Origin of the sequence: Paenibacillus sp. NFR01 (genome assembly GCF_900111565.1) — a bacterium.
In the GTDB taxonomy this organism is placed as follows: domain Bacteria; phylum Bacillota; class Bacilli; order Paenibacillales; family Paenibacillaceae; genus Paenibacillus_AQ.
This window is the reverse complement of sequence record NZ_FOIK01000001.1, coordinates 1-115343: the sequence shown is the minus strand read 5'-3', so window position 1 is coordinate 115343 and position 115343 is coordinate 1. Positions and strand designations below refer to the sequence as shown.

General features: G+C 51.4%; 98 protein-coding genes and 2 pseudogenes (1 of these 100 running past the window's edge). 19 read left to right on the top strand and 81 right to left on the bottom strand.

All coding sequences use genetic code 11. The features are described from left to right. From sufU to BMW84_RS00475, 6 genes are all read right to left on the bottom strand, one after another. Positions 1-412: the 5' portion of a Fe-S cluster assembly sulfur transfer protein SufU gene (gene sufU / locus BMW84_RS00500; RefSeq protein ID WP_091063228.1), read on the bottom strand. It extends 23 nt beyond the left edge of the window; 412 of the gene's 435 nt are visible here — the first part of the coding sequence; it begins with the start codon at positions 410-412; its stop codon lies beyond the left edge, outside the window. Then, a complete protein-coding gene (locus BMW84_RS00495; protein ID WP_175498625.1) occupies positions 399-1625 on the bottom strand; it encodes a cysteine desulfurase in 1227 nt (408 codons plus the stop codon). Before BMW84_RS00495 ends, sufU begins: the two co-directional genes overlap by 14 nt. Then, entirely contained in the window at positions 1622-2923 is a 1302-nt protein-coding gene (gene sufD / locus BMW84_RS00490; RefSeq protein ID WP_091063227.1) for a Fe-S cluster assembly protein SufD, read from the bottom strand. The genes BMW84_RS00495 and sufD overlap by 4 nt, the downstream gene beginning before the upstream one ends. A 28-nt stretch (positions 2924-2951) precedes the next feature. After that, positions 2952-3734, bottom strand: a complete 783-nt coding sequence (gene sufC, locus BMW84_RS00485; protein ID WP_091063224.1) for a Fe-S cluster assembly ATPase SufC — start codon at positions 3732-3734, stop codon at positions 2952-2954. A gap of 324 nt (positions 3735-4058) precedes the next feature. Further along, on the bottom strand, positions 4059-4520 hold the full coding sequence (locus BMW84_RS00480; protein WP_091063222.1) for a Dps family protein: 462 nt from the start codon (positions 4518-4520) through the stop codon (positions 4059-4061). 220 nt (positions 4521-4740) lie between these two features. Continuing rightward, positions 4741-5043 carry a YunC family protein gene (locus BMW84_RS00475; RefSeq protein ID WP_091063220.1) on the bottom strand — a complete coding sequence of 101 codons (303 nt, stop codon included), beginning with the start codon at positions 5041-5043 and terminating at the stop codon, positions 4741-4743. A gap of 197 nt (positions 5044-5240) precedes the next feature. Here BMW84_RS00475 and BMW84_RS00470 point away from each other — a divergent pair, with 197 nt between their 5' ends. Continuing rightward, positions 5241-5744, top strand: coding sequence for a hypothetical protein (locus tag BMW84_RS00470; RefSeq protein WP_091063217.1), 504 nt, complete (start codon positions 5241-5243; stop codon positions 5742-5744). 68 nt (positions 5745-5812) lie between these two features. On the opposite strand, the gene BMW84_RS00465 is transcribed toward BMW84_RS00470, so the two are convergent. Beyond that, positions 5813-6196, bottom strand: a complete 384-nt coding sequence (locus BMW84_RS00465; RefSeq protein WP_091063214.1) for a DUF423 domain-containing protein — start codon at positions 6194-6196, stop codon at positions 5813-5815. A gap of 164 nt (positions 6197-6360) precedes the next feature. On the opposite strand from BMW84_RS00465, the gene BMW84_RS00460 reads away from it, so the two are divergent. Then, complete coding sequence (locus BMW84_RS00460; RefSeq protein WP_091063211.1) at positions 6361-6762, top strand: hypothetical protein; 402 nt, start codon at positions 6361-6363, stop codon at positions 6760-6762. 21 nt (positions 6763-6783) lie between these two features. Here BMW84_RS00460 and BMW84_RS00455 read toward each other — a convergent pair whose 3' ends face one another. Both BMW84_RS00455 and BMW84_RS00450 read right to left on the bottom strand, forming a co-directional pair. Beyond that, entirely contained in the window at positions 6784-7674 is an 891-nt protein-coding gene (locus BMW84_RS00455; protein WP_091063208.1) for a hypothetical protein, read from the bottom strand. Positions 7675-7809: 135 nt separating this feature from the next. Beyond that, positions 7810-9405, bottom strand: coding sequence for an amidohydrolase (locus BMW84_RS00450; RefSeq protein WP_091063206.1), 1596 nt, complete (start codon positions 9403-9405; stop codon positions 7810-7812). Positions 9406-9542: 137 nt separating this feature from the next. Between BMW84_RS00450 and BMW84_RS00445 the strand changes: the two genes are divergently transcribed. From BMW84_RS00445 to yhbH, 4 genes are all read left to right on the top strand, one after another. After that, on the top strand, positions 9543-10196 hold the full coding sequence (locus BMW84_RS00445) for a methyltransferase domain-containing protein (RefSeq protein ID WP_091063204.1): 654 nt from the start codon (positions 9543-9545) through the stop codon (positions 10194-10196). A gap of 138 nt (positions 10197-10334) precedes the next feature. Beyond that, complete coding sequence (locus tag BMW84_RS00440; protein WP_091067851.1) at positions 10335-17051, top strand: DUF7507 domain-containing protein; 6717 nt, start codon at positions 10335-10337, stop codon at positions 17049-17051. Then, complete coding sequence (locus BMW84_RS00435) at positions 17048-18733, top strand: COG1361 family protein (RefSeq protein ID WP_091063202.1); 1686 nt, start codon at positions 17048-17050, stop codon at positions 18731-18733. Before BMW84_RS00440 ends, BMW84_RS00435 begins: the two co-directional genes overlap by 4 nt. A gap of 117 nt (positions 18734-18850) precedes the next feature. Next, entirely contained in the window at positions 18851-20014 is a 1164-nt protein-coding gene (yhbH, locus tag BMW84_RS00430) for a sporulation protein YhbH (protein ID WP_091063199.1), read from the top strand. A gap of 123 nt (positions 20015-20137) precedes the next feature. Here the strand turns inward: yhbH and BMW84_RS00425 are convergent, their stop codons facing one another. The 5 genes from BMW84_RS00425 to BMW84_RS00405 all read right to left on the bottom strand — a co-directional run bounded on the left by BMW84_RS00425 (position 20138) and on the right by BMW84_RS00405 (position 26790). Beyond that, complete coding sequence (locus BMW84_RS00425; RefSeq protein ID WP_091063197.1) at positions 20138-20827, bottom strand: copper homeostasis protein CutC; 690 nt, start codon at positions 20825-20827, stop codon at positions 20138-20140. A 210-nt stretch (positions 20828-21037) separates the two neighbouring features. Then, positions 21038-23089, bottom strand: coding sequence for a methyl-accepting chemotaxis protein (locus BMW84_RS00420; protein WP_091063194.1), 2052 nt, complete (start codon positions 23087-23089; stop codon positions 21038-21040). A 94-nt stretch (positions 23090-23183) separates the two neighbouring features. Beyond that, the gene (locus BMW84_RS00415; protein ID WP_175498624.1) at positions 23184-24029 is read right to left on the bottom strand and encodes a sugar ABC transporter permease; all 846 of its coding nucleotides are present in this window, start codon (positions 24027-24029) and stop codon (positions 23184-23186) included. Beyond that, positions 24026-25339, bottom strand: coding sequence for a sugar ABC transporter permease (locus BMW84_RS00410; RefSeq protein WP_091063192.1), 1314 nt, complete (start codon positions 25337-25339; stop codon positions 24026-24028). Before BMW84_RS00410 ends, BMW84_RS00415 begins: the two co-directional genes overlap by 4 nt. Before the next feature lie 107 nt (positions 25340-25446). Continuing rightward, complete coding sequence (locus BMW84_RS00405) at positions 25447-26790, bottom strand: sugar ABC transporter substrate-binding protein (RefSeq protein ID WP_091063189.1); 1344 nt, start codon at positions 26788-26790, stop codon at positions 25447-25449. Positions 26791-27668: 878 nt separating this feature from the next. Here BMW84_RS00405 and BMW84_RS00400 point away from each other — a divergent pair. Continuing rightward, complete coding sequence (locus BMW84_RS00400) at positions 27669-29414, top strand: alpha-glycosidase (RefSeq protein ID WP_091063187.1); 1746 nt, start codon at positions 27669-27671, stop codon at positions 29412-29414. Between the two features lie 432 nt (positions 29415-29846). Here BMW84_RS00400 and BMW84_RS00395 read toward each other — a convergent pair whose 3' ends face one another. Then, entirely contained in the window at positions 29847-37409 is a 7563-nt protein-coding gene (locus tag BMW84_RS00395) for a pullulanase (RefSeq protein WP_091063185.1), read from the bottom strand. Positions 37410-38028: 619 nt separating this feature from the next. Between BMW84_RS00395 and BMW84_RS00390 the strand changes: the two genes are divergently transcribed. The 5 genes from BMW84_RS00390 (at position 38029) to BMW84_RS00370 (ending at position 44470) form a co-directional block, all read left to right on the top strand. Continuing rightward, complete coding sequence (locus BMW84_RS00390) at positions 38029-39063, top strand: LacI family DNA-binding transcriptional regulator (RefSeq protein WP_091063182.1); 1035 nt, start codon at positions 38029-38031, stop codon at positions 39061-39063. A 203-nt stretch (positions 39064-39266) separates the two neighbouring features. Then, positions 39267-39929, top strand: coding sequence for a beta-phosphoglucomutase (gene pgmB, locus BMW84_RS00385; protein ID WP_091063179.1), 663 nt, complete (start codon positions 39267-39269; stop codon positions 39927-39929). Between the two features lie 93 nt (positions 39930-40022). Then, complete coding sequence (locus BMW84_RS00380; RefSeq protein WP_091063177.1) at positions 40023-42341, top strand: glycoside hydrolase family 65 protein; 2319 nt, start codon at positions 40023-40025, stop codon at positions 42339-42341. Between the two features lie 238 nt (positions 42342-42579). Then, entirely contained in the window at positions 42580-43440 is an 861-nt protein-coding gene (locus BMW84_RS00375; RefSeq protein ID WP_175498623.1) for an AraC family transcriptional regulator, read from the top strand. Between the two features lie 181 nt (positions 43441-43621). After that, positions 43622-44470, top strand: a complete 849-nt coding sequence (locus tag BMW84_RS00370; RefSeq protein ID WP_091063175.1) for a DegV family protein — start codon at positions 43622-43624, stop codon at positions 44468-44470. A gap of 64 nt (positions 44471-44534) precedes the next feature. Here BMW84_RS00370 and BMW84_RS00365 read toward each other — a convergent pair whose 3' ends face one another. The 8 genes from BMW84_RS00365 to BMW84_RS00330 form a co-directional block, all read right to left on the bottom strand. Then, the gene (locus tag BMW84_RS00365) at positions 44535-46223 is read right to left on the bottom strand and encodes an ATP-binding protein (protein ID WP_091063173.1); all 1689 of its coding nucleotides are present in this window, start codon (positions 46221-46223) and stop codon (positions 44535-44537) included. 187 nt (positions 46224-46410) lie between these two features. Continuing rightward, positions 46411-47106, bottom strand: coding sequence for an ABC transporter permease (locus BMW84_RS00360; RefSeq protein ID WP_254772820.1), 696 nt, complete (start codon positions 47104-47106; stop codon positions 46411-46413). Further along, positions 47090-48007, bottom strand: a complete 918-nt coding sequence (locus BMW84_RS00355; RefSeq protein WP_091063168.1) for an ABC transporter ATP-binding protein — start codon at positions 48005-48007, stop codon at positions 47090-47092. Before BMW84_RS00355 ends, BMW84_RS00360 begins: the two co-directional genes overlap by 17 nt. Positions 48008-48308: 301 nt before the next feature. Then, entirely contained in the window at positions 48309-49244 is a 936-nt protein-coding gene (locus tag BMW84_RS00350; RefSeq protein WP_091063166.1) for a sensor histidine kinase, read from the bottom strand. Further along, a complete protein-coding gene (locus tag BMW84_RS00345; RefSeq protein ID WP_091063165.1) occupies positions 49241-49981 on the bottom strand; it encodes a response regulator transcription factor in 741 nt (246 codons plus the stop codon). The genes BMW84_RS00350 and BMW84_RS00345 overlap by 4 nt, the downstream gene beginning before the upstream one ends. 12 nt (positions 49982-49993) lie before the next feature. Beyond that, on the bottom strand, positions 49994-51076 hold the full coding sequence (locus BMW84_RS00340) for a DUF4362 domain-containing protein (RefSeq protein ID WP_091063162.1): 1083 nt from the start codon (positions 51074-51076) through the stop codon (positions 49994-49996). Between the two features lie 257 nt (positions 51077-51333). Continuing rightward, complete coding sequence (locus tag BMW84_RS00335) at positions 51334-51546, bottom strand: helix-turn-helix domain-containing protein (protein WP_091063160.1); 213 nt, start codon at positions 51544-51546, stop codon at positions 51334-51336. A 10-nt stretch (positions 51547-51556) separates the two neighbouring features. After that, positions 51557-52033 carry a DUF2975 domain-containing protein gene (locus BMW84_RS00330; RefSeq protein ID WP_091063158.1) on the bottom strand — a complete coding sequence of 159 codons (477 nt, stop codon included), beginning with the start codon at positions 52031-52033 and terminating at the stop codon, positions 51557-51559. An 893-nt stretch (positions 52034-52926) separates the two neighbouring features. On the opposite strand from BMW84_RS00330, the gene BMW84_RS00325 reads away from it, so the two are divergent. Next, positions 52927-54321 carry a SpoVR family protein gene (locus BMW84_RS00325; RefSeq protein WP_091063155.1) on the top strand — a complete coding sequence of 465 codons (1395 nt, stop codon included), beginning with the start codon at positions 52927-52929 and terminating at the stop codon, positions 54319-54321. Positions 54322-54384: 63 nt separating this feature from the next. Here BMW84_RS00325 and BMW84_RS00320 read toward each other — a convergent pair whose 3' ends face one another. The 5 genes from BMW84_RS00320 to BMW84_RS00300 all read right to left on the bottom strand — a co-directional run bounded on the left by BMW84_RS00320 (position 54385) and on the right by BMW84_RS00300 (position 63346). Further along, positions 54385-56880, bottom strand: a complete 2496-nt coding sequence (locus BMW84_RS00320; protein WP_091063153.1) for an S-layer homology domain-containing protein — start codon at positions 56878-56880, stop codon at positions 54385-54387. A 169-nt stretch (positions 56881-57049) separates the two neighbouring features. Further along, entirely contained in the window at positions 57050-58498 is a 1449-nt protein-coding gene (locus BMW84_RS00315; protein ID WP_091063151.1) for an S-layer homology domain-containing protein, read from the bottom strand. A 278-nt stretch (positions 58499-58776) separates the two neighbouring features. Then, positions 58777-60222, bottom strand: a complete 1446-nt coding sequence (locus BMW84_RS00310; protein ID WP_091063149.1) for an S-layer homology domain-containing protein — start codon at positions 60220-60222, stop codon at positions 58777-58779. A gap of 129 nt (positions 60223-60351) precedes the next feature. Next, positions 60352-60882 carry a GyrI-like domain-containing protein gene (locus BMW84_RS00305; RefSeq protein ID WP_254772819.1) on the bottom strand — a complete coding sequence of 177 codons (531 nt, stop codon included), beginning with the start codon at positions 60880-60882 and terminating at the stop codon, positions 60352-60354. A 568-nt stretch (positions 60883-61450) separates the two neighbouring features. Beyond that, positions 61451-63346, bottom strand: coding sequence for a PrkA family serine protein kinase (locus tag BMW84_RS00300; RefSeq protein ID WP_091063147.1), 1896 nt, complete (start codon positions 63344-63346; stop codon positions 61451-61453). Between the two features lie 208 nt (positions 63347-63554). Between BMW84_RS00300 and BMW84_RS00295 the strand changes: the two are divergent. Both BMW84_RS00295 and BMW84_RS24980 read left to right on the top strand, forming a co-directional pair. Next, positions 63555-64127: pseudogene (locus BMW84_RS00295) on the top strand (DUF2161 family putative PD-(D/E)XK-type phosphodiesterase); the annotation flags it as partial. Positions 64128-64607: 480 nt separating this feature from the next. Continuing rightward, a pseudogene (locus BMW84_RS24980) lies at positions 64608-64784 on the top strand (DUF2161 family putative PD-(D/E)XK-type phosphodiesterase); the annotation flags it as partial. A 759-nt stretch (positions 64785-65543) separates the two neighbouring features. Here the strand turns inward: BMW84_RS24980 and BMW84_RS00285 are convergent. Together BMW84_RS00285 and BMW84_RS00280 are read right to left on the bottom strand one after the other, a co-directional pair. Further along, positions 65544-66761: an aminotransferase-like domain-containing protein gene (locus BMW84_RS00285; protein WP_091063145.1), complete on the bottom strand. Its 1218-nt coding sequence runs from the start codon at positions 66759-66761 to the stop codon at positions 65544-65546. A gap of 66 nt (positions 66762-66827) precedes the next feature. Next, positions 66828-67487: a response regulator transcription factor gene (locus BMW84_RS00280; protein WP_091063143.1), complete on the bottom strand. Its 660-nt coding sequence runs from the start codon at positions 67485-67487 to the stop codon at positions 66828-66830. 361 nt (positions 67488-67848) lie between these two features. Between BMW84_RS00280 and BMW84_RS00275 the strand changes: the two genes are divergently transcribed. Both BMW84_RS00275 and BMW84_RS00270 read left to right on the top strand, forming a co-directional pair. After that, positions 67849-68253, top strand: coding sequence for a hypothetical protein (locus BMW84_RS00275; protein ID WP_091063141.1), 405 nt, complete (start codon positions 67849-67851; stop codon positions 68251-68253). Beyond that, positions 68250-69311 carry a phosphodiester glycosidase family protein gene (locus tag BMW84_RS00270; protein WP_091063139.1) on the top strand — a complete coding sequence of 354 codons (1062 nt, stop codon included), beginning with the start codon at positions 68250-68252 and terminating at the stop codon, positions 69309-69311. Before BMW84_RS00275 ends, BMW84_RS00270 begins: the two co-directional genes overlap by 4 nt. 361 nt (positions 69312-69672) lie before the next feature. Here BMW84_RS00270 and BMW84_RS00265 read toward each other — a convergent pair whose 3' ends face one another. From BMW84_RS00265 to BMW84_RS00175, 19 genes are all read right to left on the bottom strand, one after another. Next, complete coding sequence (locus BMW84_RS00265) at positions 69673-69927, bottom strand: AbrB/MazE/SpoVT family DNA-binding domain-containing protein (RefSeq protein ID WP_091063138.1); 255 nt, start codon at positions 69925-69927, stop codon at positions 69673-69675. 124 nt (positions 69928-70051) lie between these two features. Then, positions 70052-70516 (bottom strand): tRNA (uridine(34)/cytosine(34)/5-carboxymethylaminomethyluridine(34)-2'-O)-methyltransferase TrmL, encoded by a 465-nt coding sequence (gene trmL, locus BMW84_RS00260; protein ID WP_091063136.1) that lies wholly within the window; start codon positions 70514-70516, stop codon positions 70052-70054. A gap of 149 nt (positions 70517-70665) precedes the next feature. After that, positions 70666-71754, bottom strand: coding sequence for a 3-phosphoserine/phosphohydroxythreonine transaminase (serC, locus tag BMW84_RS00255; RefSeq protein WP_091067842.1), 1089 nt, complete (start codon positions 71752-71754; stop codon positions 70666-70668). Between the two features lie 109 nt (positions 71755-71863). Beyond that, the gene (locus BMW84_RS00250) at positions 71864-72754 is read right to left on the bottom strand and encodes a hypothetical protein (RefSeq protein WP_091063133.1); all 891 of its coding nucleotides are present in this window, start codon (positions 72752-72754) and stop codon (positions 71864-71866) included. Positions 72755-72861: 107 nt separating this feature from the next. Next, complete coding sequence (locus BMW84_RS00245; protein ID WP_254772817.1) at positions 72862-75597, bottom strand: GH36-type glycosyl hydrolase domain-containing protein; 2736 nt, start codon at positions 75595-75597, stop codon at positions 72862-72864. A gap of 341 nt (positions 75598-75938) precedes the next feature. After that, a complete protein-coding gene (gene glnA / locus BMW84_RS00240; RefSeq protein ID WP_091063129.1) occupies positions 75939-77363 on the bottom strand; it encodes a type I glutamate--ammonia ligase in 1425 nt (474 codons plus the stop codon). A 280-nt stretch (positions 77364-77643) separates the two neighbouring features. Further along, positions 77644-78690, bottom strand: a complete 1047-nt coding sequence (gene aroF / locus BMW84_RS00230; protein ID WP_091063125.1) for a 3-deoxy-7-phosphoheptulonate synthase — start codon at positions 78688-78690, stop codon at positions 77644-77646. Positions 78691-78901: 211 nt separating this feature from the next. Continuing rightward, positions 78902-79858, bottom strand: a complete 957-nt coding sequence (locus tag BMW84_RS00225) for a 4-hydroxy-3-methylbut-2-enyl diphosphate reductase (RefSeq protein ID WP_091067839.1) — start codon at positions 79856-79858, stop codon at positions 78902-78904. 64 nt (positions 79859-79922) lie between these two features. Continuing rightward, a complete protein-coding gene (locus BMW84_RS00220; protein ID WP_091063123.1) occupies positions 79923-81365 on the bottom strand; it encodes a sensor histidine kinase in 1443 nt (480 codons plus the stop codon). Between the two features lies 1 nt (position 81366). Continuing rightward, complete coding sequence (locus BMW84_RS00215; protein ID WP_091063121.1) at positions 81367-82056, bottom strand: response regulator transcription factor; 690 nt, start codon at positions 82054-82056, stop codon at positions 81367-81369. A gap of 126 nt (positions 82057-82182) precedes the next feature. Beyond that, entirely contained in the window at positions 82183-83826 is a 1644-nt protein-coding gene (locus BMW84_RS00210; RefSeq protein WP_091063118.1) for a S1C family serine protease, read from the bottom strand. A gap of 225 nt (positions 83827-84051) precedes the next feature. After that, on the bottom strand, positions 84052-84705 hold the full coding sequence (locus BMW84_RS00205; RefSeq protein ID WP_091063115.1) for a response regulator: 654 nt from the start codon (positions 84703-84705) through the stop codon (positions 84052-84054). Then, positions 84702-85745 carry a sensor histidine kinase gene (locus tag BMW84_RS00200; RefSeq protein WP_091067837.1) on the bottom strand — a complete coding sequence of 348 codons (1044 nt, stop codon included), beginning with the start codon at positions 85743-85745 and terminating at the stop codon, positions 84702-84704. The genes BMW84_RS00205 and BMW84_RS00200 overlap by 4 nt, the downstream gene beginning before the upstream one ends. Positions 85746-85754: 9 nt before the next feature. Further along, positions 85755-86873 carry a cell wall-active antibiotics response protein LiaF gene (gene liaF / locus BMW84_RS00195; RefSeq protein WP_368086692.1) on the bottom strand — a complete coding sequence of 373 codons (1119 nt, stop codon included), beginning with the start codon at positions 86871-86873 and terminating at the stop codon, positions 85755-85757. Positions 86874-87091: 218 nt separating this feature from the next. Then, positions 87092-87229, bottom strand: a complete 138-nt coding sequence (locus BMW84_RS24615) for a hypothetical protein (RefSeq protein WP_175498622.1) — start codon at positions 87227-87229, stop codon at positions 87092-87094. Between the two features lie 107 nt (positions 87230-87336). Next, positions 87337-87861: a 3D domain-containing protein gene (locus BMW84_RS24975; protein WP_254772925.1), complete on the bottom strand. Its 525-nt coding sequence runs from the start codon at positions 87859-87861 to the stop codon at positions 87337-87339. Between the two features lie 469 nt (positions 87862-88330). Next, positions 88331-90265 (bottom strand): threonine--tRNA ligase, encoded by a 1935-nt coding sequence (thrS, locus tag BMW84_RS00185; protein ID WP_091063109.1) that lies wholly within the window; start codon positions 90263-90265, stop codon positions 88331-88333. Positions 90266-90692: 427 nt separating this feature from the next. Beyond that, complete coding sequence (locus tag BMW84_RS00180) at positions 90693-90863, bottom strand: type II toxin-antitoxin system antitoxin (RefSeq protein WP_091063107.1); 171 nt, start codon at positions 90861-90863, stop codon at positions 90693-90695. A gap of 12 nt (positions 90864-90875) precedes the next feature. Beyond that, positions 90876-91718 (bottom strand): SPFH domain-containing protein, encoded by an 843-nt coding sequence (locus tag BMW84_RS00175; protein WP_091067833.1) that lies wholly within the window; start codon positions 91716-91718, stop codon positions 90876-90878. Between the two features lie 181 nt (positions 91719-91899). Between BMW84_RS00175 and BMW84_RS00170 the strand changes: the two genes are divergently transcribed. Then, complete coding sequence (locus BMW84_RS00170; RefSeq protein WP_091063105.1) at positions 91900-92082, top strand: transcriptional regulator; 183 nt, start codon at positions 91900-91902, stop codon at positions 92080-92082. A gap of 87 nt (positions 92083-92169) precedes the next feature. On the opposite strand, the gene BMW84_RS00165 is transcribed toward BMW84_RS00170, so the two are convergent. From BMW84_RS00165 to BMW84_RS00140, 6 genes are all read right to left on the bottom strand, one after another. Continuing rightward, positions 92170-92577: a hypothetical protein gene (locus tag BMW84_RS00165; protein WP_139209572.1), complete on the bottom strand. Its 408-nt coding sequence runs from the start codon at positions 92575-92577 to the stop codon at positions 92170-92172. Positions 92578-92627: 50 nt separating this feature from the next. Continuing rightward, positions 92628-92924 (bottom strand): PQ-loop domain-containing transporter, encoded by a 297-nt coding sequence (locus tag BMW84_RS00160; RefSeq protein WP_091063100.1) that lies wholly within the window; start codon positions 92922-92924, stop codon positions 92628-92630. A 196-nt stretch (positions 92925-93120) separates the two neighbouring features. Beyond that, on the bottom strand, positions 93121-93450 hold the full coding sequence (locus BMW84_RS00155) for a low molecular weight protein tyrosine phosphatase family protein (RefSeq protein ID WP_175498742.1): 330 nt from the start codon (positions 93448-93450) through the stop codon (positions 93121-93123). A 92-nt stretch (positions 93451-93542) separates the two neighbouring features. Continuing rightward, the gene (locus BMW84_RS00150) at positions 93543-94415 is read right to left on the bottom strand and encodes a phosphotransferase (protein ID WP_254772816.1); all 873 of its coding nucleotides are present in this window, start codon (positions 94413-94415) and stop codon (positions 93543-93545) included. Next, on the bottom strand, positions 94412-95236 hold the full coding sequence (locus BMW84_RS00145; protein WP_091063096.1) for a sugar phosphate isomerase/epimerase family protein: 825 nt from the start codon (positions 95234-95236) through the stop codon (positions 94412-94414). Before BMW84_RS00145 ends, BMW84_RS00150 begins: the two co-directional genes overlap by 4 nt. A 25-nt stretch (positions 95237-95261) precedes the next feature. Then, complete coding sequence (locus BMW84_RS00140) at positions 95262-95690, bottom strand: hypothetical protein (RefSeq protein ID WP_091063093.1); 429 nt, start codon at positions 95688-95690, stop codon at positions 95262-95264. 113 nt (positions 95691-95803) lie between these two features. On the opposite strand from BMW84_RS00140, the gene BMW84_RS00135 reads away from it, so the two are divergent. Then, the gene (locus tag BMW84_RS00135) at positions 95804-96580 is read left to right on the top strand and encodes a SagB/ThcOx family dehydrogenase (protein WP_091063090.1); all 777 of its coding nucleotides are present in this window, start codon (positions 95804-95806) and stop codon (positions 96578-96580) included. An 83-nt stretch (positions 96581-96663) separates the two neighbouring features. Here the strand turns inward: BMW84_RS00135 and BMW84_RS00130 are convergent, their stop codons facing one another. The 26 genes from BMW84_RS00130 to BMW84_RS00005 form a co-directional block, all read right to left on the bottom strand. After that, positions 96664-97425: a nucleoside phosphorylase gene (locus tag BMW84_RS00130; RefSeq protein ID WP_091063089.1), complete on the bottom strand. Its 762-nt coding sequence runs from the start codon at positions 97423-97425 to the stop codon at positions 96664-96666. 38 nt (positions 97426-97463) lie between these two features. Continuing rightward, complete coding sequence (locus BMW84_RS00125) at positions 97464-97988, bottom strand: SAP domain-containing protein (RefSeq protein ID WP_091063086.1); 525 nt, start codon at positions 97986-97988, stop codon at positions 97464-97466. A gap of 65 nt (positions 97989-98053) precedes the next feature. Then, the gene (locus BMW84_RS00120; RefSeq protein WP_175498621.1) at positions 98054-98467 is read right to left on the bottom strand and encodes a GNAT family N-acetyltransferase; all 414 of its coding nucleotides are present in this window, start codon (positions 98465-98467) and stop codon (positions 98054-98056) included. A gap of 199 nt (positions 98468-98666) precedes the next feature. Then, positions 98667-99125: a hypothetical protein gene (locus BMW84_RS00115; RefSeq protein WP_091063082.1), complete on the bottom strand. Its 459-nt coding sequence runs from the start codon at positions 99123-99125 to the stop codon at positions 98667-98669. A 143-nt stretch (positions 99126-99268) separates the two neighbouring features. Next, the gene (locus BMW84_RS00110) at positions 99269-99652 is read right to left on the bottom strand and encodes a hypothetical protein (RefSeq protein WP_091063079.1); all 384 of its coding nucleotides are present in this window, start codon (positions 99650-99652) and stop codon (positions 99269-99271) included. A gap of 82 nt (positions 99653-99734) precedes the next feature. Continuing rightward, entirely contained in the window at positions 99735-100598 is an 864-nt protein-coding gene (locus tag BMW84_RS00105; protein WP_091063077.1) for an alpha/beta hydrolase, read from the bottom strand. Positions 100599-100623: 25 nt separating this feature from the next. After that, positions 100624-101418, bottom strand: a complete 795-nt coding sequence (locus BMW84_RS00100; protein WP_091063075.1) for a hypothetical protein — start codon at positions 101416-101418, stop codon at positions 100624-100626. 78 nt (positions 101419-101496) lie between these two features. Beyond that, positions 101497-101889, bottom strand: coding sequence for a VOC family protein (locus tag BMW84_RS00095; protein WP_091063072.1), 393 nt, complete (start codon positions 101887-101889; stop codon positions 101497-101499). A 14-nt stretch (positions 101890-101903) separates the two neighbouring features. After that, positions 101904-102350, bottom strand: a complete 447-nt coding sequence (locus BMW84_RS00090; RefSeq protein WP_091063069.1) for a GNAT family N-acetyltransferase — start codon at positions 102348-102350, stop codon at positions 101904-101906. Between the two features lie 542 nt (positions 102351-102892). Beyond that, positions 102893-103345, bottom strand: coding sequence for an NUDIX hydrolase (locus BMW84_RS00085; RefSeq protein ID WP_254772815.1), 453 nt, complete (start codon positions 103343-103345; stop codon positions 102893-102895). A 423-nt stretch (positions 103346-103768) separates the two neighbouring features. Continuing rightward, positions 103769-104251: a DUF4288 domain-containing protein gene (locus BMW84_RS00080; RefSeq protein WP_175498620.1), complete on the bottom strand. Its 483-nt coding sequence runs from the start codon at positions 104249-104251 to the stop codon at positions 103769-103771. Then, on the bottom strand, positions 104248-104811 hold the full coding sequence (locus BMW84_RS00075) for a DinB family protein (protein WP_091063065.1): 564 nt from the start codon (positions 104809-104811) through the stop codon (positions 104248-104250). Before BMW84_RS00075 ends, BMW84_RS00080 begins: the two co-directional genes overlap by 4 nt. A gap of 253 nt (positions 104812-105064) precedes the next feature. After that, complete coding sequence (locus BMW84_RS00070) at positions 105065-105613, bottom strand: GNAT family N-acetyltransferase (RefSeq protein ID WP_091063063.1); 549 nt, start codon at positions 105611-105613, stop codon at positions 105065-105067. Positions 105614-106078: 465 nt separating this feature from the next. Beyond that, positions 106079-106561 (bottom strand): hypothetical protein, encoded by a 483-nt coding sequence (locus BMW84_RS00065; protein ID WP_091063060.1) that lies wholly within the window; start codon positions 106559-106561, stop codon positions 106079-106081. Positions 106562-106818: 257 nt separating this feature from the next. Then, positions 106819-107142, bottom strand: a complete 324-nt coding sequence (locus BMW84_RS00060; RefSeq protein ID WP_091063058.1) for a hypothetical protein — start codon at positions 107140-107142, stop codon at positions 106819-106821. Positions 107143-107396: 254 nt separating this feature from the next. Then, positions 107397-108074 (bottom strand): hypothetical protein, encoded by a 678-nt coding sequence (locus BMW84_RS00055; RefSeq protein WP_139209570.1) that lies wholly within the window; start codon positions 108072-108074, stop codon positions 107397-107399. 176 nt (positions 108075-108250) lie between these two features. Then, the gene (locus BMW84_RS00050; RefSeq protein WP_091063054.1) at positions 108251-108736 is read right to left on the bottom strand and encodes a hypothetical protein; all 486 of its coding nucleotides are present in this window, start codon (positions 108734-108736) and stop codon (positions 108251-108253) included. Between the two features lie 230 nt (positions 108737-108966). After that, entirely contained in the window at positions 108967-109605 is a 639-nt protein-coding gene (locus BMW84_RS24610; RefSeq protein WP_175498619.1) for a hypothetical protein, read from the bottom strand. 254 nt (positions 109606-109859) lie between these two features. Continuing rightward, positions 109860-110228, bottom strand: coding sequence for a hypothetical protein (locus BMW84_RS00040; RefSeq protein ID WP_091063051.1), 369 nt, complete (start codon positions 110226-110228; stop codon positions 109860-109862). 212 nt (positions 110229-110440) lie between these two features. Then, complete coding sequence (locus tag BMW84_RS00035; RefSeq protein ID WP_091063050.1) at positions 110441-110863, bottom strand: hypothetical protein; 423 nt, start codon at positions 110861-110863, stop codon at positions 110441-110443. Positions 110864-111473: 610 nt separating this feature from the next. Beyond that, a complete protein-coding gene (locus tag BMW84_RS00030) occupies positions 111474-111974 on the bottom strand; it encodes a hypothetical protein (RefSeq protein ID WP_091063047.1) in 501 nt (166 codons plus the stop codon). Between the two features lie 259 nt (positions 111975-112233). Next, complete coding sequence (locus BMW84_RS00025; protein ID WP_091063045.1) at positions 112234-112701, bottom strand: hypothetical protein; 468 nt, start codon at positions 112699-112701, stop codon at positions 112234-112236. Between the two features lie 219 nt (positions 112702-112920). Beyond that, positions 112921-113379, bottom strand: a complete 459-nt coding sequence (locus BMW84_RS00020; protein WP_139209569.1) for a hypothetical protein — start codon at positions 113377-113379, stop codon at positions 112921-112923. A gap of 202 nt (positions 113380-113581) precedes the next feature. Continuing rightward, positions 113582-114376: a hypothetical protein gene (locus BMW84_RS00015; protein WP_091063040.1), complete on the bottom strand. Its 795-nt coding sequence runs from the start codon at positions 114374-114376 to the stop codon at positions 113582-113584. A gap of 320 nt (positions 114377-114696) precedes the next feature. After that, the gene (locus BMW84_RS00010) at positions 114697-114912 is read right to left on the bottom strand and encodes a hypothetical protein (RefSeq protein WP_091063037.1); all 216 of its coding nucleotides are present in this window, start codon (positions 114910-114912) and stop codon (positions 114697-114699) included. A gap of 278 nt (positions 114913-115190) precedes the next feature. Next, the coding region (locus tag BMW84_RS00005) for a GrpB family protein (RefSeq protein WP_139209568.1) at positions 115191-115343 on the bottom strand (153 nt) is incomplete at its 5' end.

The window sequence follows — 115343 nt, the reverse complement described above, 5'->3', positions numbered from 1 at the left end:
CGCCGATGCCTTTGCGCAAGGCATTCCACGCCAGTGTCGCGCATTTGATGCGCGCCGGAAATTTATTCACGCCCGACAGGGCTTCGATATCTTCATATTCCTCAAAATCGACAGGATCGCCTTTCATGAGCGACGAGAAACGGTCAGCCAGCTCAAGCGCGTGCTCAACCGTCTGGCCCTTCACCGCTTCGGTCATCATCGAAGCCGAAGACATGCTGATCGAGCAGCCGTCCCCGCTGTAGCGGGCATCCTTGACCACGCCGTCCTCCACTTTAAGCTGAAGGGTGATGCGGTCGCCGCAGGTCGGGTTATTCAGCTCGATCTTCAGCGCATCGTCCCCGAAGGAGCCGCGGTTGCGCGGGTTTTTATAGTGATCCATGATTACGCGTCTGTACAGGTCATCCAAGTTCATAGGCGAAATACTCCTTTGCCTTGATTAGTGCATCGACCAAAGCGTCCACTTCCTGCTGCGAATTGTACAGGTAGAAGCTTGCCCGGGCGGTCGAACTGACCTCCAACCAACGCATCAGCGGCTGGCAGCAGTGATGTCCGGCCCGGATGGCAATACCTTGCGCGTCCAGCACGGTAGCGACGTCATGCGGATGCACATCGCCGAGATTAAAGGTTACGAGACCCACCGAACGATTGCGCGGACCGTAGATCGAGAGGCCCTCCACTTCGGATAAACGCTGCTCCGCGTAAGCGGCCAGCTCGGCTTCGTGGCGGTGGATTTCATCCAATCCGACTTCCTGTAGGAAGTCGATCGCCGCTCCGAGGCCAACCGCGCCGGCGATAATCGGCGTACCGCCTTCGAATTTCCACGGAAGCTCTTTCCAGGTGGAATCGTAAAGTCCGACATCGTCGATCATTTCGCCGCCGAATTCAACCGGCTCCATCGCCTCCAGCAAAGCTTTCTTGCCGTAGAGTGCTCCGATACCGGTAGGTGCAAGCATTTTATGGCCGGAGAGCGCGTAGAAATCGCAATCCAGATCCTGCATGTCTACTTTCATGTGCGGTGTGCTTTGCGCGCCGTCCACGACAATGACGGCGCCGTTACGGTGCGCGATAGCTGCGATTTCCTTCACCGGATTGGTGACGCCCATAACGTTCGAGACATAAGCGATAGCGACGATTTTCGTTTTATCCGTAATCGTCTGCTCTGCAGCCTCGACCGAGACGGAGCCGTCTTTTTGCAGCGGGATGAACTTCAAAGTAGCGCCCGTACGCTTCGCCAGCTGCTGCCACGGAATGAAATTGCTGTGATGCTCGAGTTGGGTGATGACAATCTCGTCGCCTTCGCCTACATTGGCCGGGCCGTAGGACGAAGCGACAAGATTGAGCGCCGTCGTCGTGCCGCGCGTGAAGATAATCTCTTTCGTACTGCGCGCCCCGATAAACTTGGCCACCTTCTCGCGGGCGCCTTCATAAGCGTCGGTTGCCCGGCTGCCTAAGGTGTGCACCCCGCGGTGTACGTTGGAATTGTCCCACTCGTAATATTTCTTGACCGCATCGATTACCTTTCGCGGTTTCTGTGAAGTCGCGGCATTGTCGAGATAAATCAGCGGATGGCCGTTCACCGACTGATGAAGAATGGGAAACTCTTCCCGGATGGATGGATTTATCATTGACCTAACTTCCTTTCCACGAGAGATTGGAGCTGATTACGCAGTCCCTCCAGTGGAATTTGCGACACTACTGGCGCAAGGAAGCCGTATATGATCAGTTTTTCCGCGTCATGCCGTGAAATCCCCCGGGACATGAGGTAATAGATTTGTTCCTGATTGACCTGTCCTACGGAAGCGGCATGGCCTGCGGTTACATCGTCTTCGTCGATAAGCAGGATCGGATTGGCATCCCCGCGAGCTTTCGGGCTAAGCATCAGCACTTTCTCCGTTTGCTGGCCGTCGGCCCGTGTGGCGCCTTTCTCGATCTTCGTAATTCCGTTAATGATCGAGGTCGCCGCATCGCGCATGACGGCGCGGGTGATCATGTCGCTCGGCGTGCTTTTGCCGAAATGCTGCGCCTGGGTTGTGTAGTTCAGTTTTTGCGAACCTGTACCGACCGCGATAACTTTGGCATCCGAGCTGGATCCGTTGCCTTTCAGCACGGATTTGGTATCGCTGGCCGTATCGCCGTAGTTCATTTCGCCGACGATCCATTCGATGATTCCGTCATTGTCGACAACGGCGCGGCGATAGGTAACATCCGTCGTATCAGCGCCGAACTGGTGAACCGTCGCATAACGAACCTTGGCGCCGGCGCCGACGAATACTTCCACCGCGCCGTTGTGCAGGCCGGCTTCGTTTTTGTCGGACACATAATTGTCCACGTACGTTACGGAGCTGTTGGTATCCGCCACGATCAAAATATGGGGAACGAATGCCGCTTCTGCATCGTCAGTCAAAAGTACTGCTTGCAGAGGGGTATCGATGACTACATTTTTCGGTACATAAAGGAAAACACCGCCGCTCCAGAGCGCCGCATGCAGTGCTGCCAGGGAATGTTCTCCAGGCAGAACCGCTTTGTGCAGATAACGCTGCACAAGATCGCCATGTTCCTTTGCGGCAGTCTGCAAATCGGTAAAGATTACGCCTTGAGCTGCTAGCTCCGGCGCCAGGCGGGCATATACGGCACCCGAATTGCGCTGGATGAGCAGGTTGCCTTCTTCCTGTCCGTTAATCAGCGACTGAATGGCAGCCGGGGCTTCACCCAAGGCCGCAAACTTCGTGCTTTCTTTATGGCTTCCATAGGTGTTCACGTTCCAGCGGTCGATCCGGGTCTTCTCCAGCTTCGGCAGGTCGAGGCCGGCCGCAAGCTCCAGCGCTTGGAGACGGTTATCGGTAAGCCAACCCGGCTCGCCGCTCTGCCGCGAAAATTCGCCGAGCGTTCCGGCGTCCACCGGAAGAATGGTTTGCGTCGTCATAAGTGGTTTCCTCCTTCCTTGGCGCCTCTTAAGCTTCTTGTCCTACAGTCTCATCTTCAATGCCGAGTTCTTCTTTAACCCATTCGTAACCTTCCGCTTCCAGGCGCTCTGCAAGCTCCGGACCGCCGGATTTGACGATTCTGCCTTGCATCATGACATGCACGAAATCAGGTTTAATATAATTCAGCAGGCGCTGATAGTGGGTAATAACAAGGAAACCGCGTTCCGGACTGCGCATGGAGTTCACGCCGGCGGCAACGATTTTAAGGGCATCGATGTCCAGGCCGGAGTCAATTTCGTCAAGGATGACGATCTTCGGATCGAGCATCATCATCTGCAGGATTTCGTTGCGTTTCTTCTCCCCGCCGGAGAAGCCTTCATTCAGATAACGGTGGAGGAATTCAGGATTCATCTCCAGCTCTTTCATCTTGCCTTCCATCAGGCGGATAAAGCGGATCAGGGAAATCTCTTGGCCCTCTTCGCGGCGGGCGTTGATGGCGCTGCGCAAAAAGTCGGAATTCGTAACGCCGCTAATCTCGCTTGGATATTGCATTGCCAGGAACAGGCCGGCGCGGGCACGTTCGTCTACCGACATCTCCAGCAGGTCTTCGCCTTCCAGTACGGCAGTTCCTTCGGTAACTTCATACTTCGGGTGCCCCATCAGTGCGGATGCAAGCGTACTTTTCCCGGTTCCGTTAGGTCCCATGATCGCATGGATCTCTCCGCCCTTCATTTGAAGGTTAATGCCTTTGAGAATTTCCTTTCCTTCAATTGTTGCCTTCAGTCCATCAATGACAAATTCAGCTGCCATATTCGTTATTCCCTCCACTTGTCAATTTGCGAAATCAGAACGTTGTATTATTACAGGGTGTCCCTGATTGTCGGCTTAGGCATAATTATATTGTATATCATTTTAAAATAATTATAAATTGAATCAGAGTGATTATCAATGATTCTCACTAATTTTATTACAACAGGGCCTTTTTTTCAAACGCCGTTTTCAGTCTTCATGCAGGCACAATCCGCGTCTAGACAGATATAACCGCATTTTTGTCTCACCGCCGGCCTGAAAAATAAATAAAGCCTCCGTCCGGAGGCTTTAATGGTTGGATTCATCATGCTTCGGGATGACGGTTTAACCGAGGAACGAGCGAAGCATCCATTGGTGTTTTTCGAGATCGCTGCGAATCTTGATAAACAGGTCGGCCGTTGGCTGATCGCTGACTTTCTCCGCCAGTTCAATGCCTTCCGTCAATTCTTCGGATACGGTCGCAAAATCTTCGATCAGCGCCTGCACCATGCCGCGGGTATCTTCTTTGCCGGTGGCTTCCTGAATCGTGCTGATTTCCAGGTATTCCTTCATCGTTGCCGCCGGGGTTCCCTTGATGCTGAGCAGACGTTCCGCTACCTCATCCATTTTGAGTGTAACATCGTCGTAAAGCTCTTCAAATTTGATATGCAGGGAAAAGAATTGCTCGCCTTTCACATACCAGTGAAAATTGTGAAGCTTAACGTACAGTATGTTCAGGTTGGCAACCTCGCGGTTCAGAACCTGTTCCAGTGAGGTAGTATCAACTTTATTGGATGTTTTAGCCATAAATAGATCCCTTCCTTGTCCATAGATTAGCCGGAAGCTTGTCCGTAATATCCCCGGCCGGTTCACGCGCACAACTGTATTTTACCCGCCGCCCCTTCGGGCGAAACAGCATCAAGGCCAGTACACAAAAGATACACAAAAGGGACCCGCAGGTCCCGGAACATTCAAGGAAATCCGCACGGCCAGCTTCGGCCCGAAGTGCCCTGGCACTTACTTAGACTTATAACATAAGCAGCAGGGCTTCTGCACCGGTCATGCCGGGAACAATACCCAGCTTCTCTGCTTCCAAAGTAACAGATTCGAGCGGTGCCGCAAGCAGCTGCGGAAGCGTACGGACGCCGACGGCCCGGCCTGCGATGATGCGACGGTCCGCGAGCGTAGCGTTGAGCAGCCCTACATCGAGCGCCCCGCACATAATGTAGCCTTTCTCCGTGCTGATCGACAAAAGCGTTGTCTTCGGCAGCTTCACTTCCACGCCGACCAGCGTATGGCCGCCCACCTGAACAGGTTCTAAGGTAACCAATTGTCCCCCTCCTTTATTCACAATACACGTTGTAAGTGTATGCGTTCACCCCGGTAGAGGTGTGGACGATGGTCCTGCAGGATGATAAAAGCAGAGGGTATTCAGTCCCGAGTTTCCAGAATCCGCTATATAATTCTCAGTTCATTAATGATATTATTAAAGAAATTGAATGAATTGTTTAATGAGCTGGGGGATCTATGGACAAAAAATTACAACATACCGACGGCAATTATCTTTTTAATGTCGACATCTTGATTAATGCCCGGACCAACCCGCTTGCCATGCAGTACATGCTGGAAATGTTGAACAACAATGATAAAGTTACAGATTTCAACATCAATTCCGGATTGGAGCTGGGCAGAACGATCGATACGCTGCTGCGCTCCGCCAAACTCGCACTATTGCAGGAAGCCTCTGCTCCACCGCAGCCGCAGCCTGCACAGCAGCCAGCCTCCAAGCCCGCCCCCCCTTCCGCGCGCAAGCCTGCCATCAGCAACCCGGCAGATGCATTTGGAAAGATCAGGGAGTATATCCGGGATAATAAGCTTGTGCGTCTACGTATGAACCGCCAGGGCAAGCAGGTATCTATGCCATGCCGTATTTTAAATTTTGACGAGCAAACAGGCAACCTTAGCGTTTACCATGTCGATGAGAAGCAGGTCTATACCTTGAAGCTTAATGAAATTGACGAATTTATGTAAAAGGTTAACTGTCCCTGCAAAATGCAAGCCTCCTCTCCGTTACGCGGAGAGGGGGCTTGTTTGCGGCCTTAGGCCTTTTGGCCGCGGGACAGGGCTTCCCATGCCAGGCAGAGCCAGCCGGCCAGAAAACAAACGCCGCCCAGCGGGGTAATTGCGCCGAGGACGGATATGCCGCTCAGGCTTAAGGCATACAAGCTGCCGGAGAACAAAATAATTCCTAGGCACAGCAGCCGGCCCGCCCATTTCAGCCGGGGGGACTCGCCCCATTGACCGATTACCAGCGCGATCAGGATCAGGCCGAGGGCATGGATCATGTGATAATGCACTCCGGTCTGATACACCTGCAAATCCTCTTCGCTGATTGCGTCCTTCAGCATATGCGCGCCAAACGCGCCGAACGCCACAGACAGCATTGCCAGAATTGCTCCCCAAGCCATCAGTCTTCGCTGCATCCGATACACTCCTTGTCGCTTTGCTTCTATATAATATTAACGTAATGAGGTGCATTAAATCCAGCGGTATCCCGGATATTTGGACAAGCTTGCATTTACCGGGAATTTGTGAAAAAGTGGAGATACATATCCCAAATGATTATACTGCACAAGGAGTGTTCCTTATGAACCGCCATACCGAAGCCGATTCCCCGGCCGTCCACGAAGAATCGCTGAACAAGTACGATAAACGCCATTCGGCCTTAGGCATTGCCTCATTCGTCATCGCGATCCTCACGGTTATCGGATACCTCATTTCGTTCGGGACCGTAGGACTGCGCACAGCATCCATTCTGAACGACAACAACAATGCCACAGGCTCCGCTGAATCCATCATGCTGCTCGGGTTGTCCGTGCTGATCCTGGTTGCCGTCAACATTGTCGGAGGCGTTATCGGCATTCTGGGCTTGACGCGTCGGCATACCCGCAAAATTTTCGCGGCGATCGGCACGATTGTCAACGGTGTTATACTTCTGCTGTTCATGCTGTTGATTGCCTCGATCCTGGTCAACGCGGGGGCCGCATAAACGATAACGGCGCCCCGGGCCCTACCGGTTTATGAGCGATCCCAGCGAAGCGAACACATGCGGGCCGAAACCCTCGGATGCTTCCCGCTGAGGAATATTCAAGGTGACGGCATATCCATGGCCGTCCACCTCTTTCACCATAAACTGCCGGGTCAAGCCGTCGCCGGTCGCCGTGAGGTACAGCATCACGTCGCCCAGGCGACGGCTTCGTTCGTTTTCGTCCAGCTCGGTGATCTTTCCTGTGGCTGCCAGCGCCTCATTTCCCAGCTTCCGCTGCTCCTCTAAATCGTATCCTTCCGGAAGTCTGACAATATCGGCATAATATCCAGGATCCACCTTCATCGCCAGCCGGCCTTTTTGCGGGTCAAACGTAAAGATGTCAAAGACGTACAGATCATAGTCCGCAGCCGTGTACAAGGTCGCGGTTTTCTCCTCCTCCATCCCCTCAATCGACAGCTTAAACGTCTTCGTTGGCGCAGGCGGCGATGCCTCCGGCGCGAGCGCGCCGGAATCTTCCGCCTTCTCCAGCTTGAAAAGCACGCGCTGCACGACGGACGGATCCCCGTCTACCTGTTTCTCTACATATTCGATATTGACCTTATCCTTCATTTCAAGCGTTTCCGGAATCGCCTCCAGGCCAGGGCCTAATTCAAAAGCCACCGGGCCTTCTTCGGTTTCGATTTCGACGGAATGGGCATCAATCTGCCCGACGTAAACTCCGGTTCCGGCAATCGTATCCTCGCTAGCCGGCGATGGGCTCGGCTGCGGTGTCGCCGTTGCCGTTGGAGCGGCAGCCGAAGGCGAAGGCGCCGCCGAAGCAGGAACATTTCCACCATCTCCGCCGCTGCAGGCGGATAGCAGGATAAGCAAACCGGCGGCCGTAATTTTCGGCAAAACCCGATGCAGTTTCATCTTGAACAGCCTCCTTCACGTCATTGTTGCGGCGTGCCCGGCAGCCGCGATGGGGCCGGCCGGTCGCCGCTACCTTATTAACGATATACCCGTTAATAAGGTTGCTAACCGGCGGCGCGGAAGGTGCAGGCCGGCTCAGCCTGCACGGTAGGCGACATGACCGTTGACAACGGTCATGCGCACTTTGACCCGGAGCAGCGCCTCCGGGTCGCCGTCCGCGATTTCACGGTCGATGGCCGTGAAATCCGCCCGCATGCCGGGAGCGATGGCGCCGCGCTCCCGGGATTCGCCGGCAGCCGCTGCGCTGCCGGTCGTGAAGAGCCCGAGCGCCTCGCGAAGGCTCAGCTTCTCTTGCGGCAAGTAGCCGGGGTGGGTCTCCCCCGGCTTGCGCCGCGTCACCGCCGCGTGCAGCCCGAGGAACGGGCTGAGCGGCTCAATCGGCGCGTCGCTGCCGCCGGCGCATGGAATGCCGGCCGCGAGCAGCTTTTTCCATGCGTACAGATGGCTTGTCCGCTGCGGGCCGACCCGCTCCAGCACCCAAGGGAAGTCGCTGGCGACAAACCGCGGCTGGATGTCCGCGATCAGCCGGAGCGCCTTCATCTCCTCCACCAGTCCGGCGTCCAGCACCTGAGCGTGGATGAAACGGTCCGGCAGCGCCGCCGAATGCTGCAGCGGAACGCTGCGCATGGCAGCCAGCGTCATCCGGGCCGCCGCATCGCCGATGGCATGCACCGCCACCGGATACTCCAGCCGGCGTGCGGCGGCAACGATGCCGTTCAGTTCTTCCTGCGTATGGATGGCGATCCCGCGCGTCTCCGGAGCGTCGCTGTAAGGCAGCTCCAAAAGCGCGGTGCGGCCGCCGATGGCACCGTCGGAGAACAGCTTGACCGCGCCGAGCCGCAGCCATTCATCGCCGCTGCCGGCGGCCAGTCCCAACTCCGCAAGCTCCGGCAGCGCCGAATGAAACAGCAGCTGGTGGGTGCGGAAGAGCACCCCTTCCTCGCGCAGCTCCCGGTGCAGGCGCAGCATGGTGCCGATATCGCCGAGCAGGCGCAGGTCCTCGGTATGGACGGCTGTCAGCCCGAGCGACAGCGCATGGGCAATGCCGCGGCGCAGCGCGTTTTTCTTCTGCGCGTAATCCGGCGTGGGTTGCACCGCAGCAAAGGGGGCGGAGGCATCCTCATAGATCCACCCGTTCAAAGCGCCGTCCGGTCCGCGCCCGTACGCGCCGGAGGCGAAATCCGGCGTGTTTTCGGTCACGCCGGCCCGCCGGAACGCCTCGCTGTTGCCGAGGAACGCATGGAAGCAGGTGCGCGTCAGAAACACAGGATGCAACGGCGCTGCGGCATCGAGCTCATGTATATCCGGCGCAGCGGCCGGCGTAAACTCATTTTCATTCCAGTTCAGGCCGAGAATCCATTCTCCGGGCGCCGTGGCCTGTGCCCGTTCCGAAATCGCGCGCAGCATCTCCGCCTTGGAGGTCATCCCGGTAAAATCCAGCATATCGAGCTTCATGCCCGTCATGCCGAGATGGACATGCGCATCGACGAGGCCGGGCAGGACCCGGGCGCCGTCGAAATCGACGACCTCATAGGTTTTGCCGCTGAGCGCAAGCATCAGCTCGCTGCGCGGTCCGACCGCGGCGATGACTCCATTTTCCGCATATACGGCATCTGCCGCCCTGCCCGCGCCTCCGTCTATTTTTCCGTTGATAAACAATACATTGCGCATTTCCTGCGCCTCCTTCTATACCCGCAAAGGCATGGGCTCCGGTTTATTGCCTGCGGTAGGCAAGCGCCGGAAGCATGAACCCGCGGATTTAATATGATGGTGAAGAGCCTTATTTTTCTTCCGAAGGAGTGATTTCCTTGAGAATCGATATCGGCTGCGGCACAAGCAAAGAGCCCGGTTATTTCGGAATCGACCGCATGCTCTATCCGGGCGTCGATCTGGTCTGCGATATTGAGGAAGGCATTCCGCTGCCGGATGACAGTGCCGAATTCGTCATGGCCAGCCGGGTGCTGCCCTATGTCGGGGATCTGATGCGCGCAATGGCCGAAATCTACCGGATCAGCATTCATAAAGGCGTAGTCTGCATTCTCGCCCCATACGCGCACAGCTTTCCGCATCTCTCGAACCCTTTTTTCAAACAGAAATTCGATGAATACACCCCAAGGTATTTAACCGGCCGGTTCTATCAGCCGCGGAATACCGCGATATCCCCCGAAATCCCCGATTATCCGGCGCCGACGCCGCCCTTTGACTTCCGGCTTTTGCGGATGGAGCTGTTTTATCGATATCCGTTTAATGAAGCACTGTACGAAGCCGAGGAGCTGGAAGTGCTCAAGACCTTGCAGGCCAATGTGGTGCACGAGATCATGTACCATTTTGCCGTCGTCAAACAGGAAATCTCGCCCCAAGAGCTGGAGGCCTTAAGCCAAAAGCTGCATCCCGAGCCAAAATCGCTGCATGAGCGCCGCCGTCTCGTCCAGTACATGCAGGGAATGCACGATCTTCGTTAAATAAATCGGCGGACAAACAAGAAACGCCATCCCCCGTCATAGGCTAATATAGCACAAGAAAGACAGCACATCGTCCTTTTGCAGGGGATGGTCTGCTTTTTTTCGTTATTCGCCATGCTATCATTCACCCGCAAGGAGGTGATAATCATTCCACTCGTCGTTCGGTCCACAGTCAATGCAACCGGAGCCATCACCTTTACAGGGAACACGCTCGGCCTGAGCCGTTCGGATACCTCCGGCGTCCCCGGAACCCAGGACAGTATCGGTGCATTCAGCACAATCAATACCTCCTCCACCTTTGGGACCTACCCTGCCGGAACGACAAGCGCCTATCAAAGCAACAGTGCATCGGCGATACTTGTTCTTCCCGCCGGCAGCACTGTCATCTATGCCGAGTTGATTTGGGGCGGATCCTACATCAACGGCAATGTCAATCTCAGCTCGGCGATTAATAATCCGGTTACCTTTACGACCCCTGCAGGTACAAGCTCCGTTACGCCCGATTCTGCGACCGCCAATAGCGTCGATCTTGGCAACGGCGCTTCCGCCTATGTACGTTCGGCTAATGTCACCAGCCTTGTGGCGGCCGGCGGTGCCGGGACCTATACGGTGGGAGGCGTCGTCGGCACGATCGTCATTACCGGCGATTCAACCGCAAACCATGCCGGCTGGACGCTGGGCGTCATTTACTCCAATCCTTCGCTGCCGTTCCGCAACATGTCCCTGCGTGCAGGTGCAGTCTTGGTGCAGGCCTCCTCCGCCCCCGTAGTGACGACAATAACCGGCTTCGCCACCCCGGTCACCGGTACGCTTGGCGGACGCATCCTGTTCAGCGCGCAGGAAGGCGACGCCAACCGTTCAGGGGATCAGGCGCTGTTTGGTCCGACCTCCGCGACGCAAGCGGCATTGTCGGGTCCAAACAACTTTGCCAATAACTTTTTCGCCTCCCAGATCAACAATGATGCGGGCAACCTGAATACGACGGGCACGTTCGGCAACCGCAACCAGACCAACGGCAGCCCCGGTTCCAACATTGTCGGCGGCAGACAGGGCTGGGACATTACCAATGTCGACGTTTCGGCAAGGCTGGTCAACAACCAGTCCTCCGCCGTGCTCACGCTCACCACCTCCGGCGATGCCTACGTTGTCAACGGAAATGCCATTCAGGTGGACATCAATGCGCCTAAAATCAATGTGACCAAAAGCTCCAACGTCGCCGGAACCATCGTCGGCGATACGGTTACGTACACCGTTAACGTCAGCAATACCGGAACGGCCAGCGCCGCCAGCGTGGTATTATCCGACCCGCTTGCGGCCGGGTTGACCTTCGTTACGGGAAGCGTTGTCGTTGCCGGCGTATCCAGGCCTACCGCGGACGTAACTACAGGCGTCCCGCTCGGCTCGCTGGCGCTTGGCACCTCCATCACGGTTACATACCAGGCCCGGATCTCTTCGCTGCCGGGCTCGCAGACGGTTCCCAATACGGCCAGCGCCGCTTTTACCTTTCAAAGCGTTGCCGGCGGTTCGACCATCAGCGGGGTTATTCCGTCCAACACCGTTACGCTTCCGGTGTATTCGCCTGTTCTCGGCATCGTCAAGAGCTCCAATATCGCCAATGCTACCGTAGGCGACACCATTACCTATACGCTGCAGATTTCGAATACCGGCAACATCGGGGCCGTCACCACCCTGACGGATAACATTCCGGCAGGCAGCACTTATGTGCCCGGCTCATTCACCGTCAACGGAACGCCGGTTGCGGGCAATCCCGCCGCCGGAATTGCCATCGGTACCATTGCTGCAGGCGGCAGCTCGACGGTGCAGTTTCAGATCGTCGTGAACAGCCTGCCGTCGCCGCCGCAGCTGGTTGATCAGGCGACCGCCGCTTATACGTATGTCGTGCCGGACGGACGGACCGTGTCCGGATCGGCCGCGTCCAATACGCTGACTCTCCCGGTCGCGTTGCCGAATGTCACAGTCGCCAAAACGGCCAACCTGTCCGATGCCGCCGTGGGGGATACGCTGACTTACACTTCGGTCATCAGCAACAACGGCATCGTGCCGATTACCAGTGTCATCTTTTCCGATCCGATTCCGGCTGGAAGCACCTTTGTTGCCGGGAGCGTATCTGTCGGCGGGACTCCCAGGCTGACCGCCAATCCGGCAACGGGCATCAATGTCGGGGCGATCCCGGCAGGAAGCAGCATCGCAGTTACCTTTCAGGTCAGCGTCGGGTCCGTGCCTGCCGGGGGACAGCTGTCCAACCGGTCTTCCGTATCGTACAGTTCGGGAACCTTTACCGGAATCAGCCAGTCGAATTCCATTGCGACACCGGTATACCAGCCCGTCATCGCCATTGCCAAAAGCGCCAATGTCTCCAGCGCAACGGTGGGCGGGAATATCGTCTACACCTTGCAGGTACAGAATACAGGGAACCTTGCAGCCGTCGTAACGCTGACGGACAATATCCCGGCCGGCTCGGCCTTTGTGCCGGGCAGCGTGACGGTGAACGGCGTCAACCGGCCCGGCGACACGCCGACCGGCGGCATCGCGCTGGGCTCCATCGCGCCGGGGGTCACGGTCCCCGTCACTTTCCAGACGGCGGTACAATCGCTGCCATCACCCGCCGTTTTAACCGACCAGGGGAGCGCCGCATACACGTACCAGCTGCCAAGCGGACGGTCTTTGGCCGGCAGCAGCGTCTCCAATACGCTGAGCCTGCCGGTATCTGCGCCGAATATTACCTTGGCCAAAACGACGAACCGGACGTCGGCCGCCATCGGCGAAAACATTACGTATACGATCGCGGTCAGCAACCCCAGCGGCGTAGCCGTGAGCAATGTCGTACTCTCCGACAGTATTCCAAACGGCGGCAACTTTGTTGCCGGCAGCGTAACGATCAACGGATCGCCTGCCGGCTCCGCCAATCCGAATGCAGGGATCGCGCTTGGCCCCCTTGCGGCAGGAGCAACAACCACAGTATCGTTTCTCGTCAACGCCGCTTTCCTGCCTTCGCCGGCGCAGCTCGCCAACCAGGCCAGCGCATCGTTTACCGCCGGAAGCTTCAGCGGCACCGCATTGTCGAACACCGTCTCTACCTCGCTCTTCATACCGGTTATCGCTTTGGTGAAAAGCACAAATGTCGCCCAGGCATCCGTCGGCGGCTCCGTCACGTTCATGATTCAGGCGAGCAATACGGGAAATATTGCGGCACAGCTCAATCTGACGGATCTTTTGCCGCCGCAGGCCGTATTCGAAACCAACAGCGTCATTGTGGGGGGCACCCCGCTGCCCGGCTACAGTCCGGCAACCGGCATTCCGGTCGGCCCGCTCGCGCCGGGCGACAGCGTGATGATCAGCTTTGTCGTCACCGTCGTCAGCCTGCCGCCCAACCAGCAGCTCGTGAACTCGGCGGCCGCCTCCTTCACCTTCACGCTGCCCGACGGGCGGCAGCTTGGAGCAAACACGGCATCCAATACGATCTCCGTTCCTGTATCCGCGCCGAACATCAGCGTCGTCAAAAGCGTAAACGCCATCGACGCCGTCACCGGGGACACCCTCACGTTTACCTCGGTGCTGACCAACACCGGAATCGCTAACGTCACAAACATCATTTTCAGCGATCCCTTGCCTGCCAATGCAGCTTTTGTACCCGGCAGCGTAACCGTCCGCGGCATCACCCAGCCGCTGGCCGTTCCGTCCGCCGGCATTCAAATCGGCAGTCTGGCCCCCGGGGCTTCAGTTGCCGTAACCTTTGAGGTGGTGATAACCATGCCGATTCCTTCACAGATTAACAACCAGTCAACCGTCAGCTTTACGTCCGGGGTGTTCTCCGGCTCATCCACATCCAATGTGACGACGACCCCGGTGACCCAGCCGCAGATCTCGCTTGTCAAAAGCGCAAGCGATCTGAACGCAACGGTCGGCGACACGATCGCCTACTCCATCGTAGTCAGCAACACCGGCAATTTGGCGGCAAACGTGACGCTTACGGACAACATTCCTGCCGGAACGACCTTTGATCCGAACAGCGTCATTGTTGGCGGATTCCCGGTTCCCGGCGTTTCTCCGGACACCGGCATTCCGGTGGGAACGGTGGCTGCGGGCGCAAGCGTCACGGTCAGCTTCAGCGTATTTATCGTCTCGCTGCCCACGCCGCAGCAGCTGGTCAATCAGGCGACGACCACCTTTACGTATACGCCGCCGGATGGCCGCACCTTAACCGGCTCCGCGTTGTCCAATACGGTTACTATCACGGTATCGGCACCGAACGTAACCGTGGTGAAGAGCACGCCGTCCAAGGCCGCCGCGCTCGGCGATACGATCGCTTATACCGTCAATGTCACGAATAGCGGGACGGATCCGGTAAACAGCGTCATCCTGACAGACCCGACGCCCGGCGGTTCCGCTTTCGTGGCGGGCAGCGTGTTTGTCAACGGCGTATCGTTTCCGTCCTCGAATCCGGCCACCGGCATTTCACTGGGTACGCTGGCTTCCGGCGCTTCGGCCACCGTCACGTACAGTGTGACCGTTACCTCCGTTCCGGCGGATGCCTCGATTGACAACCAGGCTACCGTCACCTATACCTCCGGAGTCTTTTCCGGCTCTGTTTTTTCCAATCCGGTCTCGGTTCCGGTCTCCCAGCCGGACATCGCCGTCGTCAAATCCGCGAGCACCTCAAACGCCACCGTCGGCGATACCGTCAGCTATACCCTGACCATCACCAACACCGGGAACTATCCGGCCACGCTTACCGTGACGGATAATATCCCTGCCGGCACTACCTTTGTGCCGAACAGCGTGCTCGTGAACGGCTTGCCGCTGCCGGCGGCCGATCCGGTTACCGGCATTGCCGCCGGAACCATTGCGGCAGGAGGTACAGTAACCGTTACCTTCTCGGTGGTCATTACCTCGCTGCCGACGCCGCAGTTTCTGGTTAACCAAGGTACGGCGGGTTACAGCTTCACCTTGTCCGACGGGCGGACGCTTAGCGGTTCCGCACTGTCCAACACCGTTACCATTCCGGTATCGAACCCGAATCTCGGGGTCGTCAAGTCGACGGCGACGACAGCCACGACCGTGGGCGACACGATTGCGTATTCCGTCGTTCTGACCAATAACGGTATCGCTGCCGTCAACAATGTCGTATTCACCGATGCCCTGCCGTCCGGTACCGTCTTTGTCACGGGAAGCGTAACGGTCGACGGCGTGCCGCGCCCATCCGTTTCGCCGGCAACCGGCGTCACCGTCGGCAACATCGCGCCGGGCGCTTCCGTAACCGTGACGTTCCAGGTGCTCGTGACGGCTTTGACCGGAAACGGAGGCATCACCAACCAGTCTTCGGTCAGCTTCACCTCCGGTGCAAGCTCCAACGTAGCTTTCTCTAATATTTCCGTTACACCGGATTACGTGCCGATTCTTACGGCAGTCAAAACCGGCAATACCGCCAATGCGACCGTAGGCGATACGGTGACCTACACGGTAGTGGTCAGCAACACCGGCAACTATCCGGCAACCGCTACGCTATCCGATACGATTCCTGCCGGCTCGACGCTGGTGCCGAACAGCGTTCTGATCGGCGGTTCGCCGGTGCCGGGGGCCGATCCGGCAACGGGCGTGCCGCTTGGCACCATCGCTGCCGGAGCCACGGTTACCGTGACGTACTCGGTGGTGATCGTTTCGCTGCCGGCCAGCCAGCAGTTGTCCAACCAAGCGGTCATTTCCTCCGCCTACACGCTGCCTGACGGCCGCACCTTCAATCAGACGATTTCATCCAACGTGAATCGGATTCCGGTATCCTCGCCGGATGTCGTTGTGACCAAAACAACGTCGGTCATCGATGCCGTCGTCGGCGATACCGTCCCGTACAGCATCACTGTGGCCAATGCGGGCATTGCGCCGGTCAATAATGTCGTGCTGAGCGATATCATCCCGGCGGGTACGAATTTTGTAACCGGAAGCGTCGCCGTTGACGGAGTGCCGGTGCCTGGGGCCAACCCGGCGGCAGGCGTAGCGCTCGGTACGATCGCCCCGGGCGCATCGGTACTGGTAACCTTCAATATTCACGTCAATGAGCTGCCGGTGCCGGCCAGCCTGAATAACCAGGCTTCGGTCAGCTTTACATCCGGCGCCTTCTCCGGTGCAGCCTTCTCGAACGCACTCGTCACACCGGTGTACCAGCCGCTCATCAACGTCGTCAAGAGCGCGGATACGGCTAATGCGACTGTAGGGGATACCGTAACCTACTTCCTAAACGTCACGAACGCCGGCAACCTGGCGGCCACCGTAACGGTCACCGACGCGATTCCGCCTGGCGCCGTCTTCGTACCGAACAGCGTCCTCGTGAACGGCGTGCCCCAGCCCGGCGCCGATCCGGCTTCCGGCATCAACATCGGCACCGTGGCCCCCGGAGCCACGGTTCAGGTCACAGTTTCGCTGCAGGTTACAGTGGCTTCGCTTCCGTCTCCGCAGCAGCTCGTCAACCAGGCCGGAGCCACCTTCACGTTTACGCCGCCGGATGGACGCCTCCTGAGCGGATCGTCCTTATCGAACACGCTGGTGATCCCGGTATCGTCGCCGGATGTCTCGGTCGTCAAAAGCACCTCGGCGATCGACGCGGTCGTCGGCGACCTGATTACGTACACGATCGTCGTGACCAACAACGGCATCGTGACGGTCAGCAACGTCCTGCTGGTGGATCCGATTCCTGCCGGCAGCCAGTTTGTGATCGGCAGCGTGTCGGTGGACGGCGTATTCCGTCCGGCTGCGAACCCGGCGGCGGGTATCGTCATCGGCTCCATTGCTGCAGGCGCCTCGTCAACCGTTACCTTCCAGGTTCAGGTAATCTCGATATGACTCCCGTATCGCGCTCCGGACCGGTGGTAAAGAATCAATCCAGGGTGCTCTACAGCTCCGCAGCGGGTACTGACGCGATCGCCTTCTCCAATACCGTTAATACTTCTGTCGTGAGTCCGGTTCTGTCCGTCTTCAAAACCGCAAGTGCGATCAGCGTCTCCCTTGGCGACACCCTGGTTTACAAGATCTCCGTACGAAACAACGGCAATGTTGCAGGAGAAGCTACGCTGATCGATCCGCTTCCGCAGGGGGTTTCGTTTATCGCCAACAGCGTGCTCAGAGACGGAGTGCCCCTTCCGGGGGTCACTCCGTCTTCGGGCATTCCCCTCGGCCCAATTGCGCCGGGAACCCAGGTCAACATCTCGTTCCAGGTCATCGTCGTCTCGCTGCCCGCATCGCTTGAACTGCAGAACCAGGCGACGGCCCGCTATGCTTTCGTCACGCCCGAAGGCCGCGAGGTTCAAGGCGAGGTCTCATCGAATGTATCCAAGGTCTCACTGGCGGCGTACTTGCTGTCGAGTTTTTTAAGCGCTAATACAAATACAACCTTTGTCGGAGATGTCATTACTTATACGCTGCAGCTACGCAATGAAGGGGCACGGACATTATCCGGCCTGCTGGCCAGGATTCCGCTTCCCGAAGGCGCCGCTTTTATTCCCGGCAGCGTCATCGTCGGCAACATGTACGTGCCGGGCGATGATCCGGCCATCGGCATTCCGCTCGGCGCGCTGGTGCCGGGTGCAAGCCTATCGATCTCCTTCAGGGCCAGGGTGACGTTGGCTCCGCCTTCACCGGTGCTTGGTACAAAAGCCGTTACCTCATACGGGGAGGGTGACGAGAAGTATGCGACAACAAGCAACCTGGCAGAAATAAACGTGGTGTCTCCCGGCTTTACAATCCGTTTGCGTACCGACTTGACGAAGGCTGTTCCCGGCGACAATCTGCGTTATGAATTCAACGTAATCAACGACGGTAATCTAGCCGTTGATGCGATACTGATCGATGCCATTCCGTCCGGCACGCTGTTCGTGTGGGACAGCATCACCGTAAACGGCGTTCCGCGGAAGGGCATCCGCCCGGGTGACGGCATTCCGCTGGGTACGATCCGGGCCGGGGAACGCGTCATCGTTCGATTTCTGGTCTCCATCCCTGCGTTCACCGATATCCGCACTTTGCCCGCGATCAGCAATCAGGGCAGCATTCAATATACCTTTTTGCTGCCGGACGGGCGAAATGTCCGGCAATCGGAATCGTCGAATCTCGTGATGACGCAGCTCTTCTCGCCTGTCATCACGGTCGAGATCGCCAATGATCCGCCCATCGTGGAGACCGGAGGCATCGTCGGCTTCCGCATCACCGTGCATAACAGCGGCAATACCCCGGCTGAAGTATCGGTCATCCGGATCATTCCCCCGGCAACGATACTGGATCCGGATCTGGTCTATGTCAGTACCTTGGGCAGCCACGGCGTGCCATACAGCGGAGCGGTGCAGCTTGGAACGCTGGCCCCCGGTGAATCGGCTACAATCTCCTACTACGTCAAGGTGAATGTCGATTACCTCGGCCATATCATTACTGGTTACTGTAACGCACTCTACACGTTCGCCCTGGATACGCGTAAATATTCCGGCGAAGCCCGTTCGAACAGCTATCAGATTCAAATCGAAGAATTCAGCGAATAAAAGGTGGAAGTCCCGACTTCTTCACATATCCCCCCTCCCCCTGAATATACTTTAGTTACAGCATCCGAAGTTCTGCACCCGCTTTGATCGGTTCATATTCCATGGGAGGTGGTCCGCTTGTCGCAGTCGCCCGGTCACTACTCGTTTGTCGTCTCCAAAGAAGACTGGTCCCTTCACCGCAAAGGCCATCAGGATCAGGAACGCCATCAGCAGAAGGTCAGGGAAGCGATCAAGGCGAACCTTCCCGATCTGGTCACGGAGGAGAACATCATCATGTCGGACGGCAAGCAGATTGTAAAAGTGCCGATCCGCAGCCTGGACGAATACCGGATTGTTTATAATTTTCGCAAGCAAAAGCATGTCGGGCAAGGCGACGGGGACAGCCAGGTCGGTGATGTGCTCGGCCGCGATCCGCAGTCCGCGCAACCCGGCAAAGGGGATAAAGCCGGCGACCAGCCGGGCCATGACACCGTCGAAGCCGAAGTCGACCTGGAGGATCTGGAGGACATTCTGTTCCATGACTTTGAGCTTCCGCGGCTCAAGCAGAAGGAGAAGGAAGAAATCGAGGTCAAATCAATCGTGTTCAACGATATCCGCAAAAAAGGCATGATGTCCAATATCGACAAAAAGCGGACGCTGCTCGAAAATCTGCGGCGCAACGCCAGCAGCGGACGGCCCGGCATCCACGGCATCAGCCCGGATGATTTGCGCTACAAAACCTGGGACGACGTCACCGTGCCCCATTCCAATGCGGTCATTATCGCGATGATGGATACGTCGGGGTCCATGGGCACCTTTGAGAAATACTGCGCCCGCAGCTTCTTTTTCTGGATGACCCGGTTCCTGCGCCGCCAATACGAAAAGGTCGAAATCGTCTTTCTCGCCCATCATACGGAAGCCAAGGAAGTCAGCGAACATGACTTTTTCACGCGCGGCGAAAGCGGAGGCACGATCTGCTCCTCGGCCTATCAAAAAGCGATCGATATTATCGACAGCCGGTACCCGCCGGCCAAATACAATATTTATCCGTTCCATTTCTCCGACGGCGACAATCTCACCTCCGACAACGAACGCTGCGTTAAGCTGATCGGCGAGCTGCTGAAGCGCAGCAACATGTTCGGCTACGGGGAGGTCAACCAGTATAACCGCAGCAGCACGCTGATGTCCGCCTACCGGCATCTGAAGCAGGAGCAGTTCATGCATTACGTCATCAAAGATAAGAAGGAAGTATACCAGGCGCTGAAGACCTTTTTCGGAAAAAAAGATCTGGCCAAAACATGACCCGCCATTCAGGGGGATGAACGCGAAATTTCAGTCCGTTGCATTCGATGCCATTCGATGCAGCGGATTTCTTGTGTGGAAGCAGCAACGGATTCGGCCATCGACAGCTGTACGCGACTCGCTTTAAAAGGCCAGAATATCGCGCACCGCCTGCAGCCGCACCGGATCGACGGGCCGAAGCGGATCGCCCTGCTCCCTGACTGCCGACCCGAAATGCACGCGGTTTACTGCCGTTTGCGCGATGAAATCCCGCAGATTATCAGCGTTTAAGCCGCTGCCCGCCAGAATGGATAGACTTGCCGCCGCCGCCGTCCGCCGCTCCAGCTCGGCGATCCGTTTGGCCCCCTCGGGTGCGGTGGGCCGGCCGCCTGAGGTCAAAATATCGGTAATTTGCGGATAACGCGACAATGCCTCCAGCGCCGCAAACTGATCCAGTACTTCATCGAATGCCCGGTGAAACGTAACTGTAAGGCCTGCTGCCGCATCCAGTAGCCGTTTCAGCAGTTCTTCATCCACTGCCCCGTCCGGCGTAAGCATGCCCATGACCAGAGACAGATTGCCGACGGAGACGATATGACGGATATCGCGGAGCATCGTCCGCACATCGGCATCATTATAATGGAAGGAACGGGCATGGGGACGGATCATTACTCTTACCGGAATGCCGACGGCTGCCCGCACTTCTTCGATCAGACCCAAACTGGGCGTCAACCCGCCCTCGCGGATGCCGGTAATCAGCTCGATCCGGTCCGCACCATAGTGCTCGGCGACAATCGCATCTTGGACTGTCGTTGCAATCACTTCCAGCAGCATCTTTATCTTCCTCCCCGTTTAATTTTTTATAGTATATAATTTTTTATAGTATAATGGATATCTTCCCGCCCCGCTTGAACAATACGTTATCTTCCTCATCCCTTCATCATCGGATACCCTTTACCCGCGAAAACAAAAAGGCAGCCGATTTCCGTTGCCGGAAATGGACTGCCATTATGGTGAATGCTCCCTGTCGTTTAACTCTCGCCCTTATCCCTGAAAAAGCACCAGCGACTGCCGCAGATCACCGGCCAGCGCCTCAAGCCGTCCCGAGAGCGCCACCAGCTCCTCGCTGACCGTAAACTGCTCGGACGATTTCGACGCAACTTCCTGCGTCGAAGCGTTCGTCTGCTGCACGACGCAGGTCACGCTGCTCATCGCTTCGCCAAGCTGGCGCTGGAACCCGGCCAGCTCCGCCACCGCCGCCGAGGATTGGCCCAGGTAAGCGATGAATTGCTCCATCTCGCCGCGCACGCTTTCGAAGATGCCGGACGATTCGCGAACCGACTCGATTTGTTCGCGGAAGAGCGGGGCGGCTTCGCCGACAGCCGCTACCGTCTCTTCGATGTGGCTGCTGATCTCCTCCGTGATGCGGGATACCGATTGAATCGACTGGTTCGACTGGTCGGCCAGGGTACGGATCTCATTGGCAATAACGACAAATCCCCGTCCGGCTGCTCCCGCGCGCACCGCTTCGATCGTCGCATTCAGCGCCAGAATATTGGTCTGCTTGTTGATCGCGACCATCGGGGCGAGGATGCTGCGGATCAGATGCGTGCTCTCCCGCAGCTTCGCGGCATTGTCCTGGATGAGATCCATCATCCGGACCGTCAGCTCACTTTGCTTCACGAGCTGCTCCATCAGTTCGCCGCCCTGGTCGCTGACGGCCATGACCTTCGTGGCCGACGTATCCATCACGGCGTTGATATCCGCAACTTCGCTCATCTTGTCGCCCATCCGCTCGACATTGCGGTTGCTGCTTTCCGCTTCCTGCGCCAGACTGCGCGCACCTTCGGCGATCTCGCCTGTCGCCGCCGCCACCTCCCGGGCGTGGGCGGAGGTCTGCGCCGAAGCCTTGACCAGCTGTTCGGAGGTGGAGAGCACCGCCTCCGCCGAAGCGCCGCTCTGCCCGGCGAGCAGCGAGATCTGTTCCATCATCCGGTTGAAGCTGTGACCCACCCGGCCGATTTCATCCTGGCCCTTGAACGAGGTGCGAACCTGCAGATTGCCGCGTTCGCCTTCCTCCATCAAGCGGGCCAGCTTCCCGAGCGGGCGGCCGATCAGCCGCACGAGAATGTAGCCGATCAGCAGCGCCAGCAGCACGGCTACGAGCACGACGGACAAGGTGATATACAGCAGCTTGTCCGCCGACTTCGTGAATTCGCTGACCGGCGCATAGCCGAGCAGCGTCCATTTGGCGGTGGCCAGCGGCTGGTACACGACCAGCTCCGGCGTCCCTTTTTCATCCTTCGCGGTGAATGATTGCTGTTCATCCGCTGCCTTGTCCGCAACATTTATGTATGAGGTCTGATCCAGGAGGTTTTGATCTGCCGCGTATACGACGGTTCCCTGTGGATCAACGATTCGGATTTCGCCTTTCGTTCCGATATGCAGATTGGACAATACATCTGTCAGGGCCGAGCTTTTGATCTCGATCAGCATATAATATTCGGCGGCGGGATTCTGGATGTTGCGCAGCAGCCGGCCCATTGTAAGCGTCGGTTCGCTGTAAACATCGAAGAAACCCTTGACCCGCACCGGAAACCAGACGGGATTCCCTTTGGCGGCTTCAATCTCCTTGACGCGAGCCTCGATTCCTTCGTCGCTGCGGACGCCGCTGATCCCCGCCGATTTGTAGGACTCGGCATCGACCATGCTTTTTTTGACCAGCCGTACGCCCATGAGGCGTTCGTCGGAGCCTTTGACAGAATCCAGCTTGCGGCGCACCCGGTCTTCGGCAGCAACCTTGTTGACCGTATCCGCCCCGGATTGGTTAACCGTCTCTAAATCCTCTTTCAGCACGGAATCCACGGCGAATTGTCTTGAAAGCGCTTCATATTCAGCCAGCAGAAAATCTAGCTTGTCCGCCGCCTGAACGATGGATTGCGAGGAGGCGTCGGCTACCTCATCGGTGATAATCCCTTTTGCCGAATAGTAAGACGTTAATCCCAATACGGAAGCCAAAAGCACGATGGTGCAGAATAAAATGACAAACAATTTGACGCCAACCGACTTGAAATGGAGGGTTCCCGGCTGCTTCATTACGCTCTCTCCTCATTTAAAATAAAGATACAGCCGCAAAGCAGATGCTGACGGCTGTATCTCGGGTTCGGTGATGTATGAATAAATTTTCGGATTAACCTTTGCTTGCGCCTGAGGTCAAGCCGTCGACGAGCATCCGCTGCAGGAAAGCGAACAGAATCATGATCGGTACGGAAATCATGACCGCACCGGCGGCGAACAGCGTAAAGTTGCTGTTCTGCATGCTGTTGACCATATCCCACATCCCTACGGCAACCGTCCATTTTTCCTTGGAACGCAGAATAAGTTTGGCAAAAATAAAGTCTACCCACGGCCCGACGAATTGCGTCAGCGCCATATAGGTTATCATCGGCCGGGACAGCGGCAGGATGATCCGGGAGAAAATACCAAAGTTGCTGGCTCCGTCGATCCGCGCCGCTTCATCAAGCGAGCGGGGGATCGTGTCCAGGAAGCCTTTGGCAATGAGCGTTCCGCCAAGCGGGGCGCCGGCCGCATACACGATAATGAGCGCCATATGCGTGTTCAGCAGGTCGAATTCCTTGAGCAGCAGGTAGATCGCGACCATGCTCATGAAGCCAGGGAACATCCCGAGAATGAGCAGCGTCGACATCGTCGCTTTGCGGCTCTTGAAGCGGAAACGGGACAAGGCGTAACTGGTGAGCAAGGTCAACAGAACCCCGATCAGCATCGAGAATACGGCGATCTTCAGCGTATTCATGTACCAGGTACCGAACATGTACACCGGCGAGGTGAACAGTTCCTTATAATGGTCGAGCGTAAAATGTTCCGGAATCAATGTTTTGCTGTACAGCGACTTGCCCGGCCGGAGCGAAGAGAGCAGGATCCACAGCGCCGGATAGAGGGCCGCAATCGCCAGAATGACCAGCACGATGTAACTGAGCGTCAGGCGGATAAAATTCGCAAGTTTGCGTCCGATCATTGGATCATATCCTCCTCTTGGAATGACTTGGTCCGCCGGAAGTTATACAAGGAGAACCCGGCAACGATAATGAAGAGAATAATGCCGATGGCGGAAGCCATGTTGTTTTTGTTCTGATCCGAGGTCAGTTTATATAGCCATGTTACCAGGAGGTCCGTCGAACCCGCATATTGGTAGTCCCCTTTCACCGGGCCACCGCCGGTAAGCAGGTAAATGGCGTTAAAGTTGTTGATATTGCCGGCAAACTGCATAATCAGGGTAGGCGCAGTCGAGAACAGCACCATCGGCAGCGTCACGATGCGGAACTTCTGATAGTTCGACGCCCCGTCGACTTCGGCCGCTTCGTACATGTCGCGCGAAATCGTCGTCAGCACACCCATAATGAGCAGCATGGATACCGGAATACCCACCCACATATTTACGAGAATTACAGTAACCTTGGCCCAGAACGGATCGGTCAGCCATGGCAGGCCGCCAAGCCCGAAGTAGCCGAGATACTGGTTGATCGGACCGAATTGTCCGTTGAACAGGTTGCGCATCAGCAGCAAGGAAATCATCTGCGGAACGGCATAAGGAATGATCAGAATCAAACGCCATACCCCTTTGAAGCGGATACCTTTTTGATTGATCAGAAGCGCGACCAGGAGGCCGCCGAAATACGTGGTTACGGTGGACAGCACAGCCCAGACAACCGTCCAGGTTAAAACGCCGTAGAAGGTTTGGCTCCAGGTTTTAAGCACGAGCAGATTGCGGAAGGTTTCAAAACCGACCCAATCCACCAGCTTGGCCGGAGGAATATGATCCGGTGCGGCATAGTTGGTAAAGGCAAGCATGATCATGAAGATAATCGGCATAATTGTGAAGAATAAAATGCCGATACCCGGAAGAATTAAAAAGGTCTGAGCGAATTTATAATCCAAAATATATCGCACGCTTTGCTTAAAGCTGTTGGCTTCACGGCCGCTTTCGCGTTCCGTGCCAATCTTGTAAGCATCCCGGATGTTCATAATCCAGGCCATTAATAACACTGCGAAAAACATCAGCGTAATCAGGCTTTCGATCAGGATGATGATCGAGTGGTCGCCGGGAACCATTCTCGTGATGCCCTTGACCTTCTCCAGATGGTTCGGGGTTTCACCGAGCGTGGAGATGCCCCAGAAGGCTCTCCCGAGCGTATTGATGAAATAAACAAGGCCTAGTGCCTCTACGGCCAGAAAAAGAAGCCCTTTGATGAATTGGCGGTTATATATTTGTCCCAATCCCATGAATATTGTCGACAGTATTGCGGCTCTCGTACGGTGTCGCTGCATTCCCTTCCGTTCTCCTCTCCGCCGCGGAACTCAAGGAAACCGCCCGCCGTGAAGATGCGGCGGGCGACTCCATTCCACAGTTTGCTATTGAATGATACTGCTGAACCTTATTTCGAGGTTCCGTTGTTCAGATCTTTGATTTGTTGAACCGCTTTGTCCATTGCCGCTTTCGGATCGGCATTGTTATCCCAAATTTCTGGCAGAGCCGCATTCACTGGGCTCCATACGTTGCCCATTTCCGGAATGGAAGGCATCGGCTGGGAGTTTTTCGCTTGTTCAGCAAAGGCGGAGATATAAGGGTCGCCGGTGATTTGCGGATCTTTCAGCGCTTCGTTGTTCGTAGGAATCGAACCGATCAGTTTGTTCAAGAGAAGCTGAGCGTCTTTGCTGGAAGCAAAGTGAGCGTACAGTTTAGCGGCGTTAGGATATTGCGTATATGCGTTTACGCCGAAAATTTTGATACCGGAGAACGAAATGGCTGTTTTGCCGGCAATCGTCGGGATTGGAGCAATGCCCAGGTTGTCGCCGAGAGCCGCTTTATAGCCAGCCAATTCCCATGGGCCTGTGATGTCCATAGCCACGTCGCCGGAGTTGAACAAGCTGCGTTTGATGTCGGCGTTGATATCGCCGCTCTTAATCGGCAGTGCTTCTTTCACTTTGGCGAATTCTTTCAAACCTTGGATAGCAGCATCGCTGTTGAGGCCGATATCGTCTTTGTTTGTGCCGTTGTCGCCGAACAGGTAACCGCCGGTGGAAGCGATGAAGGCGTAGCTGTAATACATGTTGCCGACTTCCCACATAATGCCGTATCTGTTCTTGGCTTTATCCGTGAACGTTTTGCTGAATGCAATAACGTCGTCGAACGACTTCGGTGCTTCTTTTACCAGCGATTTGTTGTAGTACAGGGCATACGTCTCAGCTGCACGAGGGTAGCCGTAAAGCTCGCCGTCGTAGGAAGCGCCGGTGATGGAAGCTTCAGTGTTGTCGGCTTTCGTTTGCTCTGCAAAAATATCGTTTGGCAGCAGAAGGCTTGCGCTTGCCGCTTTACCCAGGTTGTCATGCGGGATCAGGATAACGTCGGCAGCCAGGCCCGAAGGTCCGTCCTGGGACAGCTTCGTCACTTGATCCGGCGGAGCTACCTCTTCAATCTTCACTTGAACGCCGTATTTTTCGGTAAACTGCTTGGCGATTTCTTCTGCAAACGGTCTTTCTTCTTTACTTTCCCATACGACCAGGGATGCGCCTGGTTCAGGTGTAACTTCGTCGGTAGCCGTAGCCGTGTTTCCGCTGTTTGTAGCGGTGTTATCTGTAGTTGCCGTATTTTCCGCCGGCGCGTTTGTCGCTGCAGCGTTGCCCCCGTTGTTTGCGTTGTTGTTGTTTGAGCCGCAAGCCGTCATGGACACTGCCATAGAGAACGCCGCAGTCGCAACCAATACTTTCTTGAATTTCATTGACTTTACCCCTCCCGATTTTATGTAGCATGGAACTGCTTCAAGGTACTGCTCGTGGTACTGTACATAGAACGGTTCATGCAACGGTTCATGGAACAGTCCATGGTACCGCTTCATGGCGCTGCCAAACTTTGCGCAAACGATTTCAGGAGAGTTAAAAAAAATTGGTTTTTCGATTCCATTTTCTCCTGAATACGCTTCATCAAGTTCTGGAAAGCGCTTCACTTCTAAATTCATAATACAACAGGAATGGTAATTGTAAAAACGTTTGCACATAGTCAATTCAGCCATTTAGAACGATTTATTGCATAAAATTATACTTTTACCTCCTCTTTTACACGATTCCTCTTATTTTCGCCCACTTTCTCTATTCAATTCGTTTCTGGCAGCAATTCTCAGGCAAGCGGAAGCCTTTTTAAGGGAACCCCCTCTCCATTTTTGATAAATCCTTCGAAATATGTGCGAAATGAAACCGGTTTTTTGGCTGTGAAAAATTGTGCAATTGTTTGTACAAGAGTATTGTATGCTCAAAATATCCATGCTATAATCCAAACCATTATTAGCGGTTCCTGCACTGCGATAGCCTCGGCCTATTCCGGTCCTTTTCCAATACAAAGGCAATGTAACTGATCAGGTACAACCTCGGACAAGCTTTCCCGGAGACGGTTGTGCCTTTTTGTGATGGGCGAAAATTGTGCAATACTGGCATAATAGTTGCGCTACGTGTGCAATCAGAATGTTATTTTCCACATTCAATATTAATTATCAGTTATTCCCAATAATATGCACTCGCAAAGAAGACCGGGAAAAGGGTCCGGCCGCCGCAGAAACCCGCTTTTACTTCAAAAATCACAGAATTCAATCATTAGGAGGTACATATGTTACTTGAAGCTGTTTATCACCGCCCGCGTTTGAACTGGTCTTATGCTTATGATTACCGGACTATCCATCTCCGTCTCCGGGCCAAAAAGGGAGATTTAACCGAGGTTTTCGCCTATGCCGGCGATAAATATGCCTGGGAGGACACCAAAGAGCTGATTCCGATGAAGCTGTTCACCTCCGACGCCATGTTCGATTACTGGGAATGCGAATCGGTGCCGCTGTACCGCCGCCTGAAATACGGATTCCTGCTGCAAAAGGATCATGAACGCGTCTGGATGACGGAAAACGACTTTCAAACGGACCGTCCGGCCAATCCGAACCGGCTGTTCGAGTTCCCGTTCATCAACCCCGTGGATGTGTTTACACCGCCGGCTTGGGTAAAGGATGCGGTATTTTATCAGATTTTCCCCGAACGGTTCGCGAACGGCGACCACAGCTTGGACCCGGAAAATGTGCTGCCGTGGGGCGGAACGCCGCGCCCGGATAATTTCTTCGGCGGAGATCTGCAGGGCGTTATCGACCATCTCGACCATCTGAGCGAGCTGGGCATTACCGGCATTTATTTTACCCCGATCTTCACGGCAACGACGAACCATAAATACGACACCGAAGATTACATGCAGGTTGACCCGCATTTCGGCGATGTGGCTACGCTCAAGAAGCTGGTCGACGCCTGTCACAAGCGCGGCATTCGCGTGCTGCTTGACGCCGTATTCAATCATTCGGGCCGTACGTTCGCGCCGTTCGTCGACGTCCTGGAGAAAGGCGAAGCCTCCCCGTACAAAGACTGGTTCCATGTCCGCGAATTCCCGCTGAAGGTGGAAAACGATATTCCGAACTATGACGCTTTTGCGTTCGAACCGAAAATGCCAAAGCTGAACACGGAACATCCGGAGGTTAAAGCTTATCTCCTGAAAGTGGCCGAATACTGGATCAAGGATGTTGGCATTGACGGCTGGCGCCTCGACGTCGCCAATGAGGTCGACCACGAATTCTGGCGGGACTTCCGCAAGGTGGTTAAACGCGCCAACCCGGAAGCCTATATTCTCGGCGAGATCTGGCATGAATCGGCTCCTTGGCTGGAAGGCGACAAGTTCGACGCGGTTATGAACTATCCGTTCACCGATGCCGTGCTCGATTTCTTCGTGCATGAAACGCTGGATGCGGAAGGTTTCGCCAACGCCATCGGCAAGCAGCTGTCCCGTTATCCGCTGCAGGCGAGCGAAGTAGCCTTCAACCTGCTGGACAGCCATGACACTCCGCGCCTTCTGACCCTGGCCGGCGGCGACAAAAACAAGCTGAAACTCTCTGCCCTGTTCCAGTTCACCTTTATGGGAACGCCGTGCATCTATTACGGGGATGAAATCGGCATGGACGGCGAAGGCGATCCGGGCTGCCGCAAATGCATGGAATGGGATCCGGCTAAGCAGGACCGCGGGCTGTTCGATTACTACCGCACGCTGATCCAAATCCGCGCCGCGCATCCGGCGCTGCGTACCGGCAGCTTCGCATTCCTGGAGGCAGGACGCCAGGGCACCAAGCTGGCCTATGAGCGCGTGCTGGGCGATGACATGCTGATCGTGCTCATCAACACCGAGCAGACCTCCCAGACTTTCCGCCTCGATGTCGAGGAGCGGAACTGGGAAGAGCTCTTCACCGGCCAGGCTTACCGTGCCGAACGCGGCAAGCTATCGGTGAAACTGCCAGCCTTCGGCTACGCGATTCTTAAGGCGAATCTGTAGACGGCATTGAAAGATCTAATAAAATAAGGAGAGTCCCGACGCCATAACCGGCTGCTCGGGACTCTCCTTTTTTTATCTGACCGTATGCTATATTCGCGCTTTCGCTTCAATCGCTGCAACAAACCCGTCCCTGGTTCTGTGGGCTTCGTTGCATTATGCGCAACGGATTTTCCGATTCTGCCCCGTTTCAGCCCCATACGCCGAAATCTGTGGCACAATCTGCAATGGATTCGGAAATGACTGCGTTTCTGAGCGAATCTGCTGTACGAAATGCAACGGAGCAAGTTTTGCGGGGGTTGAAAAGAATAAAAATGACCTCATCTCCACCGATAAGTGACGATGAGGTCATTTGTTTAAGTGCGGGGCACCAGCGACGCGCGGGACGCGCCAACAACGGCATTTCTGCCGTTGTCGCTCATGCTGCGGCCAATCCTATTGCCGCAGCAGCTTATACACGACCTGCGCGCTTTCCGCACGGGTCATCAGCGCCTGCGGCGCAAAAACGTTGCCGGCCCGGCCTTCGACGAGGCCGAGCGCTGCGGCGGCGTTGACATACGCCGCCGCCCAGGCGCTCACGGAAGCCGCGTCGGCAAAGCCGCGACCCGCAGCCGTAATTTCCGGCTGCTTGCCCAGCTTCACGTCCAGCGCGCGGATGACCATCGCGGCCATCTCCTCGCGGGTAATCGCTTCGTTCGGCGCGAAGATGTCCGCGCCGCGTCCGCCCACGATGCCGCTCTTCACGGCCGCGGCCACATACGCGGAGTACCAGGCGTCCGCTTTCACGTCGGCGAACGCGGCTTGCCCTTCCGCCGGCAATCCCAGCGCGCGGACGAGCAGCGCGGCGAATTCCGCGCGGGTGACGTTGCCCGCCGGCTTAAATTCAGCCGCGGTAACGCCGGTGACGATCTGCTTGGCGGCCAGCGATTGGATCGCCTCCGCCGCCCAATGCGCCGCCGGCACATCCTTGAAGGATTTATCGACGACGAGCGCGGCGTATTTGCTGAAATGGCGGACGGTTGCAGTCAGCGTTCCGTCCTTCAGCGTACCGCCCACATAAGTCAGCTCGCCGCTATCGCCGATGTAATAGGCGCCAAGCTTGCTGGCGTTCGGGCTGCCCTGCAGCTTGAACGTCAAGGTCACCGGCTTCGCCAATGCGGAGACCGGAAGCAACGAGCCGTCCTTTTTCACAACGGCCAGCTTGAATTCATAGATGTTGGATACGGCTTGAATGGCCGTCGTGCTGTCCTGCAGCCCGCTCAGCAGCGTGCTTGCTGCACTGGCCGCAAGCGGGTGCGCTTCAAAACGGATTTGGGCGCCCTCTGCGGCTGCGCCGCTCAGACTCGCGCCGATACCGGCAAGCAATTCGCCCGGCAGCGTGACTTCCACGCCGTCCATGCCTAACACCAGTGGACTTACGCCAAGCAGCGTTCCCGCATTCAGCGGCAGCAGGGCTGCACCAGTCTTCAGCTCGACGTAAGCTTTGCCGTCTTTGATATTTTTCAACGTTTCGGCTGTAACCGCTTCTTCAGTTTTAACCGTTTGCGGCTCCGGCGCCGTAACAACGGAAGCCATGCCGGCATAACTCAAAATCACCGTACCGCCATTGTCTCTGCTTGGCAGCTGAAGCTTCAGAATACGGTCCGCCGGAACGATGTACGTATTGCCGCCGTATTCGTCTTTGACGATCGAAAACGCTGCAAAAGGCACCGGAATTTCCGCGGATGCGGCTTCCGTTTTGGTATTGATGACTGTGACTACGTTTACACCTTCGTAAGCTTTGCTGAAGGCAAGATATCCCGTGGCATCCGTGCCCGCCAAGTACGTGCGCGTGCCTTTCGAGAACACTTTGGAGAATTTCGCCCGGATGTTCAGCAGCTTCTGGTAGTGGTCATGCAGCGCCGCTTTGGCAGTCAGCTGACCCCATGGCATATCTTTGCGGTTTTCGCTTAACTTGCCTTGGCTCAGATCGCCTGCAGTTTTGCCCGATTGGCCCAGCTCCTCGCCGTAATAAATGACCGGCTGGCCTTTGGCCGTAATTTGCAGCGCGGCGGCGATTTTGAGCTTGCCTTCGTCCCCGCCCACGTATTCCGAGAGGAAGCCGTCTTCATCATGGCTGCTCAGGAACTGCGCCATCATCCGCGTGTTATCGATCATGGCTTCGCGTTCCTGGAGATAGGCGTTAACGGCGTTGATGCTGCCATTGGTAAAAGCCTGCGCCTTTTTCTTGAAGCCGAAATCCAGCAAGCTGTCCATTTGCCCCGACTGCAGCATGCCGCCGTCGCCGTACACGGTCGCTCCGTAATATTCGCCGACGAGCTTGAAGCTTGGGTCGATGGCGGTCAGCGCATTTTTAAAAGCTTTCCAGGTCGTGCTGTCCACATGCTTCACGGTATCGACACGGAAATAATCGATTGTATCGCCGCGTTCGGTCCGGGCATTGTCCAGCCATCCGGTCTGCCAATCAATAATGGCCTGACGCACTTCCGGTTTCTCCGTCATCAGATCCGGCAGTCCGGCCAATTCGCCTTGGGTCACATTCTGGTCTGTCGACACATTGTCGCTGCGCAGCATGCCGTCAAAGCGCTCCTTGTCCTCCGCCGTAATCGTCGGATAGTTGTCGCTTTCCTTCAAGCCGTAGCCGACATGGTTCAGCACGACGTCGACCATGATTTTGATGCCCCGGTTATGCGCCTCGTCGATCAGTTTCTTGAAGGTCGCCATGTCGCCGAGATGCTCGTCGAGCTGTGTGAAATCCTTGGCCCAATAGCCGTGGTAAGCATATTGCGTGCCGTTGAAATCTGCGCCCTTGTTGAAATCGATATTATCCACGATCGGTGAGATCCACAAGGTGTTGATGCCCAGCTCCTTAAGGTAATCCAGCTTATCGATCATGCCCTTGAAATCCCCGCCGTGATAAGCTTCGAGCTGCGTTTTATCCACATTGCTGTTATTGGTGGCATCTCCGTCGGCGAACCGATCGGTCAGCGCAAAATAAATCCGGGCTTCATCCCAGTCAAAATCAAGCTTGCTGTCCGTGTATACTCTGGATTTCACCGTAACGGTAGCAGCCGTTGTATATTTGTTGCCATACTTATCGATCAAGGTAACCGGAATCTGCTTGCTGCCCGCCGTCACGGAATCCTTCACCGCGATCGTCTGCTGCAGCAGCCCCACATCCAGTGCCGCTTTGGCCGGACCGCCGAGCGGGGTAAGATCCAGATAGCCCTCCCGCAGCGAAAGCGCCTGGTCGGAGGCCACGTTTACCTTCAGGACCGCGTTTTCGTTGGCATTTACCGCCCCCGGATTTACTGCCGCCGAAAGGGATACCGACGTGTCCCGGTTACGGTATTCAAAAGCCGACTTGCCGTCTACCGTATTTTTCGGATCGGCAATTTCGCTCGTTTCGCCGTCTTTTGTAATGATATAAGTGTAGGCGTGCTTGCCTTCGCTCAAATTTTTGAGCGTATACGTATACCATTCGCCCACCGGATCATAAGTCATCGGGTATTCGTGTCCGTCCACTTTGACTTTGATGTCGGTAATCGGTGTAAGGTCTCCGATGCGGAACAGCTCGGGATCTCGGTAAAAGAATTGGGCAGCGCCGTCATTCAGCACCGGTCCGGTAACCCCGGGTTTCATCGCTACATTTCTCACCATACTTGTCACATCGACTTTGATGTATTGCTCACCAGCCGGCAGCGCAATCTCGCGGTCGTCGCTGATATCCTGCAGGGCCGTATTCCAATCCTCGCCCTTGCGGAGCAGGAACCCGAACAACGTTGCGTTCGGCGACAGCTCGATCAACGCGCTTGCCTTGCCGTTCTCGTACTTGGTGAAGTTGATTTTGTCGTTGGTCGCGCCGGTCCCCCATACCCAGAGGTTCCAATCGCCGTAATTTTGGTCCGGACGGGTATAGGTAAGCTCAAGGTACCGCTTGTTGTCCAGCGCCGGGCGCACGACTTTAACCGTAATAGCCTCCGACTTGCCGCCGTAACTGACGGTTATAACCGCCGTCCCGCCTTTAAGCCCTTTAACGACACCAGTGCTCGTAACAGAGGCCACTTCCGGCTTATCGGAAACATAGGCCGCGCTTCCCGTAACGTTGCGCTCGCTGCCTTCCTCATAGATCGCTTTTACTGCCGATTTATGGGTATCGCCTACGGTCAGCGTATAGCTTGACGAATCCAAACTCAGATTTTTAAGTATGTCAGTGGTGGTCGCAACCTTAATGATAACTGCAGTTAGCGGCTTCAACTCGATGGAATGGTTCGTCAATGTAAAACCGCTCTGCTCATTCGCCGGAATTGCCGCCGTTCCCGCCTGGTCGTCGTCGACGACGACTTCGCCGCCGGTTAAATCAACCGGCAAGGACAACGTACGCGAAACGCTGTCGCCGTTTATGAAAGAATAGTAAATCCCTGTGCCGTCGGTTGATCTGCTGCTGTAACCGATGATGAGATCGTTATCATTGACCTCCGGGGAATCGATCAATTTTACGTTCGTATTCACCAGCGTCTGGTCACCGAGACGGAACGCGTCGGTCGATTTACGCAGCTTGATCAGGCCAGCGGTGTAAGCAACCGTCTCCGTTTGCACCGGATATTCAGTAGAATCGGTGGCTTTTGCCCAATCGAAATGGTTGATCGCATCGGAAGAATCATAGGAATCGCTGATAAAATAGCCGAAAGTTTGGCCGTTTATGTCTTTAAAAGCATCGTATTTCTGCTCCGGTATACTGTCGTCTTCCAGCAACTGCTTCGTGCGGCCATACTCCTGCCCCGCCTGTATAAACGCCGTTCCCTGCGAGGTGAACAGCAGCATGTTACCAAGACGAATCCGCTTTTGAATCTCCGTCTCGTTCGTCTTCGGATCTTTTTTGATCGCCTTCGCAATGACGTCATGCAGCGTCAGATTGTCATGCGCCTCGATGTAGTTCACGATATCGCCCGGATCGTCTTCCGTCACGTTGGACGGCTGGGCTTTGATGTTATTCATAATCGTGTCAATGGAACGGGCGCCGCCCGTAATAAAGCGGGTTGTGCCCTCTTCCGGATAGCCGGATTTCAGCTCGTTGCGGAATTCATCGGAGAATACGGCAACGTCGTCCGTCTGGTTCATCCATTTTTGGGTCGCCCCTTTGCCCTCCAGCGCCGGGTCTGCTTTGTTGCCCTTGAACGTGTCCCAGCCTTCGCCGAGGAACAGCGCGTTCGGATTAATCGAAGCTGCGGCATTATAAGCCGCTTGAACCGTTTCCGCCGTGGCATCGCCCATCATATCAAACCGCATGCCGTCGATTCTATACTCGCTGAACCAGTATTTGACCGAATCGACCATCAGCTTCTCTGCCATCAGATGGCTGGTAGCCAGATTGTTGCCGAAATCGCCAAGGAAATTGCCGCTTGCGTCCTGGAACGCATAATAGTTCGGCACGATGTCGTTCAGGAAATCCGCTTTGGCCATATGCGTGTAAACGACGTCCAGAATCACGCCCATGCCCGCGTCATGCACGGCATCGATCAAGCTCTTCAGTTCTTTGATGCGCAGCTCAGGGTCGGCTGGATTCTCTGAATAAGCTCCGTCCGGCGAAAAATAACTTTGCGGATCGTATCCCCAGTTGTATTCATTGTTTTGCGCCGAATAATCGTCTTCTCGGTTTCCGGCTTTCGTCTCATCCCCGTAGTACCAGGCCATGACCGGCAACAGCTGGATATGGGTCACGCCGAGGGATTTGAGATAATCCAGCTTTTTGGCAAACGCCGCATAAGAGCCCCAGCGTTCTCCGTCCAGACTGCTTTCGATGGCGGCATCGGACGTAAAGTCGCGGATATGCACCTCGTAGATGACGGCATCCTCCCGCTTCTCGTACCCGTCGATATCGGCTTTAGAATCCTTAAAATCCTTCGGGTTCGTCTCGTCCAGATCGACGATCGCCGCTTTGCCGACCGTGTCGCCGTCTGCGCCTGCTTCACCTTTTGTATTCACCGTGAATACGGCCATCGACTTGGCGTAAGGATCGAGCACCTTTTTCATGACGCCATTATTGGTCACTTCGTATTGGTAGTAATAGCCCCGAACGTCGGATAATCCTGTTCCGAGGTCGGATGGTGTAACCGTGGCGGACCAGACGCCTTTCTCTCCTTGAGTCAGGTCAATTTCCCCAACCTCGGTATTGGCGTTGGCCTTGTCATAAAACACCGCCGTTACCTTGCTGGCCAGCGGCGCCCACAGCTTCAGCTGCGCCGATTTGCTTGAATCATTATAGGTTGCCCCCAGGTCATCGCCGGTGTAATTGTACAGCGAATCCAGCAGACGCCAGCCGGAGGAAGCCGGTACGGTTTTGCCGTTATAGGTTACCTGGAGCGGAAGCTGATTAAAAGTAAAAGCCGCCGTATCCAGCTCCACCGCCGTCCCCGACCGGATCGTTGCTTTGCTTACCGCAACCGGCTTTTTGTCTTTGTCCGTCACGGTAACGGCACTGCCGAGTCCCGCAGCGGTCAACCCGCTGGTCGTCGTAAACGTAAGCTGCAGCTTGCTCAGCGACAGCGCTTCTGCTTGCGACAAATTCACCGCCATTTCGCCGAAAGGTGAAACGTAGACGTTGGGATCGCCTTGCTTGAGCCATAGCTGATTGTATTTATCCAGCAGCGTGAAGGTTTTATTGTCGCCGTCTTTGTCGCCGGTTGCCGGCTTCATGACGATCAACCCGATTTCTTTGGCCCCGGTTGTCAGCGGAACGTCCACATACAAGCCGTACCGGTCGCGGTTCTCCTTAGGAAAAGGAGTGCCGCCCTTCGGCCATTGTCCGTTGTTCTCGGAAGGTGTGGCTACATTTCCCCATAACCACAGGCCATAACCTTCTTCATCCCCTAGCGTCCTCGTGTAATGAATCCGGACGGTATCTTTTGCAAGATCAACCGGTTCGTAAGGGGTTACGGACTTCAGCCCTTGTTTAAACCAGATTTCATTGGTCTCCGGCGTATTGATCGTAAAAATATTGTCGTTGTCTCCGTCCTTGTTACCCTTTTTATCGATGACGAGAAAAGATAACTTCTGGGCATTCGCTTTCAGCGGAATGTCGACATACGCGCCAAAAGAATCCTTTTGCTCACTGGAGAATGGCGTTGCTCCTGTCGGCCAATTCACGGAATTCGCCGCAGCATCGGCCCATACCCATAGCCCCCAATTGTCGTAATCGCCATCCGCGCGCTGATAATGCAGGCGAATGCTTCCGGCAGGCACCGGCGTAACCTTGCCCGGTTCGGTTGGAACCGTGAAGGTCGCGCTAACCGCATGGCTATCGGCATTCGCGTTGTACTTGAACGTCACCGGCACATCGACCGGCAGCTTCAAGTCCTGCGGACCGGCAGGATAAAGCGCATCTTCTGCGGCACTCGCGCCTGGAACATAAATCTGGTAAGTATAGTCGCCCTTCGGCAGGTTTACTTTCCGTTCGTATATGTTGTCAAAATCGGCATCGGTCAACAGGGTCCCGGCCGCTGACGGCGACGAATCCGCCGGGTCCCCGAGCTCGCTTTGCAGCGTTCCCGTCAGGCGCGGCTCCACCGGCTTATAATACGTCGAATCGGCGATGCGCTTGGTGATGTCGTTGTAGTAGAACGTCACTGCGGTTTCGCCGGTGAGCGTAAATTCGATATTTCCGTCCCCGGTAACACCTGGTTTAGTGTAACGCCCTTTGCCGTAACTCTCCGTCCACTTGCCGTCTATGGCAATCTTGTATTGGTAGCTGCCTTGCGGCAATGTCCCCGTGAACGTATACAAGCCCTCGCCCATATAGGTCATTTTGGTTACCGTGGATGCAACATCCCAGTCCCCGCCTCCCCCGGGCAGCTCCGATTGGAAATCGCCTACTACAGTTGCGGTTCGTGTTTCTTCCTCTGCTGCCGCCTGCCGGGGATAAAACGTAAAGCTTGAGAGTACAAGCGCTGCGATCATCCAGATGGCAAAAGCTTTTTTACCCCGTTTCGCCCACTTCATTCCGTGAATCCTCCCGTCAAAAGATGTAATGGTGCTGCGTCTGCTTTTGGTTCTGATTCTTGAGCGCGGCTGCTCAGGCCGAATTGGAGCTGATTCCGACCTCCTTTTCAAAATAAATCGCCTGCTTTTTACCCTTTTGCATGCGCAAACGTTTGCAAAAATGGGTTAGCCGGCTTCCTTTTTCACACGCAAACAAAGCTGTGCAACTAGCTGTTGCACAAAATTCACACTTGTAAGCGCTTTTATATCTTGGTTAACATACTAATTCCGTAATCTGGAATTTGTCAACCTATTTCTTCAGACCTTATGCCTTTCCTTAGGACTGATTTCTCGCGATTTTTCATCTTATTTCATCCAAGGAAGCGCTTTACGTTTCCTTCCCGTTCCTGAATTTTAAGAATAGTCCTTTGTAAGCGTTTATTTGCATATCGTTTGCATACGTATAACAACGCTTCAACCCCACTATATGCTGCACAATTCAGATTCAGTATGCAATAACAGTGCCGGATCCCCCGAAAATGCCCGCAAAAACCCCGCAAAAAGACTTTATGTATTTACAATTTACGGCTCTTCGATTAATATAACTGTGTAAAGCAAACGGTTCCATAAGGAGGTTTCTATGACAGTTACCATCAAGGATGTGGCCAAGAAAGCGGGAGTTTCTCCCTCCACGGTATCCCGGGTGTTGTCAGGCCATCCCAGAATCAGCCTAGAAACTTCCCGCAAGGTCAAAGTGATCATGGAGGAAATGGGCTATACACCGAACATGATGGCGAAAAGCCTGGTTTCGAAGACGACCAACAGCATTTGCATCATTTTACCGAAACCGGCTGAGGAATTATTCTCCAACCTGTTCTTCATGGAGCTGATCCGCGGGATTGTCACGCAATCCAGCCGTTCAGGCTATGATGTGCTCATTAGCTCGGGGGCGAATGAAAAGGAAGAGCTTGAGGCTGTTTCCCGCCTGCTGAAAGGCCGGCGCGTGGACGGCGTTATTTTGCTGTATTCCCGTAAAGACGATGCGGTCATTGATTTTCTGGAATCGAACGATTACCCCTTTGTTCTGGTTGGACGAAGCGATCGTCATGAGGATATATTGTCGGTCGACAACGATAACGTCATGGCAGCGTATGACGCCACCAATCATTTGATTTCCATGGGCCACGAACGGATCGGCTTTGTCAGCGGACCGTCCAACCTGATCGTTTCGCGCGACCGGCTGGAAGGCTACCGCAAAGCCATGATGAACAGCGGCCTGGAAATGAAGCCGGAATGGATTGTGGAAGGCGAGTTTCTGCAGGACAGCGGCTATCGGGCGATGTCGTTTTTTATGAATCTGCCGAACCGGCCGACGGCGCTTGTCGCGGTGGACGATATGGTCTCCTTCGGCGTACTGCGCGGATTAAACGAGCTGAATTACAAGGTTCCCGAAGATCTGGCGATTGTAAGCTTTAACAACATTCCGCTTTCGGAGCTTTCCAGCCCGCCGATCAGCAGTATCGATATCGGAATTTATCATTTGGGTTATACAGCTTCCCAGGTACTCATTCAGGCGATTCAGCGACCGGACAACCACGACGGTTATACGAACCGTTTTGTCATTCCTCACCGATTGATCGTCAGAGAATCGTCCATGTATGCCCCGAAGAAATAGGATGCCGGTGTACTATGCTGGCTATGGGCCTACATAACCTTGTTTAGGGAATCAAGCAACGAAAGATGGCGAAGTGTTAGGGCAAGAAAATAAATGAAGCTTACCGGCTTCATTTATTTTTTCAACCATTGTTCAAACGTTTGCGCTAATATTCACCTGCTGCGATCCCATTTCTAAGAAGTATATCTTTTAGGAGGTTCACTATGTCCCCAATCAAAGCCTGTCTGTTCGATCTGGACGGAGTGCTGGTCGACACCGCCAAATACCACTTTATCGCCTGGAAAGAGCTCGCCGAAGAGTTGGGCTTCACCTTCACCGAGCATGACAACGAGCGCCTGAAGGGCGTCAGCCGGATGGCATCGCTTGATATTCTGCTGGAGATCGGCGGCTTGACGCTGCCGGAAGAAGAGAAGCTGCGCTTGGCCGAGCAAAAAAACAACCGGTACGTGGAATACATCTCCAAGATGGACGCCTCGGAAATTTTGCCCGGCGCGCTGGAATTTCTGCGGGAATGCCGGGAGAACGGCGTGAAGACCGCGCTCGGCTCGGCCAGCAAAAACGCCATGGCCATTCTCGACAACACCGGGCTTACGCCATATTTTGACGCCATTATCGACGGCAATCATACCAGCGCCGCCAAACCCGATCCCGAGGTGTTCCTGCTCGGCGCCAAAGCACTCGGAATGGACCCGGCCGACTGCGTCGTCTTCGAGGATGCCGAAGCCGGCATTGAAGCCGCAACGCGCGCCGGAATGCGCAGCGTCGGCATCGGTTCGCCGCAAACGCTTGCGGCCGCAAATTTCGTCGTGTCTTCGCTAGCCGAGATCAGCCTGCCAAAACTTGGCGAATCATTGGCCGCCGTTTAACGAACAGTAATACCATGCGGTTATCCGCCTGTGTTCATATGGATTTTCCCAACAAGCATGATTATTTATCCCTATTTAAAGGAGCCGGTAACAGTGAAGCAATATTTGAAGATTGACGAGTGGTGCATCATCGAGGAATCGTTTGATCCGAAATCCCAGGAAATTTCCGAGAGCGTATTCAGCATCGGAAACGGATACATGGGCGGACGGGCCAATTTTGAAGAGCAATACAGCGGGCACAGCCTGCAGGGCAGCTACATGGCCGGCGTCTACTATCCGGACAAAACCCGGGTCGGCTGGTGGAAAAACGGCTATCCCGAATATTTTGCCAAAGTGCTGAACAGCACCAACTGGATCGGCATTGACATCGAAATCGACGGAACACCGCTGGATCTGGCCGCCTGCACCGTCGGCGAATTCCGCCGCGTGCTGAACATGAAGGAAGGCACGCTGTCGCGCAGCTTTACCGCTACCCTTCCGGACGGCAAAACCGTCAAGGTGGACGCAATCCGTTTTGTCAGCCTGAAACGCCGCGAAATCGGCGCGATCCGCTATGCCGTAACGCCGGTGAATTTCGATGGAACGCTGACCGTCACCCCTTACCTCGACGGCGACATCAAGAACAAAGACTCCAACTACGACGAGAAGTTCTGGAACGAAGTCGAGAAACAAGGCGGCACAGACGGCGGGCATCTGACGCTGAAGACGAAAAAGCTTGATTTCCACGTCACTTCGGCATTCGCTTTTGATATCTATGTAAACGGTGCGAAGATGGCTCCGGATGCGGAAGTCATCGAAAACGAAAAATATGTGGCCAGCAAAGTAAGCCTTCCGGTGCGCAGCGGCGAACAAGCGGTGATTTATAAGTATGCTGCCAATGTTACCTCCCGCGATTACGGGCTGGGCCAACTGGTGGAAGCGGCTAATGTTGCGCTGCAAACGGCCAGAGAAGCCGGTTTCGTCGCATTGCTCGATGAACAAGCGGCGGCTTGGGGCGATAAATGGAAGGAAAGCGATATTATCATCGAAGGCGACGTGTCCGCGCAGCAGGGCATCCGCTTTAATATTTTCCAGCTGAACCAGACTTACACGGGCGAAGACGACCGTCTGAACATCGGACCGAAAGGCTTTACCGGCGAAAAATACGGCGGCAGCACGTACTGGGATACCGAGGCGTATTGCGTACCGTTCTATCTCAGCACGGCGGACCCGGCGATTTCCCGCAACCTGCTGATCTACCGCTATAAGCATCTGGAAAAAGCAAAGGAAAATGCCCGTAAGCTTGGCTTCGGTAAAGGCGCGCTTTATCCGATGGTGACGATGAACGGCGAGGAATGCCACAACGAATGGGAAATTACGTTCGAGGAAATTCACCGCAACGGCGCCATCGCCTATGCGATTTACAACTATGTGAACTACACCGGAGACAAAGCCTATCTCGGCCAATACGGCCTGGAAGTGCTGGCGGAAATCTCGCGTTTCTGGGAAGAACGCGTGCACTACGTTGCGCATAAGGACAAATATGTTATGCTCGGCGTAACCGGCCCGAACGAATACGAGAATAACGTCAATAACAACTGGTACACGAACCGCATCGCCGCCTGGACGATGGAATATACGCTTGAAGCGCTGGAATATCTCAAGGCGAATGAAGCTTCGCGTTATGCCGAGCTGCTTGACAAACTTGAGCTGCTGGAGAGCGAAACCGATAAGTGGAAAGAAATCATCGCTAAAATGTACTATCCGCAGGACGAAGAACGCGGCATTTTCTTGCAGCAGGACGGCTTCCTCGATAAAGAGCTGATCCCTGTAAACGAGCTGGCGCCGGAGCACCGGCCGCTGAACCAGAAATGGTCATGGGACCGCATCCTGCGTTCCTGCTACATCAAGCAGGCCGATGTGCTGCAAGGCCTTTATTTCCTGGGTGACCGTTACGATCTGGACGTCAAAAAACGCAATTTCGATTTCTATGAGCCGCTGACCGTTCACGAGTCCTCCCTCTCCCCTTGTATCCATTCGATTCTCGCCTGCGAGCTGGGATATAAGGACAAAGCTTATGAAATGTATCTGCGTACGTCGCGGCTTGACCTCGACAACTACAACAACGATACGGAAGACGGCTGTCATACGACCAGTATGGCGGGAACCTGGATGTCGTTCGTGCACGGCTTCGGCGGCCTGCGCGTACAGAACGACCGGCTCGTGCTGAAACCGCTGAATCCTGGACACTGGAGCTCATATTCTTTCAAAATCAACTTCCGCGGCGCACGCCTGAAGGTGATTGTGACCGACGCTCAGGTGACCGTCGTCAATGAAACCGACGTACCGGCTGCAGTAACCGTGTACGATACGGAATATACGGTGCAAGGACTTGGCAGCATTACCGCCGGCGGTTCTTCCGTCACCGCGTAATATAAGCGACTCCCGGCCCCGAAGCCCTGGCTTCGGGGCCGGTTTGATTAAGGCGCAGGCGCCGAGGCTGATTCATCGGATTTACTTCGCTTGTTACCCCGCGATCCTCTATGCGCTTTGCCTTCGGTCGAGTACACTGATAGAGACGGACAAGTACCGGACCTGTCAGCAATGAGCACGGAATGACAGGATTGCTCCGGACCGCTATGCTACGATGTACTTAAAGGAGATGGCGCGAGTGGAATGGCTGATCCGAATGAAGGATGCCCTGGATTATCTGGAAGCGAACATGACGGAGCCGCTGCGCATTGAGGAAGTGGCTAAAGTGGCGCATGTCTCGCCCTTTCACTTCCAGCGCATGTTCACCATGTTGACCGGCGTCACGGTGGCGGATTATGTCCGCAGACGGCGGCTCACCTTGGCGGCCCAGGAGCTGGCGCTGACCGGGATCAAAGTGCTGGATGCCGCGCTGAAATACGGCTACGATTCCCCGGAATCGTTCGCCAAAGCGTTTCGCAAGGCGCATGGCCATTCCCCTTCGGATGCGCGCAAACCGGGCGTACGGCTGAAAGCGTACCCTCGTCTCTCCTTCCATTTATCTTTGAAGGGAGATCAGGAAATGGAGTACAAAATTGTTGAAAGAGAAGCTTTTACGGTCATCGGCAAAAAGCTGGAGGTAACTACCCGGGACGGGGAGAACTTCCGCAAAATTCCGCAGTTCTGGAATGAGTGCAATGCGGACGGTACGTCCAACAAGCTGTACGAGATCGGCAAAAACGAGGACATTCTCGGCATCTGCATGGACATGAACATGGACAAGGAGATGCTGTCGTATTGGGTCGCCGTGGAAGCGGATGCGGATGCGGACGCTAAAGGTTTTGAAAAAGCACTTGTTCCCGCTTCGACCTTTGCCGTCTTCACTTCCGTCGGACCAATGCCGCATGCGATCCAGCATGTGTGGGAGCGGATCTTCCAGGAATGGTTCCCGGGCACCGGATATCAGCATGCCGGCACAGCCGAATTCGAGCTTTACCCTCCCGGAGACCCGCAAGGCGAAGATTATACGTGCGAAATCTGGATTCCGGTGATGAAAAAGTAAAAAGCGGCGCCGCGCAAACGCCTCAACTAACCGCGAGTCTCCCTATTACTGGGGGGATCGCGGTTTTTGCTATATGACATATATCATTTTTCATTTTGAGAAACGGCTAAGGCTTGGTATAATAAACAATTATTTGGCTATTATCAGGACATGCCATTCGAGATTTGCGAAGGAGAAATTTATGTCGATCGTTAAAGTCTTTTCAGACAGCACTGCCGATCTGCCTCAAGGCTGGAAGGAGAAATATGATATCGGCGTCATTCCGCTTTACGTCGTTTTCGAAGACGGTACATACAGAGATGGCATAGATATCACCCCGGAGGAAGTCTACCGTAAGGTAGCCGCGGCCGGCGCCCTGCCGAAGACGGCGGCGCCGTCGCCGGCAGACTTTATGGCTGCCTTTGATCCGGTGATTGAAAGCGGCGGCGATGTGGTATACATCGGTTTGTCGTCGGCGATATCTTCTACATACCAGAATGCGTTGCTGGCCGCCGGAGAATATCCCGAAGGCCGCGTCCGCGTAGTCGATTCGGAGACGCTTTGCGGCGGCATTGGCCTGCTGGCCGTCAAGGCAGCCAAAGCGGCCTTGTGGGGCGACAGCGCGGCTGACATTGCCGCCATGCTGGAAGCCGGCCGTTCCAAGGTCGAGACCGAGTTTGTCGTCGATACGCTCGATTATTTGTATATGGGCGGCCGCTGCTCGGGGATGACCAATTTCATCGGCAGCCTGCTGAAGATTCGCCCGGTGCTAAGGCTGGTCGACGGCGCGATTATTCCGGTCAACAAAGTGCGCGGCAAAAAGGAGAAGGCCGTCGAGCAAATGCTGCAGCATGCGCTGGAGGATGTCGGCCGCATCGATGACGAGCTGATTATCGTCGCCCATACGCAGGCCGAGGAAGATGCGCTCTTCCTGCAGTCCGCGCTTCGCGCGCATACCGGCGTTGACGACATTGCCATCATTGAAGCCGGCTGCGTCATCGGCAGCCACTGCGGACCGGGAACCGTCGGTCTGATTTACGCAGTAAAATAAAACATGAAAAATGACCCCGGCGTCCACGCTAAAGCGGATTCCGGGGTCATTGTATGTCTGGGCATTACCAGTGCGGTTGTTGTAAAAGAACGGTTTCAGGTGACAGTTCGGCTTCTTCATTGACAAACGGCAGCATAAAGCGGAACACGGATCCACGGTTCTCTTCGCTCTCGACGAAGATGGTACCGCCCATCAGCTCGACCAGTTGCTTGGAAATTGCCAGCCCGAGTCCCGTTCCGCCATATTTGCGGTTGATGAACGGATGCAGCTGGGAGAACGACTGGAACAGCAGGTTCAGCTTGTTGTCCGCAATGCCGACGCCGGTGTCGCGGACGGAAAACTCCAACAAAAATTCCCTGGAGCCGGGCAGCGGAATGTTCTTGACCGATAGAGTCACGCTGCCTCGTTCCGTAAATTTCAGCGCGTTGCCGACCAGATTGACGATGATTTGCCGCAGCCTGCTCGGATCGGTAGAGACGGCTTCCGGCACGCTGGTGTCAGCCCACCAGCGCAGAGCCAGCTTTTTCTCTTCCGCCCGCGGGGTGAACAGCTCGATGATCTCGTCAATCATTTCACGCAGGTCCACGCGTTCGGACTGCAGCGGCATTTTACCGGCCTCCATCTTGCTGAAATCCAGGATGTCGTTCAGAATCTGCAGCAGATTGTAGCTGCTGCTGCGCAGAAGCTCCGCATATCCGCGCTGCTCCTCCTCCAGCTCCGTCTCCAGAAGCAGGTCCGCCATGCCGATCATTCCGTTCATCGGCGTGCGGATTTCATGGCTCATCATCGCCAAGAAATCGGCTTTGGCTTGAGCCGCCTGTTCCGCCGATTCCTTCGCGCGGATAATCTCCCGCTCGTTCGTAATATCGCTGAACGACAGCACGACGCCGCAGATCGTTCCTTTATAGAGCAGCGGCGCAATCGTATAATTGACGAAAAAGCTTGTCCCGTCCTTACGCCAGAAGATGTCGTCGCCCTGGCTGCGGATCATGCCGTCGCCGAGCGTCATCCGGATCGGGCATTCGCCCAGCGGGTACCGCGAGGCATCGCCATGCGGATGGTGAATCCGCTCCATCAGCGGAAGGCCCATCAGCTCGGATGGAACATAGCCCAGCATATCCGCGCCTTCACGGTTAATGAAGATGGTTCTGCCGGACAGGTCGAGACAGAAGATGCCGGCCGAGACGGAATTCAGGATCAGGTTCAGCTTGCGGTCCTCCGCCATTTCGAGTACCAGCTCGGCGTTGTTCTGCTCCGCCTCTTCCCGGCTTTCCGAGGGATTCCGCTCCGTCTCCTCTTCCCCCGATGCGCTCATAAGCGGTCCGGCCGAAGCAGCCAGCACCTCGAACCACCGCCGGAGCGGCGCGGGCAGGCTCTCTTCCCGGTTGTAGCGCACGATGGCGAACACGCCGGCAACGCCTTCGGGCGATTTCAGCGGGATATATGTCACCGCCGCTCCACTGGAGGCCGTGGACATCTCGGAGGTCTCCCGCAGTTCGTAGGTGGAGGTCATTCCGTCGAGCGCCGCAGCGAAATTCCCTTCACCAGGCGCCCCCGGCAGGAGCCGGGCCAGGCTTCCATCCGCCAGCGGAGCATTGCTATCCGCTGTAATGCCAAATGCGCGATTGCTGTCCACATAACGCCCCCTGCGGTCCAGCACAACAATCAGGTCCGGATGATGATCGTACAGCAGCTTATAGGAGCCGTCATCCGCAATCGCCCGGCCCAAAATGGAAGCCCAATCCTTCCTCATAACCCACCTCCACTCGGCTTCAAACCGTCTGCAAACTCGAAAATATTGCTTTCTGATATTATAGCAAAAAACCTTTCAGCGGTCGCCACAAAAACATAAACTTCGCCACGATTTTACAGCACACAAAAAGCGCCGCCCCATGCCGGAAAACGGCTGAAGCAGCGCTTTGCTAAACCTGTATATTGGACTAAGCAATATCCTTGTATTCGATGTTGCGGATCGTCAGGTATGCAATCGCTACACCCACCAGCGCCAATCCGATCGAGACGGCCGCCTGACTGCCCAAACGGAAATCGCCGAATCCGGAAGAGAGCAGGCTGGTCATGATGATGGCGGACACAATCGTCGTGGATACGGATTTTTTCCGCATTCCGAAGTAGATCGGAATCAAGCCGATGCCCGCTGCATAGACGGAATCGTTGAAGCCCCAGAGCAGCTTTTCCGAAATGAATTTAAAGGTCAGTTCGCCCTGGATCACATCCTTGAAGAAGTAATCGATGCCGATCAGGATCGCGCTAATCACCACATCGGAGACAAAGACGGCTGTAAATGTAAACATGCACACGATGAGCAGCTTGGCGGTCATCAGCTTTTTGCGCGGGATCGGGTACATGAACAGAACGGAAATCGTGTTGTTTTTGTATTCGCCGATGACGATTTTACCCAGCAGTACAGCAGCAAAGATCAGGAAGGTTCCCTTTGAAAAAGTAAAGACCGCTCCAATCACGTCCGCGTAGGTGTTAAATTCGCCGTCCCCCGAATCGGTGAAAGTGACCAAAATCATAAATGCCAGGATGATCGCACCGGCAAGCAGCGCGCCTCTAAACAGCTTCGTTTTCATTTTACGCATTTCCAGCGAGATCAGCTTAAGCAACGACGCCACCCCCAATCAGTTCCACAAAATAGTCTTCCAGCGAATGATTTTTCTTGTTCAGGCTTTCCAGCTCCACATTTGCGTCCGCCAGCGCCTTGTTCAATTCCAGCGGCTTGACGCTGTCGTATATCCGGATCGTCCGGGCATCCAGCACCTTGAAATTGCGCAGCCCCAGCACTTGATCCAGTACCAGCGCCGCCCTGCCGCTCTCCGCCGTTACCAGCTCGATGTACTCCATTTCTCTGCCGCGGATGGTATCCATGGCGACTTCCTCCAGCAGAATTCCGTTTTTGATGACGCCGACCGTATCGGCGATCTGTTCGATTTCGCTGAGGATGTGGCTGGAGATCAGCAGCGTAATGCCGTATTCACGGCTAAGCATGCGAAACACGTCGCGCAGCTCCTTGATGCCGAGAGGGTCCAGACCGTTGATCGGTTCGTCCAGGATCAGCAGCTCCGGTTTGGTCATCACTGCACGGGCAATGCCCAGCCGCTGCTTCATGCCCAGGGAGAACTGCTTCACCGGCTTTTTATCCACACCGGTCAGCTTGACCAGTTCCAGCGCTTCACTTATCGCTTTCGGATTATAGTACCCCATGTATTCGCCGTGCAGCTCCAGGTTTTCTTTCGCAGTAAGCCGGTCGTAGAAGACCGGGTATTCGATGATGCAGCCCATGCGCTTCAGCAGCTCATACGAGGTAGGCGTGATCTTTTCGCCGAAGAACTCGATTTCACCTGCCGTCGGCTTCACGAGATTGGTCATCATCTTCATCACCGTCGTTTTGCCCGCACCGTTCGGTCCGAGGAAACCGTAAATTTCGCCTTGCCGTACCTTCATGTTGACATCCCGCACGACTTCCTTGTCCTGGTAGACCTTCGTCAGGTTCCAGGTCTGGATAATATTCGCCATTTCCGCCAGCTCCTTTTGTTTTGCTCACCTATATTCGTTGAACTAGTGTTTTCCATAACGCTCTGTTGTCGCTGCGGTGAATGTTTGGACTTTCGGTCGCTGTTGTCTACAAATTTCTTGAATCATGCTCATCATTGTTGTAGAAATCCGTAGACAAAGGCGATCGCTGTCGCTCCTACAGTTCCAAACTTCACCTTGCTCTTCTCGCTTTCTGAGAATCCATTGTTCAACTCTTATGGTTTTATTGTACACAGCGGAATTTTCTTTTTTCTTACCCGATTCTTACGAAAATCTTAAGCTGTCAATAATGGAGCCGGCGGAAGCTCAATGTAAAAGACGTGCGGGAATATGCTTGGCTTTTCAGGGAGATGCTGCCGTTCATCGCTTCCGTCAGCTTCTTGACGATGGCAAGCCCGAGTCCGCTGCCCTGATAGACCCGGTTACGGGAATCCTCCAGGGTGTATAAACGCTCGAACACTTTGGCCTGCTGGCTTTCGGGAATGCCTTTGCCTTTGTCCCAGACCTCGATTTCGACCTTCTCATCATTTGCCGCAAGCCTTAGCCCAAGCACGCCGCCCCCATCGCCGTAGGCAATCGCATTGGATAACAGGTTGGATAGAATCCGGCCGAGCGCCTCGGCGTTTCCCATGATGTACAGCGGCTCGTCGGGAATGTCAATCTGCACGTCAAAGCCTTTGCCGCCGATCAGGTCATAAAAATCCAAAATGTTACGCCGGCAGACTTCCCCCGCTTCCACGCGCGTCAGCGGAATCTCTTTATCGCCCGATTCCAGCTTCGCGAGATCGAAAAAGCGATTGATCTGCAGGGTGACTTCCTGCGCTTTGCCCTGGATCGTTCGGAGCATCGCCTGCTTGTCCGCTTCAGGCAGCTCTCCTGACTCCAGCAGCGTTTCAATATAACCCAGGATCACGGTCAGCGGGGTCTTCAGGTCGTGGGAAATATTCGCCAGCATGGAGCGCAGCGATCGCTCCAGCCGGTTCCGCTCTACCGTTCCTTTATGATTCGTGTCGAGCAGCAGGTTGACGGCAATCAGCAGCTTCTGCAGTTCCGGATCGTCGCTGAACAGCAGCAACCGCTCATGGGACTGCCGGCCGATAATCTCTTCCAGCTTGGTATGTACGTAAGCCAATTGCTTGGCGCGGCCGCGAAGCCTGAGCTGCTGCCATACGATGACCAGCACAAGGAGCACAATCGGCAGGATATAAAACTCGGTCATGACGGCAGCACATCCCCGAGCTTGTAGCCGATGCCCCACAGCGTTTTGATGTATTCGGGCCGCGACGGATCGTCTTCGATCTTCTCGCGCAGCCGCCGCATGTGGACGTTGATTACATTCTCGTCGCCGTAATATTCGTCTTCCCAGACCTGGCTGTAAATCTGCGCTTTCGTATACACCCGGCCGGGATGGGCGGCAAACAGCTTAAGAATCTGGAACTCTTTGGCCGTCAGCTTCAGTTCCTCCCCCTGCTTGATCGCCGTGTAATTACCCAGATCAACAGTCAGGCCGCGCAGGCGGATCAGCGAATTTTGCCCGTTTACGCCATTCTCCGTAGCCGGTTCCGCCGCCCCGGCAGGAACGGCCGCATACCCCGCCCGGCGGATCGCCGCCTTCACCCGTGCCGCCAGCTCAATCATCGAGAACGGCTTCGTAATATAGTCGTCCGCGCCGAACCCCAGACCGAGCGCTTTGTCCACATCGCTGTCTTTGGCGGACATGATGAGGACGGGAACGAGGCTTTTCGCGCGAATGAGCTGGAGCAGCTCGGTTCCGTTTTTTTTCGGCAGCATCAAATCCAGCAGTACCAATGCATAAACATCCGGCCCTGCGATTAATCGCGCCGCCTCCTCGCCGTCAAATGCCGTATCCAGCTCGTATCCCTCGCGCTCCAGATAGGAACGGACCATTTGGCTGATATCCTTGTCGTCTTCAATCAACAGCAGGCGCTGCGTCATCCCCGGTTCCCCCTAAAAAATCGGCTTGTATGCTTCGTTGTTCCGTACTGTATCGATTATCAATTGTGCAATTTCGGTCATTTGCTGCCCGTCCAGGCCCTTGTCGCAGCCGCCCCAGGCGTAATTCCTTACGGCGCCGTTGATCGTAACCTCGAGCGCATACTTTTCCCCGGAAGAGCTACTGCAGCGGTCCGTCAGCGTTTTGGTCTCCAGATAGTTGGCCAATACCAGCTTGCGGTAAATCTGCTGCATGTCCTGCGGGGACAGCTGAAAATCGGATACTTCGGTCATCGACGCTCCGTGATCCATCACCAGCGTCATGTCCCGGGTATTGATCTCATTCTTGAGCTTCTTGCCGTACTTCAGCACAAATGAGAAGCGATCCTGGGCACTCAGTTCATAATCCACCCGGACGAGCTGAACCTGCTCCGCCTCAATGCCTGTGCAGCCGGTCAGCATGTAAATCTGCTTCGTGTCCGACTCCTGCCGCTCCAGTTGGGTGCAAGTAAAAGACCGGACTTTAGGCGTACCGAAACGATCCAACGTATTGTCGATGGTCACTTTGATACGGCCCGCGGCATATTGCAGCATATCGAAAATGGGATCTCCCTCAATGCTGTAATGTACCACCTTCAGTCGGCCGAGCTTTTTATCCATGAAATCATCCAGCCGCCCCAGATTCCGGGCTGTATCCAGCCGGAGGATCACGTCGTTCTCCTCGTCAATGGTATGATCAAGCTTGGAGTCCGTTTGGCCTGACATAATGTCCTGCCGTTCATACAGCTCCCACCATGGCATTTCCGTATTATAGATAAGAATCAGCCGGTTGTGCCCGGGATCGTTCTTAAGTTCATAGATGATGTCGCCGTTTTGCGTTTCTCCAATACCCCGGCGTTTGAACTTGCCGTCATATTCGCCCTGATCTGCTATCCCCCTATACACATATGTCCCGTATTTCGGACTGGAGAGCTCCCTCTGTTCTATGACCGTAAACGGTTCATAATCCGGGAAAAAGAAATACTTGATCCCCGCGGCGGCGGCCAGAACAATGAGGCCGATGCCTGCGGCGAGCCACCATTTGCGTCCCCTGCGCATTTCGTTTCACCTGCCCGCATGTGGAGTTTATTCCGAAACTTCTTTCCAATTATAACCGATTTCCGGAGCCCGTTCGATGAAAAACGCATGTGCTTCAAACGATGGACCGTGCCGGATGCCGGCTCAAACCCAAAAATACCCCCGCGAGGCGGGGGATCAGCATCAGGTCTAACCGGGTACGTTGCGGGAATTCCGCCAAAAAAAGCCGCGATCCTCTCCCGACCGGAGAACCGCGGCATCTTGCATATTCGTTATCGTCAGTTATCGTCGCTCCGATATTCCAGGAGGTCTCCGGGCTGGCAGTCCAGCGCCTTGCAAATGGCTTCCAGCGTCGATAACCGGACCGCTTTCGCCTTGCCGTTCTTGAGAATCGACAGGTTCGCCATCGTAATGCCCACCCGCTCCGACAGCTCTGTTACGCTCATTTTCCGTTTCGCCAGCATGACGTCAATATTTATGATTATCGCCATTGTCTTCACCTCAGACCGTTAAGTCGTTTTCCGCTTTGATATCGATCGCGTTCTTCAACAGCTTCTGGAGTACGGCGGCGAACACCGCAATGACCAGCGACGCGAAAATAATGACCAGCCCGATCGCCAGAATTCCCGGCGCGTCATCTTTGTCGGCCATCCAATAAAGCACCGGACTCTCCGCGGCGTACAGCAGGCAAATCGCGGCCGCGCACCATTTAATGATCTTCAAGGCCTTTACGGCCGCGTCCGAAAAAGCCATCTGCTTGTCAATGTACCGCAGTAGCCGCAGCGCTTGATAAAGCGCAATATAAAACGGAACCGCCGATACATACATCCCGGCAATGAGGGTATTCAGCCACCAGTCCGGATAATGATCCGCCATTTCCCTCCCGATCATCGGCAGCCCGAAAATGCACAGCGCCAGCACCGCCGCGCCAATAATGATCACCGTCAGCCTTAAAAACAGTGTCGTTCCCCGTTCCATTACAAGTCCTCCCTATCCGGATTATGTTCTGAGAGTAGCATATTATTTATTGTAAATCAATAAATAATTGTTGAAATGTGGTGTGGGGAGGCATTTAAGGCGTTGCTTTTAAGGATACGTCTGGGGGAGGCAATGGTGGGGATGGAACAATAACGCGTTTTTCTCCAAACGGCGCTCAGGTTAGTTTAGCCTTCAATCATCAAGACCCGGAACCCGGTGGGGTCTGGAGGTGAGCGTTGGAACAATTGACGGGGGAAGGCTGGAGGGTGGGCGGAGCGTCGGGACATTGATTGGTGGGGCTGGGCGGTGAAACCCTTGAGCGTGAGACACTGGCGGTGAGTGTCGGAAAAGAGGCGGTAGAATGATGGACGGTAGGGCTGGGTGGTGAGAGTCAGGTGGTGAAGCACTGACACAAGCGCGGCCCCTGTGCTAACGGACCTGAGCGCCCTTATATACGGGAAATACACCCATTTCCCGAAACAACGGACACCAGAGGCGTTATTGCGCTCCAAACGGCATGAAATAAGCCCATTTGGTGATAATAGCGGCGCTCAGGTCCGTTAGCAGCTCAACATTGCATTTTTCACCAAAATAACGGCGCTCAGGTCCGTTCTTCTCCAAACTCTTAGGCTCAGGCCCCGTTCCCGCTTTCGTTCATTTCATTGTGCCCTTCAGCGCTATGCTCCATAGCAATGTTCAGTCCATTCCATCTTACTCCCCGCCTATGCAAGCATCGCATCCAACGAACCCCCATCATACTCCCCTCCCCCGCCCCATATACATAATAAAGAACAACACCCGGACGATCGGCGCGGAACATCCGCAAAATCCGCGGAATAAGCTCTAGCAGACGCCGATTTTTTAGCGAATCGAATGGAAGGGGAGATGTGGGCATGTCCGGTGATGAGATTAAGGCGCTGGAAAAATCGATTGCCGAGATTACGGAGATCGCTACTGGATTCGGGCTGGATTTTTACCCGATGCGCTACGAAATTTGTCCTGCCGATATTATCTATACGTTTGGCGCCTACGGAATGCCGACCCGGTTCGGCCACTGGAGCTTCGGCAAAAATTTTCACAAAATGAAATCGCAATACGATTTTGGCCTGAGCAAAATTTATGAGCTCGTCATCAACTCCAATCCCTGCTACGCCTTCCTGCTGGACGGCAACTCCCTGGTCCAAAACAAGCTGATCGTGGCGCATGTGCTGGCTCACTGCGATTTTTTCAAAAACAATGTCCGCTTCTCCATGTCCAACCGCGATATGGTGGAGAGCATGTCGGCCACGGCCGACCGGATCGCCGGCTATTCGGTGACCTACGGCACGGATACGGTCGAAAGCTTCATCGACTCCGTCCTGGCCATCCAGGAGCATGTTGACCCGAGCCTGATCCAGCCGCATAAACTGGGCAAATCCGGACTGCTGGAAGCCAAGCTGAAACGGCAAAAAGAGACCCCGAACCACGCGGCCAAACCGCAAACCGCCTACAGCGAACTATGGGAGCTTGATCAACGCCATGACGCCGCTCCGGGACCCGATCCAGCCGCTAAACGCATGTTTCCGCCCGAGCCGGAGAAAGACCTCGTCTGGTTTATTCAGCAGTATTCCACGGCGCTTGAAGACTGGCAGCGGGACATTATGACAATGCTGCGCGATGAGATGCTTTACTTCTGGCCGCAAATGGAGACGAAAATCATGAACGAAGGCTGGGCTTCGTACTGGCATCAGCGGATCATGCGCGAATTGGATCTGACGCCGGAGGAGACGATCGAATACTCCAAGCTCAACTCTTCGGTGGTGCAGCCTAGCCGGCAAAGCCTCAATCCGTACTATCTGGGGCTGAAAATCTTCGAGGACATCGAACGCCGCTACGACCGCGACAAAATCTTCGAGGTGCGCGAGCTCGATTCGGACATCTCTTTTATCCGCAGCTACATGACCAAACAGCTGGTGAACGATCTGGACTTGTACGTGTTCGAGAAAAAAGGGCCGGAATGGAAGATCACCGACAAAGCGTGGGAGAATGTGCGTGACCAGCTCGTGCTGGCCCGCGTCAACGGCGGTATGCCGTACCTCGTCGTGCAAGACGCCGATTACGAACGCACCGGGGAGCTGCTGATCGTCCATCGTTACGAAAGCATCGAGCTGGACCTGAAGTACCTGGAGCGGACGCTGCCGCATATTTACAATCTCTGGGGGAAGGGCGTGCATCTGCAGACGGTCGTCGAGGATAAAAAGGCGCTGTTTTCTTACGATGGGAAAAAGGTGACCCGGAAGTTTTTGTAGCGGTGCTTATTATAAAAGCAAAACAGCCCGCCGGCATTTGGATATGCGCGGCGGGCTGTTTCGTTATGGGATTTCGTTGGTGGAAGCCCCATCCTGGAGCATTCCATTTAGCGGCACGATAAGCGAAATCTGCGTGGGTTCACTGGAGTCTTTATCAATTTTAAAGCTGTAAGAAAGAAAGAACGCTTGCTCACCATCTATGCCGACATAATTACTAATTACATAATCTCCATCCGGAAGGCAAACGCTGAATTGACCATTCGTTACTCTAGAACTGTACGGAGTTTTCGTTGTCGCATTCTCGAACATCACATAACCATCACCAACAAACGAACGTCCATCGGCATAACTTATTGTTCCGGTAATTAGCTTAGGCATTACAATATCCAAAGGATCGTCAATAAAACTGAAATTAAGGGATGGCCCACTCATCTCATATTTCTCGGTACTAAGCCAAGTCACTTGATAATCGCCCTTGGGGATATAAAAGGTATAATTTCCGTCCTTTATATTAGCATAATATTTCTCGAGAGTGTCTACGTTAATCCGGGTGATGCCTATCCTTCCGGAAGTAATCGCTTTGTTCTCCGAATCTTTAATTGTCCCGGTCACAGCTGCAGGTAAGGTTACCGTCAGCGGACTGGTGAGTAATCCGTCTTTAATTTCAAACAAATGATAGATAGAGATATCTTCATCGTTATCTGAACTATACACATTAGAAACTTGGTATTTCCCATCAGGAAGGTACAGGTTGAAGCTTCCTTTATGAATAAGTGCATGATTATAGTCAAAGGGATTTGAATCAACACTATTAAAGCTTATAATCCCTTCATTAATCGTTTCGTCGTTCGGATACTTAAACGTACCGGTTACTTTCGGAGGCAAAGTGATCTGTATTGTTCCGGAACCGAGCGTTCCATTGTGAACAGTAAAATTGTAACGGACGTTCATCAATTCTTGCATGCCATCGGTGGTTATTTGGTTGATATAGTAATCTCCATCGGGCAGCTGCACACCGAACTTTCCTTTGTTCAGCTTCACTTCGTAATTAAAGCCCCCGTGATCTTCCACACGGTAAAGAAACACCGTCCCATCCCCAAGCATTGTTCCGTCTGAGTACTTAATACTTCCCTGTACGTTTCCGCTTACGTCCGGCGTCGTTACCGGTGGTGTTAGCGGACCCGAAGGACCCCCGCCAATGACTACGGGTGCAGGCGTTGCAGCCGGCTGCTCGACGCCGCCGATCTTAACTTTAACATCGGCACTGCTGTCTTTACCGGCTTCCAGCTTGGTTGGCGCCGTTTCCAGCGAGATTCCTACAGCGTTGATTACTGCCTTGTCGATCTTGCCTTTTCCCGTAACTTCCAGTCCTGCGTTTATATCCAGCGATGAGATCGCCGCTTCGTTCTTCAGTTTATTGCCCGTCGCTTCTTTGCTTACGGTCAGGCTCTGAATCGTGCCCTCCGGAATCTCCACGTTCACATTCCGCGCGTCAACGTTTACCGCTTTATAGCTGCCTTTCAGGCTTACTTTGGAATCAGACGGCAGGTCTTTGGACAGCAACAAAGTGTCTACCTGAGCTCCGCCTACAGACTCAATGGCCGCAGCGGATTGAATCTGGAGGTTGCCCACCGTGGTTGAGCCTTCGGCAACGACCCGCACGCTGCCCTTTTTCTTGTCGACGATTACGTTACCGAGCGTACTTTTGTTGAAATGCACGCTGTTCGCTCCGCCGCCGGAAACGGTTGTGGTTCCTTTGACCGTCACATTCTCCAGCTGCACGTCCCCTTCGCCAATGCCTGCGCCAAGCAGCAGATTGCCGCTGATCGTCGTATTCCGCAAGGTCACATCCTTCGAGTCGATCACTACATCTTGGCCCACGGCTGCATTTCCCGTTTCCGGCCCGTATACGCCTGCGGTTGTGTAGGTTATGCTTGTCCCTTCATGAAATAATGCCAGCGCCCGGTCCAGAATAACAACCGCTTCGGCGCGGCTCGCCGGTTGGGACGGACGGAAGGTATGATCGGCAAAACCCTGCATGATTCCTTTTTCCTGCACGGCATTGACCGCATCTTTGCCCCAAGCCGGAACCGCTGCCATATCGGTGAATCCCGCATCGGCCGAAGGCTTCAGATTCAACAACTTTTTGATCATCACCGCTAATTCCTGCCGCGAAATTTTGTTGCCCGGCCCGAACATATCGTTGCCGTATCCGCTGATATAACCGGCGGCATTTGCCTTTAAGACCTCCGAATATACCCAGCTCTTAGAGGAGACATCCTTGAATGCAACATCCTTTTTCTCCGTAAAACCAAACGATTTATTGATTAATGCAATCAATTCAGCTCTGGTTATGGAATTGGAAGGTTTAAACCGCCCGTCCGGATAACCCGATATGTACCCTTGATCCATCCATGCGCGAATCTGTGGTTCCGCCCAGTTGCCTGCAATATCCGAAGCCGGAGCGGCAAAAACGGAACCAAACGATGATAATGTAAAACAAATTGCAATAAATATGGCGAAGCCTTTCTTCAAAATCGAACTTCTTATTTTTAGCATAATGTTCTCCCTTCGCGGATGAAATCAGTGCTTTCTATTAAATTACACAATATTTCAATTTTTTGCCATATAAAATTTGAAACATCTTTAAATTACCTGCATTTTTTTGTATATCCCCCTAAAATATCAAAAAAAGACTGCTCTTCAGAGCAGTCTCCGATCCTATTCCTCATCTCTTCCGCGGCTCCGCCGGCAGCGTCAGCTTCAGCGGCCCCGTCACCGCTTGGCCGTCCTTGACCTCGATATGCAGATCCAGCGGGTAATAGTCGATCTCCGGTGAGACATAGTAGGTTATATCGTATGCACCATCCGGCAGCGGCACGGTAAACCGGCCGTCGATCACCTCGGCAACATGAATCTCGCCGAATTTTGCGCTGGAATGTATCTCTACGAAACCTTTTGTAACCGGCGTACCATCCGCCTTGACAATCGTACCGCTCAGCTCACGGGATAACCGGATGTCCAGCGATCCGGCCCTCACCTGCCCGTCGGCGACAGTAAATTCTGCGGCAACCGAGGTCGTTTTACCGTCTGCGCCTGTTAAGCTGACAACGTGATATTCACCATCGGGCAAATAAGCGACAAACCGGCCATTCACCACCGGAACGTTGTACCCCCAGTGATAATCCGTGGGCAGCCTTTGCAAGCTTAGCGAGCCGTTAGCCGCCGTACCATCGGCAAAAAGAAGGCTTCCCGCATACTTTGGCGATGCAACCACACGGAGCAATCCACCTGCCGGAACGCCATCTTTCATTGCAAAATTATAATTTAAGAGTTGATCCTCCCTACTCACGTCGCCGAAGAAGGCTTCCACACGGTATATGCCATCGTTCAGCGCCGGAACCGTAAATTCACCGTTCTCTACCGGAACGATGACGCTCGGCGGGTTGTCTACGCCTTGCTGAAAAATCGCCAGCCTGCCGCTGCCCATCCGCAAACCGTTGGCATAAGTAATCGCGCTTCGATCCGATTTGGCAGATGCCGCCGGTGTCCCGGTACCGCCCGATATACTGGACAATGTCCGATCCAAGATAACGACAGCCTCCGCCCGGGTCAACGATGCCGCCGGCTTAAACGTGCCATCCGGATAACCGCCCATTAGGCCGTTGACCGCAGCCATCGCAATCGAAGGTTTGCTCCAGTCCGGACTGGAGACGGTGTCGCTGAACTGCGCAATATAATCTTTCGTTTCGACCTTAAGCAGTTTGCCCAGCATCACCGCCAGCTCCTGACGGGACACCGGCCGGTTTGGCCCAAAACTTCCATCGGCATAGCCCTGAATGTAACCCGCCGCGCCGGCAATTTGCAGTTCGGGATAATACCATTGTCCGCTTACCGCATCCGTAAAATGGATTTCGCGGGTTTGGGTGTACCCGAATGCCCGGTTCACCAGTTTAACCAGCTCCGCCCGCGTAATTTTGTCGTCCGGACGGAATCGGCCGTCCGGATCGCCGGAGACAAGCCCCCGCTCGAGCCAAGCCGTAATCGTCGCATTCGCCCAATGGCCGCCAAGATCGCTTGGCGCAGCAGCGGCCTGAATGCCGGCTGCCGGCATTATAAACAGTTGAGCGGCCAGCAATAGGGCGACGCCCGTTTTTAACCCCACACAATATTTCATTTGAATTCCCCCAGCGAAAAATGGTGAAAAACTGTATGTAAGCGCATTTCACAATCCATACCAGCTTACCATATTTTTCTTGCCGGAGGCTGTCAGTTTATGTCGCTGCCTGCATCCATTTCGTTAGTCGCTCTACAGCCCGGACAAATTCGCACTGGTCCTCGCCGAGGTATCTGGGGCTGCACACATATTCCTATTCCATCACGGCATTTCCTTGCACAGCGCAAACAGCGCGGCAAAAACAGACCTCATTCCCGGAATGAGGTCTAGCTGTCGTTTCAGTTCTTTTTCGGCTCTGCCGGTAAATGCAGCTCCGTGAACCCCCAAGATACGCCGTCCTTGACTTCGAAATGCAGATTCATCGGATAATACTCATTCTCCGGCGAGATATAGTAGGTGACATTGTATGAACCATCCGGCAATGGTATGGTGAACCGGCCGTCTTTCACTTCGGCAACATGAATCTCGCTGGATTTTACGCTGGAGCGGATCTCCAGAGAACCTTTCGCAACCGGTGTGCCGTCCGCTTTGACAACCTTGCCGGTAAGTCCAAGGGCTTGTTTCATTTCCAGCGTACCCGATGTCACCTGTCCGCCGGCGACGACAAAATTATTGGCAACCGAGGTCGTTTTTCCATCTGCACCCAATAGGCTGTAAGCGAGATATTCGCCGTCCGGCAAATAAACGGCAAACCGGCCAGCCACCACCGGAACGCTGTACACCTTGTGATAATCTCCAGGGAGGTTTGTCAGAGAAAGCATGCCGTTAGCGGCTGCACCATCGGAAAAATGAAAGCTGCCCGCATATTTGGGCGGTGCAACCACATGGAGCAAACCGCCTGCCGGAACGCCGTCTTTCATCGTAAAAGTATAATTTAAGAGTTGATTCACCTTGCTTACATCGCCGACGAAGAATTCCACACGGTAAGTGCCATCGGTCAGCGCCGGAACCGTAAATTCACCGTTTTCTACCGGAACGGTGGCGCTCGAAGGATGGTCTACGCCTTGCTGAAAAATCGCCAGCCTGCCGTTGCCCATCCGCAAACCGTTGGCATAAGTAAACGTGCTTCGATCCGATTCGGCGGATGCCGCCGATGTCCCGGTACCTCCCGATATTCCGGACAAGGTCCGGTCCAGAATAACCACCGCCTCCGCCCGGGTCAGCGATTCCGCCGGCTTAAACGTACCGTCCGGATAACCGCCCATCAAGCCGTTAACCGTGGCCATCGCAATCGACGGTTTGCTCCAGGCCGGGCTGGAGACGGTGTCGCTGAACTCCGCAATGTAATCTTTCGTTTCAACCTTAAGCAGTTTGCCCAGCATCACCGCCAGTTCCTGGCGCGACACCGGCCGGTTTGGCCCAAAGCTTCCATCGGCGTAGCCCTGAATGTAACCCGCCGCACCGGCGATTTGCAGTTCGGGATAATACCATTGTCCGCTTACCGCATCCGTAAAATGGATTTCGCGGGTTTGGGTGTACCCGAATGCCCGGTTCACCAGTTTAACCAGCTCCGCCCGCGTAATTTTGTCGTCCGGACGGAATCGGCCGTCCGGATCGCCGGAGACAAGCCCCCGCTCGAGCCAAGCCGTAATCGTCGCATTCGCCCAATGGCCGCCAAGATCGCTTGGCGCAGCAGCGGCCTGAATGCCGGCTGCCGGCATTATAAACAGTTGAGCGGCCAGCAATAGGGCGACGCCCGTTTTTAACCCCACACAATATTTCATTTGAATTCCCCCAGCAAAAAAATGGTATAAAATGTATGTAAGCGCGTTTCACAATCCATACCAGCTTACCATATTTTTCTTGCCGGAGGCTGTCAGTTTATGTCGCTATTTGCTTGGAATTTTACAAGCCTACAGTTCTTCTTGCGTACACCGCAAAACCGGCACGTAAATCTCCATCACTGTGTCGATCCGCGAATGGCAGCGCTCGTCGTAAAATTCAGAGTCAAGCTTGTTATCATCATAAACATAGCCGCTCACAGGAAACCATTCTTCAAAAACGTATTTCCAGGTGCCGCGGATCGCCCGGACAAATGCGTCCTGGTCCCCGCCCGACGTATCGACCGGCGGTGTCGTAAACACCGCATATTCCGCTTCCGGCACCTCTGCCGTCAACATTTCGGGCACAATGCCGCTGTAATCTTCGACAATTACGCCGAGCAGGTACGTTGCCGTCCCGCCATCCGAAGCCGGGATGCAGAGTCCCACTTCGCCGTGTTTGGGCGGATTGAGTAACGCGTACATTTTGCTCTCCAGATTTTCACCGTCATAATCGCTCCAAAAGGAAGCGATATCCTTCGTATAATTTCCTTCCGCCACATTGGTTTGAATACCGTATCCTGCTACTTTAAAAGCCGGTTTGCGGATGATTACTGGGTCCATCAAATATCCTCCTACGGGAACCTCCGAACAGCCGTGGACGTAATATCCATTCATTCTGACCGCGTATTGCGCCGGGCTGTAGCCGAACGCCTTGCGGAATGCTTTGGTAAAGCCGCTCTGCGTTTCAAATCCGTAGTCCAGTGCGATGTCAAGAATTCGCCCGCTTTCGCCAGCTCCACCGAAGCCAGCGACAATCGGCGGCCGCGCACGTACTCCATTACGGACACCCCCTTGCAGAGCGCGAATACGCGGCTAAAATGGTACAGCGAATACCCCGCCTGCGCGGCGATGGCCTCGGCCGTCAAAGTCCCTTTTAAATTTTTCTCAATAAAATCAATGCACTGCTCTATATCTCTGCTGTAGTTCAGGTAAGCCCACCTTCTTCCCGTACGGTGCTTTCATTATAGCAAGCCGGTGCGGCGCCGGTTGTTCCGGAATTGCGGAAAATGAAAAGACCTCATTCCCGGAATGAGGCCAAGATTATAGGGATGTTCCCGCACAGAGCACGCAAAAAAGGAAGAAGGACACCATACGCGTCGCTTCTTCCTTCCGTTAACTCCGGAGTCATTCACCGGTTCAGCAGACTGCCCACATACTTCAGCAGCTCGTTGGCGCAGATCGGGCAGTAGTCATGCTCCTCGATCAGGCGTCTGGAGACCTCGTTGATGCGTTTAAGCTGGCTTTCATCAGGCGTTTTCGAGGAGGTCGTAATCTTGACGATATCCTTGAGATCGGCGAACAGCTTTTTCTCAATGGCTTCGCGCAGCCGGTCGTGATTGCTGTATTCAAACTTTTTACCCTTGCGGGAGTAGGCGCTGATCCGGATCAGAATTTCCTCGCGGAACGCTTTTTTCGCATTTTCCGAGATGCCGATCTGTTCTTCGATGGAACGCATCAGCCGTTCGTCCGGCTCCATCTCCTCGTCGGTCAGCGGATCGCGGATTTTCGTCCAGTTGCAGAACGCTTCGATATTATCGAGGTAGTTCTCGAACAGCGTTTTGGCCGACTCTTCAAAAGAGTACACGAACGCCTTCTGTACCTCGCTTTTGGCGAGCACGTCGTATTCCTTGCGGGCAATCGAGATAAAATTCAGGTAACGCTCGCGTTCCTCCTTCGTAATGGAAGGATGCTGGTCCAAGCCGTCTTTGATGGCCCGGAGCACATCGAGCGCGTTCATGCACTTCAGGTCGCCTTTGATCAGGGCACTGGAGATGCGGTTGATGACGTACCGAGGGTCGATGCCGGACATGCCTTCGTCCAGATACTCGGACTGCATCTCCTTCAGGTCGGCTTCCTTATAGCCTTCAACCTCTTCCCCGTCGTACATCCGCAGCTTTTTGATCAGGTCCATGCCCTGCTTTTTGCTCTCCTTCAGGCGGGTCATGATCGAGAAAATCGCCGCCGCGCGCAGCGCATGGGGCGCAATATGCACATGCTTCATGTCGCTTTGCCCGATCAGTTTCGCGTAAATCTTCTCTTCCTCCGACACCCGGAGGTTATAAGGCACCGGCATGACGATCATGCGGGACTGCAGCGCCTCGTTCTTTTTATTCGCGATAAAGGATTTATATTCGGTTTCGTTGGTATGAGCTACGATGAGTTCATCCGCTGAAATCAACGCGAACCGCCCGGCTTTGAAGTTCCCTTCCTGGGTCAGCGAGAGCAGGTTCCACAGAAACTTCTCGTCGCATTTCAGCATTTCCTGGAACTCCATCAGGCCGCGGTTGGCTTTGTTCAGCTCCCCGTCGAAGCGGTAAGCGCGCGGGTCGGATTCCGAGCCGTATTCGGTAATGGTGGAAAAATCGATGCTCCCCGTCAGGTCGGCAATATCCTGCGACTTCGGATCGGAGGGGCTGAAGGTCCCGATGCCCACCCGCTCTTCTTCGGATAAAAGCACACGCACGACCTTGACCTGTTCGATGTCGCTGCGGTATTCGTTTTTGAGCCGCATCTGGCAGGAAGGGCAGAGGTTACCCTCGATGCGCACGCCCAGCTCCCGTTCGATTTCCGGGCGGAGCTCCAGCGGAATGAGATGCAGCGGCTCTTCATGCATCGGGCAGCCCTCAATGGCGTACACCGCGCCTTCTTCCGTGCGTGAATACTGCTCCAGTCCCCGCTTCAGCAGCGTGACGATCGTCGATTTGCCTCCGCTGACCGGCCCCATCAGCAGCAGGATCCGTTTGCGTACATCGAGGCGGCGGGCGGCGGAATGGAAATACTCCTCCACCAGCTTTTCGACCGCGCGGTCAAGACCGAAAATTTCCCGTTCAAAAAACTTATACCTCTTGCGTCCGTTGATCTCCTCCACGCCGTGCGACTTGATCATGTCGTATACGCGGGAATGGGCCGTCTTTGCGGGAGAGGGGTCTTTTTTCAGCAGTTCTATATAGTCCTTGAAAGTACCGCTCCACGCCAAACGGTCATTCTCAGCCCGATACGATGAGATTCGCTCAAAAATGTCCATAACTCGCTGCCTCCTCTTGCGCTCCAACTTGGCTCCTTTGGCTTTAGAAGTGTATTACATAACTATGCGGCATTCCGGGAATAGTTGACCTCTTTTTTACTGTGCTATAATAGAGAATCGTTATTTCACAAAAGGTGTAAGTCCCTTCTGCGCGAATAATCATGAATTTGCACAGAGGACAGCGCATCTTGTCCGGGAGTGAAGCCGTATGGCCATCAAGCACGAAACGGAGCTGTACGCTCCGCTGAAGCGTTTTTTTGAAGGGCGGGGGTATACCGTCAAAGGGGAGGTCCGTACCTGCGATCTGGTCGGCGTGCGCGAAGGCGAAGAGGAGCCGCTGATCGTGGAGCTGAAAAAGACGTTTAACCTCGCGCTGCTGCTGCAAGGCGTGGAACGTCTGCGCCTCAGCCCGAACGTCTATCTGGCCGTGGAGCGTTCCCGGGATAAAAAAGGCGCGGTGAACCAGCGCTGGGGCGAGCTGACCGGCCTCTGCCGCCGGCTCGGGCTCGGTCTGATCACCGTCATGTTCTATAAAACCAAAACGCCGCTGGTCGAGGTGCTGGCGGAGCCCGGCGCCGCCCCGCCGCAGGCGCGAGGCGGCCAGCGGCGGCGTGAACGCCTTCTCCGCGAGTTCGGCGGGCGCAGCGGCGATTACAATACCGGCGGCAGCACGCGCGTCAAGCTCGTGACCGCCTACCGCGAGAAGGCGCTGCGCGTCGCGCTCGCGCTGCGGGCGGCGGAGCTGGAGGCAGGCGGCGCGTCGGGCAAGGCTGTGCAGGAGGAGCTTGCGCGGGCGCTACGCGCGGATGCAGAGCGGCTGGCGCCGGGCGCTGCGGGAGGCAAGGGGCGCGAGAGAGCTTTGCACGCGAATGCAGGGCTGCTGGAACCGGGCGTAGCCGGAAGCGAGGAGCTTGCGCGGGCGCTACGCGCGGATGCAGAACGGCTGGCGCCGGGCGCTGCGGGAGGCAAGGAGCGAGAGAAGGCGCTACGCGCGGATGCAGGGCTGCTGGAGCCGGGCGTTGCGGGAGGCGAGGAGCGCGGGCGGTGGCTGGCAGACGAGCTCGGCAGCGAGGATTGGCTGCTGCTTGAGATGGAGGAAGCGCCGCCGGGCGCGCTTTCCAGCGAGGCTTGGGATTGGCCGGACGTATCCGGCCAAGACATGTTGCCCGCGGCGACGCTTGTGCCGCGGGCGGAGGTCAACCCGGCGGAGCCCGGGTTGACGGTGGCCGAGACCGCCGCGGGTTACGCCGCGGCGGGGGTGTCGCCGGCGGAGCTGCGCCGGCGGAGCGGGGTCCCCGACGCTGCAGCGATTCTGCAGCGTAACTACTACGGCTGGTTCACCCGTGTGAACCGCGGCCGGTACACGCTGTCGCGCGCAGGCGCGGCAGCCCTAGATGAATATGCCGCCATCGCGGGCTTGGCGGCGGGTAAAGCCTAAGTCCACCCAAGCCAAACGGAGCCGCGATTCCCCACTGATGGAGGGAATCGCGGCTCTGCTTGTCCACGGGCGGATTTTTTGGAGGCTTAAGCCTGCTGTCTCTATTTTTCAAACAAAACCGTCCAAATCACCGCCTTAATCAACCCTCTATTTCAATTAGTGGGATTTCATCCCTCTATTTCAGCCCAAAACGCTTATTCCCAGCAATTAGTGGTATTTCATCCCACTAATTGGGGCAAATCTTCAACTTTCTGCGTTTGCGCTTGAAATAGAGGGACATTTTCCCTCTATTTCGTCCGCCCAAGCGCTTTCGGCTAATTAGAGGGACGTTTTCCCTCTATATCACCCATCTCATCGCTTTAGGCTAATTAGCAGCTGTTTACCCTTATACCCACATCCCTTTATCTCAATCGTCGACCAAACGTCGTTCGCCCCGCCCATTGATCAAAAAAAGAAGCTCTCCTTGCAGCCATAACGCGGCTTAAGGACAGCTTTTTCATTCCTAACACACCAGTTGCTCAAAACCTTACTCCAGCGAACCAGCTCATACCTGCATGTTGTGCAGCAGTCAGTGTGGTTCTATAATGCCCCTCTTCAAGCTGAACCCCATCGCATCAAACCGCAGTTGTTTAAGGTTCTGCAGAGGGTTCCATAATGCAACGGTACCTCGCCGCCTGCTCTGCTTACCGACGCGAAATTCACAGCGGCAACTACCCCAGGGCGTTCCTTCCATCGCTCTACCCGCAATTACTCCCGTTCTCAGCTCCGCGCCGTAAACTCCGTCATCGCTTCGCTGATCAGGTTCATCCCGAGCAGCAGCTCGTCGCGGCCGGGATGGCTGAAGTTGAGGCGGATGTAACCGCCGCCTCCGGTAACCGAGCAGAGCGGCCCGGGTAGGAAAGAGACCCCTTTGGCCGTTGACGCGCGGAGCAGCGCGTTTGCGTCCAGCCCCTCCGGCAGTGTCACCCAAATGAACATGCCGCCTTCCGGCAGATCGTATCCGCAGTTTTTCCAGGCCGGACGCTTCAGCAGCTCCACCATCAGCTTCAGCCGGGTTTTATACTCGCGGTTCAGCAGCTGGATGTGCTCCCGCAGATCGAAGGCCGAGACGCTGAGCAGATGATGGAGCAGCCGCTGGTTCAGCGAGCTTGACTGCCGGTCGGCCAATTGCTTGGCCGCCGTCATCATGCCGACCAGTTCCCGGCTGCCTGCCGCCCAGCCCGTCCGCAGCGCGGGGGCGACCGTTTTACTGAAGGAGCCAATGTACAGCACATGCCCGCCTTCGGCAACATTCTCCAATGCATGCAGGCTCGGATACCGCTGAGCCACCGGCTCGCCGTACCGCTGAAAATGCAAATCTCCGTACGAATCATCTTCCACAATCAGCAGATGATGCTCGATGCACAGCTCCAGCACTTCCTGTCGTCTCCGCCGGCTCCAGAGAATGCCGTTTGGATTCGTGAAGCTCGGCGTGCAGAACAGCATCTTGGGCCGGTGCAGACGGATTTGGCTGCGCAGATGATCCGGCTGCAGCCCTTCCCGGTCGCCGCGTACCGGAACGATAACGGCCCCCTGCATGCGCAGCGCCTGAAGAATGCCCGGGGATGTCGGGTTCTCAACGAGGACGCGGTCGCCGGGATCGATGTAGACCCGGGTCAGCAGGTCGATCGCCTGCTGGCTTCCCGTGGTCAGCAGCAGCCCCCCGTCTCCCGCGATCACATGCTTTTCTTTCAGCCAATCGCCAAGCAGCCACTCCCGCAGCGGACCGTAGCCCTCCGGATCCCCGTACTGCAGCGCATTGGCATCGGCGGAAATCACCGAAGCCGCGGTCTCCGCGAGCAGCGAGAGAGGAAATAATTCTTCCGCAGGCAGCTCCTCCGCCAGCGAAATGATGGCGCCGCGCCCGGCTTCCAGCCGGTAACCCGGCAGCTGCGACGATAAAAGCGTATGCGCCCGTGCCGAAAAGTCATATTTCATACCCTCTCCCCTTTCCTTGGTACCAAGGTATTCCCCGCTTTTCGCCATTATGTCGCCCGGATACGGCTATGCGTACATTTGCTTGGTCTGCCGCGAATAAAGCGCAAATTTCTCAATAGCCTGCGCCCGGGTCGTGACATCCAGCTTCACATAAATTTTCCGCAAATAATTGTCGATGGACCGCCGGCTCACTTCAATCTCCTGCGCGATCTTATCGTAAGTGACGCCCTGGACAATCCGTTCCATAATAAACATCTCCGTCTGCGTCAGCTGCATCACCCGGTCCACGCCTTGCGGGGATGCGGCCGACCGCTGCAGCCCGTGCCGGACCAGATCGAGCGGAAGGGACATGAATCCTTCGCGCAGACTTTCGATCATCAGCAGCAGTTGTCTCGGCGAAGCGCCTTTGGACAAAACTCCGCTGGCTCCCAGCTCAATCAACGGATGATACAGTTCTTTTTCTTCTTCCTCCGTCATGACGATGCAATGGGACTCCGGCGCGCTGTTCTTTATTTCTCCGAGCACGCTTTCTACCGTACCGTCCGGCATCTGATAGTCAAAGAGGATCAGATCCGGCTGCCGGTCCCGGATTGCTGCGACGCCTTCGGTCCACGAGGACATCATCGCCTCGACCTTCAGTTCTCCCCCTTCCTCTAATATCAATTTTGTCCCGAGCATACTGGTGGGATGACAGCCCACAATGACCACCCGCCAAACCTTCATCATTAACGCCCTAACCTCCTGCAACATCTAAAATTTACCCAATATGAAAAAGCCTTTACGGCTCTTCCGGATAACACGCAAGCAAGGATGGTTGATGTCTTGCACGTCCGTTCTCTTTTACCTTGAATACGTCTATCAAAATATTCCAATCACTAGAAATTGTATCGCAGTCGATTCCTTGGTGGCAATTACTTTTTCAGTGTTTTCAGGCCATTGTCCTTTTGCGAATCTTGTCAAAGTTTGATAGAATGGGGACTTGACTAAATCCCCATAAAGCGGAGCTCCGCTTTGAAGCCTATTCGGGCTTTCCGGGACCCTGTCAACTTATGTATTATTCTTCAAAAAAAAGCTTTGAGGTGATGTCATGCAACCCCTAGCGGAATCTCCGGCACACTCCCGCCGTGCGGCGGCGAGAAGCGGCTCTTCCGTCAAATGGTTCCTGCTGTTCTGGATTTTGATGATCGGGCTCGGCGTGTATGCCGTGTACAGCTACACCAACCATCTGAAAGACCAGGTGCTGAGCGAGCTTGGCGCTCAAAACCAGCAACAGCTTTCCGTGCTGAAAACCGATTACGAGACGAAGATTGCAGCGTTGACCGAGCAGGTAGACCAGCTGCAAAGCACCGTTCAGAGCTTCAACGAGCTGTTGACCTTTACGAAGGACAATGCCAGCAACAAAACGGACAACAGCAACAAGCTGTATACCCAGCTCAGCGAAGTCCGTAAGCAGCTTGACGCCCTGAAGAAAGAAATGGATGTTTTGAAATGATGACGCCGGTCAAACGGGTAAACCGTTTTTTTATGATGTTAACCGCTCCATTTCTCGGACTGCTGCTGTGTTTGTGGCGGTATCATCCGCCGCTGGAGCTGAAGCTGAATGTAGCGCCTTATCTGGCCAGCGAGGGACCGGTGCAGGAAACTTCGGCGCTGCAGGACGATCTGAAGCATGCCCAGGCCGCCGCGTCCTCGACCATTGCCGCCGTCGGCAAAAGCGCCAAGCTGTACCAGCAAACGACCAATACGATGAATGCGCTGGTCTCAAACGCCAAAGTCCAAGCCGGCCGGCCGGAGAAAATCTACAACCGCCGGATTACTGCCAAGCTCGGCATTCCTGCCGATGTCCTCAGCAGCGACCGGATTACCATTGAACTTTACCGGCTCAACCCCGGAAATTATAAAGCTTATGCCCTAAAAGTCAAACTCAAAGACGCCTCCGCCATGAAAATGAGCCTGGCCGGCGGCAGCGGCGCCGAAACCACGCTTCACGCCGCGAACCGTTACGGCGCATCGGCCGGCATCAATGCCGGCGGTTTTGCCGACAAGGGCGGCAAACGTTATCCGTTATCCACCACCATGGTGGACGGCCAATATGTCAACGGGTTTGATCCCAGCTTCAAGGATCTCAGCTTCGTCGGGATGAACGCCTCGGGCCAACTGGTCGGCGGCCGTTTCTTCAGCCAGTCCCAGCTTGAGGCGCAGAACCCTGTTTTCGGGGCGACGTTTGTTCCGGTGCTGCTCCAGAACCGGGTAAAGACGGTTATTCCCGACAAATGGAAGCTGTCGCCGCGCCGCGCGCCGCGTACCGTTATCGGGCGTTACAAGGACGACCAGCTGCTCGTACTCGTGGCCGACGGCTACAACGAGAGTGGGACTTCCGGGGCAACGCTGGAAGAACTGCAGAACAAGCTGTATAACATGGGCGTTATCGATGCCTACAATCTGGACGGCGGCGGTTCTTCTTCCCTGATCTTTAAAGGGAAAGTGATCAATCATCCATCGGACGGCAATCTGCGGAAGGTGCCAACCAGCTTTTTATTTTTCAAGTAGAGACACATTAAGCGTGCTTTAGGATTTGTCAATTAACTTTATCGCATTTTCGTTTCCTTTTTCGGCGGCTCAGGGTATAATCAGGATAGCGCATACAGTCCGCCTCTGGAGGTGTCCGGCATGACGTTTTCCTTGACCTTTTGGATTGTTATTCTGGTCTTTCTGATGTTTCTGACCGGTATTCTTACCGCTGCCTACAACGAAGATAAAACCAAAGGATTGTAATTTGTCCTGACGCATTTACGCAAAGAGAGCGCCGCTGACCGCGGCGCTCTCTTTTTTAGGAACACAGGTAATGTTTCTAATGATATGTACAGATTTTGAGGACTAAAAAACCGCTTCCTTTAGCGATCGAGCATCCTTAGGCATGTTTGGACAGTTGGGTCATTTCGCCAAGGCATGCGCCGCAAATATAACGGTCCTTGTATTCGCTGACTTCTTCCATTGAACCGCAGAACACGCATTTGGGACGATAGCGCTCCAGAATGATATGATCGCCCTGCACCAAAATTTCCACCGGGTCTCCTTCATTCATTTGGTATCTTTTACGCAGGGATTTGGGAAGAACGATTCTGCCCAGCTGATCAACTTTCCGAACTACGCCGGCTGGTTTCATGATAAATGCACACTCTCCTGTTCAACTAATAATGAATAACAAAATTCTTCATAATTCAGCACTATTTTTTAATTTCGTTATGAAATTGTCGAATCCTGCTGAAATTATAAAAATTCATAATTTTTTATGTCAGCCCAGGGAAATCCAGCTGGCGCAGCGCTTCATAAACGATAATTGCCGCGGAGTTGGACAGGTTGAGCGAACGGACATCCCCGGTCATCGGCATACGCATGCAGGTTTCTTTGCCGGCTTCCAGAATTTCCGGAGGCAGGCCTTTCGTTTCCTTGCCAAAGACAAAGAAGTCCCCGTCCCGGAATGAAAAATCGGTGTAACGCTTCTGTGCTTTGGTTGTCGCGTAGAAGAAGCGCCCGTCGCTGTATTTTTCCTTCACTTCGGCAAAAGAGTCGTGATATTCGATATGAACGGCGTGCCAGTAATCCAATCCCGCCCGTTTGAGCGTCGCGTCATCCGTCCGGAAGCCGAGAGGGCGAACCAAATGAAGATGAATGCCCGTCGCCGCGCAGGTGCGGGAGATGTTGCCGGTATTGGCCGGAATTTCCGGTTCCACAAGTACAATATGCAATGCCATAGTTATTACGCTTCCCTTCTTGTTGTCTTGTTCATGCAGGATTTCGAAGCCTGCCCAGATTCATTACAGGCCCTCGAACAACTATACATTCGCTTTCGTCCAAGAAAAAACCTTCCGCCTGACGGCGGAAGGTCGGTTCATCCCGTTCATTAGCCTTGCGTTTGACGGAAGTGATTCATGAAATCGGCCAGCGCCTTTACACTTTCATAAGGGACTGCGTTGTAAATGGAGGCGCGAAGCCCGCCTACGCTGCGGTGTCCCTTTAAGCCGATAAAACCTTCCTTCTCGGAAGCTTTGATGAACTGTTTCTCCAGTTCCTCCGATTCCATGCGGAACGTGACGTTCATGATGGAACGGCTGCCCTGCTCGGCCACGCCGCGGAAGAAACCGCCGCTGCCGTCAATGGTATCGTAGAGGAGACCCGCTTTATCGCGGTTTTTCTGCTCAACGCCGGCCAGACCGCCTTGCTCTTCGATCCAGCGCAGCACTTCGTTAACCATATATACCGAATAAGATGGAGGTGTGTTGTAGAGCGAGTTGTTCTTGTAATGGGTGCTGTACCGCAGTATCGTCGGAATCGTCGCCGGAGATTCGGCGATCAGCTCTTCCTTGGCGATGACCACCGTTACGCCGGAAGGCCCCAAATTCTTCTGCGCGCCGGCATAGATCAAGCCGAACTGGTTGACGTCGAAGGTACGGCTAAGAATATCGCTGGACATGTCTGCCACGAGCGGAATGCTGCCCGCATCCGGATACGCGGCATACTGCGTACCTTCGATCGTCTCGTTGGATGTCACATGCAGATATGCGGCATTGTCGGCAGCCTTGATGCTGGAAAGCTCCGGAATCGCCAGGAACTTCTTATCCTCCGACGTTGCCGCGACATGCGCGCCTCCCGTCAGCTTGGCTTCCTTGAATGCCTTGTCCGCCCAGCTGCCCGTCATGACATAACTTCCCACTTGCCCCTCGGAGATCAGGTTCATCGGCACCATGGCAAATTGGGTGCTGGCTCCGCCCTGAATGAACAGCACTTTATATCCTTGCGGATTGCCAAGAAGCGAAAGCAGGCGCTCCTGTGCTTCATTATGCACGGATTCGTATATTGCCCCGCGGTGCGACATTTCCATGATCGACATTCCGCTTTCCCGAAAATCAACGAATTCCGCTTGCGCGCGTTCCAACACGGTCAACGGCAGCGCCGCCGGTCCGGCGTTAAAGTTGTATGCTCTCTTGCTCAAAACTTCCCCCACCCTTTCTCTCCTACGAATATGGAATATGGTTATGATAGCAGCAATGTTCCACCCCAGCAAGTATAATTATTCACATAAAACGTAAGCTCAAACCTCGCTAAAGGGCAAAAAAACGGTAAAAACGGCGCCAATGCTTGCTGTGACGCGGTAAAACATTGATGTTCACAAATACTTCCGGCGAAATTACATGTCGTTCTCCCCAAAGCGCGATCCGGGCAGCCCTGAAGTCTCCGCTTTCCCTGACACCGGCACCGCTCGGCAAATGCCGCAGCTCCCAGTACCACTCTGCTTCTGCCTGCTCCCAGCCCGCAGGTTTACCGTAGAACGGACGATCCGGTTCCCGGTTCCAGCGCACAATGCCTCCGGAGATATCGAGCAGTCCGACAGTATACTCCGATTCGGGTTCATCCACCCGGGGCGTTCCGGACCAGCTCAGCTCATACCCCGCCCCCACCTTAGCGCCATTAATCCCTACAAAGTTATGGATGTACTCCTCCGTGTCGATCGGCTTTGTCCCCGTATTCTCCAGTTCATAGGCAATCTCCAGGATATCGCCATGCAGCGAGACGGTTTTGTTCAATCGCATGCTGTACCCGCGGCAATCCAGCGGCTCTACCGTATAGGTAATCCGTCCTTCTGCGGCCTGCACGTGTTTTTCAAACGGGATTAGCGGAAATTCATGATGAAAAAGATACGGCTCGGCGTTTTGCTTTTGCAGCAAGCCTACGCCAAGCTTCGGGAACCATTCCCCGACCTCGGCTTCTTCATAGCCGATTGCCCGGGAAATGCCATATTCGCCGCAGAGTCCGATCCCGCCGGTGCCCTGGCCTGGCTGCAGGCTCTCCGGCACGCAAAACGTATGTTTCGCCGTTCCCGCCGCCAGCGTCACTTGGGTAATGAATCCTGTCCAGTCAAAACGGGTACCGCTGTAGCTGCCAACATCAGCAAGCTCTACCGTTAAAATCCCATTGGATAGTTGATGCGCCATTTTCATCTTCCTCTCTGGCCATTCTTGCACAGATGATAATGCCCCGACAATTTATAAAGAGCGTCCGCTGCCGGATCGGCAGCGGACGCCCGAATGATCTTTTACTATTATACCAGTTTAACTTCCAGCAGATGCGTTTCGCCTTCAGCCAGTGCGGCAATTACCTCGCGCGGAATCAGCACACCCTCTGAGACGCGCTGAAGCGTCACCACAGCGCCATTCAGCAGGGCGGAGTCTATTTCATACTCTCCGAACTCGGCGCCTCCTGTGGCCGTATAGACGACTTTCAGACGGCGGTCTGCAAAAAGAGTCGTAATGGCAGCCTGATGGTTATCATCAAATTGTTCATTAACCAGTTTAGGCTGCAGCAAGAGGTCGCCCAGCTTGCCTTTAACGCCAAACACTTCCGTCACCATCGTCAGCAGCATCCAACTGGCCGAACCGGTCAGATAAGTATACATGCCCCGTCCGCGCTCGTTGATGTACTCCGGAATGCCCGGATACATCCGGCTCCGTTCAAAATCGGCACTCAGCTGATACAGGGAGTCCAGCACCTTGCGTCCTTCGCGGACATAACCGCGTTTATACAGCGCGTTGCCGTACATCACGGTCATATGGCTGAACATGGCCCCGTTTTCCTTATGCCCGAAAGCAAAGCCGAACGCACGGCCCAGGTTTTGTTGAATGCCGCCAAAGTTGGAGTTGAGGCGGTAGCCGATTTTCACATCCAGCAGATTGCGTTCCACCGCGGAGATGATTTGCGGAATTTGTTCTTCCGTAGCCGCGTAGCCAAGAAGCGGGAATACCTGACCCGTCAAGGTCATGCGTACGCCTTGTTCGAACTCTCCTTCGACCCGTTCGGAATCGTTATTGTAGTAACCGTTGAACCAGCCGTCACCCTGGCTGCTGCTCACCCATTCATTTTGGCGCAGGTGGGCAAAAATCCATTCCGCCTTCTCCGCCAGGTCGGCTGCGACCTGCTCCAGATCAAGCGCTGCGCGGCGGCCGCTCACTTGGTTAGGCGCAGCGGCATAAAACCGGTTCAGCTGTTCCTGCTTCGCGGCAACCGAGCTGTAATCCACTGCCTCGCCCAGCCGATCCAGGAGAAGCGTCATTTCTTCGGCCAGCTCCAGCTGCTGCAAGCCTTTGCGTTCCTTCAATGTGCGCAGCAAGCCGGACAGCTCCAGCAGGTTGCTGGCGTAGAAGGCCGTGAAGGTGACGCTTTCTCCGCGCTGTGCCGCCATATCCAGGCCGTCGTTCCAGTCCGCGCCTTCGAGCAGAATGTTGTTATGTTCGCCGACATTGAAGAACGGAACGAGGTTTTGCAGCAAGATATGCTCCAGAATCGTGCCCATATATACTTCGCCGTCTTCGCTGCGCAATTGACTGCCTGCTGCCGGCTCCCAGGACGTATCGCGAACCTTGCAGTGATTCATAAAGGAATCACGGAAATAGGTTTGTTCCTGCAGCAGGAAATCCAGATCTCCGCTTTGATTCAGGTACAGCCATGTCGTCAGGAACGGCCAAGCCCCGTGATCCATCCAAACCCGCGGAATATTGTTGCGGTCGGCGATAAACTCGCCCGGTTGCTGGCCGATGATCGTGGCGTTGCTGCCATCGATGCGGACGCCGGCATAGTTGTTCAGCAGCAGGCTGCGCACATCGGCCGGCTCCATGATCAGCAACGCCAGGCAGTCCTGCCACAGGTCCCGCCAGCCCCGGCCGCCGCGTCCATAGTCATGGTACGGCAGGAATGAGTTGCCGTAAAGTCTGCGCAGTACCGGCTGCAGCGTCACCCATTTCATCCATGCATCGACAGCCGGTTCGCCGGACTCAAACTGCACCGTATTCACTTTATCCGCCCAGAAGGAGCGGGTTTCTTCCAGCAGCTCGTCAAAGCTGGCTTCGTTGCCGTATTTGTCCATTAGCGCCGCGACATCAATCCGTTCTTTATCGATGGCCAGGATAAGGATATAAGCCCAGCTTTGACCCGGCTTCAGCTTGGCAGCCGCAAATCTCAGTCCGCCCAGCGCCTCGTAGCCTTCGACGTCCACGCCTCCGCCTTCGCAAATCGGCGGCTGTACATTGCGCACAACGGCTTCCGGCCAATCCAGGCTTCCGCCTTCGCCGATAAACTCCTCTTGTACCGGGAAAAATCCGACCGGTGCTGTACCGTCCGCTTCTGCTCCGAACACGCCGTAGGACGTGTGGTTTATGCGGTGGCCGCGTTCGTCAAAAGACAATGCGGGCTGCACTTCGACACCGAAGGCTGAAGTATAGGTACGGTTCAGAAGCGAAGTTACATGCCGGTGGTCCCGCAGATCGTCCGCGGAGCGGGCATACAGCGGCACCGCTGCCGTTGGAGTAACCGTCAGCGTCTCGCTGCCGACATTGGTCAGCACGACTTTCATCAGCTCAACCTTATCGTTGCCGCTAGGCACAAAGCTGGTAATCTCCGAGCGCAAGCCCAACTCCTTACTTTCACGCGCGACTTTATGCCACAGCAGCCCTGCCTCAAGCTGGGTCTCTTCCGCTGAATCTTCATAAGCGAGCGCGTTTTGTCTGGCGGAGTTACCCGCTGCAGACCATGCGCCTTTGCCTTCGGCATACACCCAAAAATTCCGTGATGCCCGGGAATTGTGCAGATCCTCCACCGACAGTGGCGGTGTCAGGAAGCTGTTATGGCCCGAAGTAACTTGTCCATGAAGATTGGGCGAAACAGTGGACATCATTCCCCCTTCATTGACAAGCGGAAAATATAAATAACTGCTTCGTCCGGCTTCCCGGAGCCGGAAGTCTCCGTTCTTTCCTGTAAACTCCCAGCCCGTTTTCGATTGACTCAAGCGATTCATCCCCTCTACGTACATTAAGTATAAACCTGTTCTGCTCTCATTCAGAAACCGGTTTCGGTCAGTTCAATTATTGCATCGTTGGCTATGGATGTAAAGCGTTTTATTATGGATGCTAAAACCGAAAAACCAAGCGAAACATAGGCCGTTTACTCTAGATTATCAGCGTTATTTATATAAATTTGCATCTATAGGATTACGGTTGGTCTGCCTCTATTCAAACAACATCCTACAATATGTAAATATTGGCCCCAAAATTACGAAACAGTTTCGTAAAAATACAATAGAAAAGCCTCCGGAACCCCGGAGGCTTTTATCTGCTTGTCGATCGAATCTTAGCAATCGAAGTACAGGGAGTATTCGTGCGGATGAACACGAATCGCAACCGCTTGAGCTTCGCCGCGTTTCAGCTCGATGTAGTTATCGATGAAGTCCTTAGTGAACACGCCGCCTTCAGTCAGGAACTCATAATCGGATTCCAGAGCGTCAAGCGCTTCGTTCAGGCTGCCCGGAACGCTGCGGATTTTGCTCTTGTCTTCGTCGGACAGTTCGTAAATGTTCTTGTCGAGTGGACCGTAGCCCAGTTCGATCGGGTTGATTTTCTTCTTGATGCCGTCCAGGCCGGCCATCAGCATAGCGGAGAAGGCCAGGTAAGGGTTAGCGGTGGAGTCCGGTGTACGGAACTCGATACGACAGCCCTTAGGTGTCACAGCAGCTACCGGGATACGGATCGCAGCGGAACGGTTGCCTTTGGAGAATACCAGGTTAACCGGTGCTTCGTAACCAGGAACCAGACGTTTGAACGAGTTGGTGCTCGGGTTCGTCAAAGCGATCAGCGCCGGAGCATGGTACAGGATACCGCCGATGTAGTGCAAAGCCATTTCGCTCAGGTTGGCATATGCGCCTTTTTCGTAGAACAGAGGAGCGTCGCCATTGAAGATCGATTGGTGAACGTGCATGCCGCTGCCGTTGTCGCCGAAGAGCGGTTTAGGCATGAATGTTGCCACTTTGCCGTATTGGCGGGCAGTGTTATGAACGATGTATTTATAAGTCAGGAGGTTGTCGGCTGTTTTCTTCAGCGTGTCAAAACGGAAGTTGATTTCCGCTTGGCCGGCCGTCGCCACTTCGTGGTGATGACGTTCGATTTCAAGCCCGGCTTCGCCGAGCAGACGGCACATTTCGCTGCGGATATCTTGTTGGGAATCGACTGGAGCTACCGGAACGTAACCGCCCTTTACCGGAATCTTGAATCCAAGATTGCCGCCTTCTTCTTTACGGTTCGTGTTCCAGGAAGCTTCTTCGGAATCAACGAAATAAGAGGAGCTGTTCATGGTGCTTTCAAAGCGCACGTCGTCGAAGATAAAGAACTCGGACTCAGGCGCGAAGAATGCCGCTGTGCCTACACCGCTGGATTGCAGGAATTCTTCGGCTTTCACTGCGATGCCGCGCGGGTCGCGTTCATACCGTTCGCCGTCCGGTGTGAAGATGTCGCACATAACGTTCAACGTCGGATGAGCAGTAAAAGGATCGATGTAAGTACTGCTTGGATCTGGCATCATTACCATGTCCGATTCTTCAATACCACGGAAGCCCTTAATGGAAGATCCGTCGAATGCTACGCCGTTAACAAATGTTTCTTCTTCAACCGCGGAAGCCGGCAGCGTGATGTGGTGAGCATGTCCCCCCAGATCAACAAAGCGGAAATCCACCCATTCGATATTGTTTTCTTTGATCGTTTGCAACACTTTTTCAACCGACATGATTTTTCCTCCCCAAAATTCCGAACATTAGGCCGCTCTCAGTATCAAATGTTCTGTTTTTAATTTTTTTGCTGTCGTCATTATAAATCCCATACCTAACATCGTCAATGCTTATGTCAGGTATTTCTTGAGACAATGTAAGTTTTTCTGACGCTTTGGTGAAATTTGAAAATAGCCTGTCCAAAGACTGGAAACTGCCTGTTTTATATGCCGAAAAGGCCTTCTTGCCCTGTTCCAAAAACAGGGAAGAAGACCGCGGGTTTTACCCTAACCCGGCTGATCAACCAGCCGTAACCGGCGAAAGGGATTCGGAGAATTTACGTCCAACAAGCGGTGCAATCTGTTCCAGCTCACGCAGCAGAACATCGAATTGCTCCGGGAACAGCGATTGTACGCCGTCGCCAGTCATGGAATTGTCCGGATCGGTATGCATTTCGATGATCAGGCCGTTCGCTCCGGCGGCTACAGATGCTTTGGACATTGGGGCTACCAGCTCGCGGCGGCCCGTGCCATGGCTCGGGTCGGAGATGACCGGAAGATGGCTCAAATTTTGCAGAACAGGGATCGCTGACAGGTCGAGCGTATTCCGTGTGTACGTTTCGAATGTACGGATTCCGCGCTCGCACAACATGACATCGCGGTTGCCGCCGGCCAGGATGTATTCTGCGGCATTGAGGAATTCATCGTACGTCGCGCTGAAGCCGCGCTTCAGCAGCACCGGACGGCCGCAGGTTCCAAGCTTGCGCAGCAGATCGAAATTCTGCATGTTCCGCGTGCCGACCTGAAGAATATCGGCGTATTCGGCGCAAATGTCGACGTATTCCGGCGTCATGACTTCGGTGATGGTCAAGAGGCCATGGCGCTGGCCAGCTTCGGCCATCATCTTGAGGCCTTCCACGCCGACGCCCTGGAAGCTGTACGGACCGGTGCGGGGCTTGAAGGCGCCGCCGCGCAGCACCTGGCCGCCGGAGGCTTTCACCAGGCGGGCGATTTCATCGATCTGCTCCGGTGTCTCCACGGCGCAAGGTCCGCCCATAATCACCAAATTTTCGCCGCCGATCTTTACGCCGCGGATGTCGATAATCGTGTCTTCCGGATGAAAGTCGCGGCTGGCCAGCTTATAGGACTTGGAGATTTTCACAACGTTCTCGACGCCTTTCATCTGCCGCAAATGTTCGGCAAGCTTCGGCGTAACCCCGCCGATCAGCCCGATCACTGTATGGTCGGTTCCGCGCGATACATGGGCCTGAAGGCCTTCCCGTTCAATGGCGGCAATAATATCGCTGACCTGCTCCTGCGGTGTTTGGTTGGATGTAATAACGATCATAATTAAGCTCCCCTTCTCGCATATAAAAATAAATGTATGCTATGCCTTGGTTTTCGATCATAAACGATACGTTTGTTTTTCACTTAGACGCGTGTACGCTTTTAAGCACTAAAGTAATTCTACATCATATTCCATGCTCCGTCAATCAAAAAAGCGCCTCCGCTATATGCGGAGGCGCCTGATACGTTATAAGTTCTTTTGGTCTTATGGATTATGTTGTGCTTGCACTCTTGTTCTTCACCGGCGGCAGCAGCTTCGCCATATTCACCGTCCGTTTGATCTCCCATGTCTCCGGAGCGGCAGGGTCGTACTGCTCCAGATATTGGATCACTTCTTTGGTAATCGGCGTCGGCGTCGAAGCGCCGGAGGTAACGCCGACCTTCTGGACGCCCTTTAGCCATTCCAGCTGCAGCTCGCTGATGTCGGCGATCCGGTGAGCCGGCGTACCGGCGATATCCTCGGATACCTGAGCCAGACGGTTGGAGTTATTGCTGCGCGGATCGCCGACGACGATGACGAGATCGCACTGTCCGGCCTGCTCCGCTACCGCTTCCTGCCGCACCTGCGTGGCCATGCAAATTTCATTATGCACTTCCGCGCCGGGGAATTTCTCCAGCAGCTTTTTCATAATGTGCTTGATATCCCACTGGCTCATTGTCGTCTGGTTGGTGATGACGATACGGGACGAGTCGATCGTGAGGCCGGCAATCTCTTCTTCTTTTTCAATCAGATGGACATGTTCGGGAGCGATGCCCACTGCGCCTTCCGGCTCGGGATGCCCTTTTTTGCCGATATAAATAATATCAAAGCCTTCGGCCGCTTTCTCACGGATAAGATCATGGGTCTTCGTGACGTCAGGGCAGGTGGCATCCACTGTCGTCAGCCCTTTCTCGCGCGCCAGTCTGCGCACTTCGGGCGACACACCGTGCGCGGTGAAGATGACGGTTCCCTTGTCAACCTTCTCAAGGATCTCCAGACGGTTAGCGCCGTCCAGCGTTATAATACCATCGTCCTCAAAAGAGTTGGTGACATGGCTGTTATGCACAATCATGCCAAGTATATAAATCGGCCGGGGCAGGTCGAGATTAAGCGCAGCCTGTCTTGCCATCACCATGGCGTCGACAACGCCGTAGCAATAGCCCCGGGGAGAAATCTTTATTACTTCCATTTCGGTGTTCACCGGCTTTCTGCTGTCAATGACGGCTGGATTGGGACTCGTTTCACATTATACCCTATTCCAGCGGAGGAGCAAAGAGAAGCGGGAGCCAGATGATGAACGTCGTGCCTTCCCCTTGCCGGGTGACAACCTCCACAGAACCCTTATGTTCATCGATAATCCATTTGGCAATGGATAATCCGAGACCGATGCCCTCGGTCATGCCCCGCGATTCGTCGGCCCGGTAAAACCGGTCGAAAATATGCGGCACCTCGTCTTTATCCATCCCGATTCCCGTATCGCTGATGCGCAAACCTACTTGATCCTGGTAAAATACCGCGCTAAGCGTAACTTCGCCCGACGGCGTGTATTTGAATGCATTATCAATAAAAATAAACATCATCTGCTGCAAGTAGTCTTTGTTGCCGACGATGTACTTGCCGTTCAGGTTGGTCAGATCGCCGACAATCCATTCCGCCTGCCGCGGCAGCAGCGCTGCCCGCCGGGCCACCTCGGTCATCATCGGCTCCAGCGCCACCGGCTCCTTGTCAAAGGTCCGGCCGGTATCGGCGCGGGCCAGCGACAGCATGTCGCCGATCAGCCGGCTCATCCGTCTCGATTCATCCGCAATATCCTGCACCGATTCAATCGACAGCTGGCGGATTTCGGCTTCGCTCATTTTGCCGTCGCCCGGTCCAAGCTCCCATACCTTCTGGAGCAGCTCGATATTCCCGCGGATCGTCGTCAGCGGCGTCCGCAGCTCATGCGAAGCATCGGATACAAAGCGCCGCTGGGTCGCGTAAGAGTCTTCCAATTCCCGGTAAAAACCTTCCATCCGTCCAAGCATGCTGTTGACCGTCTGGATCAACCGGCCGATCTCGTCGGAAGGACCGTCATATTCAATCCGGGAGCTGAGGTCATTGCCGGTCTGGATTCCGTTGGCCGCCTCGATGACTTTACCGATCGGGCTCATCGATTTGCGGGCCAGGAACAGTCCGAGCGTAAAGGCCGCAATGAGCGTTGCAAAAGATCCGACGAGCAGAATATTTTTCAACCGGTCCAGCAGCTTAACCTGCTCTCCCGTATATGTGGCCACCTGAAGTACACCCGACAAATCGCCGGATGTGGTCGAAATGCTGATTGCCGTCTGATAGATCAGAAACGGGTTGCCTGCGACGGTCGTTTGAATGAAGACCGGATGGGTTCCCAACGCTGATTTTTCAGGGACGCCGAACTGGAGGCCTGTACTCTTCAGGCTGTCGCTGGCGATCAGCCTTTTGGCTTCGTAGATATAGGCCTGCGCAAACAAGTTTTGACCTTCGGGCCCGGCAACCGTCAGCTTCAGGTCATAGTTCCAATCCGAACTGAACTTGACCATGCCGGTCTGGTATTTAAGCTTGTCCTTGATATCATCGTAAGTGCTGTAATAGACGAAACCGTAAATCGCGGCTGATAAGGCCAGCAGCATAACGGCCAATATTCCTGAGAACCACGCTGTCAGCCGCAATTTGATCGACATGTTAATTGTCACCCCGTAAAATGTATCCGGCGCCCCGGATCGTCTGAATCAGCCGTTTACCGCCATGCTCTTCGGTTTTTTGCCGCAGCATCGCGATATAGACTTCAAGCACGTTGGATTCTCCGCTGTAATCGTAGCCCCAAATTTTATCCATGATGAGATCGCGGGAAAGCACGCGCTTCGGATTCTGCATAAACAGATGCAAAAGTTCGAATTCTTTCGCCGTCAGCTCCAGCCTTTTGCCGCTTCGGGTCACCTCGCGAGAATCGACGTCTAGCGTAAGATCCTCGAAGGTAACGGCGGCCTCCGCGCCGTTGCCGTGGTCGCTTTTGCGCCGCAGCAGCGCCCGCACCCGGGCAAGCAGCTCCTCGAGCGCAAACGGCTTGACCAGATAATCGTCCGCGCCGAGGTCAAGCCCTTTTACGCGGTGTTCGATTTCATCTTTAGCCGTCAGCATCAACACCGGCACGTTGCTTCCGCCTTCGCGCAGCCGGCGGCATACCTCAAAGCCGTCCACCTGCGGCATCATTACGTCCAGAATCACGACATCCGCTTCGTTGGCGGCAAAGGTGCGCAGACCTTCCGCGCCGTTGGCTGCCGTTTTCACGTCGTAGCCCTCAAAAGCCAGGCCCCGGCGGAGCATCGAAGTGATTTTTTCGTCGTCATCAATGATTAAAATCGTTGGCCTCATTCAGCTTCCCCCATTATCTCGTTCGTTTCTCTTATTGTAGCATGAATCTGCGGAATCGCTTACTTCCGGTATAGAAAGAGCGGAAGGGCAGCCCCTTCCGCTCTTGAGTCCCGCGCTTGACTAGGATTACCGTTGCTGCGATTGGGTACTCGAAGTATCGAAGTCATTTTTGTTGCCGATCGTTACGACGAGATCCATTTTTTTGCCGTCGCGTACCACGTTCAGCGTCACTTTGTCGCCAACCTTCAGCGATTGGATATAGGTAATCAGATCCTGGTTGGTCGCGTATTTCGTGCCGTTGGCGCCGGTAATAATATCGTAAGGGCGAAGATCCGCATTGTAAGCCGGGGATTTAAAGACGATTTCAGCTACAACAGAGCCCTCTTTAATGTCCGTGCCCATTTGTTTCGCCACTTCATCGGTAATGGTCATGAGCGATGCGCCAATGAACGGTACCGGTTCTTTAGGAATCTGTTGATTGGCCTCCAGCTTGTCTACGACTTCTTTGATCGTGTTGACCGCGATCGCGAAGCCGATGCCTTGGGAGTCCGTGCTGACGGCAACGTTCATGCCGATGACTTGGCCGTTCAGGTTGAGCAGCGGTCCGCCGGAGTTCCCCGGGTTGATCGAAGCATCCGTTTGCAGCAGGTTTTTGTAGTTGCGCGTGCCGCTGCCGTCTTCTTCATTGATGTCGATGCTACGGCCTTTGGCGCTCAGCACGCCGGCCGTAACGGTGTGGTCGAAGCCTTGCGGGTTACCGATGGCTACGACTTCATCGCCGACTTTAATTTGGTCGGAATCGCCCAAGGCTACGGTCGGGAAGTTGCTGCCTTCAATCTTCAGGACGGCCAGGTCCAGATCTTTGCTGGAGCCAAGCAGCTTCGCTTCGTAAGGTTTGGTTGTTCCGTCGATCGTTACCTGGATGACATCGGCGTTCTCGATAACGTGTTCGTTGGTCAGAATATAGCCGTTGGAATCATAGACGAACCCGGTGCCGATTCCGTAAGGAACGAGCTGTGAGCTCGACGAGGAGCCTTGATCGGATTGCGAGTTCTGATCAGAACCGGAGTTACCGCCGAATTGATCCCCGAAGAAAAATTGCGAGAACGGATCACTCATGTTCGGATTGGAAGAACTGCGCGAGCTTTGTTTTACCAGCGTCTCAATCTTGACTACCGCCGGTCCAACGCCGTCAACCACATTGGCTACGCTGCCGGAGCCGGTTACCAGGGATGTTGTCGAGGTCGAAGGTACTGCGGTGGCGCTGCCAGCCGCCGTCTTTGCCGCAGAGCTTGTAGCCGGAGCGGAGGTTGCCGGATCGCCGGTGAACCAATTGCCGCGGTCTGCCATAAACATCGAACCCGAGAGAACCAGCATGCCGGCCAGGAATGAAGCAACGACGGCTTTTACCGGCTTTTTCGGCTTGTGATTGTACTGCCAGCCGCCGTTTCCTCCATTGCCGTTCCCGCCGTCCGAACCGTTGCCTCCTCTTCCCCCGTCACCGACGGTGCGCAGCGATGTGCTGTAAGGGAGCGGTTTTACCGGGCTCGGCGGAGTAACTTCCACCCGTTCCGGTTCCATGCGGCTGTAGTGCTGTGCGCCGTCGGTTTCGTTTTCTTCATTGTTAATCGATTTAAAAGGCCCGTAAGAGTAGTAGTAAGAAGAGTTCTGTTCAGCGCCTTCTGTTTCGTTATTGCTTCTATTATTATCCCATTCCCGATCTGGCGCCGTTTCCCGATCACGATTGTAATTGTTTTTGCTGTCGTCCATGTTTTCTTTCCTCCCGTGCCTTGCCGCTTCCGGCAAGGAATTGTTGTTGTTCTTGATGTTCTTATTTTGTACTTTAAACCTTAAGTCCACATTAAAAACAATTTAATGGTAGATAAAAGATAAGGGAAATACCTCCACAAAGCGTACCCCGGAACTAATAAATTTTATATATGCAAAAAAAGCCCGCGGCAGCAAGCGCCAGCGGGCTTTCGGTATTAATTGTTATTAGGCCTGCGCCCAGCCTTTGCGGTGCGCGTAAATCGCCAACTGCGTGCGGTCCTCCAATTCGCACTTCATCAGCAGGTTGCTGACATGCGTCTTGACCGTTTTGATGCTGATATGCAGCTCCTCGCCGATATCCTTGTTGGTTTTGCCTTCGGCGATGAGAAGCAGCACTTCTTTCTCCCGTTCGGTGAGACCGGAGGAATCGCCTTGAACCGTCCGCTGGCGGATGCCGCGCGTCAAAGCCTGCGATACATCGCCCGTCATCACCGGCATGCCGCGGAAGGCGCCTTGCAGCGCATAGATCAATTCCTCGGCGGATACCGTTTTGAGCACATAGCTGACTGCGCCCGCCTCGATCGCGTCAACGACCAGATCATCCTCGAGGAAACTTGTCAGAATCACGATTTTGAGACCCGGGAATTCGGCCAGCACCGCCCGGGTGGTCTCCACGCCGTTCATGACCGGCATCATCAAATCCATCAGCACTAAATCCGGCAGCCCTTCCGCGCCCCCGCTGCGCAGCATTTCCAACGCTTCCTGCCCGTTCGCCGCCTCGCCGATGACCTCAAAACCCGGATCAAGCAGCAGGTAGGTTTTCAGCCCCATCCGCACCATATCATGGTCGTCGACCAGCAATACCCTGATGACACTCATGCCTCTTCCTCCTTCTCCTGATTTCCTTGCACAAATTTAGGGATATGTACGCGAATCGTTGTGCCCGCACCCGGCCGGCTGATGATCTCGACTTGTCCGCCCAGCTTCTCAGCCCGTTCGCGCATCGTCGTAAGGCCGTAAGAGCCTTGCTTATGCTGCACATGCTCAAAGCCCTGGCCATCATCGCTGATGCTCAGCACGACTTGTCTAGGCGCTTCGCGCAGCGACAGGCTGACGAGCCGCGCACCGGCGTGCTTCACAATATTCGCCATGGATTCCTGGATAATCAGGAATAATTGATGTTCAATTGCTTCAGACAGTTCACCCTGAAGCTCAAGCTCCTTGATCCCTTTCAGATTATTCTGGCGGCAATAATCCGGGAACCATTTTTCGAGTGCAGTCAGCAGCGTCCGCCCTTCCAGCTCCACCGGACGCAGCTGTGCGATCAGCGCCCGCATCTGTTTCTGCGCCATTTGCGACATCGTAATCAGCTGCTCCATGACCAGTTTGCCGTGCTCTTCGCTCCGTTCCAGCACTTTAGGCAGCGAAGAAGCGGACATATGAATCGCGAACAGCTGTTGGCTCACCGTATCATGCAGATCCCGGGCCATTCGCCGCCGCTCTTCAAGAACCGCGCTCTCCGCTGCCTTTTCCTTCTCGATGACTTCCTGTTCACCGAGCCGCTGCAGGAGTTGCATTTTATTTTCCACCGTGTCCATCATCATGTTGAACTCGTGATATACCCGCGTGAACGACTGATCGTCGCTTTCGGGCATCCGTACGGACAGATTGCCTTTGGCCACCTGCAGCATGTTCAGATCCAGAAGATCGATCCGCCGCTGGATACGCTGACCGGCCATGTACCCGACCACTACGGTAAACAGTACAATGCTGACAATGAGATAAACCCACATTCTGTAGTCCACAACTTGGATGAAATTAAGGCAGGTCCCCACATAAACGAAGCCGGCAGTGACACTGCCGCTCAGCAGAAAATAAAGCAGCAGCAGCCATTTCGTATTTTTAAAGATCGTCCCCATTCCCATGCGTCAGCCCACCGTTTTAACTTTGATATCCCCGATAAACGCGCTAACGTTAATCCGGATTTTTTTGCCTGCTTCCTTATAGTAAGGAGTGCTGCATTGCACGCTGCTCATAAACCCGCTGCGCGATTGATCCAGCACATGCATGTCCCCAATGAAGGAACTGCTGTTCACGGTGACACCCAGATCCATATCGTCCGGAATGTACACCTTGATGTCGCCGACGAAAGCGGAGATGTTTACCTTCGTTTCGCCGTACGGAATTTGCGCATTGGTCAGATCAAGCACGGTGTCGCCGATAAATTGCGAAATATTTGTCGGCTTTAGTTGAAAATGCTCGCGGCCCATATGCACGTCGCCGATGAAGGCGGAACGGTTCTCTGTCTCCCGGTGTCCGCCTTTCGTCTGAAATTCCTCATGCCATTCGCCGTGACGGCGGGCATGGCGCTCGGCATGACGTTCCGCATGGCGCTCCATGCGTTCCTGCCGTCTGCGCTCATGGCGTTCGCGGTTTTCCTGCCAACGGGCTTCCGCCGCGGATTGGAAATAATTTTTCTGCTTGGAATCCCCGCCTTCCCCTTCATCATCGGCAGGGTCGCTTTTGGACAAATATTCGTTCCAGTTCCGTTTGTCTGCCGGCTTGCCGAACTTTTGCTCAAACTGTTCATCCAGCGTCGACTCCAGCGGAGACGGCGGCGGAACATCGAGGGGGTTCGGTCCCTGCGGCTTAAAGGTTGGCGGAACAGGAGGTACCGGAGGCGTTGGCGGCTCGACGCGGCGCGGCCGGAAGATCACGAACAGCCCGCCTAGAATCAGCATCGCCGGGAACAGCATCCGGAAGAAGTCGCTGGCCGACAAGTAAAACAGTTCCAGATTGCGCCCCAGAAAATAAGCGCCGATGGCCATAAAGAGCAATCCCCAAAACGCGGCGCCGAACCGCGAGGAATGATCATCCGTGGATATCAGCCGTTTGAAGCCCAGCAGAATCAGGATGACCGGCCAATAGGTTGAAACCAAATAGCCAATATCAAACTGGGCGTAACCCAGCTGTCTGAGCAAAAACATGGCGCCGATGCCGATTAGGATCAGCCCGCCAAGCACTTGACCGGCAAACCGTCTTTTCATCTTCATATCCCCTTTAGGTTTCTTATAGCCTTAGTCTACAAGAAAGCGGCTTCCCGGTACAGCGGCGTGAGAAGGAAATGCTTCTCCGTCCCGGGACTGAGGCAGATGGAAAACAGGTGAACTTATTTAAGATTATAACGAAAAAAAGACTGCTTCGCAGCCCGAATCCGGGCATACGGAGCAGTCTCTTTGCCTGTGCGGCAATGACTTGCTTTAGGTTATTGTTGCGGTTTTTGCACCGGTTTGGCAACCGAAGTGCTTTGCTTTGAAGCGACGTCGTTTTCTACGGCAAACTCAGCATTGTATTTTTCGTTTGGTGTTTTATAATTTTCTACCACTTTTTGCTTTTTAGCCATGGATTTCACCTCCCTTTGATCACAATCCGTATTATGGGATGGTGAGCAAGGGATTATGCATCGCCAAGCGAAAAAGTCTTCAGGTCATACGGCTCCGCCGCGCTTCGCTAAATCAGTTCTTCCAGTACATCCTGCGGAACGCCTTTGTACGTCTTGATGGCGGCCCCAAGCTGCTTCAGCATACTTTCGGTGCATTTGCCGCTTCCCCGCTTAATCACATGTACGGTGACGGTTTTTTTGCCCCATTCCTTATACACCTGCTTGGTAGTGGCAAAATAAAGGTCGATTTTCTTGCCTTTGATGGCAGAACCGGTATCCGCAACAACCGCATAGCCGTATCCCGGGATGTAAAGAATACTTCCGAGCGGCAGCACCTTCGGATCCGCGGCAATCGTCGAGACGGCGTTTTTGTCCCGTCGTACCTTGACCCCCGAATAAGTAATGCCATACTGCGGATGTTTCGCCGTTTTACCGGTCGATTCTACCCCTGCCGTATACCCTGTCGCCGTAACTTTGAGCGAACTGACGATTTGCTCCGGCGCCGGAGCGGCAACCGGTAAGGATATCTGCGGTTTGGCAGGACTTTGAGACACCGGCTGATTGCTTTTAACCGCGGCCGGTTTAGTCGTTATAACGCTCGCCTTGCTGTTCTTTTGAACAGCAGCTGACTTGTTTTGCGCCGGCGAAGTTTGAACTTTTGTTGCCGATACTTTCGTTTCCGGCAAAGCCGTCCGTGCGGTGCTAACCTTCACTGTACTGCTTATATAAGGCTGGGTGCTCGTTTGCTTTATGCTGAAGCTCGGCTGATGTGCAGTAATGTCTGCTTCGATCAACGGCGCTGACGAAGTCCGCTTTTCCGGAAAAAAACCTGCGGCGGTAACCAGCAATACGACCGTGATGAACAGACACCATAACCTCTGGCATAAGCCCATTTTGTTCATTGATAAACCTCCCCCTATTAGGGAAGGTTGCCCGTATTACAGTATTTTATACATAAAACAACCCAAAAAGTGGGCTTTGGCCTGGAGTCGATACAGAAATTTGCGGGAGCCTCGTTTGGTAGATAAAAAAAGCCGGCCCGAGGGCCGGCTTAATAACCATTTAGATAACGCGTCCAGCCACTTCAGCGGCGAGCGTATCAATGACTTCCTGCAGCGGTTTGGCGCCGATATCGCCTTCCCCGCGTTTGCGAATCGAAACGGTTCCGGCAGATTGTTCGTTCTCGCCGACGATGAACATATATGGAAGCTTCTCAAGCTGAGCTTCGCGGATCTTGTAGCCCAGCTTCTCGTTGCGCAGGTCCACTTCGGCACGGATGCCGCTGCGCTGCAGCTTCTCGGCTACTTCTTTGGCATAGTCGTCGAATGCCGACGATACCGGAATGATCTTCGCTTGCTGCGGAGACAACCACAGCGGCAGCGAACCGGCGAAGTTCTCCAGCAGGAACGCCACAAACCGTTCCATCGTGCCGAGGATGCCGCGGTGCAGCACGACCGGACGATGTTTTTGGCCGTCGTCGCCGACATATTCCAGTTCAAAGCGTTCCGGCAGCAAGAAGTCGATTTGCACGGTGGACAAGGTTTCTTCCTTACCCAGCGCGGTGCGGATCTGTACGTCCAGCTTCGGTCCGTAGAAGGCCGCTTCGCCTTCGGCTTCGAAGAACGGCAGGCCAGCTTCTTCCGCTACTTCACGCAGCATCCGTTGCGCGGTTTCCCACATTTCGTCGTTCTGGAAGTATTTCTCGGTGTCCTGGGGATCGCGGTAAGACAAGCGGAAACGGTAATCGTGGATACCGAAATCGCTGTAGACCTGTTTGATCAGATCCAGCACGCGTTTGAATTCACTTTTGATTTGGTCGAGACGGCAGAAAATATGTGAGTCGTTCAGCGTCATCGAGCGCACGCGGTGCAGGCCGGTCAATGCGCCGGACATTTCGTATCGGTGCATGGTGCCCAGCTCAGCGATGCGGATCGGCAGATCGCGGTAGCTGTGCATCGAGCTCTTATAGATCATCATGTGATGCGGGCAGTTCATCGGACGAAGCACGAACTCTTCGGTGTCGATAACCATCTTAGGGAACATATCTTCCTGATAGTGCTCCCAGTGGCCGGAGGTTTTGTACAGGTCCACGTTGCCCAGCACCGGTGTATATACATGCTGGTAGCCCAGGCTGGCTTCAAGGTCAACAATGTAGCGCTCCAGAATGCTGCGCAGCTTGGCGCCTTTCGGCAGCCAGATCGGCAGGCCTTGGCCCACCAGCTGATTGAACGTGAAAATCTCCAGCTCTTTGCCCAGCTTGCGGTGGTCGCGTTTTTTCGCTTCTTCCAGGAGGTGCAGATGCTCGTCGAGCTGCGCCTTCTTCACCCAAGCGGTGCCGTACACGCGCTGAAGCATCTTGTTCTTGCTGTCGCCGCGCCAGTAAGCGCCGGCCACGTTCATCAGCTTGAACACTTTGATCTTGCCGGTGGAAGGCAAATGCGGTCCGCGGCACAGATCGAAGAATTCGCCTTGCTCATAGATAGTGATGATGCTGTCTTCCGGCAGCGCTTCGATCAATTCCTTTTTGTACGGGTCGCCCAGCTCGGCAAAAATATCGAGCGCTTCCTGGCGGCTTACTTCCTTGCGGACAATCGGCAGGTTCTCGGAAACGATACGCTCCATTTCCTTTTCAATCTTGAGCAGATCTTCCGGATTCAGCGGAGTTTCAAGATCCATGTCATAATAGAAGCCGTCTTCGATAACCGGTCCTACGCCGAGCTTAACTTCCTTTTGCCCAAACAGGCGTCTGGTCGCCTGAGCCATCAAATGCGCCGTGCTGTGACGCATTACCTCAAGGCCTTCCGGCGAATCCAGCGTCACGATCTCAATCAGCGCGCCTTCCTCCAGCGGGGTCGCCAGGTCGACGACGATTCCGTTCAGTTTGCCGGCTGCCGCATTTTTGCGCAGTCCGCTGCTGATCGAAGCGGCGACATCGTCGATGCTGCTGCCTTCCGCGTATTCCCGGACGGAGCCGTCCGGCAGTTTGATGCTTACCATGTGAATTCCTCCTAAATTGTGAGATCCCCTAATGAAACTTTGTAAAAAAACAAAAAACACCCGTCCCGCAAAGGGACGAGTGTTATACCCGTGGTTCCACCCAAATTCAATTCCCGCCAGCCGGCGAAAATCCTTCATTAGCATGGGGTAACGGCCATGAGCCGGCGTCTCCTACTATCCAGCGAACAGGTAATCAAACCCGGCCGGAGTTCAAAAACGCAGCTACAAAGGGGTAAACCGAAAATCGGCGCCGGAGGAACTTGCAGCCAGGTTTCCTCTCTCTGAACGGCCCGCACCAATCGATTCATGTCTTTGTCGAAGCAGATACATAATCGACATCATTATAAATCGTTTTGTCTTTCTTCGTCAAGCGTGCAGCCGCCAGCTGCAATAAGGAATTGCCGATTCCTACCGCAGCACCCGCCTGCTATTCCTCCTCTTTGTTCCGTTCAGTCAAGCGGCCGGACCGCTTTATTGACTCGCGCAGCAAATATTCAATATGTCCGTTGACGCTGCGAAATTCGTCCGCCGCCCAGCGTTCCAGCGCTTCGTACAGCAAGGGATCGATTCGCAGCGGAAAGCTTTTTTTGGCCGCCATAATGAATCGCCCCTAGTACAGCGACCCGGTGTTAATCACCGGACTTGCGCCGCGCTCGGATACGATCGCCACCATCAGATTGTTGATCATCGCCGCTTTGCGTTCTTCATCAAGCTCTACGACACCGCTCTCCCGGAGCTGGCGGATCGCCATGTCCACCATGCCGACCGCGCCTTCCACGATAATCTGGCGGGCCGACAAAATCGCGGACGCCTGCTGGCGCTGCAGCATCGTGCTGGCAATTTCCGTTGAATACGCCAGGTGGGTCAGGCGGGCTTCAATAACCTCCACGCCGGCCAGCGACAACCGCTCTTGCAATTCGGAAGCCAGCTCCTTGGCGATCTCATCGGCATTCGCCCGCAGCGACATGCCCCCAACCTGGAAGCTGTCGTACGGATATTTACTTGCAACATGGCGCAGCGCGGTTTCGCTTTGGATTTCGACAAAGGCCATGTATTTATCTACATCGAATAACGCTTTGGCGGAGTTGATTACCTTAAAGACAACCACCGCCGCAATCTCGATCGGATTGCCTTCTACATCGTTAACCTTCAGCTTGACGCTGTTAAAATTGCGGACCCGCAGCGAAACGGTCTTGCGAACGCTGAACGGAATAACCGCCCATAGGCCGCTGGAAGCAATGGTCCCGATGTATTTTCCAAAAAAAGTAACGACGACCGAGTTGTTCGGCTGTACGACCGTGATACTGGTGCAAAGAATACTTGCCACGATAAATGCCGGCGCCGCGATATACGCATTTTCATTTGCCGCCCCATATATTCCTAACCCGGCCAACACCACAATCAAGAGAATGACCCAAAACCCGCTCATGGGACGAAGCAGCTTCTCCTTCATCATGAAGCACCTCCAAATTAATATGTATTTGATATTTATATGATATCACTTTTTACTTTTAATGTAAATAGGCAGACTTAATTTTTACAAGATTGCTTGTCCAAAAAGATCACAGCAAACCTCCGTCTCGATCTCTATACTCTAACATGAGAATAACTTTCAGTTGAGGAGGCCTTTAATAATGAGCGTAAAAGAGCAAGTATTCGATATCATCAAATCCTCCCCGAACCCTGTAACCGCCGGCGAAGTGGAGAAATTATCGGGGATTGACCGCAAATCGGTGGACAAGGCTTTTGCCGAGTTGAAGAAAGACAATGCCATCGTCTCCCCGGTCCGCTGCAAATGGGAAGCTGCCGTGAAGTAGGATGTTATAGAGGAAAGCAAAAAGCCTCCAGGCCACGGGAAGTGGTGGGAGGCTTTTTATTTTTTCGTCTTCCAGTCATTTCCCATGTTACCAGCCTTGGGTATCAACGATGTAGGGTTTATCAAGGATATAAATCGCCCCTGCCTGTAAACCAATCCCAACAAGTATAATTAGAAGCGAAAATAAGATCCGGGAAACTCTAATTTTTTTGAGAAGTTTATTAATACTAAAAAATATCAGTGCATAAAGAGGTAAACATATTACTGAAATCATTGCACTCAACAAACCCTCTAAAAATTGCGCTTCATAATGTTCTGGATAAGTAATCAAAAAATATTTATTTACTGCATACGAAATCGCCACAGATATAAGGAACTCAAGGATTGCTAGGATTACCTTTTGTAGTACTCCCAAATTCATGGGCATTATAGACTGAACGATAAGAAAAATCATTAATGTAAATACGGCTATGAGAATAACCAAAACGGTTTCCACCTTACTCTCCATTCTCTGTCTTGAGACAAACTAAAATAGCCATTCTTATTTTATGGTGATTCTTCCTTCGTCGGTTTTCTCGCCTTTCCATACCCCAAAATCAACCCAACCACAAGCGAGACAACCAGTAACGACAGTGAGTTCGTAATTAAGAAGGCCATCCCATTGCCGGTCATCACCAAATGTACTGCATAGATTTCCATCAGACCGATTCCCAATAACATGGATAAATAGGACTTCAAATTTAAATCCTTAACCGACTTCGTTTTAATGATTTGGACAATCTGAGGAACCCAGCCTACGGATAAAATAATTCCGCCAATCAATTGCAATATGGAGAAGAGCATAATTCCAGAAGTCCCCCCCTTGGGTTCTCAGAATCCCGTTGCAAGCTTCCCGTCCGGTAGGTACTCCTTTCGTTCTTCATCGTCTCTCCAATCGTTTTACCGGCCTAATTATGGTTCCGCCTGTAACGATGATTTCTCTAGCCAAGTTGTGCGTCCTTTTCCTGTAGATCTGACCGGGGTCAGCGGTCGCGGCCGCTCATTCCGGTACTTCAATATATTCAGACACTCTCGCCTTTAAAATCTCAATTAATTCCTCATCCATAAACTGATATTCATCCGGTATATCAAGTCTAATGATGGGTTTTCCATTTAGCTCCTGACTAAACTTGGCTTTAAGGCGCTGCTCATGTTTTTTCTCCATCACAAAAATCTTGTCAGCCCACCCGACATGGCCTCCATTTACTTTTATTCTCGCATTCTCTTCTGTCCCCGCTGACTTTACATCATACATTTCGTACTGTGCAAAAATCTTCTCTGCCGTGAGGCTTCTCCACTTATTTCTGCTGCATATAAAGAGTAATTTTATCTTTCTCACCTTCCTTACAAAGATTTCTTCAGCGGTTTTTCAACCACAGACAACAAGCTTGGTTCGGCAGTATGCTCTTATCCGTTTCATCATTAGCTCCTCGTTTGGCAAATTTCTCTCCAGTGTCTCCAGGCCTGTAAATATTCGGGCAGATCATTAGGATGATGCTTGATTGAAAGTCCAATGCGGCAGTATAGCTGAATGGAAACTTCATCGATCAACCGCAATTTATCTACGGTTCCTTGCTCCAGAAACGCATAGGCTGCAAACAATGTATCCTTCGTAATATCGTCCGGTGAAGAACAAAAGGCATAAATAAAGTCGTATAGTAACGGGCCAACCATCGGCGATGGATCAATTACACCTATCAATTCGGATCGATCAAACACAAAATTATGTACGCCCGTATCTCCATGGAGTAAATACTGCTTCGCGATATAATCCGTATTAAACAACTTTGTCATTTGCGAGCGTACAAATTCATAATCCTCATTCGTTAACACATCGCCAATATTCTCTTTAGCTTCTTCAACGCTTGTTTCATTGAACTCCCACCAAGATGCGCGTGGATACCCTAACCTCCCCCACTTGTTCTCGGAATCACAGGTTGTGTATTTATTCAGCAGCTCAATGACAAGTTTGGTTAACCAGTCCCTCTTGCTTCCTCGATTAAAATGAGTCGTCCCTTCGGTATAAGAGTACACAAAATATGATTCGTCGGGAGCAACGAAGATGATTTTAGGCAGTAAATCTGAACTTTGATACGCCTCCAATAAGCGTACCGCCAACTGGATTTCATTGGGAGGATCGAACTTTAAAACGTACTTATCCCCTTGTTCAGAAGTTAACTTTACGATTAGTCCGTTGGTGGTTCCTGACATGACCTGAAAGCCGACGATGTTGATATCTAGATTATTCTCTACGAATAACCGGTTAATGTTCACTACATTAGGTTCAAAAATCATGAATCCTGCTCCTTATCAGCCTTTAGAAGTTTGATCTCAGAAATACTCTTTAATTTATGGATCGACTCTTTAAGCGCACGGCTCGTTTTCACTTCAACAACGACCGATAAATCATGTTCTTCGGCGAACTTTAATCTCTCTTCAATAGGGACGATTCCCGTACACAAGGGCTGATGATCCGATTGACCATTATAATCATGTAAATGAATGTGTCTTACCTGCTCGGCATGGGACAGAATAAACGGCTGCTCCTTATACTCTACTTTTGCATCATGGCCGACATCCCAAGTGAGATAGAAACGATCAAACATGCCGCTCAACTTATCTAAAGCACTACTCATAAATGGATAATGAAAATTACAGGCATTCTCGATGCACAGATTCACTGACAGTTGCTTGGCAAGGTCATACAGCTCCGCGCAAGAATCCAATAGTAATTCCAAATATTTTGCCTCATATTGCTCATTAATCCAAACCCTCTGTTGAGGTATTGTAAAATAAATCCCATTGTTCAAGTGCATATTCAACGTTTGAATTTCGGCCGCATGTGCCCATTCCAGGGTTTCTTTACAACGCTGGATATGCCCCCTGCGGATCGCGGGATGGAAGGATGACAGGTCCAATTCTTCAGGAAGATGAATGGTAAAATCAATGCCGTGGAGCCGCTTTAACCTCATGATCTCATTCGCAGGCATAGTTTCAGGCAGGCATATCGGCAAATTCATATTCAGCTCGATAAATGCCAGATCCAGTTCCTTGCAGAGCCGGATATTCTCATGAATATCTCGGAACTCAATTAAAGTGGGCATCCCCAATCGCATTGAAAAACCTCCAGTCTTTTTCATCTCAAAGCCATTTCATAAATGTTCTGTACTTGATCTCAACTTTGTTTTCGTGAGCCCATTTAATAATTAATTCTACTTCATCCGTTCCCATAATCTTTAGCGTTAAAGACAATGGCGTAATTTTTCTATTTCTTGGTCTAACACCTATAATGCAAGATCCCTCAATAAAAATATTCTTTATATCAGTGGCATAAATGTAGGTATGACCAATCTTCATTCGTTGTTGTTGAAGCTCAAGCGTTTTCGGTTTGAGATTACTTCTAATAATGGTAAAGACAACGATTCCTCCGCAAACTACACTGATAATCAAATTGCCAAAGCGATACCGGTCTCCACTAATTATAGAGGTCCATAATGTAAGCAAACAGATCATACTCATTGAAATTATCACTTGCCAATTCATTGGATACCTCACTTTGATTTCTTTCATAAGTAGCTCCTTTGAATGTAATGCATCCACAACCAAAGAGTGAGTCAGGTCACAATGAAATCTGCTGAAAAAGGTATAGTAAAGCTATCAAGGTATCCAAAGGAGCGTTTGCTATGTCCAGATATGAAAAAGAAAGAAATTTTTTGAAATCTAATTTTCTTGAATTCAAACACATAAAAACCGACAAGATTAAGGGGCTCCCAAAGCCGCCAAATACAAAGGCCTTTGATTCTTCATCGACGATTATTGATTTGCCAAAGGTTAGTAAGGACGTTGTAAGCAGAGACAGCCTATACGATAGCATCAGCGAAAGAAGAAGCACGCGGTTTTATTCGGATGAGAGTCTTAGCCTGGAGGAGTTATCTTATTTATTGTGGGCTACTCAAGGGATTACGGATACCACGAAAAATGGCCTTACGTTACGGACCGTTCCTTGCAGTGGAGCCACGCATACCTTAGAAACCTATTTGTTTATTATGCGGGTGGACGGCATCCAAGCAGGCGTGTACAGATACCTACCTGTCGAGCATAAGCTCCTGTATCTGTTTGAACTGGATGAAATCGATCAGAAAATCGACGCGATTACGCTGGACCAGCCGTTTGTTCCTAATTTCGCCAAAAAAGCAGCCGTGATGTTCGCCTGGAGCACCATTCCCTATCGTTCCGAATGGAAATACGACATCTCTGCCCACAAAAAAATCCTCATCGACGTGGGACATGTCAGCCAAAACCTTTACCTGACCAGTGAATCCATCGGGGCCGGCGCTTGCGCCATCGGAATTTACGATCAACAGTTGATTGACGAGGTCCTCGGTTTGGACGGCGAAGAAGAATTCGTTATTTTCCTTGGGGCGGTTGGGAAGAAAAAGACAGTAGTCGGCACAGATTAACTTCGCCATCCTAAGTTCCTGTTTTCACAAACCTGCACCGGCATTGAGAGCTTCGCTTCGCTGGTGCAGGATTTACTTTAAGTCTACTTTTCACTCATAGAAACATTGAATTGCAGGATGGCCTCCGTCAAAACGGAAACGCCTTTGTCCACCTCATCGCCGGACCAGCCTAGATTCCATCCGTTCTCGGTCAAAACATCCGATATAACATACATGGCCGCAGATCTGACTTGGCGATAATTCGCTACAGCGAAAAGCCCCACACCTTCCATTTCAACGCAAAAGGCGCCCTGGGATAAATACCGCTTCACTTTTCCCCATGTCTCCAGATACCCCGCATCCGTTGTCCAGTGATATCCTTTTTTATAATCTATCGCATTCACTTTCAGCGAGTTATTGAGTTCATCGACAAGATGAAGATCCGGGTAGACCCTCTCATCTTTAAAACCGTATAAAGCCGCAATCCCCGTTTCGTTGAATGCTCCAGTCGTTAGAAATAACTGGCCTGGATACAGTTCGGCACTTAAACCGCCGGCATACCCCAGATGGATAAGCTCCTTTACTCCGCAAGCAATCAAATCTTCAGCTTGTACGGCAATGCCAGGTGAACCCACGTTCGACTTCACAAGTCCGACGTTTGGATTATTTTTAAACCGGAATAACTTCCCGGCAATCGGAATTCCCGAATCAACGACCGCTTCCTTTTGAATAAAATCATTAACGATGCCAGACATCGCAATATATACTCGGGTTGGCATCTGGATTTTGTCTAAGTCTAAACCCATGCCTTCTAATTCATTTCTAACTAATAACTTAGGGTCCGAAAGGATCTGATGATCATGCATGTTTTTGTTCCTCCAGTAGTTCTTTTATCGTTGATGGCTTATTGGAATTGCTTTACCTGTTCCCACTTTCCCTGCAATAATTCGGGCGTATATTTCTTCTCAACCGGATTGTCCCGGACTTCCTTCCACAAGATCGCGGCTACCTTCATTCGATTTTTTTTGAAATCAGCAACGGTCATTTCATGATTTCCCTGACTCTCTGCTTCTCTTAAAGCGGCGGCCATCTCTTTCGTGAATGAGAACCTTTCTGTTTGATAGTACCGTGCAAAAAAATCCCTTGCGTGCTGGTTAAACTTAAAGCCTTCAGGGATAAGTCTTGTATGTAATGATATTTCATTGACTTGTTTGTTCTTCATTCTTTCCGTTTTTCCGGCCGATTGTGGAGCGGCTGCCTCTTCGCCGTATAAAAGTTTACTGATCCGCTGTTCCAAATCGGCTTTTGTTCCCCAAACAGGCAAGTGATAGAAACGGCAAATATCAACCAGCTCTTGCTTATACCAATAGTGTTTTTCAAACTCTTGAACGGAGAGTTCTAACGAGAAACTTGGACGAGTATTCGTCATTTTTTCACCTGCCCGTTTATAAGTCGCCCTCCATGGTTCTCATGGTGGCCGTTAGTCCATTCTTTTCATAAAACTCGATCCCTCTTTAAATTCTCTTCAAACACGGACAATCTTAAAAAATCCAACCCTCGTTTCTTACCCCAGTCTTTTGAAGACTCCATTAATAAAGATCCATAGCCGCTGCTTCGATATGCTTCTGAAATGACAAAGTCGAGTATGTACACGAATTTCTTCTTTTGTAGACAACTTATATCAGGTGTTTCTTTCTCCTGTAAAAGCGAGAAGCCAATAATATTGTTATCAATCTCGATAAGCAAAATATCGGATTTCTCGCCAGTAATGATATCAATAAGAAAATCATCCGGTCTTTCCGCTCGAACAAATAAAGAAGGCTGATAAAATACGGCATCCGTGTCTAATTCCCAGTACAGCTTTTTTATATCGTTAATATCTTCTATATTTGCTTCCCTGATTCGCATGGTTAGTTCCTCCCTATATAGCAACGTTATACTAGATACCATCTTATTTATTTCCAGATTCTCTTAATCATGCATAGTGTTCCCTTTCTTTGATTCTATGCTTTCCCCCGTTCTTCCCACAATGTTTTTTTGCACTTCTATTGTTTATGCCTATACAAAAAAGCGCCGAAACGGCGCTTGAGTCATAATCTAGTACCCCTTAATGATGATTCTCATCATTAATCCAATCCTCTACAAACCTATGCCTTCCAAGACCAACAGTATCAAATTCATCCTTATTATTATCACTATTCACTCCGAGTAACTTCAAAGCTCTATTTATTGCATGTTCGGTTAGTGTTTCATGAAAGATAACTTTCTGGTTATCCCATACCATACTGTTTTGTGAACCGACTCCGCCGAAATATTCAGCTTCTATGAATGCAGTTCTGCATATCATTGAAAGCTCCTCACACAATAATCCAATCTTGTCTGTGAGATATTCGTAATTGTCAAATGACGTTCCCTTAAACTCGTTTATCTCATCATATAATTCATCCGACATCGGTATTGTCAGCAGGTCATTATTAAGTGGAATCATCTTAATGTTTTTATATCTATTCTTGTATTGGTCTTTTATTTCAATAGAACATAGGATTCCACGATATAAGTATCCCATATTATTCTCCTTTGTAGGCAATCCCGCAGATGTAAAACCTCATCGTATTGATTTAAAATCACATTCATCAACGGTACATGTTAATTCTGCCCATCTTGCCGACAATAGTTGTGCATAGTCGAGTGATTTTAGGCCATAATGGCTTACCAAATCGCAATTCCAACTTTATCTTTTTCTTTTAGCGCTACCTTTATCATTTCCAAAGCATTTCCCACTCTAAATTCAATAGAATCGTTATCGTTACCATAACCCGTACGCAATTTTACGAGATTTATATTATCAAGGAGAGTAAGGAGCTCATTCCTCAGCTCCTCAATACCTTCATCAAACGCGTAAATATTACCATCTTTCAAAGAATATATTAACTTACATCCAAGTTCACTCATCACATCATTTCCCCAGAGTGTCCTTCTGCATGACTCAAAACCAAATAAATGATTGTGTGGAGCGGGAATTTGATTTTCTAAATAATTCGTATCTATATTTATACTTCTTTCTTTTGGAATTATACTAACCATCAAGCTCATATAGTTCCCGTTCCCCCTATTTCTTATAATCATGAACCTCGCCAATTTTAAGATTGCAAGTCGCCAGGTCTTCTATGGGTTATTAATGCAAATAAACCTTCAAGAACTCGATGAATTCGGCAAATGCAGATTGAACCAGTTCATCTTGGAAATTGTGATCAAAAACATGATCCGCTCCATCAATCGTGATCAGCTTTGTTGGAACACCCATAGCCTTAAGCTTCTCATGCATCATTACGGATTGTTCATAAGGCACGTCTGTGTCCTGATTGCCATGCAAAAATAACGTGGGAGGATATTCTTTCGTTATATGGTCAATCGGGTTATATTGTCTGATCTTGTCCGCATCGGATTCGGGGTCCAGATTAGTGACTTCTTGAATCCAGATTCCTTCCTGGCGACAATATACGTAATAGTCGAACCGATCCCATGTACCTTTTGTAATTTCCGTATTTCCCACTTTGCTTAAAGCACTCACTCGATCCACTTTTGGCTTGCTACAATAGTACCCACTGGGCTCCGTATACCAGCTCCCTAGAATATCCCCATATCCATAAAAAGAAATAATGGCCTTCGGCTTGTCTTTCATGGTCCCGGCCAACAAGCTAAGATAGCCCCCTGCGGATCCGCCCATGATTGCCATTTTATCTACATCAAAGCCGTACCATCGGGTGGCCTCCGTTCGTACCCAGCTAATTGCATCTTTTATGTCTTCAATGATGGATTCAAAATCCGTTTCCGGCGCTAGGCGATAGTCCATATTGACCACACTAAATCCATGGTTGTTCAAATATTCGATCTGTTCGGCCGGCAGCCATTCTCTCGTTCCAAAAATCAAGGCGCCGCTATGAAAATATATAAGGACAGGCGTCCCGGGGCCTTGATCATAAATATCTGCATGAATTTCACAATTATTGATTTGCTTATAAACTCTTGTTTCCTTCATCTCATTTCCCTTCTAAGTGCTTTTTCTATGGACGAGGTCTGCCGTAGCATCTTCCGTCACTGCCCATAACCACTTGTGCGTCTTTCAAATAATTGAAATCAGGCAGCTTCGATAAAGCATTCTTAATAATATACTTCCGGATCGGATTATATCGATCAGCATTGTGAGGGTTAACGATCCATCCCTTTTGAAAAAGATTATACAAATCCTGGCTATGCTTGAATATAACTTCATTCACGATTTCACTCTTATCAGCTAACTCGGATAAGGCAAGCCATAAGTAGTATGACGGTGCTTTTTTCATATTTTGTGCATTATTAAATGTATGTTCTATGATGTTCCCAAGCAGTTTATTCATTCGTTCAATATCCTGGAGTTTATATGTATTCCAAAATCGCAAAATCACTAGAGATAAACCTGCCCATTCATCCTCGCCACATAAATGATCAAAACTTAAATCAGCCAATCTTTCTTCCGTACGCTCAAGCAGCTTAACAACTTCAACATCATCGATTTTCCACATCGCTAACAATCGGAGTGCCTCAAGCTCATAGGCATGATGTGAGAGTAGATATGTCCGTGGCAGTTCCCCAGTAATAAGTCGCAGCTTTTTACTCCGCTCCATTTGAGATTCCTCATAGGTCGGCAGTAGCTGTAAAGGATAAGCTTTATTATATTTGGTGCTCCAGTCCTTCGAACCATCGTTCCGCGATTTACACCTGCTTAAAATGGATTCCATAAAGCAGTGTTTATCGGCTTCAGGGATCGGTTCATTCATTATCATTTTGTGATTGATTAAGGTAATCTCCTGGTGAAGCATTTCATTTCACCTGCCCACATTTTCGTTGTATAGATTATTAGTTCACGTGCGATTACGCTGCATTAGAGAACGCTATATCTACACAGTGATGTACCAATACACGCCATATTTATCCACTACCTCTGCGCAACAAGAACTCCAAGGAAGCGATCCTAAAGGGAAAAGCACCTTTCCGCCTTCGGCTAACACAGAATATGCTTTTCTTACTTCATCTTCGTTATCCAGATCAATTCCATAGCTCATTGTCGGACGCGACTCTTTTAACGATGATGTTAGCATGACCTTAACAAAGGCATCATTTCCGGACTCGCTTACGGCAAATACTTCTTGTCCATCTCTAAGCAACTCCGCATGCATGAATGTTCCGTCTGGAAATTTCTCATTATATCCCAAAGTCATTCCAAAAGCTTCCTTATAGAACTCCACGGCTTCAACGGTGTTCTTTATGTATAGCGTTGCTCTCAATTTCATATCTAACACTCCCTTTAGATTTTAACCCATTCATACTTTATATCTTCAAGCTGCTCTTCATTTTCATTTCCTCTACCAATGATCCTGAAGCCGTTTCTCTCGTAAAAGTTCTGAGCTCTCTTGTTGACTTCAAATGTATATAAAAAAAGCCTGCCATTCGATTGCTGTTTGGCAAGACTTAGAAGCCTATTCCCTATTCCTCTTCCTTGATATTGAGTATGAACGTACAGCTGATTAACCCAATTTTCGTTACACGCTAGAAGGCCTATTACTTGGTTACCCGTAGCTTCAAGGGCGAGATATACTTTATTGTCATTCATCAAGATATGATTCAGAAAAAATAAATGATCTTCAAAAGAATGGATCTCTTTTTGTCCAATCGCTCGTTCTTTGCTTTCTCTCCACATTTTAACCGTTTGTAACGCAAAAGAGGGATCATACTCGATAATCGTAAATTCCATACGAACCAGCTCCTCGTTTAATATCATCCAAAATAATTTCCAATAGCCTCACTTCTAACTTAACTACTGCGTTTAACATCCTTAAAACTTTGATATACACTATGCAAAAAAGAGCCCGTCATCATTCCTCTTTTAACATTTACATTGGAAATTCGGGTAAGCGGGGTTCTGTAAAGGGATTTTCAATTAAAACGGACAAAATAATTTGTACAGCTATACTTAATGAAAATATCACTATTACTACACCTACTATTTTTTCGGAATTATTATCAATATACTGTTTATAATATCTGTTTACCGTAGTCGGATTAATGATCAAGTTAACAATCACCATTAATATGCATATCATTATGTGTCCTAGTCCAGGCAAAAATGCTTCTTGTTCATAAAAATTCGAGAACATTACACGGAACAATAAGACTACAAGGATCGGGCACAATATTGATAGAACTATACTCAAAGTTGTAAGCATAAGTTTATTTCTCGCCATTAATTATCTTCACTCTTCCGCTGAAATGTAGTTTTGGCTTGCTTGGAATCATTTATATTAAGCATGTTTCATCGGATTCGCGGAACTCCCCGCTTTTATATGTACAAGTAAATCCCATAATGACTTTGGTTGGAATCATGCCATATCCGTTATATCCTTCATATGTACTGGTATTAGATGAAACACTAAACAGTTTTCCTACTTCGATTTCCATACTACTCTCTTCCTTTGTTTCACGTAATAAGGCTTCTATTAGATTTTCACCTGTTTCGACTTGTCCACCTGGAAACATCCAAACATTACGACCCCGATGCTTTAAGAGTAAAACCTCTTCCTTTTCATTTTCTACAATACCAAATACTGCAACAATGTGTGTCGGAAACTGTCTCAAAATAAGCCCCCCACATATCGACTTTATTATTTTCGTTTTGATAATATCTCTTTCCATTAATTGCTTGTACAAGCCCTTAAATGGAATTGTATCCCAAATACGTTCGATTCGCATTATAAATCTTTTCTATAGCAAAATACACCAGTATTCGTAAAGGTATTTCCGTTCTACCTATACTGGCGCAAAGTCTACGCTTTATTGGTGCAAGTGTGTCCGCTGAATCTACTTCTTAGCAAAACTCTTAGGGCAGAACGATAAGCCGGCGGGTTCCGATGCGTGGATATATTCCACGAAACCGAGAAGCTTAAGGCCCGTAGGACCGGATGGCTCCGCCACTTAGCCTCGCAGGGTTGTCTGCTGCATCCCACATCCTCGAAATAGCCTCTTGCAGACCAAGGACCTTAGGTCCACCTCTTGAATACGTTGTTATGCGAAGGTCAGGCATTCTTCGAGTACTCAATTACAATCAATATATAAGTTAGGCACTTAAATAAGTCCCCCTGAACACGACCATTAATCCTTAGGTTACTATTAAAGTCAATCGGTTGATTTATCTTCCTGAGTTTCAGGAAACATTCTTTTCACAAAATCATTAGTGTTAGTATGCTTATGTGCTGTAAGTTGCCTGGAATACACTTCTGTTAAATCCGATGGTTCTTCATCAAATAAGTGAAAGCTATCAAGTGACCTTACGAACTTCAAATCTACTTGCTGCCCATAAGGATTTTGATAACTGACCTCATTACTCCGAGCTTCTGTTTCAGCTTTTTCGTATGCGGATTCAAAAGAGTCAGCATGGATCAGGTAGATGCTTTCCTCGTAAGTCTTCTCCTCATCATATCCTCCATCGATCTTGATTGGATCTGGTTCACCTGATATTACATACTCAAATAATAATTTAATAGCATACCAATTTTCCGATAGATCTCGCTCTGAATTAACTTTCTCCAAGTTTTCCACACTCCTATAAAGCAAGCTTTCTTTGCCTCTATCGGTTTCAGATAACGTTTCCGTAGTCACGACGTCCCACCGAACTCCTCCATTACTTTTTGCACTTGTACAATGTGCCGTTTTGCATGCTGACACAAAAAATAGATATATTGATAAACATCAATTTTCCCTAAATTGTTTACCGTCATTGTTGTTTTATACAGTATTCCTTCACCATTTATCATCTCTTTCAAAAGCCCTTTGCATTCATTAATTTGATCATCAAGTAATGATCTTATTTGTCCTAGTTCTTTATCTCCCTTAGGCTCCATATGTTCGGGCCTAATCCAATTAAAAGACTTATGTCTAGCTATTGCGTCGAGCTCTTGTAGGTTGATTTGATAAGATTCTAATAATGAATTCAAATCTTTCTTCGCAGATAATTCAATTGCCTTTCGCTTCCCTTTTCTAATTAGAATCAATAAGAAGTGGTTAGTTAATGTTACATGCTCTAATACTTGTTCAATACTCCATCCAACCTGAGGCTTGAAGGATAGCAAATCGGACTTCAAAGTAAACCAATTTTGATAGTCATTTAGTGTTTGAGTTAATTCATTATCTATAAAAACAATTGTTTCATTTATGTTCATGTTTTCACCAGCTTTCGGGTAGTATCAGATAACGTTTCCGTGTTCACGACATCCATTTCCCCTAAACTGCTCGACGCGAGACAGTGTGTTCGGCTGGCCGCGATGCGGTTGGGTGAATGGATGTGTCGCCTTAGTTTGATTTCTTGCTTAATCTTCTAACGATCGAGGCGGCTTGTCCGCCGATGCGTGAACACATTCTTATATGACTTATATGCCATCCTGAATCACTACAAAAATGGTACCTACACGCATTCTAAATGGAAGAGTTAGATTTACTTAAATATTCATGCTTCAAGATACTCATCATTAGACGATCGACATATTGACCATTTTTATAGACTTCGTCTCTTTGTATGCCATCCTTCTTGAAGCCTGACTTTTCATAACTCCGAATAGCACCAGGATTATCAGCATCTACCGTCAAATACACTTTATGAAGATTTAAACGCTCAAATGCAAATTTTAGAACAACACTTGTCGTTTCTGAAGCATAACCTTGTCCCCATACCCTTTTGTCACCAATCCAAATGCCAAATTCAGCATGTTTGGACCAAGGATGGATATTAAACAATTGGGTGTTGCCAATCGGGATACCATCTTCTTTTAAAATAGTAAAATAGACAGCTGATAGATCTGTTTGTGCGTACCTCATTACACGTTCTTTGACCACACCCGGTGTTATCGGCATACCACTTCCCGATGGTAACGTTCGGTTAACTGCAGGATCGGATAGCCATTCATATCGCTGTATCCAATCTTCTTCAACAACCGGTCTTATTATTACTCGTTGTCCGTATAGCATATTTCCCCCTCCATGTAACTGAATTAGCACTTTTATATTCATATTTATGGGTGTTTTATATGTTTCAAGTAAAGGTTTTACTTGTAATTATGTTTTATACCGTTTACTGTATCCACGACGTCCCACCGACTTAAGGCCGCGGATGCAGCTAGTTACTTGAATAACGATCAGATTTCTCCTTTAATTCTTATCAGCTTCTACTGGGTACTTTAGAGTTAATAAATGTACTTTTTTATTTATATCTTTATACTCATATGAAGAAAAATAAATCCTATTCACTTCAATAATATTCTACAAGTGTTCATCCTTTATTGTGATCTTAAACGGTAGAGCAACTTTATCATATGGATTCTTTACCGTAATAATATAATTAGCAGGGTGGTCTGCTGAATCCGCTTCTCGAAATGCCTCTGGCAGACCAAGAGCCGCAAGGCCCGCAGCTTGAATACGGTGTTAGGCGGAGTTCTAGGCTTCTTCGAATAAACTCACACAATCTTTATATTTCCCTAGGTCAATTATTGCTTCATTTCTAATTTGTTCAACACTTCCGTATATCCCTTGAAAAGCTAAATAATAACTATCATCTAATCGATCTAGCATGTGTAGTACTTCTTCGCTTATTGTAAAAGCACTTCCTTGTAAAAAGAGACTAGAAATATAACCAAAAAATTCATCTTCAGTTATTTTTCCAGTTTCAAGTTTTATTACTAACAAACCAAGTAATTTAGATAAGGGTGCGTCTATGTCGTATTTCCCATAAATCTCTTTAAGGATACTTAGAACTTCATTTAATGTTCTTTCCCTAGAAAGAGATACTTCTATTAATTCATAAGGGTAAGTGTCATCAGCAATAATTGAATCTGCCCATTCAATTATTGCCTCCTTGTTGCATAACCCAATTGCTAAGCACAAGTAATAGTAACCAGCAAAATCTCTTATTGATCTCATGTTTTTCACCGATTTCCTAGAAATTCGCCTAACGTTGTTGTATTCACAACGCCTCACCACCCTAAGGACCTTTAGGTCCGGCCGCGACGCGGTTGGGTGGTGCAGGTGTGTCCGCTGAATTTGCTTCCCTGCTACTGAAACTCCGCCCCGAATCCTCTTCTTAACTCCCTACGGACCGAGGGGGGCTCGACCCCCGAAGCGTGAACACGGTGTTAGGCGATGCTGGCTCGCCTTGAACTACTAACAGTCTTATTTGCTTACCATGGAGTTATAATATCATTACTCTCTTCGCCAAATCCTCTTACAGTAAACCCTTGAGCGGACGCATGAATATTCACTGCTTTTAATAGATCTTTTCTGAATATATTTGTAGCTCTATGAATCTCTCTCAATCCACTATCTCTAAAAGAATATTCCTTAAAGATAATGAAATTGAGTCTGTCCATTTTTTTTATGACGAAGATATTCCCTTCATACTCGCCAGCTCTAATGTTTTGATCCGCTATAAAATTATAAATTGAGTCGTACCAATCTTGATATATGACTTCTCCTTCAAGAAATTCAACAATTATATCATTCATAATTCAATTCTCCATTCCTTAGGCATAGTACTATCTAAGGTCTATGATATATTCGTGTTTTTCAGCCAGTTTCGCATAACGTTGTTGTATTCACGAACCCGAGAAGCTTAAGGCGCGTAGTGCCGGGTCGGAGACTTAGCCTCGCAGGGTTGTCTGCCGATTCTACTTCCCCGAATTTCTTCTGCAGACCAAGGGCCGAATGGCCCGATGCGTGAATACTTTGTTATGTGAAGTACATGCCTAATTTGAGATACTTACCAAGGACATATATTCCATACAAGTTTTCTTGCTATATACAGTTTGTCACCTACATATTCATAGAAAAATTCCTCCCCATCTATATCTTTATACTTTTCAAATAGAAATATAGGAATTATAGCAGCATCAAAAGACCAAAGTTCATTCTCATTATTCATTATTAATGACTCCCATGGTCTACCGTCAGTTACTTCATTTGTAAAATACACGCCTGTTTCATTAAATCGGTTAAAGAGACCCTCCAACAAGTTCCATATTATTAGTTTATAAGGTTCTTTAAGTTGACCCATCTGATAATCAAGTTCAATCTCTTCTGTCCATAATAGTAAATCTATCACTAACCAAGACTCACTTAGTTCCTCAATTACGTCTGGAGTCCAACCCATAACATAAGGTCGGATATGCAACAATTGATTATTGATAGTGTATTCTTTCGAGTCTGCACCACCGCCGACATACATAAAACCATTATCCGATAATTCCCAGACTAATTCAGTCAGAAAATATGCGTTATCTATATTCATATCAGATAAAGCTTGAGAAAAGTTACTAATGACTTCACTAAAATTATTTTGATTGCATTTTACATAAGTCTGAATATGTGAGTATTCAGGCAAATTCATCACTTCTTTCATTAATATTGTGTGTATTTCACATAACGTTGTTGTATTCACGAACCTGAGAACCTTAAGCCCCAACGGGGCTGCCGCGACCGCGGTTAGGTTCGCAGGGTTGTTCGCCTGATTCCACTACTCTGCCAATCCCTTCGGGCGAACCAAAGGCCGAAAGGCCTGCAGCGTGAATACAGTGTTATCGGATGTCAGTGTCTTCTTTGAGCTACAACAAAATCTTATTTATATATCCAAAGCTTAATTACATACTTTGATCTAGGTAAATAAGTCGCTTCTAGTTCTTTATTAAAGTCCTTTTCATGAATTTCATAAACGCTCTTAAGTTTAATATGATTTATTTCAATTTGCTGAAATACACTCTTTGATGATACATCACCTATTTGACTCGGATATCCCCTAACTGTTTCATAACTCTCTGAAAAATACGCACTAATATCTAAGTAACTTGTAGACCAAACCAAACTAAAAAACATTATCATACCAACACCGACAATAAAAGCCAGTGTTCTCATAAATACTTTGTTGATTTTATTTTCTATTTTTTCAAAGTTACTAAGAAAGCTTGAAAAGAGAAAAACTAAGCCTAGCAATAAAATATAAATCCCAAATATTAACCAAGAAATAAAATGATTTAGTGTGAACATACTAATAAACATTGGAAACATTAGTGTAATTCCTAAAATATTTCTGATTGAATACTTCATATTTACAACTCCATGTTTTATTATCTAACACTGATTTCCGATAACGTTCGTGTATTCACGACGTCCTTCCACCTTAAGCCCGAAGGGCGGCCGCGACGCGGTTAGGTGGAAGGATGTGTCCGGCTGAAATAGCTTCCCCGCTACTGAAAATTCATCCCCGAATCCTCTTCTAACTTCTGCCGGACCGAGGGCCGAATGGCCCGAAGCGTGAATATGGTGTTATCGGATGTTCAGTTCTTCTCAGAGTTGCCTTCAAATAATTTAGTTTGTGGAAAGTGATCATTCCAGTACTCTTTCATGGTTGAAAGTACTTCAGACTTTGTTGCATCAGTTATTCCAAATTCAATGAATTCAGTCTTCTTCCAAAATGCAAAATTCATATAGATATATTTCCAGTTGTCTTTGATTTCACAATAGAAATCCATTGAATTATAATCCAAAATTTCTTTCCAAATAATAAATTGTTCTTTAGGATTCTTATCTTCAAATATTGTTAATTCCGGAGTAAGCCCTTTATAGTTACTTCCATAAAACACATTAACTATCTTAATCTGACCTTCAATATTATTGTTAAGCTCCTCTAAATCTTCAGCTGGGATCCATAACTCATTATGGTTTCTTGATCCTACAATTTGTTCTTCATATTTATCAATAAAAGGACTAGCCACATTAAACTCAGTTACAAATCCAACGCTCCCAAAGACTTTATCTTTAGTATTCCATTCCAATGCAATCTGGTCTGCATAAGCTTGATTTAGGACTGGGTAAAAAATAGGCTGCTCTGGCAGCCTTGGAGGAAAACCATTAAGTTCAAGATCTAATATTAATTTCATTTCAATTAGACCAACAGGTCGAAATAGAGTTTTCATGTGCATTATCCCTTCAACTGAATTTCCGATAACGTTGTTGTATTCACGAACCCGAGAGGTTTAAGGTCCGCCAGGACCGGGTGGCTCCGCCACTTAGCCTCACAGGGTTGTCTGCAGAACCCTCTTCCACGAAATGCCTCTAGCAGACCAAGGGCCGTTAGGCACGCCGTGTGAATACAGTGTTAGATGATGGATATGCCTTCTTCGAATAGCTTAAAAAATCAATCACTTATATGTATTTAAATTTATTCATTTTATAATCTCTTATAGTAAGTTAAAGGATATATCCATGGGACGCCAAAGTCGTCTTCATAATCATCATACATTCCCATAACTACACGTGGTTCTAAATATTCCTTGATATTTATGTGAGTTATTTTAAGTTGAAGGGTTGGTCCAAGTTCTTCTTCTCCTAACTCAATTTGTAGTCCTTGTTCTTGCAAGATCCCCTTCATGTTTTTCGATAAAGCTTTTCTTCCAAGTAACTTTCGAACAACCGGCTCACTACCAACACTTGGATAAAAGTCTACACTTACATTCATTTCATCTATCATGTTAATTATTAGTAAATGACGGGAATGATCCATCCAACTTCCAAGGTATTTATTGACCTCATTAATCATAGAGACAACCCCCATGTTGTTATCTGTATTTATGTCATTATTGCGTATCTTTCATCTAACGTTCCCGTATTCACGAACCCGTAGGGTTGTCTGCTGATTCCACATCCCAGAATTATCTTCTTGCAGACCCAGGGTCGAATGGCCCGCAGCGTGAATATATTGTTAGATGGTGCTACTGCCTTCCCCGAAATACTTAAATCCCCTTCAAGTCATTACTCATTTAGACCAATTTTATTTTCTAGTAGTTTCTGGCGTTTAATATAGTAGTCATCTTTCACATCTTTTTCTAGCAATCCGAATTTCATATTATTTAAACAAATTGGTCTCGAAAAATTTATTACTTTCATTGTTTTACCCGATGGTGTTAACTCATCTACTACGAAAAATTCCATCCTTACAACATTAAGATTTGATGATTCTGGTTCTTCATAATTACTTGAGCATAGTTCACCTTTAATATTTAATCTTGCATTTTCAACTGTCCAATTAAATGTCTCAACAGAAATAGAGCTCCAATTCAATATTTCAATCCAACCAAATCCATTTTCTAGAAATACAACTCTTTCGTCTGCTTGTGCTCCAGGTCTGTACATACAATCTACTGACCATATCCCTTTGATTTCTTGGTTTATCATTTAGGTTACACCTCATTTTTTCAATGTTTATATAAGGCTTTGCAGTAGTTTCATCTAACGTTTGTGTATTCACGACTTGGCGAATGCCAGGTGTCCGGCAGCTCTTACTTCTTCGATATCCCTCTGCCGGACCAAGAGCGAATGCTCGCAGCGTGAATATTATGTTATCTGGTGCTCCTGACTTCCTCGAATTCTCTGCCTAAACTCTTTCAAATGCCGAGGCGTCTGCTACCTTGAATCTTCATCCCGGCATGCCCTTCCTCTATCTTTCTATTGCCACTGTCTCTTCATCTTTGATTCTTCCTCCGGCATGCTTTCCCTCTGTGTTTCAGTGCTGTAACTTCTTCTTCTTCGATTCTTCATCCAACTCTAGCGGTTTCTTTCATTCAAACTTACTCTTTCCTATCCCTCAGGAGTTACAGATAACGTTCTTGTATTCACGAACCCTCACTGGCTTAAGGGGCGTAAGCCCCGGGTCCGACGGACTTAGCCAGTGTAGGGTTGTCTGCTGATTTAACTTCTTCGAAAAGCCTCCTGCAGACAAAGGGCCATCAGGTCCGCGGCGTGAATACAGTGTTATCGGATGTTACCAGCTTCTTCGAATAACCTTCTAATTAGATCTTATATATAAATTCACTTCTCCTGCTATTTCATTAAATATTTTAAAGTATTCTGAATTACTATATATCGGCCACGAAAGATCAAAATTTCCTATGACTACTGTCTCCGCTTCAGGAACAAATAAATTATATAAACACTCCTCCCTAGTAATTTGGATTATTATGCCCATTAGTTCATGGCTATTTTCTATTTTATAAACGCTTTCTTTAACTTTGTTCCGTCTACAAAAGATTGGACGCTTAGTTATATAAATTGATCCAGGTATTGATTGTTCAAATCGTTGAAAATACTTAGTATACTTGTGTTCATAACTTCTATTATGTTCAGGTCCTAATAATAACACTGCTTCCTCTTCCGTTAAGCACTTAGGATAAACATCTAATAGCCCAATATGTTTAAAATTTAAGTTAGGATTCTCAATATCTTCTATGTCTAATCTTTTGAATAACTCGAGGAGATTTTGTATTTCTTCTTTAGAAGCTTTTTTCACTTGATCTCCTCCTGTTATTCTTTATTCCGGTAATTTCGGATAACGTTCCCGCATTCACGACGTTCAAGCGGCTTAAGGAGCGAAGGTCCGGGTGGCTCTGCCACTTAGCCGGTTGAATGTGTCCGGTGAATTAGCCGCCCGAAAAGCATCTTCCGGACCCAGGGTCGGGCTTGTCCCGTCCCGCCGCGTTGAATGCGATGTTATCTGATGGACTAGCCCTCCTGAATCAGCTTGATTATTATTCTGCAGTTTTTGTTTTCTATATTCCCATATGTAATAATATTTTGTCGTCACTATTTTCTACTATTTCACAAATCTTTATTAGCTCAAGAAGCATAAAAATTATCTCTTCTTTTGTAAAATGTAATATTTCATATTTTCCTGTTTTCTCTCCGTTGATCCAAGAATAGTTTCCGGTTAGATGCAGTATACTTGGCGCATTATCAAATAAATAGTACCAACCTTGAATTACACTCTTCAATTTGCTTGCGCCGAATGAATAGATTTCTGTTAGTCCGTAGTAATTTAATCCATGTGCACCTTTCAATCCATTTGGAATCCACTTAAGAGTATCAGAAAAATATTGAATTAGATCATCGTCCACTTCGACCAAATAATCTAACCCAGATTTCTTCTTATCAATTCTGCCATTATCATCTCTAATAATTTTATTTAAAAGTAAGTCATCATCTTTAGAAACAACCAGGAATTCATGTATTAAAGGCATTTGTTTTTTCTCCTTTTATGCTAGTCTTTCAGATAACGTTCCTGTATCCACGACGTCTCACCGACTTAAGGCTGCGCCAGCAGCCGGCCGCGATGCGGTTAGTCGGTGCAGATGTGTCCGCTGAATCTACTTCCCTGCCGATCGCTTCTCGCGGACCGAGGGCCGTCAGGCCCGAAGCGTGGATATAATGTTATGTGATGTGACCGACTTCTCGAATAATCAATCCCAATTATTAAAAATAATTTCACTAACAATTCTCGGTTTCCAATAATTCAATTGCTCTAATTCAGCATTGTCTAATTCTAAAAAATCTGTATCTGTAAGCTCTTTATCAAGTTCTTCCTTTCCAAGAAGTACATAATTACATTCTGTTAGAATTATAAACTGATTATTGATTTCTTCTGAACTCATAAAACTGAATTTGTTATTGTTGAAACTTCTTGATATGCCTACGTATGGAAAATAGGCATTTAATAATACATGATATTCTTGATCATCTGACATAATTGAAAAATAAAAGTAATTCTTTCCTTTGAGATCAATGTCTTCCCATTCCATTGTCCCTCTTAAAATCGAATAAACTAAACCAATGAACGGCTTAACATCTAGAATAGTTAACGAATTAGCAGAACTAGTGAATCCAGTAGTTCCTTTTGGTAATGGATGTAGTTGTAACATGAACATCCCTCTTTCACTTCGATCTTCGGTCATTTCACATAACGTTGTTGTATTCACGAACCCGAGAGGCTTAAGGCGCTTTAGCGCCGGGTCGAAGACTTAGCCTCGCAGGAGTTGATCGCCTGAATCGCTTCCTGGCTGTTTACCTTCTGGCGATCCAAGGGCCGAATGGCCCGCAGCGTGAATATATTGTTAGCCGAAGTTAACTGGCTTCTTTGAGAGTCTGAATGATTAACTTTCTTCCAATTCTTGATAAATTATATTCTGGAGATAATAAACCTTCAGCCAGTAGAATATTAAGATCCTTTTCATCCATTAGTAAAATGTTTCTCTCAACAAGTTTTAAAAAATCACTATATGTTTCGGGCATCTCACCTCTATTAATAATCCCCTTTATAATATATTGAATAATATTTCTCGTATGAGGCGGAAGTTCAAACCGATTACGAAAAGCATCTAGTTGACTTTGCAATTCAAATAATCTAGTCTTTACCTCTGTTAATTCAATTTCCTTAGCTTTAAGTTGATCTACGATTTTGGATTTTTCGTCTTCGCTTATATTAGCCTTCTCTATTAATTGATTAATTATATCTTCCTTTTCTTGTGATAATATATTTTGATTGAGTGTTTTATCCAATATTTCTTCTTCAATAGATTCAGAGAATGGTATTTTATCAATTCTCTCAAGCATTCGTGAGTAATTTTTTTCAATATTACTTAAATCTTTGCCAAACCGTTCTTCAATTCTACCAATCTTTTCTGAAATATCTTTAGTAAATTGGTATGTATTGTTATAAAAACTGTTGCTAGTGTCATTCGCTTTAAAATAAAAAAGTGCTGATAATCCTATAGAAAATAGAGCAAGAGTCATGGCTAGCAGATTTGTTAAGTTATCCGGAAGGGACAAACTGTTAAAATCCAGCAAAATAAACTTAATTGCAATTGAAATGGTTACAATAAGAATGGCAATTTCCTTTGTGCGTTTTAGAAACTTCATAGCTTTCCCTCCTAGTTAATTTCGGCTAACGTTCCCGTGTTCACGACGTCCGACGTAGTCGGATGTGTCCCGGCATCAACATCTCCGACCTCTCTTCCGAGACCGAGGCAGCTTGTCTGCCGATGCGTGAAAACATTGTTATAGGATGTCAGCGCCTTCCTCGATTTAGCCCACTAAAATCATTTATTATCTTCGTTCATCTATTATCCATGAGAATTTACTTGCTATTGCATGTGCAATTTCTAAGATTGACTCTTCTATTTCTATATTAATCTCTTGGGGTATATCTATTTCTATTAAGTTAATCTCTTCTATTCCATCTAGAGTATAAAAGCATAACTACCTTCTGAATCAGCAAAAAGACCAGTAGCTATTATCAATTCATCATTAATCACTTTGGAAAATTTCAAACTGCTTATTTTATTAAACTCTAATGTTTCAATGAAGAATTCCTCAATTTCTATTGTTTTTATTTTCTCTGTATATTTCTCATCGGAATAAATCATTAAATAATCATATAATAGAAAATCAGACATATAATCACCTATTCTTTCATGAATTTAGAGTGTTTTTGGGTTACTACGATTCTTTGAATGTGGATGCGCTGATTTCCTATAACGTTCTGGTATTCACGAACCCTCACTGGCTTAAGGGGCGTTCGCCCCGGGTCCGACGGACTTAGCCAGTGCAGGGTTGTCTGCTGACTCCGCATCTCCGAAATTCCTCTTGCAGACCAAGGGCCGCATGGCCCGCAGCGTGAATACGTTGTTAGACGCTGTTGCCTCTTCACTGAAATCTCCCACTAATAATTAGATTACTTGCCCTTTGCCCTGTATATGGTTTTGTTTAATACATCGGTTACAAATTCAGTCTTCATCAGACTGTAATTATCAATATCATACCTGTATGTTTCAGCAAGTTTTATTTTCAATAATTCATAACTTTTACGAATGAATTCATTCGCTCG

What these genes read in the sequence shown, in the direction of transcription:
- BMW84_RS00175 (WP_091067833.1), bottom strand. Translation starts at nt 91,718, where the DNA reads ATGAAGGAGAAGCTGCTTCGTCCCATGAGCGGGTTTTGGGTCATTCTC.
- BMW84_RS00270 (WP_091063139.1), top strand. Translation starts at nt 68,250, where the DNA reads ATGATGACGCCGGTCAAACGGGTAAACCGTTTTTTTATGATGTTAACC.
- BMW84_RS24615 (WP_175498622.1), bottom strand. Translation starts at nt 87,229, where the DNA reads ATGGCTAAAAAGCAAAAAGTGGTAGAAAATTATAAAACACCAAACGAA.
- BMW84_RS00330 (WP_091063158.1), bottom strand. Translation starts at nt 52,033, where the DNA reads ATGGAACGGGGAACGACACTGTTTTTAAGGCTGACGGTGATCATTATT.
- BMW84_RS00130 (WP_091063089.1), bottom strand. Translation starts at nt 97,425, where the DNA reads ATGCATGATCATCAGATCCTTTCGGACCCTAAGTTATTAGTTAGAAAT.
- BMW84_RS00310 (WP_091063149.1), bottom strand. Translation starts at nt 60,222, where the DNA reads ATGAAATATTGTGTGGGGTTAAAAACGGGCGTCGCCCTATTGCTGGCC.
- BMW84_RS00325 (WP_091063155.1), top strand. Translation starts at nt 52,927, where the DNA reads ATGTCCGGTGATGAGATTAAGGCGCTGGAAAAATCGATTGCCGAGATT.
- BMW84_RS00365 (WP_091063173.1), bottom strand. Translation starts at nt 46,223, where the DNA reads ATGAGGAAGGATTGGGCTTCCATTTTGGGCCGGGCGATTGCGGATGAC.
- trmL (WP_091063136.1), bottom strand. Translation starts at nt 70,516, where the DNA reads ATGGCATTGCATATTGTACTTGTGGAACCGGAAATTCCGGCCAATACC.
- BMW84_RS00265 (WP_091063138.1), bottom strand. Translation starts at nt 69,927, where the DNA reads ATGAAACCAGCCGGCGTAGTTCGGAAAGTTGATCAGCTGGGCAGAATC.
- BMW84_RS00145 (WP_091063096.1), bottom strand. Translation starts at nt 95,236, where the DNA reads ATGCGATTGGGGATGCCCACTTTAATTGAGTTCCGAGATATTCATGAG.
- BMW84_RS00470 (WP_091063217.1), top strand. Translation starts at nt 5,241, where the DNA reads ATGGACAAAAAATTACAACATACCGACGGCAATTATCTTTTTAATGTC.
- BMW84_RS00125 (WP_091063086.1), bottom strand. Translation starts at nt 97,988, where the DNA reads ATGACGAATACTCGTCCAAGTTTCTCGTTAGAACTCTCCGTTCAAGAG.
- BMW84_RS00335 (WP_091063160.1), bottom strand. Translation starts at nt 51,546, where the DNA reads ATGGCGATAATCATAAATATTGACGTCATGCTGGCGAAACGGAAAATG.
- BMW84_RS00425 (WP_091063197.1), bottom strand. Translation starts at nt 20,827, where the DNA reads ATGCTGCTGGAAGTGATTGCAACGACAGTCCAAGATGCGATTGTCGCC.
- BMW84_RS00110 (WP_091063079.1), bottom strand. Translation starts at nt 99,652, where the DNA reads ATGAGCTTGATGGTTAGTATAATTCCAAAAGAAAGAAGTATAAATATA.
- BMW84_RS00320 (WP_091063153.1), bottom strand. Translation starts at nt 56,880, where the DNA reads ATGCTAAAAATAAGAAGTTCGATTTTGAAGAAAGGCTTCGCCATATTT.
- BMW84_RS00150 (WP_254772816.1), bottom strand. Translation starts at nt 94,415, where the DNA reads ATGATTTTTGAACCTAATGTAGTGAACATTAACCGGTTATTCGTAGAG.
- thrS (WP_091063109.1), bottom strand. Translation starts at nt 90,265, where the DNA reads ATGGTAAGCATCAAACTGCCGGACGGCTCCGTCCGGGAATACGCGGAA.
- BMW84_RS00020 (WP_139209569.1), bottom strand. Translation starts at nt 113,379, where the DNA reads ATGTTACAACTACATCCATTACCAAAAGGAACTACTGGATTCACTAGT.
- BMW84_RS00350 (WP_091063166.1), bottom strand. Translation starts at nt 49,244, where the DNA reads ATGACCGAGTTTTATATCCTGCCGATTGTGCTCCTTGTGCTGGTCATC.
- BMW84_RS00090 (WP_091063069.1), bottom strand. Translation starts at nt 102,350, where the DNA reads ATGGAATTTACGATTATCGAGTATGATCCCTCTTTTGCGTTACAAACG.
- BMW84_RS00075 (WP_091063065.1), bottom strand. Translation starts at nt 104,811, where the DNA reads ATGAACATAAATGAAACAATTGTTTTTATAGATAATGAATTAACTCAA.
- BMW84_RS00035 (WP_091063050.1), bottom strand. Translation starts at nt 110,863, where the DNA reads ATGATAAACCAAGAAATCAAAGGGATATGGTCAGTAGATTGTATGTAC.
- BMW84_RS00435 (WP_091063202.1), top strand. Translation starts at nt 17,048, where the DNA reads ATGACTCCCGTATCGCGCTCCGGACCGGTGGTAAAGAATCAATCCAGG.
- BMW84_RS00460 (WP_091063211.1), top strand. Translation starts at nt 6,361, where the DNA reads ATGAACCGCCATACCGAAGCCGATTCCCCGGCCGTCCACGAAGAATCG.
- BMW84_RS00180 (WP_091063107.1), bottom strand. Translation starts at nt 90,863, where the DNA reads ATGGCGGCCAAAAAAAGCTTTCCGCTGCGAATCGATCCCTTGCTGTAC.
- BMW84_RS00210 (WP_091063118.1), bottom strand. Translation starts at nt 83,826, where the DNA reads ATGGACGACAGCAAAAACAATTACAATCGTGATCGGGAAACGGCGCCA.
- BMW84_RS00060 (WP_091063058.1), bottom strand. Translation starts at nt 107,142, where the DNA reads ATGAATGATATAATTGTTGAATTTCTTGAAGGAGAAGTCATATATCAA.
- BMW84_RS00025 (WP_091063045.1), bottom strand. Translation starts at nt 112,701, where the DNA reads ATGCCTTTAATACATGAATTCCTGGTTGTTTCTAAAGATGATGACTTA.
- BMW84_RS00275 (WP_091063141.1), top strand. Translation starts at nt 67,849, where the DNA reads ATGCAACCCCTAGCGGAATCTCCGGCACACTCCCGCCGTGCGGCGGCG.
- BMW84_RS00205 (WP_091063115.1), bottom strand. Translation starts at nt 84,705, where the DNA reads ATGAGTGTCATCAGGGTATTGCTGGTCGACGACCATGATATGGTGCGG.
- BMW84_RS00115 (WP_091063082.1), bottom strand. Translation starts at nt 99,125, where the DNA reads ATGGGATACTTATATCGTGGAATCCTATGTTCTATTGAAATAAAAGAC.
- BMW84_RS00315 (WP_091063151.1), bottom strand. Translation starts at nt 58,498, where the DNA reads ATGAAATATTGTGTGGGGTTAAAAACGGGCGTCGCCCTATTGCTGGCC.
- BMW84_RS00410 (WP_091063192.1), bottom strand. Translation starts at nt 25,339, where the DNA reads ATGCAGCGACACCGTACGAGAGCCGCAATACTGTCGACAATATTCATG.
- BMW84_RS00140 (WP_091063093.1), bottom strand. Translation starts at nt 95,690, where the DNA reads ATGAAAGAAATCAAAGTGAGGTATCCAATGAATTGGCAAGTGATAATT.
- BMW84_RS00345 (WP_091063165.1), bottom strand. Translation starts at nt 49,981, where the DNA reads ATGACGCAGCGCCTGCTGTTGATTGAAGACGACAAGGATATCAGCCAA.
- BMW84_RS24610 (WP_175498619.1), bottom strand. Translation starts at nt 109,605, where the DNA reads ATGAAAACTCTATTTCGACCTGTTGGTCTAATTGAAATGAAATTAATA.
- BMW84_RS00170 (WP_091063105.1), top strand. Translation starts at nt 91,900, where the DNA reads ATGAGCGTAAAAGAGCAAGTATTCGATATCATCAAATCCTCCCCGAAC.
- BMW84_RS00225 (WP_091067839.1), bottom strand. Translation starts at nt 79,858, where the DNA reads ATGGAAGTAATAAAGATTTCTCCCCGGGGCTATTGCTACGGCGTTGTC.
- BMW84_RS00420 (WP_091063194.1), bottom strand. Translation starts at nt 23,089, where the DNA reads ATGAAGCAGCCGGGAACCCTCCATTTCAAGTCGGTTGGCGTCAAATTG.
- BMW84_RS00065 (WP_091063060.1), bottom strand. Translation starts at nt 106,561, where the DNA reads ATGAGATCAATAAGAGATTTTGCTGGTTACTATTACTTGTGCTTAGCA.
- BMW84_RS00495 (WP_175498625.1), bottom strand. Translation starts at nt 1,625, where the DNA reads ATGATAAATCCATCCATCCGGGAAGAGTTTCCCATTCTTCATCAGTCG.
- BMW84_RS00010 (WP_091063037.1), bottom strand. Translation starts at nt 114,912, where the DNA reads ATGTCTGATTTTCTATTATATGATTATTTAATGATTTATTCCGATGAG.
- BMW84_RS00285 (WP_091063145.1), bottom strand. Translation starts at nt 66,761, where the DNA reads ATGAAATATGACTTTTCGGCACGGGCGCATACGCTTTTATCGTCGCAG.
- BMW84_RS00450 (WP_091063206.1), bottom strand. Translation starts at nt 9,405, where the DNA reads ATGCGCAATGTATTGTTTATCAACGGAAAAATAGACGGAGGCGCGGGC.
- BMW84_RS00305 (WP_254772819.1), bottom strand. Translation starts at nt 60,882, where the DNA reads ATGGACCCAGTAATCATCCGCAAACCGGCTTTTAAAGTAGCAGGATAC.
- BMW84_RS00160 (WP_091063100.1), bottom strand. Translation starts at nt 92,924, where the DNA reads ATGCTCTTCTCCATATTGCAATTGATTGGCGGAATTATTTTATCCGTA.
- aroF (WP_091063125.1), bottom strand. Translation starts at nt 78,690, where the DNA reads ATGATCGTTATTACATCCAACCAAACACCGCAGGAGCAGGTCAGCGAT.
- BMW84_RS00415 (WP_175498624.1), bottom strand. Translation starts at nt 24,029, where the DNA reads ATGATCGGACGCAAACTTGCGAATTTTATCCGCCTGACGCTCAGTTAC.
- BMW84_RS00480 (WP_091063222.1), bottom strand. Translation starts at nt 4,520, where the DNA reads ATGGCTAAAACATCCAATAAAGTTGATACTACCTCACTGGAACAGGTT.
- BMW84_RS00280 (WP_091063143.1), bottom strand. Translation starts at nt 67,487, where the DNA reads ATGATGAAGGTTTGGCGGGTGGTCATTGTGGGCTGTCATCCCACCAGT.
- glnA (WP_091063129.1), bottom strand. Translation starts at nt 77,363, where the DNA reads ATGTCGGTTGAAAAAGTGTTGCAAACGATCAAAGAAAACAATATCGAA.
- BMW84_RS00405 (WP_091063189.1), bottom strand. Translation starts at nt 26,790, where the DNA reads ATGAAATTCAAGAAAGTATTGGTTGCGACTGCGGCGTTCTCTATGGCA.
- BMW84_RS00015 (WP_091063040.1), bottom strand. Translation starts at nt 114,376, where the DNA reads ATGAAGTTTCTAAAACGCACAAAGGAAATTGCCATTCTTATTGTAACC.
- BMW84_RS00465 (WP_091063214.1), bottom strand. Translation starts at nt 6,196, where the DNA reads ATGCAGCGAAGACTGATGGCTTGGGGAGCAATTCTGGCAATGCTGTCT.
- BMW84_RS00455 (WP_091063208.1), bottom strand. Translation starts at nt 7,674, where the DNA reads ATGAAACTGCATCGGGTTTTGCCGAAAATTACGGCCGCCGGTTTGCTT.
- BMW84_RS00395 (WP_091063185.1), bottom strand. Translation starts at nt 37,409, where the DNA reads ATGAAGTGGGCGAAACGGGGTAAAAAAGCTTTTGCCATCTGGATGATC.
- BMW84_RS00120 (WP_175498621.1), bottom strand. Translation starts at nt 98,467, where the DNA reads ATGCGAATCAGGGAAGCAAATATAGAAGATATTAACGATATAAAAAAG.
- liaF (WP_368086692.1), bottom strand. Translation starts at nt 86,873, where the DNA reads ATGAAAAGACGGTTTGCCGGTCAAGTGCTTGGCGGGCTGATCCTAATC.
- BMW84_RS00100 (WP_091063075.1), bottom strand. Translation starts at nt 101,418, where the DNA reads ATGCTTCACCAGGAGATTACCTTAATCAATCACAAAATGATAATGAAT.
- sufC (WP_091063224.1), bottom strand. Translation starts at nt 3,734, where the DNA reads ATGGCAGCTGAATTTGTCATTGATGGACTGAAGGCAACAATTGAAGGA.
- BMW84_RS00390 (WP_091063182.1), top strand. Translation starts at nt 38,029, where the DNA reads ATGACAGTTACCATCAAGGATGTGGCCAAGAAAGCGGGAGTTTCTCCC.
- BMW84_RS00250 (WP_091063133.1), bottom strand. Translation starts at nt 72,754, where the DNA reads ATGGCGCATCAACTATCCAATGGGATTTTAACGGTAGAGCTTGCTGAT.
- BMW84_RS00400 (WP_091063187.1), top strand. Translation starts at nt 27,669, where the DNA reads ATGTTACTTGAAGCTGTTTATCACCGCCCGCGTTTGAACTGGTCTTAT.
- BMW84_RS00355 (WP_091063168.1), bottom strand. Translation starts at nt 48,007, where the DNA reads ATGGCGAATATTATCCAGACCTGGAACCTGACGAAGGTCTACCAGGAC.
- BMW84_RS00085 (WP_254772815.1), bottom strand. Translation starts at nt 103,345, where the DNA reads ATGCGAATCGAACGTATTTGGGATACAATTCCATTTAAGGGCTTGTAC.
- pgmB (WP_091063179.1), top strand. Translation starts at nt 39,267, where the DNA reads ATGTCCCCAATCAAAGCCTGTCTGTTCGATCTGGACGGAGTGCTGGTC.
- BMW84_RS00070 (WP_091063063.1), bottom strand. Translation starts at nt 105,613, where the DNA reads ATGCTATACGGACAACGAGTAATAATAAGACCGGTTGTTGAAGAAGAT.
- BMW84_RS00300 (WP_091063147.1), bottom strand. Translation starts at nt 63,346, where the DNA reads ATGGACATTTTTGAGCGAATCTCATCGTATCGGGCTGAGAATGACCGT.
- BMW84_RS00200 (WP_091067837.1), bottom strand. Translation starts at nt 85,745, where the DNA reads ATGGGGACGATCTTTAAAAATACGAAATGGCTGCTGCTGCTTTATTTT.
- BMW84_RS00135 (WP_091063090.1), top strand. Translation starts at nt 95,804, where the DNA reads ATGTCCAGATATGAAAAAGAAAGAAATTTTTTGAAATCTAATTTTCTT.
- BMW84_RS00105 (WP_091063077.1), bottom strand. Translation starts at nt 100,598, where the DNA reads ATGAAGGAAACAAGAGTTTATAAGCAAATCAATAATTGTGAAATTCAT.
- BMW84_RS00050 (WP_091063054.1), bottom strand. Translation starts at nt 108,736, where the DNA reads ATGAAGTATTCAATCAGAAATATTTTAGGAATTACACTAATGTTTCCA.
- BMW84_RS00040 (WP_091063051.1), bottom strand. Translation starts at nt 110,228, where the DNA reads ATGATTAATGAGGTCAATAAATACCTTGGAAGTTGGATGGATCATTCC.
- BMW84_RS00370 (WP_091063175.1), top strand. Translation starts at nt 43,622, where the DNA reads ATGTCGATCGTTAAAGTCTTTTCAGACAGCACTGCCGATCTGCCTCAA.
- BMW84_RS00340 (WP_091063162.1), bottom strand. Translation starts at nt 51,076, where the DNA reads ATGCGCAGGGGACGCAAATGGTGGCTCGCCGCAGGCATCGGCCTCATT.
- sufD (WP_091063227.1), bottom strand. Translation starts at nt 2,923, where the DNA reads ATGACGACGCAAACCATTCTTCCGGTGGACGCCGGAACGCTCGGCGAA.
- BMW84_RS00215 (WP_091063121.1), bottom strand. Translation starts at nt 82,056, where the DNA reads ATGAGGCCAACGATTTTAATCATTGATGACGACGAAAAAATCACTTCG.
- BMW84_RS00220 (WP_091063123.1), bottom strand. Translation starts at nt 81,365, where the DNA reads ATGTCGATCAAATTGCGGCTGACAGCGTGGTTCTCAGGAATATTGGCC.
- BMW84_RS00095 (WP_091063072.1), bottom strand. Translation starts at nt 101,889, where the DNA reads ATGAAATTGAGAGCAACGCTATACATAAAGAACACCGTTGAAGCCGTG.